Annotated in this window: 98 protein-coding genes and 2 pseudogenes (1 of these 100 only partly in view); 64 read left to right on the top strand and 36 right to left on the bottom strand. The window is 70.5% G+C overall.

What is annotated here, in order from left to right:
- Positions 1-1,466, bottom strand: partial view of an FdhF/YdeP family oxidoreductase gene (locus ACWGI2_RS09950; RefSeq protein WP_453694851.1) — the 5' portion only. It extends 814 nt beyond the left edge of the window; 1,466 of the gene's 2,280 nt are visible here — the first part of the coding sequence; its start codon is at positions 1,464-1,466; the stop codon falls past the left edge of the window.
- A gap of 122 nt (positions 1,467-1,588) precedes the next feature.
- Here ACWGI2_RS09950 and polA point away from each other — a divergent pair, with 122 nt between their 5' ends.
- The 5 genes from polA (at position 1,589) to ACWGI2_RS09925 (ending at position 8,257) form a co-directional block, all read left to right on the top strand.
- Entirely contained in the window at positions 1,589-4,330 is a 2,742-nt protein-coding gene (gene polA / locus ACWGI2_RS09945; RefSeq protein ID WP_453694850.1) for a DNA polymerase I, read from the top strand.
- A 245-nt stretch (positions 4,331-4,575) separates the two neighbouring features.
- On the top strand, positions 4,576-5,088 hold the full coding sequence (locus ACWGI2_RS09940; protein WP_453694849.1) for a hypothetical protein: 513 nt from the start codon (positions 4,576-4,578) through the stop codon (positions 5,086-5,088).
- Between the two features lie 93 nt (positions 5,089-5,181).
- Positions 5,182-6,891 (top strand): lytic transglycosylase domain-containing protein, encoded by a 1,710-nt coding sequence (locus ACWGI2_RS09935; RefSeq protein WP_453694848.1) that lies wholly within the window; start codon positions 5,182-5,184, stop codon positions 6,889-6,891.
- Between the two features lie 183 nt (positions 6,892-7,074).
- On the top strand, positions 7,075-7,209 hold the full coding sequence (locus tag ACWGI2_RS09930; RefSeq protein ID WP_453694847.1) for an SPW_0924 family protein: 135 nt from the start codon (positions 7,075-7,077) through the stop codon (positions 7,207-7,209).
- A 55-nt stretch (positions 7,210-7,264) separates the two neighbouring features.
- Positions 7,265-8,257: a DUF3068 domain-containing protein gene (locus ACWGI2_RS09925; protein ID WP_453694846.1), complete on the top strand. Its 993-nt coding sequence runs from the start codon at positions 7,265-7,267 to the stop codon at positions 8,255-8,257.
- Here the strand turns inward: ACWGI2_RS09925 and hrpB are convergent.
- Positions 8,247-10,829 carry an ATP-dependent helicase HrpB gene (hrpB, locus tag ACWGI2_RS09920; RefSeq protein WP_453694845.1) on the bottom strand — a complete coding sequence of 861 codons (2,583 nt, stop codon included), beginning with the start codon at positions 10,827-10,829 and terminating at the stop codon, positions 8,247-8,249. The genes ACWGI2_RS09925 and hrpB overlap by 11 nt on opposite strands.
- Before the next feature lie 4 nt (positions 10,830-10,833).
- Positions 10,834-11,664: a class I SAM-dependent methyltransferase gene (locus ACWGI2_RS09915; RefSeq protein WP_453694844.1), complete on the bottom strand. Its 831-nt coding sequence runs from the start codon at positions 11,662-11,664 to the stop codon at positions 10,834-10,836.
- Positions 11,665-12,061: 397 nt separating this feature from the next.
- Between ACWGI2_RS09915 and rpsA the strand changes: the two genes are divergently transcribed.
- From rpsA to ACWGI2_RS09890, 5 genes are all read left to right on the top strand, one after another.
- Positions 12,062-13,585, top strand: coding sequence for a 30S ribosomal protein S1 (gene rpsA / locus ACWGI2_RS09910; RefSeq protein WP_453394957.1), 1,524 nt, complete (start codon positions 12,062-12,064; stop codon positions 13,583-13,585).
- Between the two features lie 267 nt (positions 13,586-13,852).
- Positions 13,853-14,791, top strand: coding sequence for a PAC2 family protein (locus ACWGI2_RS09905; RefSeq protein WP_453394956.1), 939 nt, complete (start codon positions 13,853-13,855; stop codon positions 14,789-14,791).
- Positions 14,792-14,844: 53 nt separating this feature from the next.
- Positions 14,845-15,447, top strand: a complete 603-nt coding sequence (gene coaE / locus ACWGI2_RS09900) for a dephospho-CoA kinase (RefSeq protein WP_453694843.1) — start codon at positions 14,845-14,847, stop codon at positions 15,445-15,447.
- Between the two features lie 14 nt (positions 15,448-15,461).
- The gene (locus tag ACWGI2_RS09895) at positions 15,462-15,845 is read left to right on the top strand and encodes a hypothetical protein (RefSeq protein ID WP_453394954.1); all 384 of its coding nucleotides are present in this window, start codon (positions 15,462-15,464) and stop codon (positions 15,843-15,845) included.
- Between the two features lie 84 nt (positions 15,846-15,929).
- Positions 15,930-16,301 carry a tetratricopeptide repeat protein gene (locus ACWGI2_RS09890; protein WP_453394953.1) on the top strand — a complete coding sequence of 124 codons (372 nt, stop codon included), beginning with the start codon at positions 15,930-15,932 and terminating at the stop codon, positions 16,299-16,301.
- Positions 16,302-16,351: 50 nt separating this feature from the next.
- On the opposite strand, the pseudogene ACWGI2_RS09885 reads toward ACWGI2_RS09890, so the two are convergent.
- Positions 16,352-16,605 (bottom strand): annotated as a pseudogene (locus ACWGI2_RS09885) (DUF6343 family protein); the annotation flags it as partial.
- A 235-nt stretch (positions 16,606-16,840) separates the two neighbouring features.
- Between ACWGI2_RS09885 and ACWGI2_RS09880 the strand changes: the two are divergent.
- Together ACWGI2_RS09880 and ACWGI2_RS09875 are read left to right on the top strand one after the other, a co-directional pair.
- Positions 16,841-17,743, top strand: coding sequence for an acyltransferase domain-containing protein (locus tag ACWGI2_RS09880; RefSeq protein WP_453695706.1), 903 nt, complete (start codon positions 16,841-16,843; stop codon positions 17,741-17,743).
- Positions 17,744-17,813: 70 nt separating this feature from the next.
- On the top strand, positions 17,814-18,506 hold the full coding sequence (locus tag ACWGI2_RS09875; protein ID WP_453695704.1) for a class I SAM-dependent methyltransferase: 693 nt from the start codon (positions 17,814-17,816) through the stop codon (positions 18,504-18,506).
- A gap of 75 nt (positions 18,507-18,581) precedes the next feature.
- On the opposite strand, the gene ACWGI2_RS09870 is transcribed toward ACWGI2_RS09875, so the two are convergent.
- The gene (locus ACWGI2_RS09870; RefSeq protein WP_453694842.1) at positions 18,582-19,016 is read right to left on the bottom strand and encodes an RNA-binding S4 domain-containing protein; all 435 of its coding nucleotides are present in this window, start codon (positions 19,014-19,016) and stop codon (positions 18,582-18,584) included.
- Between the two features lie 184 nt (positions 19,017-19,200).
- Here ACWGI2_RS09870 and ACWGI2_RS09865 point away from each other — a divergent pair, with 184 nt between their 5' ends.
- From ACWGI2_RS09865 to pip, 4 genes are read left to right on the top strand one after another with little or no spacing between them, the layout of a single operon-like run.
- Complete coding sequence (locus ACWGI2_RS09865) at positions 19,201-20,568, top strand: M20/M25/M40 family metallo-hydrolase (protein WP_453694841.1); 1,368 nt, start codon at positions 19,201-19,203, stop codon at positions 20,566-20,568.
- Entirely contained in the window at positions 20,565-22,091 is a 1,527-nt protein-coding gene (locus tag ACWGI2_RS09860; RefSeq protein ID WP_453694840.1) for a YfcC family protein, read from the top strand. The genes ACWGI2_RS09865 and ACWGI2_RS09860 overlap by 4 nt, the downstream gene beginning before the upstream one ends.
- Positions 22,088-23,299 (top strand): MFS transporter, encoded by a 1,212-nt coding sequence (locus ACWGI2_RS09855; protein ID WP_453394949.1) that lies wholly within the window; start codon positions 22,088-22,090, stop codon positions 23,297-23,299. The genes ACWGI2_RS09860 and ACWGI2_RS09855 overlap by 4 nt, the downstream gene beginning before the upstream one ends.
- Before the next feature lie 52 nt (positions 23,300-23,351).
- On the top strand, positions 23,352-24,305 hold the full coding sequence (gene pip / locus ACWGI2_RS09850) for a prolyl aminopeptidase (protein ID WP_453694839.1): 954 nt from the start codon (positions 23,352-23,354) through the stop codon (positions 24,303-24,305).
- Between the two features lie 190 nt (positions 24,306-24,495).
- On the opposite strand, the gene ACWGI2_RS09845 is transcribed toward pip, so the two are convergent.
- Positions 24,496-25,158, bottom strand: a complete 663-nt coding sequence (locus ACWGI2_RS09845) for a GntR family transcriptional regulator (RefSeq protein WP_453694838.1) — start codon at positions 25,156-25,158, stop codon at positions 24,496-24,498.
- Positions 25,159-25,358: 200 nt separating this feature from the next.
- On the opposite strand from ACWGI2_RS09845, the gene ACWGI2_RS09840 reads away from it, so the two are divergent.
- The 3 genes from ACWGI2_RS09840 (at position 25,359) to ACWGI2_RS09830 (ending at position 29,056) form a co-directional block, all read left to right on the top strand.
- Positions 25,359-26,834, top strand: coding sequence for an NCS1 family nucleobase:cation symporter-1 (locus ACWGI2_RS09840; protein WP_453694837.1), 1,476 nt, complete (start codon positions 25,359-25,361; stop codon positions 26,832-26,834).
- Positions 26,834-27,550: an aspartate/glutamate racemase family protein gene (locus ACWGI2_RS09835; RefSeq protein WP_453694836.1), complete on the top strand. Its 717-nt coding sequence runs from the start codon at positions 26,834-26,836 to the stop codon at positions 27,548-27,550. Before ACWGI2_RS09840 ends, ACWGI2_RS09835 begins: the two co-directional genes overlap by 1 nt.
- A 402-nt stretch (positions 27,551-27,952) precedes the next feature.
- Positions 27,953-29,056, top strand: coding sequence for a glycoside hydrolase family 6 protein (locus tag ACWGI2_RS09830; RefSeq protein WP_453694835.1), 1,104 nt, complete (start codon positions 27,953-27,955; stop codon positions 29,054-29,056).
- 3 nt (positions 29,057-29,059) lie between these two features.
- Here ACWGI2_RS09830 and ACWGI2_RS09825 read toward each other — a convergent pair whose 3' ends face one another.
- From ACWGI2_RS09825 to ACWGI2_RS09810, 4 genes are all read right to left on the bottom strand, one after another.
- Complete coding sequence (locus ACWGI2_RS09825; protein ID WP_453694834.1) at positions 29,060-29,482, bottom strand: RidA family protein; 423 nt, start codon at positions 29,480-29,482, stop codon at positions 29,060-29,062.
- A gap of 74 nt (positions 29,483-29,556) precedes the next feature.
- Positions 29,557-30,555: a TolB family protein gene (locus ACWGI2_RS09820; protein WP_453694833.1), complete on the bottom strand. Its 999-nt coding sequence runs from the start codon at positions 30,553-30,555 to the stop codon at positions 29,557-29,559.
- Positions 30,552-31,844, bottom strand: a complete 1,293-nt coding sequence (locus tag ACWGI2_RS09815) for an MFS transporter (RefSeq protein ID WP_453694832.1) — start codon at positions 31,842-31,844, stop codon at positions 30,552-30,554. Before ACWGI2_RS09815 ends, ACWGI2_RS09820 begins: the two co-directional genes overlap by 4 nt.
- A 9-nt stretch (positions 31,845-31,853) precedes the next feature.
- Positions 31,854-32,831 carry a metallophosphoesterase family protein gene (locus ACWGI2_RS09810; RefSeq protein WP_453694831.1) on the bottom strand — a complete coding sequence of 326 codons (978 nt, stop codon included), beginning with the start codon at positions 32,829-32,831 and terminating at the stop codon, positions 31,854-31,856.
- Positions 32,832-33,038: 207 nt separating this feature from the next.
- Here ACWGI2_RS09810 and ACWGI2_RS09805 point away from each other — a divergent pair, with 207 nt between their 5' ends.
- The 4 genes and pseudogenes from ACWGI2_RS09805 to ACWGI2_RS09790 all read left to right on the top strand — a co-directional run bounded on the left by ACWGI2_RS09805 (position 33,039) and on the right by ACWGI2_RS09790 (position 40,859).
- A complete protein-coding gene (locus ACWGI2_RS09805) occupies positions 33,039-36,068 on the top strand; it encodes a DEAD/DEAH box helicase (RefSeq protein ID WP_453694830.1) in 3,030 nt (1,009 codons plus the stop codon).
- A 206-nt stretch (positions 36,069-36,274) separates the two neighbouring features.
- Positions 36,275-37,555 carry an SWIM zinc finger family protein gene (locus ACWGI2_RS09800; protein WP_453694829.1) on the top strand — a complete coding sequence of 427 codons (1,281 nt, stop codon included), beginning with the start codon at positions 36,275-36,277 and terminating at the stop codon, positions 37,553-37,555.
- A 275-nt stretch (positions 37,556-37,830) separates the two neighbouring features.
- Positions 37,831-39,891 (top strand): restriction endonuclease, encoded by a 2,061-nt coding sequence (locus ACWGI2_RS09795; RefSeq protein ID WP_453694828.1) that lies wholly within the window; start codon positions 37,831-37,833, stop codon positions 39,889-39,891.
- A 163-nt stretch (positions 39,892-40,054) separates the two neighbouring features.
- Positions 40,055-40,859 (top strand): annotated as a pseudogene (locus ACWGI2_RS09790) (nucleotidyltransferase domain-containing protein).
- A 12-nt stretch (positions 40,860-40,871) separates the two neighbouring features.
- Here ACWGI2_RS09790 and ACWGI2_RS09785 read toward each other — a convergent pair.
- A complete protein-coding gene (locus ACWGI2_RS09785) occupies positions 40,872-41,207 on the bottom strand; it encodes a winged helix-turn-helix transcriptional regulator (RefSeq protein ID WP_453401601.1) in 336 nt (111 codons plus the stop codon).
- A gap of 157 nt (positions 41,208-41,364) precedes the next feature.
- On the opposite strand from ACWGI2_RS09785, the gene ACWGI2_RS09780 reads away from it, so the two are divergent.
- Complete coding sequence (locus tag ACWGI2_RS09780; protein WP_453694827.1) at positions 41,365-42,267, top strand: NAD(P)-dependent oxidoreductase; 903 nt, start codon at positions 41,365-41,367, stop codon at positions 42,265-42,267.
- A 262-nt stretch (positions 42,268-42,529) separates the two neighbouring features.
- Positions 42,530-44,395: an FUSC family protein gene (locus ACWGI2_RS09775; RefSeq protein ID WP_453695703.1), complete on the top strand. Its 1,866-nt coding sequence runs from the start codon at positions 42,530-42,532 to the stop codon at positions 44,393-44,395.
- Positions 44,396-44,419: 24 nt separating this feature from the next.
- On the opposite strand, the gene ACWGI2_RS09770 is transcribed toward ACWGI2_RS09775, so the two are convergent.
- Entirely contained in the window at positions 44,420-44,905 is a 486-nt protein-coding gene (locus ACWGI2_RS09770; protein ID WP_453401603.1) for a DUF3574 domain-containing protein, read from the bottom strand.
- Between the two features lie 246 nt (positions 44,906-45,151).
- On the opposite strand from ACWGI2_RS09770, the gene ACWGI2_RS09765 reads away from it, so the two are divergent.
- The gene (locus ACWGI2_RS09765; RefSeq protein WP_453694826.1) at positions 45,152-46,210 is read left to right on the top strand and encodes a phosphatidylinositol-specific phospholipase C domain-containing protein; all 1,059 of its coding nucleotides are present in this window, start codon (positions 45,152-45,154) and stop codon (positions 46,208-46,210) included.
- Between the two features lie 16 nt (positions 46,211-46,226).
- On the opposite strand, the gene ACWGI2_RS09760 is transcribed toward ACWGI2_RS09765, so the two are convergent.
- Complete coding sequence (locus ACWGI2_RS09760) at positions 46,227-47,183, bottom strand: endonuclease/exonuclease/phosphatase family protein (RefSeq protein WP_453401605.1); 957 nt, start codon at positions 47,181-47,183, stop codon at positions 46,227-46,229.
- 124 nt (positions 47,184-47,307) lie between these two features.
- Between ACWGI2_RS09760 and ACWGI2_RS09755 the strand changes: the two genes are divergently transcribed.
- From ACWGI2_RS09755 to ACWGI2_RS09740, 4 genes are all read left to right on the top strand, one after another.
- A complete protein-coding gene (locus tag ACWGI2_RS09755; RefSeq protein ID WP_453694825.1) occupies positions 47,308-48,669 on the top strand; it encodes an amidohydrolase in 1,362 nt (453 codons plus the stop codon).
- Positions 48,670-48,706: 37 nt separating this feature from the next.
- Complete coding sequence (locus tag ACWGI2_RS09750; protein ID WP_453694824.1) at positions 48,707-49,918, top strand: cytochrome P450 family protein; 1,212 nt, start codon at positions 48,707-48,709, stop codon at positions 49,916-49,918.
- 129 nt (positions 49,919-50,047) lie between these two features.
- Positions 50,048-50,737: a DUF899 domain-containing protein gene (locus ACWGI2_RS09745; RefSeq protein ID WP_453694823.1), complete on the top strand. Its 690-nt coding sequence runs from the start codon at positions 50,048-50,050 to the stop codon at positions 50,735-50,737.
- A 116-nt stretch (positions 50,738-50,853) separates the two neighbouring features.
- The gene (locus ACWGI2_RS09740) at positions 50,854-51,042 is read left to right on the top strand and encodes a hypothetical protein (protein WP_453401608.1); all 189 of its coding nucleotides are present in this window, start codon (positions 50,854-50,856) and stop codon (positions 51,040-51,042) included.
- 4 nt (positions 51,043-51,046) lie between these two features.
- Here ACWGI2_RS09740 and ACWGI2_RS09735 read toward each other — a convergent pair whose 3' ends face one another.
- A complete protein-coding gene (locus tag ACWGI2_RS09735; protein ID WP_453695701.1) occupies positions 51,047-52,966 on the bottom strand; it encodes an ABC transporter ATP-binding protein in 1,920 nt (639 codons plus the stop codon).
- Positions 52,967-53,252: 286 nt separating this feature from the next.
- Here ACWGI2_RS09735 and ACWGI2_RS09730 point away from each other — a divergent pair, with 286 nt between their 5' ends.
- A complete protein-coding gene (locus ACWGI2_RS09730; RefSeq protein WP_453694822.1) occupies positions 53,253-53,522 on the top strand; it encodes a thiamine pyrophosphate-dependent enzyme in 270 nt (89 codons plus the stop codon).
- 80 nt (positions 53,523-53,602) lie between these two features.
- Here ACWGI2_RS09730 and ACWGI2_RS09725 read toward each other — a convergent pair whose 3' ends face one another.
- Both ACWGI2_RS09725 and ACWGI2_RS09720 read right to left on the bottom strand, forming a co-directional pair.
- Complete coding sequence (locus ACWGI2_RS09725) at positions 53,603-54,070, bottom strand: hypothetical protein (protein WP_453694821.1); 468 nt, start codon at positions 54,068-54,070, stop codon at positions 53,603-53,605.
- 30 nt (positions 54,071-54,100) lie between these two features.
- On the bottom strand, positions 54,101-54,469 hold the full coding sequence (locus tag ACWGI2_RS09720) for an ATP-binding protein (protein ID WP_453694820.1): 369 nt from the start codon (positions 54,467-54,469) through the stop codon (positions 54,101-54,103).
- 263 nt (positions 54,470-54,732) lie between these two features.
- Here ACWGI2_RS09720 and ACWGI2_RS09715 point away from each other — a divergent pair, with 263 nt between their 5' ends.
- Positions 54,733-55,593, top strand: coding sequence for a helix-turn-helix domain-containing protein (locus ACWGI2_RS09715; RefSeq protein ID WP_453401615.1), 861 nt, complete (start codon positions 54,733-54,735; stop codon positions 55,591-55,593).
- A 93-nt stretch (positions 55,594-55,686) separates the two neighbouring features.
- Positions 55,687-55,902, top strand: a complete 216-nt coding sequence (locus ACWGI2_RS09710) for a DUF397 domain-containing protein (protein ID WP_249593092.1) — start codon at positions 55,687-55,689, stop codon at positions 55,900-55,902.
- A 63-nt stretch (positions 55,903-55,965) separates the two neighbouring features.
- On the opposite strand, the gene ACWGI2_RS09705 is transcribed toward ACWGI2_RS09710, so the two are convergent.
- From ACWGI2_RS09705 to ACWGI2_RS09695, 3 genes are all read right to left on the bottom strand, one after another.
- Positions 55,966-57,456: a glutamate synthase subunit beta gene (locus tag ACWGI2_RS09705; RefSeq protein WP_453694819.1), complete on the bottom strand. Its 1,491-nt coding sequence runs from the start codon at positions 57,454-57,456 to the stop codon at positions 55,966-55,968.
- Between the two features lie 158 nt (positions 57,457-57,614).
- Positions 57,615-58,094 (bottom strand): anthrone oxygenase family protein, encoded by a 480-nt coding sequence (locus ACWGI2_RS09700; RefSeq protein ID WP_160504396.1) that lies wholly within the window; start codon positions 58,092-58,094, stop codon positions 57,615-57,617.
- Positions 58,095-58,512: 418 nt separating this feature from the next.
- Entirely contained in the window at positions 58,513-59,211 is a 699-nt protein-coding gene (locus ACWGI2_RS09695) for a DUF2293 domain-containing protein (RefSeq protein WP_453694818.1), read from the bottom strand.
- 333 nt (positions 59,212-59,544) lie between these two features.
- On the opposite strand from ACWGI2_RS09695, the gene ACWGI2_RS09690 reads away from it, so the two are divergent.
- The 3 genes from ACWGI2_RS09690 (at position 59,545) to ACWGI2_RS09680 (ending at position 61,281) form a co-directional block, all read left to right on the top strand.
- Positions 59,545-60,177 (top strand): uridine kinase, encoded by a 633-nt coding sequence (locus ACWGI2_RS09690; RefSeq protein WP_453694817.1) that lies wholly within the window; start codon positions 59,545-59,547, stop codon positions 60,175-60,177.
- A 100-nt stretch (positions 60,178-60,277) separates the two neighbouring features.
- Positions 60,278-60,682, top strand: a complete 405-nt coding sequence (locus ACWGI2_RS09685) for a PPOX class F420-dependent oxidoreductase (protein WP_453401620.1) — start codon at positions 60,278-60,280, stop codon at positions 60,680-60,682.
- Between the two features lie 179 nt (positions 60,683-60,861).
- Entirely contained in the window at positions 60,862-61,281 is a 420-nt protein-coding gene (locus ACWGI2_RS09680; protein ID WP_453401621.1) for a CBS domain-containing protein, read from the top strand.
- 30 nt (positions 61,282-61,311) lie between these two features.
- Here the strand turns inward: ACWGI2_RS09680 and ACWGI2_RS09675 are convergent, their stop codons facing one another.
- A complete protein-coding gene (locus ACWGI2_RS09675) occupies positions 61,312-62,448 on the bottom strand; it encodes a magnesium and cobalt transport protein CorA (protein WP_453401622.1) in 1,137 nt (378 codons plus the stop codon).
- Between the two features lie 147 nt (positions 62,449-62,595).
- Here ACWGI2_RS09675 and ACWGI2_RS09670 point away from each other — a divergent pair, with 147 nt between their 5' ends.
- Positions 62,596-63,396, top strand: a complete 801-nt coding sequence (locus ACWGI2_RS09670; RefSeq protein ID WP_453694816.1) for a methyltransferase domain-containing protein — start codon at positions 62,596-62,598, stop codon at positions 63,394-63,396.
- An 854-nt stretch (positions 63,397-64,250) separates the two neighbouring features.
- Here the strand turns inward: ACWGI2_RS09670 and ACWGI2_RS09665 are convergent.
- Both ACWGI2_RS09665 and ACWGI2_RS09660 read right to left on the bottom strand, forming a co-directional pair.
- The gene (locus tag ACWGI2_RS09665; protein ID WP_453694815.1) at positions 64,251-65,183 is read right to left on the bottom strand and encodes a carbohydrate kinase family protein; all 933 of its coding nucleotides are present in this window, start codon (positions 65,181-65,183) and stop codon (positions 64,251-64,253) included.
- Entirely contained in the window at positions 65,180-66,112 is a 933-nt protein-coding gene (locus ACWGI2_RS09660) for a pseudouridine-5'-phosphate glycosidase (protein WP_453401625.1), read from the bottom strand. Before ACWGI2_RS09660 ends, ACWGI2_RS09665 begins: the two co-directional genes overlap by 4 nt.
- A 99-nt stretch (positions 66,113-66,211) precedes the next feature.
- On the opposite strand from ACWGI2_RS09660, the gene ACWGI2_RS09655 reads away from it, so the two are divergent.
- Together ACWGI2_RS09655 and ACWGI2_RS09650 are read left to right on the top strand one after the other, a co-directional pair.
- Positions 66,212-66,664 carry a VOC family protein gene (locus ACWGI2_RS09655; RefSeq protein WP_453694814.1) on the top strand — a complete coding sequence of 151 codons (453 nt, stop codon included), beginning with the start codon at positions 66,212-66,214 and terminating at the stop codon, positions 66,662-66,664.
- A gap of 44 nt (positions 66,665-66,708) precedes the next feature.
- Positions 66,709-67,074: a cupin domain-containing protein gene (locus tag ACWGI2_RS09650; RefSeq protein ID WP_453694813.1), complete on the top strand. Its 366-nt coding sequence runs from the start codon at positions 66,709-66,711 to the stop codon at positions 67,072-67,074.
- 62 nt (positions 67,075-67,136) lie between these two features.
- On the opposite strand, the gene ACWGI2_RS09645 is transcribed toward ACWGI2_RS09650, so the two are convergent.
- The 3 genes from ACWGI2_RS09645 to ACWGI2_RS09635 all read right to left on the bottom strand — a co-directional run bounded on the left by ACWGI2_RS09645 (position 67,137) and on the right by ACWGI2_RS09635 (position 70,028).
- Positions 67,137-68,399, bottom strand: coding sequence for an MFS transporter (locus ACWGI2_RS09645; RefSeq protein WP_453694812.1), 1,263 nt, complete (start codon positions 68,397-68,399; stop codon positions 67,137-67,139).
- Between the two features lie 77 nt (positions 68,400-68,476).
- Positions 68,477-69,055 (bottom strand): methylated-DNA--[protein]-cysteine S-methyltransferase, encoded by a 579-nt coding sequence (locus ACWGI2_RS09640; protein ID WP_453401629.1) that lies wholly within the window; start codon positions 69,053-69,055, stop codon positions 68,477-68,479.
- Positions 69,056-69,107: 52 nt separating this feature from the next.
- Complete coding sequence (locus ACWGI2_RS09635) at positions 69,108-70,028, bottom strand: glycerophosphodiester phosphodiesterase (RefSeq protein WP_453694811.1); 921 nt, start codon at positions 70,026-70,028, stop codon at positions 69,108-69,110.
- 249 nt (positions 70,029-70,277) lie between these two features.
- Here ACWGI2_RS09635 and ACWGI2_RS09630 point away from each other — a divergent pair, with 249 nt between their 5' ends.
- The 6 genes from ACWGI2_RS09630 to ACWGI2_RS09605 all read left to right on the top strand — a co-directional run bounded on the left by ACWGI2_RS09630 (position 70,278) and on the right by ACWGI2_RS09605 (position 78,495).
- Complete coding sequence (locus ACWGI2_RS09630; RefSeq protein ID WP_160504383.1) at positions 70,278-71,144, top strand: MHYT domain-containing protein; 867 nt, start codon at positions 70,278-70,280, stop codon at positions 71,142-71,144.
- 40 nt (positions 71,145-71,184) lie between these two features.
- A complete protein-coding gene (gene uvrB, locus ACWGI2_RS09625; protein WP_453694810.1) occupies positions 71,185-73,323 on the top strand; it encodes an excinuclease ABC subunit UvrB in 2,139 nt (712 codons plus the stop codon).
- Positions 73,324-73,456: 133 nt separating this feature from the next.
- Positions 73,457-74,035, top strand: a complete 579-nt coding sequence (locus tag ACWGI2_RS09620; protein ID WP_344521847.1) for a TerD family protein — start codon at positions 73,457-73,459, stop codon at positions 74,033-74,035.
- 90 nt (positions 74,036-74,125) lie between these two features.
- Positions 74,126-76,066, top strand: coding sequence for a TerD family protein (locus ACWGI2_RS09615; RefSeq protein WP_453694809.1), 1,941 nt, complete (start codon positions 74,126-74,128; stop codon positions 76,064-76,066).
- Positions 76,067-76,297: 231 nt separating this feature from the next.
- Complete coding sequence (locus tag ACWGI2_RS09610; RefSeq protein ID WP_443032617.1) at positions 76,298-77,293, top strand: TerC/Alx family metal homeostasis membrane protein; 996 nt, start codon at positions 76,298-76,300, stop codon at positions 77,291-77,293.
- A gap of 104 nt (positions 77,294-77,397) precedes the next feature.
- A complete protein-coding gene (locus ACWGI2_RS09605; RefSeq protein WP_453694808.1) occupies positions 77,398-78,495 on the top strand; it encodes a calcium:proton antiporter in 1,098 nt (365 codons plus the stop codon).
- 9 nt (positions 78,496-78,504) lie between these two features.
- Here the strand turns inward: ACWGI2_RS09605 and ACWGI2_RS09600 are convergent, their stop codons facing one another.
- A complete protein-coding gene (locus tag ACWGI2_RS09600) occupies positions 78,505-79,815 on the bottom strand; it encodes an MFS transporter (RefSeq protein WP_453694807.1) in 1,311 nt (436 codons plus the stop codon).
- 79 nt (positions 79,816-79,894) lie between these two features.
- On the opposite strand from ACWGI2_RS09600, the gene aroQ reads away from it, so the two are divergent.
- Positions 79,895-80,362, top strand: coding sequence for a type II 3-dehydroquinate dehydratase (gene aroQ / locus ACWGI2_RS09595; RefSeq protein WP_453401636.1), 468 nt, complete (start codon positions 79,895-79,897; stop codon positions 80,360-80,362).
- Here the strand turns inward: aroQ and ACWGI2_RS09590 are convergent.
- Together ACWGI2_RS09590 and ACWGI2_RS09585 are read right to left on the bottom strand one after the other, a co-directional pair.
- On the bottom strand, positions 80,347-81,003 hold the full coding sequence (locus ACWGI2_RS09590) for an MBL fold metallo-hydrolase (RefSeq protein ID WP_453694806.1): 657 nt from the start codon (positions 81,001-81,003) through the stop codon (positions 80,347-80,349). The two genes, aroQ and ACWGI2_RS09590, sit on opposite strands and share 16 nt — an antisense overlap.
- A 10-nt stretch (positions 81,004-81,013) precedes the next feature.
- On the bottom strand, positions 81,014-81,697 hold the full coding sequence (locus tag ACWGI2_RS09585; protein ID WP_453694805.1) for a maleylpyruvate isomerase family mycothiol-dependent enzyme: 684 nt from the start codon (positions 81,695-81,697) through the stop codon (positions 81,014-81,016).
- Between the two features lie 223 nt (positions 81,698-81,920).
- Between ACWGI2_RS09585 and uvrA the strand changes: the two genes are divergently transcribed.
- The gene (gene uvrA / locus ACWGI2_RS09580) at positions 81,921-84,968 is read left to right on the top strand and encodes an excinuclease ABC subunit UvrA (protein WP_453694804.1); all 3,048 of its coding nucleotides are present in this window, start codon (positions 81,921-81,923) and stop codon (positions 84,966-84,968) included.
- A gap of 131 nt (positions 84,969-85,099) precedes the next feature.
- Positions 85,100-85,864, top strand: a complete 765-nt coding sequence (locus ACWGI2_RS09575; protein ID WP_453694803.1) for a crotonase/enoyl-CoA hydratase family protein — start codon at positions 85,100-85,102, stop codon at positions 85,862-85,864.
- Between the two features lie 9 nt (positions 85,865-85,873).
- Here ACWGI2_RS09575 and ACWGI2_RS09570 read toward each other — a convergent pair whose 3' ends face one another.
- Entirely contained in the window at positions 85,874-86,503 is a 630-nt protein-coding gene (locus tag ACWGI2_RS09570; RefSeq protein WP_453694802.1) for a YceI family protein, read from the bottom strand.
- 102 nt (positions 86,504-86,605) lie between these two features.
- Here ACWGI2_RS09570 and ACWGI2_RS09565 point away from each other — a divergent pair, with 102 nt between their 5' ends.
- Positions 86,606-87,460 (top strand): helix-turn-helix domain-containing protein, encoded by an 855-nt coding sequence (locus ACWGI2_RS09565; protein ID WP_453694801.1) that lies wholly within the window; start codon positions 86,606-86,608, stop codon positions 87,458-87,460.
- A gap of 26 nt (positions 87,461-87,486) precedes the next feature.
- On the opposite strand, the gene ACWGI2_RS09560 is transcribed toward ACWGI2_RS09565, so the two are convergent.
- Entirely contained in the window at positions 87,487-88,416 is a 930-nt protein-coding gene (locus ACWGI2_RS09560; RefSeq protein ID WP_453694800.1) for a carbohydrate kinase family protein, read from the bottom strand.
- A gap of 189 nt (positions 88,417-88,605) precedes the next feature.
- Here ACWGI2_RS09560 and ACWGI2_RS09555 point away from each other — a divergent pair, with 189 nt between their 5' ends.
- A complete protein-coding gene (locus ACWGI2_RS09555) occupies positions 88,606-89,028 on the top strand; it encodes a Rieske (2Fe-2S) protein (protein WP_453694799.1) in 423 nt (140 codons plus the stop codon).
- A gap of 18 nt (positions 89,029-89,046) precedes the next feature.
- On the opposite strand, the gene ACWGI2_RS09550 is transcribed toward ACWGI2_RS09555, so the two are convergent.
- Positions 89,047-89,994: a hypothetical protein gene (locus ACWGI2_RS09550; protein ID WP_453694798.1), complete on the bottom strand. Its 948-nt coding sequence runs from the start codon at positions 89,992-89,994 to the stop codon at positions 89,047-89,049.
- Between the two features lie 228 nt (positions 89,995-90,222).
- Here ACWGI2_RS09550 and ACWGI2_RS09545 point away from each other — a divergent pair, with 228 nt between their 5' ends.
- The 13 genes from ACWGI2_RS09545 to pgi all read left to right on the top strand — a co-directional run bounded on the left by ACWGI2_RS09545 (position 90,223) and on the right by pgi (position 106,210).
- Positions 90,223-90,834, top strand: a complete 612-nt coding sequence (locus ACWGI2_RS09545) for a papain-like cysteine protease family protein (protein WP_453694797.1) — start codon at positions 90,223-90,225, stop codon at positions 90,832-90,834.
- Positions 90,835-90,839: 5 nt separating this feature from the next.
- Positions 90,840-91,670: a hypothetical protein gene (locus ACWGI2_RS09540; protein ID WP_453695700.1), complete on the top strand. Its 831-nt coding sequence runs from the start codon at positions 90,840-90,842 to the stop codon at positions 91,668-91,670.
- A 409-nt stretch (positions 91,671-92,079) separates the two neighbouring features.
- Positions 92,080-94,140: an excinuclease ABC subunit UvrC gene (uvrC, locus tag ACWGI2_RS09535; RefSeq protein ID WP_453694796.1), complete on the top strand. Its 2,061-nt coding sequence runs from the start codon at positions 92,080-92,082 to the stop codon at positions 94,138-94,140.
- Entirely contained in the window at positions 94,137-95,069 is a 933-nt protein-coding gene (gene rapZ, locus ACWGI2_RS09530) for an RNase adapter RapZ (protein ID WP_453401647.1), read from the top strand. Before uvrC ends, rapZ begins: the two co-directional genes overlap by 4 nt.
- Entirely contained in the window at positions 95,066-96,073 is a 1,008-nt protein-coding gene (locus ACWGI2_RS09525; protein ID WP_453694795.1) for a gluconeogenesis factor YvcK family protein, read from the top strand. Before rapZ ends, ACWGI2_RS09525 begins: the two co-directional genes overlap by 4 nt.
- The gene (gene whiA, locus ACWGI2_RS09520) at positions 96,064-97,053 is read left to right on the top strand and encodes a DNA-binding protein WhiA (protein WP_160504363.1); all 990 of its coding nucleotides are present in this window, start codon (positions 96,064-96,066) and stop codon (positions 97,051-97,053) included. The genes ACWGI2_RS09525 and whiA overlap by 10 nt, the downstream gene beginning before the upstream one ends.
- Positions 97,054-97,210: 157 nt before the next feature.
- A complete protein-coding gene (locus ACWGI2_RS09515) occupies positions 97,211-100,192 on the top strand; it encodes a M14 family zinc carboxypeptidase (RefSeq protein WP_453694794.1) in 2,982 nt (993 codons plus the stop codon).
- A gap of 189 nt (positions 100,193-100,381) precedes the next feature.
- On the top strand, positions 100,382-101,392 hold the full coding sequence (gene gap, locus ACWGI2_RS09510; protein WP_453401650.1) for a type I glyceraldehyde-3-phosphate dehydrogenase: 1,011 nt from the start codon (positions 100,382-100,384) through the stop codon (positions 101,390-101,392).
- Between the two features lie 107 nt (positions 101,393-101,499).
- On the top strand, positions 101,500-102,711 hold the full coding sequence (locus ACWGI2_RS09505; RefSeq protein ID WP_453694793.1) for a phosphoglycerate kinase: 1,212 nt from the start codon (positions 101,500-101,502) through the stop codon (positions 102,709-102,711).
- A gap of 6 nt (positions 102,712-102,717) precedes the next feature.
- Positions 102,718-103,494, top strand: a complete 777-nt coding sequence (gene tpiA / locus ACWGI2_RS09500) for a triose-phosphate isomerase (RefSeq protein ID WP_453401652.1) — start codon at positions 102,718-102,720, stop codon at positions 103,492-103,494.
- A gap of 125 nt (positions 103,495-103,619) precedes the next feature.
- The gene (secG, locus tag ACWGI2_RS09495) at positions 103,620-103,850 is read left to right on the top strand and encodes a preprotein translocase subunit SecG (protein ID WP_135329442.1); all 231 of its coding nucleotides are present in this window, start codon (positions 103,620-103,622) and stop codon (positions 103,848-103,850) included.
- 192 nt (positions 103,851-104,042) lie between these two features.
- Positions 104,043-104,378, top strand: a complete 336-nt coding sequence (locus tag ACWGI2_RS09490; protein ID WP_267241347.1) for an RNA polymerase-binding protein RbpA — start codon at positions 104,043-104,045, stop codon at positions 104,376-104,378.
- A gap of 179 nt (positions 104,379-104,557) precedes the next feature.
- Complete coding sequence (gene pgi, locus ACWGI2_RS09485; RefSeq protein WP_453694792.1) at positions 104,558-106,210, top strand: glucose-6-phosphate isomerase; 1,653 nt, start codon at positions 104,558-104,560, stop codon at positions 106,208-106,210.
- A 73-nt stretch (positions 106,211-106,283) separates the two neighbouring features.
- Here the strand turns inward: pgi and pgl are convergent, their stop codons facing one another.
- From pgl to tkt, 5 genes are read right to left on the bottom strand one after another with little or no spacing between them, the layout of a single operon-like run.
- Positions 106,284-107,063, bottom strand: coding sequence for a 6-phosphogluconolactonase (pgl, locus tag ACWGI2_RS09480; RefSeq protein ID WP_453694791.1), 780 nt, complete (start codon positions 107,061-107,063; stop codon positions 106,284-106,286).
- The gene (gene opcA, locus ACWGI2_RS09475) at positions 107,060-108,088 is read right to left on the bottom strand and encodes a glucose-6-phosphate dehydrogenase assembly protein OpcA (protein ID WP_453694790.1); all 1,029 of its coding nucleotides are present in this window, start codon (positions 108,086-108,088) and stop codon (positions 107,060-107,062) included. Before opcA ends, pgl begins: the two co-directional genes overlap by 4 nt.
- On the bottom strand, positions 108,085-109,608 hold the full coding sequence (zwf, locus tag ACWGI2_RS09470; protein WP_453694789.1) for a glucose-6-phosphate dehydrogenase: 1,524 nt from the start codon (positions 109,606-109,608) through the stop codon (positions 108,085-108,087). Before zwf ends, opcA begins: the two co-directional genes overlap by 4 nt.
- Positions 109,609-109,613: 5 nt before the next feature.
- A complete protein-coding gene (gene tal / locus ACWGI2_RS09465; RefSeq protein WP_453401308.1) occupies positions 109,614-110,732 on the bottom strand; it encodes a transaldolase in 1,119 nt (372 codons plus the stop codon).
- A gap of 35 nt (positions 110,733-110,767) precedes the next feature.
- Complete coding sequence (gene tkt / locus ACWGI2_RS09460; protein WP_453694788.1) at positions 110,768-112,861, bottom strand: transketolase; 2,094 nt, start codon at positions 112,859-112,861, stop codon at positions 110,768-110,770.
- 388 nt (positions 112,862-113,249) lie between these two features.
- On the opposite strand from tkt, the gene ACWGI2_RS09455 reads away from it, so the two are divergent.
- Positions 113,250-114,203, top strand: a complete 954-nt coding sequence (locus ACWGI2_RS09455; protein ID WP_453401318.1) for a heme o synthase — start codon at positions 113,250-113,252, stop codon at positions 114,201-114,203.
- Positions 114,204-114,248 lie beyond the last annotated feature (45 nt).

Raw genomic sequence — 114,248 nt, 5'->3', positions numbered from 1 at the left:
TGGACGGTCAGGCGGGCCTTGCGCATCGCCGCCTCCGTCACCTCCGTGTCGGGCGAGGCCGCCACGAAATTGCCGCCCATCGCGAAGAACACCTTCGCCTCGCCGTCCCGCAGCGCCCTGATCGCGCGGACGACGTCCAGGCCGTGCTCGCGCGGCGGCGCGAAGCCGAACTCCTTCTCCAGGGCGTCGAGGAAGGCCGGAGCGGGCCGCTCGAAGATGCCCATCGTGCGGTCGCCCTGCACGTTCGAGTGCCCGCGCACCGGGCACACGCCCGCGCCCGGACGGCCGATGTTGCCGCGCAGCAGAAGGAAGTTGACGACCTCGCGGATGGTCGGCACGGCGTGCTTGTGCTGGGTGAGGCCCATCGCCCAGCACACGACGGTGCGCTTGGAGGCGAGGACCATGGCGAGGGCTTCCTCGATGCGCTCGCGGGTGAGGCCGGTCGCGGCGAGGGTTTCGTCCCAGTCGGCGCCGCGCGCGGCCTCGGTGAACTCCTCGTACCCATGGGTGTGTTCGCGGACGAAATCTTCGTCGACCGCTCCCTCGGTGTCGAGGATGAGCTTGTTCAGGAGGCGGAACAGGGCCTGGTCGCCGCCGAGGCGGATCTGCAGGAAGAGATCGGTGAGGGCGGTGCCCTTGAGCATGCCCTGCGGGGTCTGCGGGTTCTTGAAGCGCTCCAGGCCCGCCTCGGGCAGCGGATTGACCGTGATGATCTTCGCGCCGTTGTGCTTCGCCTTCTCCAGGGCGGAGAGCATGCGCGGATGGTTCGTGCCAGGGTTCTGCCCGGCGACGATGATCAGGTCCGACTTGTAGAGGTCCTCCAGGAGGACGCTGCCCTTGCCGACGCCGATCGTCTCGGTGAGCGCGGAGCCGGACGACTCATGGCACATGTTCGAACAGTCGGGCAGGTTGTTCGTGCCCAGCTCGCGGGCGAACAGCTGGTACAGGAACGCCGCTTCGTTGCTGGTGCGGCCCGAGGTGTAGTAGACGGACTCGTCCGGGCTGTCCAGCGCGGCCAGTTCCTCGCCGATGATGTCGAAGGCCCGCTCCCAGGAAACGGGTTCGTAGCGCTCGGCGCCCTCCGCCAGATACATCGGGTGGGTGAGGCGGCCCTGCTGACCCAGCCAGTACCCACTGCGCGTCGCGAGGTCGGCCACGGGGTGCGCGGCGAAGAAGTCGGGGGTGACGCGGCGCAGCGTGGCCTCCTCGGCGACCGCCTTCGCGCCGTTCTCGCAGAACTCCGCCGTGTGCCGGTGCTCCGGCTCGGGCCAGGCGCAGCCGGGGCAGTCGAAGCCGTCCTTCTGATTGACCCGCAGCAGCGTCAGCGCCGTGCGGCGCACACCCATCTGCTGCTGGGCCATGCGCAGTGAGTGACCGATGGCGGGAAGGCCCGCCGCGGCGTGCTGGACCTCCGCGACCTGCGGCGCGTCCTGGACCGGATCACCCTTGGGCGACTTCCTTGCCATGGTCGGCTCCCCTTCGAGCACGTACGTGAGCTACGTCTCCGATCCTCCCACGCGCGGCTGACAGCGCGGTCGCGGGTGAGGGTTGGGGCCGACTGTCAGTGGGGCGTGGCAGGATCGGGGACGTGGCAGAAAAAGCAGCGAAGAAGAAGTCCGAGACCGCGACGAAGCCGAGTGGCGAGCAGCGTCCGCGCCTGCTCCTCATGGACGGGCACTCCCTGGCCTACCGGGCGTTCTTCGCGCTGCCCGCGGAGAACTTCACGACCGCGACGGGCCAGCCGACGAACGCGATCTACGGCTTCGCGTCGATGCTGGCGAACACTCTGCGCGACGAGGCACCCACGCACTTCGCGGTCGCCTTCGACGTGTCGCGCAAGACGTGGCGCTCCTCGGAGTTCCCCGAGTACAAGGCGAACCGCTCCAAGACCCCGGACGAGTTCAAGGGCCAGGTCGAGCTGATCGGCGAGATCCTCGACGCGATGCACGCGGTGCGGTTCGCGGTGGACGGCTTCGAGGCGGACGACGTCATCGCCACGCTCGCCACCCAGGCCGAGGCGGCGGGCTTCGAGGTCCTGATCGTCACCGGCGACCGTGACTCCTTCCAGCTGATCAGCGACCACGTGACGGTGCTGTATCCCACGAAGGGCGTCTCCGAGCTGACGCGCTTCACCCCGGAGAAGGTCGAGGAGAAGTACGGCCTCACACCCAGCCAGTATCCCGACTTCGCGGCCCTGCGCGGCGACCCCTCGGACAACCTCCCCGGCATCCCCGGAGTGGGCGAGAAGACCGCCGCGAAGTGGATCAACCAGTTCGGTTCCTTCGCGGACCTCGTCGAGCGCGCCGAAGAGGTCAAGGGCAAGGCCGGACAGAACTTCCGCGATCACCTGGACGCGGTGAAGCTGAACCGCCGGCTCACGGAGATGGTGCGCGACGTCGAGCTCCCCAAGACGGTCACCGACCTGGAGCGCGTTCCGTACGACCGCACGGCCCTCGCCCTGGTCCTGGACACCCTGGAGATCCGCAACCCCTCGCTGCGCGAGCGGCTCCTCGCCGTCGACCCCGGCGCGGAGGAGGCCGACCAGACCCCTGCCGAGCCGGGCGTGGAGCTGGACGGCTCGGTGCTCGGTGCGGGTGAGCTCGCGCCGTGGCTCGCCGAGCACGGCAAGGCTGTCCTCGGCATGGCCACGGTCGACACCTGGCAGCTCGGCACGGGCTCGGTGACCGAGGTCGCCCTGGCCGCGGCCGGCGGAGCGGCGGCCTGGTTCGACCCGACCCGCCTGGACGAGGCCGACGAGAACGCCTTCGCGGCCTGGGCCGCCGACCCGAAGAAGCCCAAGGTCCTGCACAACGCCAAGGCCACGATGCGGGTCTTCCCCGAGCACGGCTGGACGGTGGACGGCGTCACCATGGACACGGCGCTCGCCGCGTACCTGGTCAAGCCGGGCCGCCGCTCCTTCGCCCTGGACGCCCTGTCCCTGGAGTACCTGGGCCGAGAGCTGGCGCCCGCGTCTGCCCCGGACGGACAGCTCGCCTTCGGTACCGAAGAGGACGACCAGGCCGAGGCCGACGCACTGATGTCGCAGGCCCGCACGATCCTCGACCTGGGCACGGCCTTCGGCGAGAAGCTGCCGGAGGTGGGTGCGGGTAATCTCCTGACGGACATCGAACTGCCGACGTCCATCCTCCTGGCCCGTCTGGAGCGGCACGGCATCGCGGCGGACCGCGCCCATCTGGAGGCGATGGAGCAGCAGTTCGCGGGCGCGGTGCAGCAGGCGGTGAAGGAGGCCCACGCGGCGGCGGGCCACGAGTTCAACCTCGGCTCGCCCAAGCAGCTCCAGGAAGTCCTCTTCGGCGAGCTGAATCTGCCCAAGACGAAGAAGACCAAGACCGGGTACACCACGGACGCGGACGCCCTGGCCTGGCTCGCGGCCCAGACCGAGAACGAACTGCCGGTCATCATGCTCCGCCACCGCGAGCAGGCGAAGCTCCGCGTCACGGTCGAGGGCCTGATCAAGTCGATCGCCGCGGACAACCGCATCCACACGACCTTCAACCAGACGGTCGCGGCGACGGGCCGCCTCTCCTCCACCGACCCGAACCTCCAGAACATCCCCGTCCGCACGGACGAGGGCCGGGCGATCCGCCGCGGCTTCGTGGTCGGCGAGGGCTTCGAGTCCCTGATGACCGCGGACTACAGCCAGATCGAGCTGCGCGTGATGGCGCACCTGTCCGAGGACGAGGGCCTCCTGGAGGCGTTCGGCTCGGGCGAGGACCTGCACACCACGGTCGCCTCGCAGGTCTTCTCCGTCGAGGGCTCCGCCGTCGACGCCGAGATGCGCCGCAAGATCAAGGCCATGTCGTACGGCTTGGCGTACGGCCTCTCCGCGTTCGGCCTCTCCCAGCAGCTGAACATCGAGGCGGGCGAGGCCCGCGCGCTCATGGACACGTACTTCGAGCGGTTCGGTGGCGTCCGGGACTATCTGCGCCGAGCCGTCGACGAGGCCCGCGCGACGGGCTACACGGAGACGATGCTGGGCCGCCGCCGGTATCTCCCCGACCTCAACAGCGACAACCGCCAGCGCCGCGAGATGGCCGAGCGGATGGCCCTGAACGCCCCGATCCAGGGCACGGCCGCCGACATCGTCAAGATCGCCATGCTGAACGTGCACCGCGCGTTGACGGAGGCGAAGCTCGACTCCCGCATGCTGCTCCAGGTCCACGACGAAATCGTCCTGGAGATCGCTCCGGGTGAGCGCGCCAAGGTGGAGAAGCTCGTCCGCCGCGAAATGGCGGGCGCGGTGTCGCTGCGGGCTCCGCTGGACGTGTCGGTGGGCGTGGGCGCGGACTGGGAGTCCGCCGCGCACTGACGGCTGCGTACGGATGCGTACTGACGGCTGGGCCGGGCTTGAGCGGGGTTCTCCTGGGCGCCGCGAATCACCGGCTTCGCCGAGTCCAGCCTCGGTCCCGAGGCCGTCCTCGGTCGCCGGACGGGCTGAAGGATCCCCCCTAAGCCGGGGGAGACCCTTCAGCCCGGCCCGCACCCCGCAGGGGCCCTCACCCGCGTGGCCCCCGCCCCCGAGCCCCCCACCGCTGCCCCCGTCACGATGACCGCATGGCCTCTCACCTGCGAAAGTGCCGAATAGCCATGGCGCCGGCACTGGTCACCACGCTCCTCACCCCCCTCCCCGCAACCGCCGCCAGGGCAAGCACGGCGCAACGCGCGGCCTACGGCGCCGCCCGCGGCGACCCGGCCCTCGCCGCCCAGCTCTCCCGCGACATCCGCGCCGTCCTGGTCGCCCGGCGGAGCACCGTGTCCGTGGCCCTCCACGACCCCGCCACGGGCCTCAGCTGCGCCCTCGGCAGCAGCCGCCGCTACGACACCGCGAGCGTCGCCAAGGTCATGATCATGGAGGCGGCCCTCCGCCGTGCGCAGGACTGGGGCCGCGGCCTCTCGCACGACAACCCCACGACGCGGTGCGCAGTCCGTACCATCGAACGCGTCGCCCAGGCCGTGCACCGCGCCCTCAACTTGGGGCGTGCGGCAGGGCACCCCGCCCGAACAGGACGCGGCCAACCGGTGAAAATCGGGCACGAACGGGTGTCTGGGCGCTGGAAGTTGTCGTAGTGTCGCCTGAGTCGGCCCGCTGGGGAGCGCAACGGGGAGCAGGGTAGAGCGGGCGGCGACACACACAGTCGTCAAGGGGAGGGATTCACGGTCATGGCGGCGGTATTCGGCAGGCGTTTGCGCAGGGGAGCGGTGACCACCGCGGTGGCCGCGGCGGCGGTGGCCGCACTCGCGGCGTCCCAGGCCCCGGGCGTGACGGACGTGCCTCGCGACGAGCGGGCGGGGGCATCCGGCGCCACGCCGCCACCGGAGGATTCCGCGACCGGCAACTCCCCCTATTACACCGACCTGCCGCCCCTCGACACCCCGGTCCCGCCGACCGGAGCACCCAACGGCGGCGACGACAAGACCGAGGCGGGCCTCCCGGCCACCGTCCTGGACGCGTACAAGAAGGCCGAGGCCTCCCTGTCCACCTCCCAGCCCGGCTGCAAGCTCCCCTGGGAACTGCTCGCCGCGATAGGCAAGGTCGAGTCGGGCCAGGCGCGCGGCGGCAAGGTGGACGCGAACGGCACGACGCTCGCCGCGATCCTCGGCCCGCCCCTGAACGGCAACGGCTTCGCGAAGATCACCGACACCGACGGCGGCGCGTACGACGGGGACACGACGCACGACCGTGCGGTCGGCCCCATGCAGTTCATCCCCTCGACGTGGGCGACATGGGCGCAGGACGGCAACGCGGACGGCAAGAAGGACCCGAACAACATCTACGACGCCGCGCTCGCCGCGGGACGCTATCTCTGCGCCAACGACCGCGACTTGTCCGTCGAGGCCGATCTGCACAAGGCGATCCTCAGCTACAACCGTTCGACGGAGTACCTGAACACGGTCCTGTCGTGGCTGGAGTACTACCGCAAGGGCACCCACGAGGTCCCCGACGGCACGGGCGTCCTGCCGAACGACCGCAGCGACAGCAACATCAACGGCCCGAGCACGAGCCCGAGCCCCACGCCCACGCCCCCGGCGTCCGGTTCGCCCTCACCGAAGCCGCCCAAGCCCGGCGACGACAAGCCGTCCGAGCCCGGTAACAACGGCGGCAGTGGCGGCCCGACCACTCCGCCCACGGGCGGCGGCTCCGAGACCCCGAAGCCCCCGAAGCCCACCCCCTCGCCCACCGACCGGGTCGCGAGCCTCAAGGACGCCGGCACCGGCAAGCTTGCCGCGACGGCGGGCGACGCCTTCGCCGAGCGCGTCGAGGTGCGCACGGCGTCCGCGTCGGGCTCGGCCGTGGCCAAGGCCAAGGTGAGGTTCGCGATCGTCGGCGACACCGACGCGCGCTTCCCCGGCGGCGCCACCAGCGCGACCGTCACCACGAGCGCCTCGGGCAAGGCCACCGCCCCGGTGGTCAAGGCGGGCGAGAAGACCGGTGAGTTCACGGTCCGCGCCACGGTCGTCGGCCGCTCGCTGCCCGGCCTCGACTACACGGCGAAGGTCACCGCGCGCCAGGCCGACGCCCTGGCAAGGACCAGCGACAAGGCGCTGACCTGTGAGCCGGGCAAGGAGTTCGCCGACCAGGTCGAGGTCAAGGCGACGTACAAGGGACAGGCCGCCGACCGTGTGGCGGCCACCGCCACCATGATCAAGTCGGCGGCGGACGCCACGGCCAACGACAAGGGTCCGTACTTCAAGGACGCGGACGGCAAGCCGGTCCGCACCCTCAAGGCCCTGAAGACGGACGCGAACGGCGTGCTCAAGCTCCCCAAGATGTACGCCGACGACGCCGCGGGCACGTATCTCCTGCGCGTCACCACCGTGGGCGGCGCGATGCTCACGGTCGAACTGAAGGTGGCGGCCCCGGCGGCCTAGCCGCACAGGACACCTGCCGCACACAGAGACGCCCCTGCGCCCGCCCGGCGCAGGGGTGTCTCTGTGTGTGCAACGTGTTCTCATCTGGCCGTCGCGTTGCTACGGTGCCCCAGCCCTGACGCCCTGTCAGTTCACGGTCGGTGTCCTCGACGCCGTCAGTTTTCCCGCCTCGGGAGGATCCGCATGCGCGCTCTCATCGCCGCCGCGACCGGTCTTGCCGTCGCCGTCGCCCTGGTCCTGACGATTACGGCGATGGGGGCGCCGCCCGGCGAGACCTCGCCGGAGCCGCTGCTCACCACCGTCCCCAAGCACCCATGACCGCCGAGCGGTCCTTGACCGTCAACCGCCCGTCTCCGTAGGGAGGGCCGCCGCGATGCGCCGCAAGGCCAGCCTGATCCTGCTCGCCTTCGCCGTGTTCTTCACGGCGATGTCCCCGCTCATGCGCTGGTACGCCTTCCCGCGCCTCGCCAAGATCCCGCCGAGCCAGTACCAGGAGGCGGTGCTCGAGGCGAAGAACCCGACCCTCGTCGACTACGGCACCATGCGGGCCAAGAAGGTCTCCAAGGTCACCGTCGTCCAGACGCTCAAGGGCAACGTCGAGGCCTCGGAGAAGATCGAGAAGAGTGCGGACCGGGACGTCGTCGTCTGGGACGCCCTCTCCTACGTGCAGGGGCCCGACGGCAAGATGGTCTCCAAGGTCCCCGAGCGCTACATCTTCGACGCGCACAGCCAGGAACCGGTGCACGCCACGGGCGAGATGGTCGACGGCGACGCGGTCAAGCGCGAGGGCATCGAGTTCAAGTGGCCCTTCCTGACCGAGAAGCGCGACTACGAGTACTTCGACGCCCAGGCCCGCGTCACCAAACCCATCCACTTCAAGGGCACGCAGACCTTCCGCGGCGTCGATGTCTACTACTTCGAGCAGACCATCCCCTGGACCAAGGTCCCCATGCCCAAGACGCTGCCGGTCAAGGGCATCACCCCGGAGTCCCTCGCCAAGACGGGCACGACGCGCTGGTACACGACCGTCCGCAAGTTCTGGGTCGAGCCGACCACCGGGGCGCCCGTCTACGGCGAGGAGATCCAGAAGAACGAGCTGCGCGGCGGCACGCTCCTCGGCGACCGCGACAAGGTCACGGTCTTCGCAGGGCACGTGAAGATGCGCGAGGACTACATCGAGAACACGGTCGACCTGGTGAAGTCCCAGCGCGTCCTGGTCCTCCTCATGACGTCCTATCTCCCCTGGGGCTTCCTGGGTCTCGGCCTGCTCCTGCTCGCCCTCTCCCTCTGGCTGGAGGCCCGCAGCCGCAGGCCCGGCGAACCGGAGGCCACGGCGGCGCCCGAGCCGGAACCGGTCAACGCCTGAGCCGGGCGTTGGTGAACCGCGTCGCCTCGGCGGCCGCCGGATCCTCCGGCCACGGATGCTTCGGATACCGCCCGCGAAGCTCGGCCCGCACCGCCCGGTAGCCGTCCCGCCAGAAGGAGGCAAGATCGGCGGTGACGGCCGCGGGGCGTCCTGCGGGGGAGAGCAGGTGCACGAGGACGGGTACGCCGCCGTCCGCGATCCGCGGGGTCTCGGCGAGCCCGAACATCTCCTGCAACTTCACCGCAAGGACGGGCTGTTCGGGGTCGGAGTAGTCGATGCGGATCCTGGAACCACTGGGCACCGCCACCCGCTCCGGGGCGAGCGCGTCGAGGCGGGTGGCCTCGCCGGTCGCCCACGGCAGAAGCCGGCCCAGGGCCTGCCCCGCGTCGATGCGCCGTAGGTCGGCGCGGCGCCGCGCCTTGGACAGCTCGGGCTCCAACCACTCGTCCACGCGCGCGTGGAGGGCGCTTTCGGACACGTCGGGCCAGGGCGCCCCCAGATGCCGGTGCAGAAACGCGAGCCGCTCCCGCAGCTCCCGAGCCCCCTGGGACCAGTTCAGGAGCGAGGTCCCTTCTTCCTGGAGCCCAGCGAGCAGCCCTTCTCGTACGAGTCCGGGGGCGGGCTTCTTGAGGGGCCGCACCGCCAGTTCCACGGCGCCGAGACGCTCGACGTGCCGCGCGACGAGATCCCCGTCGGCCCAGGCGACCTCGTCCCCCTCGCGGTAGAGGGGCGCGGCGGCGCTCCGGGCGACGTCCTCGTCGATGTGCCCACCGAGCAGCACGCGCGCGTGCCCGGCGCCCACCGGCCGATCGGCCACGGCCACGGCGATCCACTCGGCCCCGGTCAGCGCGGACCCGGCCCGCACCTCGCCACGGGTCCCGTTCACCATGAGATACGTGCCGTCGCCCCGTCCCTGGGCGACCCGCTCGGGGAAGGCGAGAGCGGCGACGAGCCCGGCGACGCGGTCGTCGCTTTCACCGGGAGCTCCGGGGTTACGGGTGGGTGGGTGGGAGATATCCCGCGCCGAAGCCGCGGGAGGCGGCGTACCAGCTCCCGGCGGCGACGCCCCCGCCGCGGCAAGCCTCCGCACCTCCGTGCGCCACCGCGCCGCGTACCCGTCCCCGCCCCGCCGGGCCACGCGCCAGGCCGCCGCGAGGTCGTCCCCGTACTCACGCGGCGGCTCCTCGCTCAGGAGGGCCACCACCTCGGCCGCGCGGCGCGCCCCCACGAGGGGAGCCGCGTCCAGCAGGGCCCGCGCCAAGCGGGGGTGAAGCCCGACCCGCGCCATCCGCGCGCCCCGCTCCGTGACCCGCCCCGACCCGGGGTCCACCGCTCCGACCGCCGTCAGGACCGCACGCGCCGCTGCCATCGCGCCACCCGGCGGCGGATCGAGCAGGGCCAGACCGGAGGCGTCTGGATCCCCCCAGCAAGCCGCCTGCAAGGCGAACGCGGCAAGGTCCGCCAGCTTGATCTCCGGCGCCGGAAAGCGCGGCAGACGGGCGTCCTCCGCCTCCGCCCAGCACCGGTAGACGGCCCCCGGCGCCTCACGCCCGGCGCGACCGGCCCGCTGCCGGCCCGACGCCTGCGAAGCCCGTACCGTCGTCAGCGCGCTCAGCCCGCGCGCGTGGTCCACGCGCGGCTCACGCGCGAGCCCCGAGTCGACGACGACCCGCACCCCGGGCACCGTCAGCGAGGACTCGGCCACCGACGTCGCGAGGACCACCCGCCGGGCGCCTCCCGACGAGCCCGCAAGGACCGCGTCCTGCACATCGGCGGACGCCCGCCCGTGCACCTGGAGCACCTCCGCGGGGACGTCGCCCAGCTGACCCGCCACCCGCGCGATCTCACCGACCCCGGGCAGGAAGCACAGGACGTCCCCGTCCCGCTCGGCCAGCGCCCGCCGCACCACCGACGCCACATGCGTGAGCTGCGCCGGATCCACCCGCATCCCGTGCGGCGGCCGCACCGGACGCGCGGGCGGCGCCCAGACCACCTCGACCGGATGCGAGGTGCCCCGCGCCTCCACCACGGGGGCGTCCCCGAGGATCCGCGCCCACCCCTGCGCGTCCGTCGTCGCGGACGCCGCCACGAGGCGCAGCTCGGGCCGCAGCGCCGCCCGTACGTCGACCAGGAAGGCGGCCACCGTGTCCGCGTCGAGATGCCGCTCGTGGCACTCGTCGATGATCACCACGTCGACGCCGGTCAACTCCTGGTCCCGCTGCAGCCGCTGCAACAGGACACCTGTCGTGACGACCTCCACGCGCGCGTGGCGGCCCACCACACGCTCACCGCGCACCGTGTACCCGACGCTCTCCCCGACCTTCTCGCCGAGCAGCCACGCCATCCGCCGCGCGGCGGCCCGAGCGGCGATGCGCCGTGGCTCGGCGACGACCACACGACGTTCGGGCCCATCCCCGAGAAGCCCCGCGAGGGCCAGCGGCACCAGCGTCGTCTTGCCCGTACCGGGAGGCGCGCACAGCACGGCGCCGCCCGGCCCCTCAAGAGCGGAACACAGCGCGGGCAGCACACCGCGCACGGGCAGGTCGAGGGCTTCGCTACGGAGACGGATCACGCACTCAGTCTCGTACGCAGACGAAGATCGCCGTCCCCGGGATCAGATTCCCGCGCAACGGGGACCAGCCGCCCCACTCCTGGGTGTTCCACGCCGGCCACTCCGGCTCCACCACGTCCACGAGCCGCAGACCGGCGGCCACGATGTCCCGCACCCGGTCGCCGAGCGTCCGGTGGTGCTCCACGTAGACGGCGTTCCCGTTCTCGTCCTGCTCCACATAAGGAGTGCGGTCGAAGTACGAGGCCGCCACGGAGAGGCCCTCGGGACCCGGCTCGTCCGGGAAGGCCCAGCGGATGGGGTGCGTCGCGGAGAAGACGAACCGGCCCCCGGGGCGCAGGACGCGTCGCACCTCCTTGAGGACCAGCACGGGGTCGGCGACGAAAGGCATCACCCCGTAGGCGGAGCAGACGAGGTCGAAGGCGCCGTCCTTGAAGGGCAGCACCCCGGCATCGGCCTGGACCAGCGGAACGCTCCCGCCGATCCGCAGCGCGTGCTGCAACTGGCGGTGGGAGAGATCGAGGGCGACCGGACGCGCGCCCTGCGCGGCGAGCCAGCGCGAGCACTGTGCGGCGCCCGCGCCGATCTCCAGGATGTCCTTGCCCTTCAGCTCCTCGGGCGGACCGAGCAGCTCGGCCTCCACCTCGTCGAGCCCCTCGGGACCCCACACGAACCGGTCGTCACCCAGGAAGGTGCCGTGCTCGATCTGGTAGTCGTCGGCGTTCCGGTCCCACCAGCCACGATTGGCGCGGCTGCTCTCCGTGACATCGGCGTCGCGGCGGGTGGCTTCCGGTTCGGGCGTCTCGGGCAGGTCGGACTCTTGGATGATCGGCTCCATCGTCGTACTCTTCCGTCTGGCTTCGTCGAGGCTCGTCGCGGTGAGGCGGTCGCGGGACGCCGCGAAAGCGTCGCGACAGGGCGCGGTGCGGCCCGTGTGGCCTCACGCGACAGCATTTGTGCCGGGTATGCGGCGTTCCGCCCCGGGTGTGCGCCTTCGCGCATTGACCCTGTCCGGCTGCCCCCGTATGCTACAAGTTGCGCTGCGAGCCTGCCGTCCTCAGACCTAGCAGGATGCGCTCGCATCTGTTGCATGTCCCCTCGGTTGTCGAGGCGCCTTCCGTTTCTTCGGAAACAGGAATCGGCGCTTCCCAGGCTGTCCGGCTTCTTCAGAGCGAAATCGGTTCCGGCGCTAGCAGTACCTACGACTCACTGTCCGTACCGGAGCCCTTACCCACATGACGAGCAGCACCGAGACCACCGCCACCACCCCGCAGGTAGCGGTCAACGACATCGGTAACGAGGAAGCCTTCCTCGCCGCGATCGACGAGACGATCAAGTACTTCAACGACGGCGACATCGTCGACGGCGTCATCGTGAAGGTCGACCGGGACGAGGTCCTGCTCGACATCGGTTACAAGACCGAAGGCGTCATCCCGAGCCGCGAGCTCTCCATCAAGCACGACGTCGACCCGAACGAGGTCGTCGCCGTTGGTGACGAGATCGAGGCCCTGGTTCTCCAGAAGGAGGACAAGGAAGGCCGTCTGATCCTGTCCAAGAAGCGCGCTCAGTACGAGCGTGCCTGGGGCACGATCGAGAAGATCAAGGAAGAAGACGGCATCGTCACCGGTACCGTCATCGAGGTCGTCAAGGGTGGTCTCATCCTCGACATCGGCCTCCGTGGCTTCCTGCCGGCCTCCCTCGTCGAGATGCGCCGCGTCCGCGACCTCCAGCCCTACGTGGGCAAGGAGCTCGAGGCCAAGATCATCGAGCTGGACAAGAACCGCAACAACGTGGTCCTGTCCCGCCGTGCCTGGCTCGAGCAGACCCAGAGCGAGGTCCGTCAGACCTTCCTCACGACCCTGCAGAAGGGTCAGGTCCGCTCCGGCGTCGTTTCCTCGATCGTCAACTTCGGTGCGTTCGTGGACCTCGGCGGCGTCGACGGTCTCGTGCACGTCTCCGAGCTCTCCTGGAAGCACATCGACCACCCCTCCGAGGTTGTCGAGGTCGGCCAGGAAGTCACCGTCGAGGTTCTCGACGTGGACATGGACCGCGAGCGCGTGTCCCTGTCGCTCAAGGCGACGCAGGAAGACCCGTGGCAGCAGTTCGCCCGCACGCACCAGATCGGGCAGGTTGTTCCCGGTAAGGTCACCAAGCTCGTTCCGTTCGGTGCGTTCGTGCGCGTCGACGAGGGCATCGAGGGCCTGGTCCACATCTCCGAGCTGGCCGAGCGCCACGTGGAGATCCCGGAGCAGGTCGTCCAGGTCAACGACGAGATCTTCGTCAAGGTCATCGACATCGACCTCGAGCGTCGCCGGATCTCGCTGAGCCTCAAGCAGGCCAACGAGTCCTTCGGTGCCGACCCGTCGGCCGTCGAGTTCGACCCGACCCTGTACGGCATGGCCGCGTCCTACGACGACCAGGGCAACTACATCTACCCCGAGGGCTTCGACCCCGAGACGAACGACTGGCTCGAGGGCTTCGAGACCCAGCGTGAGGCTTGGGAGGGCCAGTACGCCGAGGCGCAGCAGCGCTTCGAGCAGCACCAGGCCCAGGTCATCAAGTCCCGCGAGGCGGACGCCCAGGCCGAGGCCGAGGGCGCTGCGGCTCCCGCGTCCTCGACCGGCACCCCGGCTGCCGGCGGCAGCGGTGGTGGCGGCGGCGGTTCGTACTCCTCGGAGTCGGACGACAACTCCGGCGCCCTGGCGTCGGACGAGGCGCTTGCCGCGCTGCGCGAGAAGCTTGCCGGCGGCCAGAGCTGAGGCTCGCCTCTAGGCGGTTGTAGCAGCTGAATACTGCGGGCCCGCATCCCTTCGGGGGTGCGGGCCCGTTGTTCTGTTTCGGGTGCGGGTTCGGTGGGGGCTGGGCGCGCAGTTCCCCGCGCCCCTGACGGGGCTGGACCTGGATGGTCAACTCGGCGTCCCTCAAGGCTTAAGAAGCCGCTGTGAAGAGATGGAGGAGGGAATGCCCGCGCTCTTGTGGGCGTTCTGCTGTACGAGTCACGACGATGAGGGCGAGGAGCGGTCACAGTGCTTGATCCGCAGGGTTTGTACGCATGGGAGCCGAAGGGCCTCGCGGTCGTCGACATGGCGCTGGCCCAGGAATCGGCCGGACTGGTCATGCTCTACCACTTCGACGGCTACATCGACGCGGGCGAGACCGGCGACCAGATCGTCGAACGCCTCACGGACAGCCTGCCGGGCCAGGTGGTGGCGCGCTTCGACCACGACCGGCTCGTCGACTACCGCGCGCGCCGTCCGCTGCTCACGTTCCGGCGCGACCGCTGGACCGACTACGAGGTACCCACGCTCGACGTGCGGCTGCTCCAGGACGCCACGGGCGCGCCCTTCCTGCTGCTCTCCGGGCCCGAGCCCGACGTCGAGTGGGAACGCTTCGCGGCGGCGATCGGGCAGATCGTGGAGCGGCTCGGCGTACGCCTCTCGGTGAACTTCCACGGCATCCCCATGGGCGTGCCGCACACCCGCCCCGTGGGCCTCACCCCGCACGGCAACCGCACCGACCTGGTGCCGGGGCACCGCAGCCCCTTCGACGAGGCGCAGGTGCCCGGCAGTGCGGCCTCGCTCGTCGAGTATCGCCTCCTGGAGGCGGGCCACGACGTGCTCGGTGTGGCCGCGCACGTCCCGCACTACATCGCGCGCTCCGCGTACCCGGACGCCGCCCTCACGGTCCTTGAGGCGATCACCGCCGCGACGGGCCTCGTGCTGCCGAGCGTCGCGCACGGGCTGCGCACCGAGGCGCACCGCACCCAGACCGAGATCGACCGGCAGATCCAGGAGGGCGACGAGGAACTGGTCTCCCTCGTACAGGGACTTGAGCACCAGTACGACGCCGCGGCCGGCGCCGACGCGCGCGGCAACATGCTCGCGGAGCCCATGGACATCCCGTCCGCCGACGAGATCGGCCAGGAATTCGAGCGCTTCCTCGCCGAGCGTGAGGGCGACGCGTAAACGATGTCCGGCCGAGGGGGCGGAGAGTGAAGCCACCCCCTAAGCTGCCGGTCATGCTGAAGGTGGGCCTGACCGGCGGTATCGGCGCCGGCAAGAGTGAAGTATCGCGTCTCCTCGTCGCGTCCGGAGCCGTGCTGATCGACGCCGACAAGATCGCGCGGGAGGTTGTGGAGCCCGGAACTCCGGGGCTCGCGAAGGTCGTTGAAGCCTTCGGGCAGGAGATCCTCGCTCCGGACGGCACCCTCGACCGGCCGAAGCTCGGCTCGGTCGTCTTCGCCGACCCACAGAAGCTGGCCGTGCTGAACTCGATCGTCCACCCCCTGGTCGGCGCCCGCTCCGCCGAACTGGAGGAGGCTGCCTCCGAGGACGCCGTGGTCGTCCATGACGTGCCGCTGCTCGCGGAGAACGGCCTCGCGCCTCTGTACGACCTCGTGGTCGTCGTCGACGCGCGCCCCGAGACCCAGCTCGACCGTCTCGTGCGCCTGCGCGGCATGAGCGAGGAGGACGCCCGCGCGCGGATGGCCGCCCAGGCGACGCGCGAGAAGCGTCTGGAGATCGCCGACATCGTGATCGACAACGACGGCCCGCTCGATGGCCTCGGGCAGCGAGTCGCCGCCGTATGGGCGGACCTCGCGCGGCGGGCACGCGCGGCCTAGAAGGAGGCGGGGGAGTGGTCGTACTGGCGGTGGTCACCGCCTTGGGCGGCCTGGTCGCGCTGCTGGCCGGTGCGTACGGCCTGCGGCAGACCCGGCGCATCACGGCCGCGGGCGAGGTGGCGCAGGCCCTGGTCAAGGCGGTGCCGCCGGGGGCCGAGCGGCCGACGCTGCAGTTCGAGACGGGGGACGGGCGGGTCGTCGAGGTGGTGTCGCCGGTGCCGCGGAGCGCCGGGCGCCCGCTCGCCGCGGGTGACCGGGTGCGTATCGCGTACGACAGTGATGATCCCCGGGAGACCGTCGTCATCGGCCACGAGCGCAGGGGCGTCGACCGGGGGTTCGTGGCGGCGGGGGCGGCGGTTCTGGTGCTGGGCCTTGTGCTGACGGTCCTGGCACTGTGAGGCTCCGTGCGCCCGGTGGGAACTGACGGAATAGGCGTCGACCTGACGGGCGTTGAGACAGTGCAGCGAGGGAAGGAGTCACGCGTGCCCGAAATAACCCCGGAGACCCATGTCATCGACTTCCGTGCGGCGGAGCAGCTCCTTGCCGCGCGGGATCCCAGAGGCGCCGTGAAGCTGCTCGACACGGTCATCGCGGCCCACCCCGAGAACACGGCGGCGCGGCTGCTGCGGGCCCGTGCCTTCTTCGCCGCCGCTCAACTGCGCGCTGCCGAGCTGGAGTTCAGCATCGTCCTGGAGCGCGAGCCGGACAACGCCTTCGCCCACTTCGCACTCGCCCGCACCTACGAACGCGCGGCGCGGCCCGACCAGGCCCGGCGCCACTTCCGTCTCGCCGCGGCGCTCGATCCGCAGCCGGAGTACGTGGCGGCGGCACGCTTCGACGACGCCGAGGGCTGAGGGGGCCACCCCTGAGGCCCACCCCTGCGGGCCGCCCCGGAGGCCTAGCCGGCCCTCGGGGGCTCGTACGGCGGGATGTCGCGGCCCGGCTGGTAGTGCGGGCCCTGGTGGATGTGGCGCAGGATCATCGCCATGTCGGCGGTCACGATCAGCCACAGCACGCCGCACGCCACGGCCCATTCGGGCGTCCCACGAGGGCGAAGGCGACGGTGCCGAACGTGGCCCAGACCAGGCCCCACACGCTGAACCAGAAGCGCATGCGCAGGGGACTGCGCGCGGTCACCGGTTCACTGCCTGTGCGCATCATGAGAGGTCATCTCCTCCCTCTGCACCCTGCTGCCGGGGGCTCTCCACCTCTCCACCTTCCAGGATCCACCCGTGGGTGGTGGACCGGAAGGGCCAGAGGCTTCAAGATCGTAGATGTGTCGATCGGGGGCAGGGCTGTGCTGGACGTACTGAGGGACCGGGCGAGGACGGACGGGTGGCTCGCCGCGTGGCTGAAGGATCTTGAGGGCGCTCGGGAGCCACGGGCCGAGGCGGTGCTGCCCTCGGCCGACGAGCTGCCGGACGTGCTGCTCGACCTGGCGGTGCCGCACGAGGACATCAATGACCTGGTGGCCCTGCGCGGGCGGCTGATGGGGGACCCGGAGGCGCGGTGGCTGCTGGACCGCAGCGTCGACGGGATGGTGCGGGACATGGGGAAGGTCGGCGACGACCCTCAGTACCCGCCCTTGCCCGCGGAGTTGGGTGCGCTCGGGACCTTCTTCTACGTCTATGTGTGCGTGGCGACCCTGCCGTACGTACGCGCGTATCACCGCAGCCGCGGCATCCCGGACGACATCTCCCGGCGTACGCTCGCGGACCTCGGGCGGCACATGGCGGTGCACCGCCGGGCGCGCGGAGGCCCCGGGCTGCTGCACCCGGGCTGGAACGCCCTGCATTTCCGGGGCGAGCTCTACCAACTGGGCCGGCTGCAGTTCCAGCGCGCCGTTCTGGGCGAGCGGATGGGCGGGGCGGTGGCCGCGGCGGGGCATTCCGCGGGGCGGGGCGAGCCCTGTCTGAATCTCCACATCACCGACTTCCGGGGGCCGCTCTCCCCTGAGGCCTGCGACCGGTCGATGGCGCTGGCGCGGGAGTTCTTCGCGCGGCACTTCCCGGAGGAGCGATATGAGACAGCCGTGTGCCACTCCTGGCTGCTCGATCCCCAGCTGAAGCGGTACCTGCCGGCGGACTCGAACATCGTCCGCTTCCAGGAGCGCTTCCACCTGGCGGCCGGATACGAGCGGGAGCCGGACGACACCACTCCGGTCGCCTTCGTCTTCGGCGACGGGAGCCTTCCCGTGGCCGAACTGCCAAGGCGCACAAGGGTGGAGCGGGCCGTGGGCGACCACTTGCGGGCGGGCGGTCACTGGTACGGAGGGCATGGCTGGTTCCCGCTGTAGACCGCGGGGCGGCGGTGAGCGGCGGGAACGGGCCCTGTGAGCACTTCGTTGAGGGGGCATGAATGTTGAGATGCGTGAGGGATACGAGGGGACGGGCCCTGGAGCGATCACGCCGGACGGCTGCGCGGTGGAGCTTTACACGCGCCTGTCCGTCGGCGACGAGCCCGATGTCATCGCCGGTGCGGTGCCGGCCGGAGCGCACATTCTGGAGCTGGGAAGCGGCGCGGGACGGGTGACGCGTCCGCTCCTTGAGCGGGGGTTCCGCGTCACGGCGGTGGATGAGTCCGCCGAGATGCTGGAGAAGGTCGCCGCGCTCGACGGCCGGGTGCGCACGATCCGGAGCCCGATCGAGAAGCTCGACCTGGGGGAGCGGTTCGAGGTGGTGATGCTCGCGTCGTTCCTCGTGCACAACGGCGACCTGGCGTTCCGGCGCGGCATGCTGCGGACCTGCCGGAGCCATGTGACGGACGACGGCTGTGTGCTGATCCAGCGGGAAGGCGCGGACTACCACACGAACCTGCCGAGGGAGCGGGTCGACCCGGGCGGGTACACGGTGCGGATCGTGTCGGCGGAGCCCGTAGGGGACGGGGTGAACGAGGTCCACGCGGAGTACGTCTTCCCGGACGCCGTATGGACCCAGACGTTCCGCGCCCGGCCGCTCACTAAGGAACAGTTCGAACAGGCGCTGGAGGAGGCGGGGCTCAGGGTCGACAAGTACCTGACGGAGGACGGGACTTGGGTACGGGGCGTGCCGGTCCGCTGACGCGGTCGCGCGTTGCTCAGTTCCGTACGCTGACGCGCCCTCGCGTCGCTCGGTTCCGTCCGGCCGGGGACGTCGTCAGCCCTCGAAGCCGCGCAGTCGTTCCATCTCCCGGCGGTCGCGCTTGGTGGGGCGGCCTGTTCCGCGGTCCCGTACGCCCGCGGGGGCCACGGCCTCGCGGGGCGGCGGGGGTGGGCTGTTGTCGACGTAGCACTCGACGGCCACCGGTGGGCCGACTCGCTTGCGGATGACGCGTTTGACGACGACGACGCGTTCACGGCCGTCCGCGTGACGCAGGCGCACCTCGTCGCCGACGTGCACGGCGTAAGCGGGCTTCACGCGCTCGCCGTTGACCCGGACATGGCCGCCCTTGCAGGCCGCCGCGCCCATGGGGCGGGTCTTCACCAGACGTACGGCCCAGATCCAGGCGTCGACCCGCGCGGAACCCCCGCCAGTGGCACTGCCCGCCACACCGCCCGCACCCGCGCCACCGCCTGAAGTCTCCGAAGCCATGCCCCGACTTTAATGCCTGTCCGTCGGTTCAGGGCGAGGGCCGGGCAAGCGCTGTGCGGTGGTCGTGCGGCAGCAGTGCGGCATCCCCGCCCGCCCGGCGAGCCGTGCGGAGACCGCCCCCCTCGGAGTCCGATAATTCGGTCTATTCGCCGCAAAGCGGGACGCAGACCGAGGGGTGCCGCCCATGAAGCTCGAAGCCACCGTCGATGACCTGATGGACACGTTGCGCGCCGACCTCGAACGGCTCGCCGCGATCCCGTCGATCGCCTTCCCCGGCTTCCCGGCCGCACCGGTGCGGGAGGCGCACGATCTGCTGGCCGAGCTGTTGCGGGGAGCGGGGGTGCCAAGCGTCGAGCGGCTCGACCTGCCGGACACCGCGCCCGTGATCTACGGGGAGATCCCGCCGCCGACCCCCGACGCGCCGACGGTCCTGCTCTACGGCCACTACGACGTCCAGCCGCCCGGCGACGAGAGCCTGTGGAAGTCGCCGCCCTTCGAGCCGACCCCGATCGAAGGAGGCCTGCGCGCCCGCGGCATCGCCGACGACAAGTCCAACGTCATCGCGCACCTGGGGATGCTGCGGGCCTACGGCGGCAGGCCGCCCGTCGGGATCAAGATCGTCATCGAGGGGCAGGAGGAGTACGGCAGCGCCTTCGACGACTACCCGCCCACCGACCCGGAGCGGTTCGCCTGCGACGCCATGGTGGTCGCCGACCTCGGCAACCTCCGGCCCGGCACCCCCACCCTCACCACCGCCCTGCGCGGCGCGTCCGAAGTCGTCGTGGAGGTGCGCACCCTCGACGAGCCGCGCCACAGCGGGGAGTTCGGGGGCGCGGCGCCCGACGCGCTGCTCGTGCTCCTCAAGGCCCTGGCCACCCTCCACGACGTACACGGAGATGTGGCCGTGGAGGGGCTTCGGCGCGAGGACTGGAGCGGCACGAGCTACACCGAGGACGAGTTCCGCGAGCTTGCCGGGGTGGTGGACGGGGTGCCGCTCATCGGCAGCGGCAGCCTCGGCGAGCGGCTCTGGAGCGGCCCCGCCATCACGGTGATCGGGCTTGACGCGCCCACTGTCGAACACGCGGCGTCGGCTGTCGTGCCGTACGCACGCGCCAAGTTGAACCTCCGCTTCCACCCCCGCCAGGACCCGAAGGAGGCGCGGGGCAGGCTGGTCGATCACCTGCGCTCGCTCAGGCCCTTCGGCGTTCCCCTCACCGTCACGCCCGGCGACACAGGCCCCGGCTACGAGGCCGCCACCGGCGGACCCGCCTACCGTGCCGCACGCGCCGCGCTCAAGGAGGCCTGGGGCGAGGAGGCGTCGTTCGTGGCGACCGGCGGCTCCATCCCCCTGGTCAACGGCCTCGCGAAGGCGGCACCCGGCGCCGAGGTCCTGCTCTTCGGCGCCCAGGACAGCATGTGCAATCTGCACGCCCCGAACGAACGCGTCCTCTTCTCCGAGCTGCGCAACACGGTCGTCGCCATGGCGGCCTTCGTGCGCGAGTACGCCGCCGGCTTCGGCGGTAGCGACGCAACCGGGAAGAGCCGCGCATGAGCACCACCGCCACCGATCCCGGCATCGAAGAGCCGCAGCACAAACGGAAGTTCACCTTCCCCAGCGCCCTGACCATCCTCGCGATCGTCACCGTAGCCGTCTGGCTGCTCGCCTTCCTCATCCCGTCCGGCGCCTACGACCGCAACGACGAGGGCGCCCCCGTCGAGGGCAGCTACCACCGCGTCGACTCGGGCCAGACCTTCGTCGACCGGCTCAATGACCTCTTCCTCGCCCCGGTCAACGGCCTGTACGGCATTCAGGACGAGAAGTCGGGCGTCGTCGGGCCCGACATGGCCGGTGAGCTGTACGGCAGCGCGGGCGTGTTCCTGTTCGTGCTCGCCATCGGCGCGTTCATCACCGTCGTCTTCGCCACCGGCGCACTCGACCGCGGCATCGGCCGCCTCGCGCACCGCCTTCGCGAGCGCGGGGCGATGCTGATCGCCGGCGTGATGCTCGTCTTCTCCGTCCTCGGCACGGTCGAGGGGTTCGCGGAGGAGACGCTCGGCTTCTACGGCCTGATCGTGCCGCTGATGCTCGCCCTCGGCTACGACCGGATGGTCGCGGTCGGCGCGATCATCCTGGGGGCCGGGATCGGTGTGCTCTGCTCGACGGTCAACCCGTTCGCGACCGGAGTCGCCTCCTCCGCCGCGGATATCTCGCTCGGCGACGGCATCGTGCTGCGGTTCGCGATGTGGATCGTCCTGACGGCGGTCACCATCGCCTACGTCATCCGGTACGCGAGGCGCGTACAGAAGAACCCGGAACGCTCCCTCTCCGGCTTCCTGCCCGGCGACCGTGAGCAGACCGCCGCCGACGCGGGCGAGGTGCCGGAGCTGACACGGCTGCACAAGGCCGTGCTCGTCCTGGTCGCCCTTGTCTTCGCCTTCATGATCTTCTCCGTGGTGCCCTGGGCGAGCGCGCTCACGGGCGACGCGGACGCGAAACCGTACGGCTTCGAACTCGGCTGGTCCTTCCCGCAGTTGGCGGCGCTCTTCCTCTGCGCTGCCGTGCTCGTCGGGGTCGTGGCGCGGATGGGCGAGCAGCGGCTCAGCTCGACGATCACTCAGGGCGCGGCCGACTTCATCTCGCCCGCGCTGGTCATCGTGCTCGCGCGCGGCGTCACGGTGATCATGAACAACTCGAAGGTCACGGACACCGTCCTGCACTCCATCGAGGGAGTGGTGAAGGGCACGTCCTCCGGCCTCTTCGCGATCATCGTCTTCGTCGTGAACCTGCCGCTGGCCTTCCTGATCCCGTCCACCTCCGGCCACGCGACCCTCGCCATGCCGATCCTCGCCCCGCTCGCCGACTTCGCCGGGGTCTCGCGCTCGGTCGTCGTCACGGCCTGGCAGGCGGCGAGCGGCTGGATGAACCTGTGGGTCCCGACGACGGCCGTGACCATCGGCGGCGTCGCGCTCGCGAAGGTCGGCTACGACAAATACCTGCGGTTCGTCTGGCCGCTGCTTGCCATCCTGTTCGTCCTGATCTGCGCCTTCGTGGCGCTTGGAGCGGCGCTCACATGACACCGAACCCGTCCGCACAGACCTCGGCCGTCACGGCCCGTCCCTCGGCCGCCGCCTACCGCAACCTCGCGGTCGCCACGATCGGCTTCACGCTCACCTTCTGGGCATGGGACCTGATCGCGCCCCTCGGCAGCGACTTCGGGGAGCGGCTCGGGCTCTCCTCCTTCGCCCAGTCCCTGCTGGTCGCCGTCCCGGTCATCGTCGGCTCGCTCGGCCGCGTCCCGGTCGGCGCGCTCACCGACCGCTACGGCGCCAAGCGGATGTTCCCGCTGGTCTCGGCGCTCACGATCGTGCCGGTACTGCTGATCATTCCGGCCAAGGACAACTACGTCGCGATGCTCGCGGTCGGCTTCCTGCTCGGCCTCGGCGGAACGACGTTCGCGATCGGCATCCCGCTGGTCAACTCCTGGTTCCCGCCCGCCCACCGGGGCTTCGCGCTCGGGGTCTTCGGGATGGGCATGGGCGGTGTGGCGCTCTCCGGGTACTTCACGCCGCGCATCGCCAAGCACGGCGAGAACCTGCCGTTCCTGGTCGTGGCGATCGCGTTGGCGGCCTTCGCGGTGCTCGCGGCGCTCCTGATCACCGACCGCCCCGACCGGCCGGTCCCGACGAGCCCGCTCACGACCCGGCTCGGGGAAGCCGGGCGGCTGCGGGTGACGTGGGAGCTGTCCGCGCTGTACGCGATCGGGTTCGGCGGCATCGTGGCCTTCGGGGTCTATCTGCCCACGTATCTGAAGACCTGGTACGACCTCTCGCCCACGGACGCGGGCACCAAGGCGGCTGGGTTTGCGCTGGTCACGGTCGTCTTCCGGCCCATCGGCGGCTGGCTCTCCGACCGGATCCACCCGGCGACGGTCACCTCGTTCGCGCTGGCCGTCGTCGCGGTCTTCGCCATCGCGCAGGCCTTCGAACCGTCACTGAATCCGGGCGGCACGATCTGCTTCCTGGTCATGGCGGCGGGGCTCGGCACGGCGAGCGGCAGCGTCTTCGCGCTCGTCTCGCAGGTGACGCCACAGGCGCAGGTCGGGTCAGTGACGGGCATCGTGGGAGCGGTGGGCGGCCTCGGCGGCTTCGTCCCGCCACTGGTCATGGGAGCGATCTACAGCGCCAAGGACTCGTACTCGATCGGATTCATGCTGCTCTCGGATCTGGCGCTGGCGGGGTGTGTGTACGCGTACGGGCGGATGCGGGGACTGCGGGCCGGGTAGCCGGTGGTGCGCGTGCGCTCGGCGCACGTCGTGAGCGGGTTATCGTCGGCCGATGGGCCTCTATCCGGAGATCGAGCCGTACGACCACGGCATGCTCGAAGTCGGCGACGGCAACCGCGTGTACTGGGAGGTCTGCGGCAATCCGCTGGGGAAGCCGGCGGTGGTGCTGCACGGAGGGCCGGGGTCGGGGTGTACGCCGTTCTTCCGGCGGTACTTCGACCCCGACGCGTACCGGGTGGTGCTCCTGGACCAGCGCGGGTGCGGCCGTTCGACGCCGCCCGCGAGTGATCCCCGTACCGACATGAGCGTCAACACGACCGGGCATCTGCTGGCCGACCTGGAGCTGTTGCGGCGTCATCTGCGGATCGAGCGGTGGTTGGTGTGGGGCGGGTCATGGGGATCCGTGCTGGGGCTTCGATATGCGCAGACGTATCCCGAGCGGGTGTCCGAGCTGGTGCTCACGGGGCTCGCCACGGGGAGCCGGGCCGAGGTCGAGCTGCTGACCCGGGGCCTCGGGCAGATCTTTCCCGAGGCGTGGGAGGCGTTCCGGGACGGGGTCCCGGAGCGGGAGCGGGACGGGGACCTCGCCGCCGCCTACAACCGGCTCCTCGAATCCCCCGACGCGGAGGTCCGGGCTGCGGCCGCGCGGGCGTGGACCGATTGGGAGACGGCCTTCGCGTCGCAGCCGCCCCGGTCTGTTCCCCGGTACGAGGATCCCGCTTTCCGGGCGGGGTTCGCCCGGACCGTCACGCACTACTTCGCCCATGACCATTGGCTCGGCGGGGACGAGGTCGTCCTGCGGGACGCGGGGGCGCTGGCCGGGATTCCGGGGACCTTGGTACAGGGGTGCCTCGATTTCGGGAACCTGGTGGGGATTCCCTGGCGGCTTCAAAGGGCTTGGCCGGGCAGCGAGTTGGTCCTGGCGGGGGGCGTTGGGCATAACGCGGGGGCGCGGGGGATCGCGGAGGAGTTGGTGGGGGCGACGGATCGGTATCGGGTGGGGTGAGGTCTGCCTCCGGCGGTTCTTTCCCCAACCCCGCCCCTTCCCGAAAACTCGCTCGGCGCGGGGGCCTACCTGGGGGCTCCGCCCCCAGACCCCCGCTCCTCAATCGCCGGAGGGACTGAATCTTTCAGCCCCTCCGGCGATCGAGGAGGCCCTCGCGCAGCGGGTTTTCGGGAAGGGGCGGGGTTGGTGACTATTCCTGTTCCTCTTCCTCGCCGAACAAGTGCCGCACCGTAGACCGGTAGTTGGTCCGCACATGCGCCAGCGCCACGTCCCGCGCAAGCCCCGCATCCCCCGAAGCCACCGCCTCGTACAACTCCCGGTGTTCCACGAGCAGATGCCCCCACTCCTCGTTGCGCCGCGTCATCCACCGCAGCCTCCCGTCCACCGGCTCCATGACCGAGGTCAGCAGACCGTTCCCCGCCATCGCCAGAAGGCGGTCGTGGAAACGCGTGTTGATGTCCGTGATCGCCTCCGCGTCAGCCGTGCGCGTCGCCTTCGCCGCGCTGTCGAGCAGGGCGGAGAGCTCCGCGAGCCCCTCCTCCGTGGCCCGTTCCGCCGCCCGCCCCGCCGCGAACACCTCCAACGCCTCGCGCAGCTCGAAGAGTTCGGTCACGTCGGTGCGGGTCAGCCGGCGCACCACGGTCCTGCGGGGCGTCTCGAAGGTGACGAAGCCCTCGGCGACCAGGGCCCGGATCGCCTCGCGGACCGGAACCCTGGACACCCCCAGGCGCTCGGCGAGCTCCCGTTCGACCAGGCGGTCGCCCGGGCCGAGGCGTCCGGCGATGATCTCCTGCCGCAGCTCGGCGAGCACGCGTTCGCGTACGGCGGCCAGCGGCTGCTCCACGGTCGTCATGGGGTCCATCATCGCCGAACGCCGCATCGATTTACCGATTCGTAACCGTACGGACATTGCCGGGCGCCTCTCCGGGCGGGAGCATGTCGGAATCTTTGGTATACCAAACTTTGGTATACCAAAGGGCGTCGCATCCTCGTCCCCCTTGCAAGCTCGTCCCCTCGCAGGCCGCACCTCCGTCCCCCTTCGCAGGAGGCACCGTGTCCCTCACCCAGCGCGCCGACGCCGACTCCCCGGGCGCCGCGACCGAGTTCGTGCCCGATCCCCGCCTCACCAACGAAGACCTCGCACCCTCCGCCGAACGTAAGTGGAAGATGTTCGACCTCTTCGCCCTGTGGATGTCCGACGTCCACAACCTCGGCAACTACACCTTCGCCGCCGGTCTCCTGGTCCTCGGCCTGAACGTATGGCAGATCTTCACCTCGCTCCTCGTCGGCTTCGTGCTCATCTACCTCGGGATGAACATGATGGGGCGCATCGGCCAGCGCCACGGCGTGCCGTTCCCCGTCGTCAGCCGCATCAGCTTCGGCGTCTGGGGCGCCAACATCCCCGCCCTGATCCGGGCCGTGATCGCCATCATGTGGTACGGAATCCAGACCTATCTGGCCTCGATCGCGGTCAACGTCATGCTGATCGCCGCCTTCCCGAGCCTGGAGTCGTGGACCGAGCACTCCTTCCTCGGGCTGCACGCCCTCGGCTGGTGTTCGTTCGTCGCCCTCTGGCTGGCGCAGGGGCTGATCATGACCCAAGGCATGGAATCCGTACGGAAGTTCCAGGATTTCTGCGGGCCCGCCATCTGGGTCGTGATGATCGCCCTCGCCGTGTGGATCCTCTGGAAGGCGGGCTGGACCATCTCGCTCACCAGCACTCCGAACCCGGTCTCCACCGGGGAGCAGGTGCGGCAGTGGTTCGGCGCCATCGGGCTCATCCTCGCCACCTACGGCACGCTGATGCTCAACTTCTGCGACTTCTCGCGCTTCGCGCCCGACTACCGCACCGTCAAGCGCGGCAACTTCTGGGGCCTGCCCATCAACTCCACGGCCTTCGTGATCCTCTCCGTGATCGTCACCGCGGGCAGCCTGGAGGTCTTCGGCAAGGCCATCACCGACCCCGCCGAACTGGTCGCCGAGATCGGCAACACCTGGGTGCTGATCTTCGGGGCGCTCACCTTCGCCGTCGCCACGATGGGCGTGAACATCGTGGCCAACTTCGTCTCGCCCGCGTACGACCTGGCCAATGTCTGGCCGCAGAAGATCACCTTCAAGATCGGCGGGATCATCTCCACGGTCGCCGCGCTGCTCGTGACGCCGTGGAACCTCTACTCCAACCCGACTGTCGTCAACTACTTCCTCGGAGGTCTCGGCGCCTTCCTCGGGCCGCTGTTCGGGATCATCGCGGTCGACTACTTCTGGGTGAAGCGCGGCCGCATCGACGCCGAGGCGCTCTTCAAGGCCGAGCCGGGATCGCCGTACTACTACAAGAGGGGCGTCAACCCGAAGGCGCTGGGGGCCTTCGTGCCCACTGCCGGGTTCGCCGCGGTGTGCGCGCTCGTGCCGTTCTTCGACTACGTCGCGCCGTACTCCTGGTTCATCGGGACGGCCACGGCCGCGCTGTTGTACGCGGTGCTGTGCCGCGCGGAGCGGAACGCTGCGCTCGCGGATGCGGTGGAGGGCTAGTGCGCATCGTGGTCACGAACTGCAACACGACCCGGGCGATGACCGAGGAGATCGTGGCGGGGGCTCGGGGCGCCGCCGCCCCCGGCACCACGATCACCGGGCTCACCCCCGCCTGGGGGCCGGAGTCCGCCGAGGGGTGGCTCGACAGCTACCTCTCGGCGGCCGCCGTCCTGGACACCCTGCGCGCACATGACGAGCCGTACGATGCCGTGGTCATGGCCGGGTTCGGCGAGCACGGACGCGAGGGCGCCCGGGAGCTCCTCGACGTGCCCGTCGTCGACATCACCGAGGCGGCGGCGCACCTCGCCTGCCTGCTCGGGCGGCGCTACGGGGTCGTCACCACCCTCGACCGGACGCGCGGCCAGATCGAGGACAGCCTGCACGCGGCGGGCGTCGCCCAGAACTGCGCGGCAGTGGTCGGGACCGGCCTGGGCGTCCTGGACCTCGGGGACTCCGAGGCCACGGCCCACGCCTTCCTCACCGCCGCGGAGCGGGCCCGCGAGGCGGGCGCGGAGGTCCTGGTGCTGGGCTGCGCGGGCATGACGGGACTACAGGAAAAGGTAGGCGCCGCCCTCGACATGCCAGTGGTCGACGGAGTGTCCGCCGCAGTAAAACTGGCCGAGTCGCTGGTCACCCTAGGCCTGACGACAAGCCGCACGGGCGGCTACGCGAAACCCTTGCCGAAGGGGCGGACTTGGGGGCGGGTGGTGGGGTGATTGGTGGGGTGGGTTGCCTGCCTGCCTGGCGGTGGGTGGAGCTGGTCGAGTCGCTCGTCGGGCTAAAGGGCCGCGAGCCGTGCCAGGGGTCTGCGTGAAGCCTGTGCTGGTGGCGGGCTCTTGGGGGTGGTTGGCGGGGGTGGTTGGGGGCGTGGGCTGTTGTCTGGCCGACGGTTGTTGGAGCCTGTTGAGGTGCTCGTTGGCTTGGGGTGGCTATGAGACGGGCTGGGTGGCTGAGCCAAACCCCTGTCGGCGGTTCGTACTTGGGCGCCGCCGTCGGGGTGATTCTTCGGGTGAACTGTCGCCCGTCCGGCGGTGTACGAGGCATGGCGGGGGCCGGGCGACCGCAGACTCCGGGGAACGCGCCGGGCCGGTCCGGCGTCGAGCCACTGGAGGTGCCCGGTGTCGCAGCCGCCCTTCCGATCACCCGGCCGAGCCCGCCCCCGCCTCGCCCGGCTGCTGGCCGCCGCGCTTCTGCTGAGCGCGGTGGCGTCCGGTGGCGCGGCGGCCTCCGGGGTGGGCCCGCATGACAGCGCAGGCGCCGGCCCGCGTGACGGCGACGGACCCGCGCCCGCCTCCGCCCCAACGGGCAACGCCTCCACCCCCGTCCCGACAACCGCCGCCCCCGGCACTACCTTCTGGGTCGATCCGAACAGTGCCGCCGCTCGGCAGGTCGTCGCATGGCGGAGTCAAGGGCGGGCCGCCGATGCTCAGCTCATTCAGCGCATCGCGGGGCGGCCCCAAGCCGTCTGGTTGCACAGCTCGGGGCCGGGGGCTGTGGTCCGTGCGGTCACGGAGGCGGCTGCCGCGGAGGGGCACACCGCGGTGCTCGTCGCGTACTTCATCCCGCACCGCGACTGCGGTGACTACTCCGGAGGCGGGGCGGGGACCGCGGCGGAGTACCGGCGGTGGGTCGACGAGTTCGCCGCGGGCATCGGAGAGCGCGCCGCGTACGTCATCGTCGAACCGGACGCCGTCGCGCAGAAGATCGCGGGCTGCGAGAAGGCCGACGCCGACGAGCGGTACGGCCTGCTCGCCTACGCCGTCGACCGCCTCAAGGCGCGCCCGAACACCAGGGTCTACCTGGACGCGGGCAACTCCAGCTGGATCCCCGACGAGCAGCGACTGCTCGCCCCGCTGCGGCAGGCGGGGATCGCCAAAGCCGACGGCTTCGCCGTCAATGTGTCCAACCACCAGACGAATGAAGTGAGTTCGGAGTACGGACACCGCCTCGCCGCGGCGCTCGGCGGCGCCAAGCACTTCGTCGTGGACAGCAGCCGCAACGGCAACGGCCCCTACACCGACAGCGACGACGAGCCTTGGTGCAACCCGCCGGGCCGCGCCCTCGGCACCCCGCCCACCACCGCCACCGGCGCCCCCGCCCTCGACGCGTACCTGTGGATCAAGCGGCCCGGCGAGTCCGACGGGACCTGCCGGGGCGGGCCGAGGGCGGGGCAGTGGTGGCCGGAGTACGCGCTGGGGCTCGCGAGCCGCGCCCGGAGCTAGGGGTCAGGTGGTGGTCTCTGGTACCACCGCCGTTGCCGTGATCTCGACCAGCTGGCCGCCGTAGCCCAGGCACGTCGTGCCGAGCAGCGTCGACGTGTGCGGGCCCTTCGCCAGCAGGTCGGAGGCGCGGATGACCTCCCACGCCTCGCTCAGCGGCCCCGGCTCGTCACTCACGACGTACACCGTGCTGGCCACCACCTGCGTCAGGTCGCTGCCGATCGCTCGCAGGGCCTCGTCGAGATTGGCGATGACCTGTTCCGTCTGGCGCGCCACGTCGCCCTCTCCGACGAGGTTCCCCTCGGGATCGAGCGGCACCGACCCCGCCATGAAGGCGAGCTTGGTGCCGGCCTCGACGACAGCGGCGTGGGCGTATCCGGGCGGCGGGAAGAGGGTGGGCACGACGGTGCGGTGAGTGGTGGTGGTCATGGGGCCGATCCTGCGGGAGACGGACGCGGGTTCGCATCCCAATTCCGCCTCAGGAGGGAGTGGTTATGGGTCTCTCAGTGGACCGCCGCCGGTGAAGTACCTCCCCGTACCAGCAAGTTCGGCGATCCGCTGCCGTCCGCCCGCGTCGTCCAGATGTCCTGCTTCCTGCCCTCCGCTCCCGGCAGCGCGTACGCCAAGGTGTCGTCGTCCAGCCATGCCGCCTGGTCGTCGACGCTGCGGGATTCGGCGAGCGGATGCTCGCGCATCGTGCGGAGGTCAAGGACGTACAGGCGCCAGGGGTCCGAACTCCCCTTCCGTACGCGCTTCTTGAACGCGATGCGCGTGTTGTCGGGGGAGAGCGACGGGCACTCCACGTTCGTGCGCAGGGTACGCGCCGCCCACTTCTTCATGTCGCCCTGGATCAGGTACGTCTTGCCCTTCGTCGAGACGGTCGCGTAGAAGCGGTTGTCGTCCTTGGCGAAGGTGACGCCCCAGTAGTTGACGTCGGGGGAGTGGTAGCGGCGGCCGTCGAGGGTGAGGGGGATCTCCTCCATGTTCTTGATCAAGTAGCCCGTGCGGGTGTCCAGGATCGACGTGCGGGTGGAGAAGGAAGAGCCCGCGTAGGAGTCCCCCGTCGCGAACATCGTCCAGGACAGCATGTGACCCGACGCCGAGACCCGGGCCCGGTTGGGGATGCCGGTGAGCGCGATGCGACGCTTCTCGCGCAACTGCCGGTCCAGGACGACGGCGTACGACTTGGGCGGGATCCCTGAGCGGCGCTGGAGGCAGAGTCCGGTGCCCGCCGCGGCGTAGAAACGCTCGCAGGAGGGGCCGCCCGTGGTGCGGGGCCCCTTGCCGGACGGGGTGCCGGTTCGGGCCACGCGGCCCGCGTCCGCTTCCGTGCTGCGGTAGTAGATGTGCCCCGCGTCGAGCCCGAACTCCGAGGTGGCCGCAGCCGGTTCGGCGCGTTGGGCCGCGTGGAGGGTGTAGCCGACGGCCACCGTCGCGAGGACGGCGGCGGCCGCGGCAACGGCGACGATGCGGGCGCGCAGAGAACGTGGGGGTGCGGTCATGCCTGCCTCTCGGGGATCTTGGTACGAGGGAGCAGCAGCGCCGCCCCGGCCAGCGCCACCGCCAGCGCGAGCGCCGCGCACGTCAGCGCCGGACCGACGCCCCACAGCGTCCACGCCGCGCCGAACCCAGCGGCCGCGACGAGACGGGCCAGCGCCTGGCCCGTCTGCAGGACCGCCATGCCGCTTGCCCGCCGCCCCGGCGGCAGCACGGGCGTGGCGAGCGCCATCAGGACGCCGTCGGTGGCCGCGTAGAAGATGCCGAGGAGCAGGAGTACGCCGATGAGCAGGGCCCAGCCGTCGGTGGGGGAGAGCAGCAGGACGTATCCGCCGAGCAGTGCCACGTGCCCGGCCAGGAACGGGACGCTGCGGCCCGTGCGGTCGGCGAGACGCCCGGCGGGCACCGCGAGCAGCAGATAGATGGCGGCGGCGCCCAGCGGCAGGAGGGGGAACCAGCTCACCGCGAAATCGAGCCGCCGCTGGAGGAGCAGATAGAGGAAGGCGTCGCCGATGGTGGCGGCGCCGAGGAGGGATGCGGCACCGAGGACGCGGCGGAAGGCGGGCACCCGGAGGATGCCAAGTACCGTCTCCCGCTTGGCGTTTGGCGGAGCCTCCGGCCGGGCGGGGGTATGCGGTCCTGTGTCGTGGCGCCCCGGCACGAACGCGACCAGCATCAGGACTCCGAGCAGCCCGAAGCAGAAGCTGACCACGAACACGGCGTCGTACGCGTCCGCCGTCGCCCAGAGCAGCGCGAACGCGGCGAGCGGACCGAGCAGCGCGCCCGTCGTGTCCATCGCGCGGTGCACGCCGAACGCCCTGCCGAGGGCGTCCGGCGGACTGCTGAGCGAGATCAGCGCGTCGCGCGGCGCGGTCCGCACGCCCTTGCCGATGCGGTCCGCGGCGAGCGCGGCGCCGATCCCGGCCGTGGCGCCGCCCGCGAGGAGCAGACCGAGGCGGGACAGTGCGGAGAGGGCGTAACCGCCGCCCGCGACGAGCTTGTGCCGCCCGCCGCGGTCGGCGGCGTACCCGCCGAGGAGTCGCACGAAGGCGGTTACGCCGTTGTAGAGGCCGTCGAGGAATCCGAACTGGAGGGGAGACAGGCCGAGTTGGAGTACGAAGTAGAGCGGAAGGACCGCTGTGACCATCTCGGAGGAGATGTCGGTGACCAGGCTGACCGCGCCGAGGGCGATGACGGGGCCGGCGACGCGGCCGCGCCCCGCCTTGGTCTCGCGTCCGGGCCCGGTCGTAGGCTGGGTCTCGGTCGTTGCCCCCGCCGTTGACGCCAGATACATCTCAGCGGCTCAGCGGCACTTGTAGGACGGGCTGCTGTCCTTCGTCGCGCCGTCCGCGGCGACGAGGTTCCAGGAGAAGCCGGTGTCGGTGAAGTTCAGCTTCACCACGCCGTAGGTCTTGGTGATCCGCTTCTGGCTGTTGGGCTGCACTTCCTCGATCTTGTACGGATTGGCGCCGCCCATGCCGCCGAGCAGCTCGACGATGCCGTTGGCGTCGGCCTTCCCGTCCGGGTTCTGCGGAGCGAACCGCTCGTAGTGGTGATCGTGGCCGTTCATGACGAGCTCGGCCTTGTTGGCGTACAGGAGCTTCCAGATGGGCCTGCTGACGGGGTCGTTGCCGTGCTCACCCGAGGAGAAGAGGGGGTGGTGCCAGTAAGCGGCCACGCACTTCTTGGAGTTGGCGGCGAGGTCGGCCTTGAGCCAGTCGATCTGCGCCTTGTCGTCGAAGCTGTTGGAGTCCAGGGCGATGAAGTGCCAACTGTCCTTGTCGTAGCTGTAGTAGCTCTTGCCCTTGGGGTAGGCGACGCTGCCGAAGTAGGACTTGTAGCCCTTCAGGGCGCCGTCCGGGTCGTACGTCTCGTGGTTGCCCGGCACCGGTCGCGTCTTGGCCTTGAACGCGCCCCAGCTGGTGTCGTAGTAGTCCTCGAAGTCCTGCAGCCGGGCGTCGTCGTACTGGTTGTCGCCCATCGTCAGGACGAAGGAGGGGTTGAGCTTCTCGACGAGCGCGGCGGTCTTGGGGTGTGCGCAGCCGCTCTCGTCCGATGTGCACTGTTCGGCGATGTCTCCGGCGGCTACCGCGGTGAAGGCCGCTTTCGCCTCCGTGTCGCTCGGCGCGGCGTCGGCCTCGCCGGCCGGGGACCAGAGGAGGACTCCGCCGACGAGCGCGAGCGAGGCGCCTGCGGCCAGGGGGATGGCCCAACGGGCCTTGTTCGTACGGGAACGGGCTTTGTTCGTAAGGGAGTTCATGGCGCGGGGGGTGGGCGGCATGTCCGTCTCCTAGATCGGCGTGGGGGGCCGTGAGTGGCGCGGAGGCCATTCGCAGGCATCCTGTCGAGGCGTCATGTGCGCGTCAATAACTTCGGCGGATTATTGTTAGGAAAGTTTCCTACCAGCGCTCGCTGTGGGACGGCTGGCCTAGGCTGGCGTGCGGGAATGACCTATGAGTAACCGAGGGCGAGCGAGGTGGTGAACGTGATGGCGGGGGTTGCCGCGACCACGGGTCCCACCGCTGCCGTGCCTTCTGCCGAGCGGGGGCTGCGGCTCGCTGAGCTCGTGGGGTCCTGCGCTGCCGTGTTCCTTCCGGCCGAGGTGCCCAGGGAGGGGCGGGTCGCGTTCTGGGCGCCGGGTCAGCGCGGGGTGCCCGGCGGGGGCGAGCTGCCCGGCGAGGGTGGGGCGCCCGGCGAGGATGGGGCGCCCGGCGCCACCGAGGGTGAGATCGCCGTCGTACGCCCCCACGGCAAGGGCGTCCGCACCCGTACCGTCCCCGCGCTGATCCTGCCCGTGGCCGAAGCCCTCCCGCTCCTGCTGCGCGCCGCGCCCGCGCACCCCGCGGTGGCGTGCTGGGCCGCCGCAGCCCGGCACGCCCTGCACCTCGCCGCGCGGGGAAGGCTGCTGCCCGGCCTGACCGGCGGTGACCTCGACGCGTGGCGGGCCGGGCCGCTGGACGCCGCCGATGTCACGCAGCTGCGGGCGATCGCCGCCGCGATGCCGGCCGAGGCGCACGCCGTACCGCTGCCCGGCAGCAAGCCCCTCCTGCTCCCCGAGCCGCTCGCCCTCGTCAGGGCCTTCGTCGACGCCGTGGTGGACACCCTGCCGCGTACGCCCGCCGCGGCGCACGCGGTCGGAGCCCCCTTCGCGGCACGGGAGCCGCAGCGGCTGCCGGGTGCGCGGGAGTGGGCCGCGGAGGTGGCGGCCGGGATGGACGCCGGGGTGCGGGTGTCGCTGCGGCTCGATCTGCGGGCGCATGAGGTGTTCGACGGGGAGACGGGTGAGGCGTTCGACGGGGGGACGGGTGAGGTGTTGTTCGACGGGGCGTCGGCCGACGTACCCGATGCGGAGCCCGGAGCCGAGGCGGGTGGCTCCCGTGAGAGCGTGGCCAGCCCCGCGGCGGCCGTCGTGCAGGTTCACAGCCTCGCCGACCCCACCCTCGTGGCGGACGCGGCCCAACTCTGGGCCGGAGCCGAGCACTTCGGTCCGCGTGCCCGCGTGGACACGCTGCTCGCGGTGCGGCGCGCGGCCCGCGTATGGCAGCCGCTGACCCGGCTTCTGGAACGCCCGCGCCCCGACGTACTGCCCCTGAGTGAGGGGGAGTTGTACGAACTGCTCGGCGTCGCGGCGACCAGGCTCGGTGCGGCGGGGGTGGCCGTGCACTGGCCCCGTGAGCTGACGCGCGGCCTGACGGCAACGGCTGTCGTACGCCCCGCACCCGGCACCGCGGCCGACAACTTCGACTTCTTCAAGACCGAGCAACTGCTGGAATTCCGCTGGCAGGTGGCGCTGGGCCCCGCCGATGGGGAAGGCGAAGGCGGGGGACCCCTCACCGAGGCGGAGATGGACATCCTCGCGGAGGCACACCGCCCGGTCGTACGCCTCCGTGACCAATGGGTCCTGGTTGACCCCGAACTCGTACGCAAGGCGCGCAAGAGGGATCTGGGGCTGCTCGACCCGGTGGACGCGCTGTCCGTCGCGCTGACGGGAGCCGCCGAGGTGGAGGGCGAGCGCGTCGAGGCGGTCCCGATCGGCGCCCTGGCCCGGCTGCGGGAACGCCTGACCGACGACCTGAGCCCCATCGCTCCGCCGCCCGCGCTCGCCGCCACCCTCCGCGACTACCAGCTCCGCGGCCTTGCCTGGCTGGACCGGATGACGTCGCTCGGCCTCGGCGGCTGCCTCGCCGACGACATGGGCCTCGGCAAGACGGTCACGCTGATCGCCCTCCATCTGCACCGGGCCCGTACGGAGCCGACGCTGGTGGTCTGCCCGGCGTCGCTGCTGGGCAACTGGCAGCGGGAGATCGAGAGGTTCGCGCCGGGGGTCGCGGTGCGCCGCTTCCATGGGGCGGGCCGCAGTCTGGCCGGGGAGCTGGAGGGCGGCTTCGTTCTCACGACGTACGGGACGATGCGTACGAGCGCGCCCGAACTGGCCGCCCACGCCTGGGGGTTGGTGGTGGCGGACGAGGCGCAGCACGTCAAGAACCCGCACGCGGCGACGGCGAAGGCGCTGCGCACGATCCCGTCGGCGGCGCGGGTGGCTCTCACCGGCACGCCGGTGGAGAACAACCTCTCCGAACTCTGGGCGCTGCTCGACTGGACGACTCCGGGCCTCCTCGGCCCGCTCAAGTCGTTCCGCGCGCGCTACGCCCGCCTGGTGGAGGGCGGCGAGTTCGCAGAGAACGACGAGGCGATGGAGCGCCTCGCCCGCCTGGTCCGCCCCTTCCTCCTGCGCCGCAAGAAGTCCGATCCGGGCATCGCCCCGGAACTGCCTCCCAAGACGGAGACGGACCACCCGGTGACGCTCACCCGCGAACAGGCGTCGCTCTACGAGGCGGTCGTACGCGAGACCCTGGCCCGCATCGAGGCGTCCGAGGGCATTGCGCGGCGGGGCCTGGTGATGAAGCTGCTGATGGCGCTGAAGCAGATCTGCAACCACCCGGCGCAGTACTTGAAGGACGGCGAGATCACGGCACGCGGGGGCCGCTCGCGCTCAGGAAAGCTGGAACTGCTCGACGAACTCCTGGACACGATCCTGTCGGAGGACGGCGCGGTCCTCATCTTCACGCAGTACGTGGAGATGGCTCGCCTCCTCGAATCGCACCTGGCGAGGCGCGGTATCGGCATGCAACTGCTGCACGGGGGCACGCCGGTCGCGCGGCGGCAGGAGATGGTGGACCGCTTCCAGTCGGGCAAGGCGCCAGTGTTCCTCCTCTCCCTCAAGGCAGCGGGCACGGGCCTGAACCTCACCCGGGCGGGCCACGTCATCCACTACGACCGCTGGTGGAACCCGGCGGTGGAGGAACAGGCCACGGACCGCGCCTACCGCATCGGCCAGACCCAGCCGGTCCAGGTCCACCGCCTGATCGCGGAGGGCACGGTGGAGGACCGCATCGCCGAACTCCTGGCAGCGAAACAGGCGTTGGCGGACGCGGTCCTCGGCGGCGGCGAGGCAGCCCTGACAGAGCTTTCGGACGCGGAGCTGGCGGATCTGGTGTCGCTGCGGAGGGTTTCGTGAGGGGCGGGAGCTCTGGTGAGGGCGGTGCCGGTCGCGCTGGTCGCGTCGGCCGGTCCGGTCTGAACCCGACCGGCGGTGGTGATCGAAGGGGTGCGGACCCCGCCGATCGTGCCGAGCGAAGGGGTGCGGACCCCGCCGATCGTGCCGAGCGGACCGGCAGCGGCCCTGCCAGTCACCGCACCGGCCGTCCCGCCAGCCGCACCGGAATGACCCCGGCCAGTCGCGCCACCGGCGCCGGTCGCGTTTTCCCTCCGCTTCCGCAACACCCCGATCCCCAGGCCCCGTTCGCCACCTCCTGGTGGGGCAACGCCTGGATCGGTGCGCTGGAGGGGACGTCGCTCGATGCGGGGCGACTTGCCCGTGGCCGGGCTTACGCGCGCGAGGGGCACGTCGACACGATCACCGTCGCGCCGGGCCGCATCGTGGCGTACGTACACGGCAGTCGTCCCCGCCCCTACCGCGCCGAGATCCGCATGCGCACCCTCACGCCGGAGGACTGGGACGGGTTCCTGGACGCGGTGGCCACGGAACCCGCGCACATCGCGGCGCTCCTGGACAAGGACATGCCGCACGCGCTGGTGGACGCGGCGGAGCGATCAGGCGTCCAACTCCTCCCAGGCTCGGGCGACTTGGTCCCGTCCTGCACCTGCCCGGACCACGGTCGCCCCTGCAAGCACGCGGCAGCCCTGACCTACCAGACGGCCAGGCTGCTGGACGCTGACCCCTTCGTACTCCTGCTCCTGCGAGGCGGGGACGAGCAGGCGCTGCTCGACGAACTGGCCCAGCGCAGCGCGCAGCAGGCGGCGCGCGAACAATCCGCCACTGCCAAGCCGGGCGCGACCGGCGGGAACCTGCCCGGAACCCTGGCCCGAGACGTACTGGCCACGCAGTACCGCCCACCGCTCCCACCTCCGCTAGCAGCGCCCGCCCACCCGGGCGAGCCCCCGCTCCTCCCCTCCCTCCCCGGCGCCCCCAACCCCCCATCCCTGGAGTTCCTGGCGACGGACACGGCGCACCGAGCCCACGCGTACTTGACCACCGGCGCGGACCCTTTCCCCACCGCCGACCCCTGGCACGACGCGGTCCGCCTGGCCGCCTCCCACCCCGGCCTGACGGGCCGCCGCAGCTTCAGCCGCCAATTCGCGGAGCTGGCCCGATCGGTGGACCACACCCCCGCGGACCTCGCCCGCGCGGCGGCGGCCTGGCGCCAGGGCGGCGAGGAGGGCCTGGCGATCCTGGAATCCCCGTGGGACCCCCCGGCGGGCCCTTTCGACAGAGCCCGAGGCGCCCTCATCACGGCAGACCTCCCCCGCATGACGATCCACCACAACCACCTCACGAACGCCTCCGGCTCCCTCCAACTCCGCTACGGCAGAGACGGCCGCTGGTACCCGTACCGAAGCGAGCCGGGCCGGGACGACTGGTGGCCGGAGGGCGAGGCGGACGAGGACCCGGTGGGCGCGTTGACCGGAATGCTCGACTCGTAGATACGCACCGGCATCCACCGGGGGCAGAAGATCGGTGGCGCACGCTTGCCCCTGCCGTCGACGCCTGGCTCGCCCGCAGTGCGAGTGCCGCGCGGCTGCGTCTGACTTGCATCCGAGGACCTGACTCTGACGTGCAGCGTTGGATCACTCCCCAGCCTTTGACGAATGCATATGCGCGAGGGCAGTTGCTGGATAGAGTCGTCTCGTCACAGTTGGTTGTGGGGACAACCGAAGTGTCTTTCGGCTGCCAACGTCCTGGGGAGGGCCTGCAGCACATGAGTCGTCGCTCTACCGGCTTTGTCGGCGCGTGGGCTGAGATGCAACGTCAGCAGCAGCGCCAGTCGGAAGCCGAAGCCAGACAGCGGAGGCAAGCAGCTCAGCAAGCAAGGGCGTACCAGCGGCGAGCTGCCCAGAGTCACCGCGAGTACAGGCAGGCGGAAGCGCGGCGTCGCACGGAGGAGCTGGACGCGGAGGTTGCTTCGTTGCAGAGCCTGCTCGCGTCAGGTTGTCGGGCCCCGGCCTTCAGGGTGTCCTCGCTCATGCGGCCCGAGGAGGTACAACCCTTCGCACCGGGCCCGTTGGCGCAACCCGTACCCATGCCTGACACCAATCAGTACCAAGCCCAGGGTGGTTGGACCGCGAGTCGCCGGGCTCAGGCGCAGGCCGAGGCGCGGGCGCGTTTCGAGCACGACTGGCAGGCCGCCCAGGCAATGGAAGCTCGTCGCCAACAGCAACTGGCCGGGTATCAGCGTGAGTACGACCAGTCGGTAGCCGCTCAGCTGGCCATAGTCCGTGAACACAACGCCGGTGTCGTCGCGATATCCGAAGGCGTGAGGCGACGAGAACCCGATTCCGCGGTTGAGTACTTCTCAGCTGCTCTCTACGCCTCGACGGCATGGCCTGACGGTTTCCCGCGACAAGTCGCGGCAGCTTACGACCCTGCGGCCCGACAGCTGGTGCTCGACTGGGAATTGCCCGGCTACGGCATCGTCCCTGAGGTCAAGTCCGTGCGGTACATCTCCGGGACTGACCAGGACAAGGAGACCTCTCGGTCGGAAAGCCAGCGTCGAGGGATCTACAGGGAGGTTCTCGCGCAGTGCGTGTTGCTCGTCCTGCATGAGCTGTTCGCCGCAGATGAGCAGGGAGCGCTTGAATCAGTGGCCCTGAACGGGTTCGTCGATGGGCATGACCCCACTACGGGTCGTCCGGGCCACATCTTCCTTGCAACGGTCATGGCCTCGCGCTCTTCGTTCCGTGACCTGCACTTGGCGCAGGTGGACGCAGGCAGTTGCCTGGCCGGTGCTCTGAGAGGGCAGCTCTCGGCCAGGCCGGACCAACTCACACCCGTACGGCCGAGCCGTCGGCCGCAAGAGGTCGGAAACCGCGTCGTCGCCCACGGCAGCGACGAGGAACCGGACCTGTACGACATGGATCCGGTCGAGTTCGAGAATCTCGTTGCCGACCTCTTCCGGGCAATGGGGATGCAGGCAGTCACGACCCAGCGATCGAGCGATGGAGGTGTGGACGTCGACGCGCTGGATCCGACTCCCATCCGAGGCGGCAAGATCGTCGTGCAGGTGAAGCGCTACCGCAACACGGTGCCGCCCACGGCCGTACGTGACCTGTACGGGACTGCGCAGGGCGCCGGCGCCAACAAGGGTGTCCTGGTGACGACTTCGGGGTTCGGCCCCGGCGCGCATACCTTCGCCAACGGCAAGCCGCTCGAACTCATCTCGGGTACGGAACTCGTCGACCTGCTGCATCGGCACGGGTTACAGGGACGGCTGGGCGATGGCGTGCGCCAAGCCTCGACGCAGTCGGCCACTTCGGATGCGAGTACTCGTCTGCCCGACAACTACAACGTCCTCGGTATGTCGTGGTCCGGAAGCGTCGCTCTGGATGTGTGCGCACTCGTATGCCACGGCAATCGCGTTCTCAGTGACGATCACTTCGTCTTCTTCAACAACGCCCAGACCCCGGACGGTTCCGTGCGTGTCCTTCCCGCAACGGCTCCCGACAAGGCCGCGATCTGCGTCTCCTTCGACGGGCTGCCGGCCGAAGCCGACCGTTTCGTCCTGGTGGCGGCCATCGACCCGGAGGTCAATCCGGACGCGGATCTGTCCGGCTTCACGGACGCCTGCATCCGGCTGCTCGACCCGGCTATGTCCGAGCTGGGACAGCTCGAGGTCTCTGACGGACGACCACTCGAAACCGCTTTGGTTCTCGGGTCGTTCCGCCTGAGGTCCAGTGGGGACTGGGAGTTCGTCCTCGGTGGCAAGGGATACAGGGGCGGACTGGAGGAACTCGTTCAGGACTACGGTATCGAGGTGGAGTAGCTCAGCCCGGGCCCGGACGTCCTGAGAGCAGAAAGTCCCGGCGAGCTGGGAGGCGGCGTGCCGGATGCCTGCGCGACGCAATGCCCTCTGCGTCGGCTGGACATTCCGTAGCCCTCCAATATCGGGTGGCCCGGCTCCGCGTGCGGGTGGTGAGATGTTGGGGATGAGTGCCAGTGCCGTGAACTTCACCGATGACGCCTTCCTCGCCCACGTCACTGAGCTCGCCGCCCTTAGCGGTGTGCGGGCCGTCACCCTCGGCGGCTCCCGTGCTCAGGGCACGCACACGGCCGAGAGCGACTGGGACATGGCCGTCTATTACCGGGGTGTCTTCGACCCCGCGGAGCTACGCGCCCTCGGCTGGGAGGGGGAAGTCTTCGAGCCGGGTGACTGGGGCGGGGGCGTCTTCAACGGCGGGGCCTGGCTGACCGTCGACGGGCGCCGCGTCGACGTCCACTTCCGCGATCTCGACGCCGTGGAGCACGAGCTGGCCCAGGCGCGAGCGGGACGGTTTCGCTGGGAGCCGCTGATGTTCCATCTGGCGGGAATCCCCAGCTACTTGGTCGTCGCCGAACTGGCCATCAACCAGGTGCTCAGGGGTGAACTGCCCTGCCCTGCCTACCCGGAGGCGCTGCGCAAGGCCGCCCCCGGGGGTGTGGCTGGGGCGAGCGCAGGCCACGCTTCAGTACGCCCTCTTCAACAACGCCCCACGTGCCCAGTACACCGAGGTCGCGGGAGCCGTCGCCGTAGCGGCAATGCAGGCCGCCCACGCTGTGCTCGCGGCGCGTGGCGAGTGGGTCACGAACGAGAAGCGGCTGCTCGAGCGGGCCGGGCTGCGGGGGGTCGACGGCATCCTGGCGGGGATGGGGCGGAGTCCGGAATCCCTGGAGGCGGCCGTCGTCGAGGCGCAGGGGCTGTTGCTGCCACCCGCCCCTCCGCCCGTCCCTCCGCCTCCGCCCGCGCCTGCGTAGGGGCGGAAAGGCTCACGGAATCGCCTCGATCCGCCTCATGTGCTCCTCGCCCCACTCCCCGAGCGGCATCATCGCCGTGTTGAGCGACTGGCCGAACTCCGTCAAGGAGTACTCCACCTTCGGCGGGACCTGGTGGAAGACCTCGCGGTGTACCAGGCCGCTGTTCTCCATCTCCCGAAGCTGGAGGGTCAGCATCCGTTCGCTGATCCCGGGCACGGCTCGCCTCAACTCGCCGAAGCGTAGGGCCCCTTCGTGGAGGGCGAAGAGGATCAGACCCTTCCATTTGCCGCCCATGATGTCGATGGCGGCATCGAGTCCGCACGTGTAGGTCCGCTTCTTCGTCGGCATTCCCATCCCCTTTCCGGAGGCCTAGGCCTGTCCTCGGTTTTCCTCGTTACTTACATAACTGCGGGTACCTAACAGAATTGTAGGTACTTGTTGAAATGTCTGTGCAGGCCCAGCATGGATCGCATCCCCGACGAACCCACTTCGGACTGGAGCCCCCATGCCTGCGCACGCCCCAACCCCCGTCACCCTCATAGGACTTGGCTCGATGGGGCGAGCGCTCGCCTCGGCCTTCATCGATGCCGGGCACCCGACCACCGTGTGGAACCGCAGCCCCGAGAGAGCCGCGCCGCTTGTCGCCCAGGGGGCCGTTCATGCGGCGTCGATCGCGCAGGCGGTGGCCCGTAGCCCCTTGGTCATTGCCTGCCTCTCCACCTACGAAGCCACCCTCCAGAGCCTGGAGCCCGCCTCCGCCGCGCTGGACGGACGTACTCTCGTCACCCTGAACAGCGGAACCCCGGCCGGCGCCCGGGAGATGGCCGCCTGGGCCGACGCGCGCGGGGCCCGATTCCTCGACGGCGCGGTGAAGAACGTACCCGCGGCCGTGGGGAAGCCCGACACGCTGCTCTACTACAGCGGCGACAAGGCCGTCTTCGACGAGCATGCGGCGACCCTGCGCGTGCTGGGCGGCGACACCGTCCACCTCGGCACCGACGTGGACCTCGCCGCTCTGTACGAGTCAGCCGTCGGCGCCAGCCTGCTGCCCGCCCTCCTCGGGTTCTTCGAGGGCGCCGCCCTCATCACCGCGCGCGGCCTGGAAGCGAGCACGATGGTGCGATACAGCGTGAAGTGGCTTGAGATGATCGCCGCCATCCTGCCGGGGCTGGCAAGCGAGATCGACTCCGGCGACTACACCGAACCCGCCTCCTCGATCGGTCTCTTCCACGACGCGATCGGCTACGAGCAGCAGACGGGCGCCGAGGCGGGCATCGACCTCTCCTGGCACGAGCCCATGAACGAACTGCTACGGCGAGCAGTCGCCGACGGCCACCGTGACCACAGCATCTCCGCCCTGGTGGAAGTGCTCAGGAAGCAGCCGTCGCAGAGGCCGACCGCCGCGTAGCCGTGGCCCTGCCCTCACCGTCGGCTCACCGCCGGACCGGCAACGCGCGGATTTCGCCCGGATTCGCCTCGCGCCCGCCGGATACCCCCGGCGCCCACAAGCCGTTCACAAACCGCCCGCCAAGCGTCACATCATCGAAATACGCCCGTCCCTTCCCCTCCAAGAACGCCGTTTACCGTTGATCACATGCCCAGGCCGATGTCGTCCGGCGGCACGTACCCGTAGTTGCACGCCCGATGACGACAGGAACACGGTGAGCACGGTGATCCCGCGCGTAACTTCCCTTCCGCCTTGGCTCGGCCATGCCCTGCGTACGCAGCGTGGGCCCGTGCCGTGGCACGCCGTTCTGCGGGGTGCGCTGGCCGCGGGGCCGTTGTTGTGCGCGGGTGTGGTCGTCGGGCGGGTTTCCGTGGGGGTGGTCGCCGCGCTCGGGGCCATGCTCGCCGGGATCAACGACCGGCCGGGGAGCCGGCGCGCCGCCGTGCGGCGGCTCGGGGTTCCCGCACTCGCGGGGGCCGGTGGGCTCATCTTCGGGGCGTACGTCGGTGTCCTTGGGGCGGATATTGGTGAACCTGCCGCCGGCGGGCCGTTCCTGCTGCCCCTCCTCTTCGCCCTGCTCGGGCTTTTCGCCGGAGCCTTCAGCGCTCTCGGGCCCGTCGCCTCAGCCGGTGGCACGCAGCTGCTCGTCGCCGCCGCCATCGGGGCGGGGATGCCGTTGCCCGAGCCCGGCTGGCAGCGGGCGCTGTTCTTTCTCGCCGGTGCCGCCTGGCTGATCGTGCTGCGGGTCGCGCTCCCCTCGCCCTCACCGTCGCCCGGCCGCTCCCCGCGGCCCTACCGCCTCGACGGCGAACGCACCGCCGTGTCCGCCGTCTACGAAGCCGTCGCCGCGCTCCTCGACGCAGTCGGAACCCCCCACTCCACCGCCCGCCGCGCCGCCCTCACCGCCGCCCTCGACCAGGCCCAGGACGCCCTCACGGGGCCCCGCCTGCGCCGACACGCCAGCTCGGCCGCCGAGCGGCGGCTGCACGCGCAGTACCTCGCCGCGCTGCCCCTCGGCGAGGCGGCGACCGCGCTCGCCTGGGCCGGTGAGCCGCTCCCGGCGCGTACGGGCGAGGGACCGCGCCGCCTCGCCGCCGCCGTCCGCGACGGCGCCCCCAGCGGACCACTGCCGGCGCCCGCCCGCTCCGGCGCCGGGCTCCGCGCCCTCGACGACGCCCTGCTGAACGCCGCCGAAGCCTTCGACAGCGGCAGCGCCCGGCCTCCGCGCGGCCACAGGCGTGGCCCCCTCGATGTGCTGCGCACCGCGGCCGGTCCCGGCGGGCGCGAGTACGGCGTGCGGGTCGCGCTCTGCTTCGGGGCGAGCGCCGCGGTCGCGCAGGCCCTGCACCACCCGCACTGGTACTGGCTGCCGGCCACGGCCGTCTTCCTGGTCAAGCCCGACCTCGGGCCGCTGGCGTCGCGCGTCCTGTGCCGCGCCCTCGGCACCGTCCTCGGCGCCGTCCTCTTCGCGGCCCTCGCCGCCCTGCTGCCACGGCCCGCCGGACTCGTCGCGGTCGTCGCCGTGTGCGGTGCGCTGATCCCCGTGGCCACCCGGCACTTCGCCGCCCAGACCGCCGTCGTCACCGTCCTCGTCCTCGCCCTGGTGATGGTGGGCGGGGAGCCGCAGGCCTCCTGGGGGCGGATCGGGGAGACCCTGCTCGCCTGCGGGATCGCCCTGCTCGTGGGGCACCTGCCCTGGCCGGTGCAGCGCGGCGGCCGCGTACAGGACCGCCTCTCGGCCGCCCGCGCGTCCGCGCACGCCTACCTGCGCCACGTCCTGAGCGGGGCCGGTGACGGAAACGGTCACGGCGGGCCCGCGGGCGCCGACCACCGCGCCGCCCGCTGGGCCCTGCGCCGCGAGGCCTACCGGACGCTGGCCGAGGCCCGCGCCGCGATCGACCTGGCGGCCGCCGAACTCCCCACCCTGGCCCGGCACTCCGAGGGTTCGGAACAGGTGGCGGCCACCCTCGAACGCCTCGTCGACGCCACGACCGCCTGCGCGGTGCAAGTCGACGACACGGGACGCCTGCCGCGGCGGCACGCGGAGCGCATCGACACGCTGCTCGAGGAGCTCACCGCGGTGGCGTGACCAGCGGCCTCGACGCACAGTGCCTCAGAAGTCCACCCGCACCCGGTCGTCGAGCCGCGCCACCGAATCCTGCGCGTACTCCTTCACGTAGTCCTCGCGGATCTCCTCGATCGACGCGTCGCGCTTGTGCGCCTGCGACGTCGGATACAGCAGGATCAGCTCGTACGAACGCTCACGCTCGATCTTGCCGTTCGAGTCCCGCCACTGGCCGCGGCCGTCCTGCACCGTGAGCCCGTCGGGGAACGAGGGCGTCACCTCGTCGTCGATGAACTTCATGAACTGCTTGTCGGTCACATCGGGTCCGCCGTCGGGGCGTTCGGTCCCGAAGAGGAGCCGCGTCTCGGTGTACGCCTGGCCACGGGACACCTGCGACGTGGTGGTCGTGCCGGGCGCGCGTGTGTCGGTGTCGAGCGAGGCGTACGCGGCGGGCGCCCCGACCGCGAGGACCGCGGCGGCGGCCGCGGTCACGGCGATGCGGGTACGAGAGATGCGGGAGAGGGCGAGAGGCATGGGGCTGATCCCTTTCTCTGTGTGGCTTGATCCATGGCATGGTCCATGAGTTGGCCCATGGCTTGATCCATAACTTGATCCATAACGGGCGCAGACGGTAGCCGACACGCCACACCCCGCGCCCCCTCCCGCACGGCCGCACGGCTGGATATCTCTCCCCTCCCGTAAACCGCCGTCTTCCCATGCGACACACAACTCCCTTACGTTGCGCAGGACTTGACCGAAGCGGTGGAGGGGACGGCTGACATGAGGGCACGTACTGGGGCAGGCCTTGCCATGGCGGTCGCGCTGGCGTTCGGGACCGCGGGGCCCGGCAGCGGCACCGCCGTCGCCGCCTCGGCCGCCGCCGATCCGGCGCCGCAGTCGCCGTACGCGGCCACCACCGGCGTCGGCGTCCACAACGCGTACGAGAAGGCGAAGTACCCGTACTTCGCCGACGCGCTCGACTCCGGCGCCGGGATGCTCGAACTCGACGTGTGGACCAACGTGTTCGGCAGCGGCTGGCGGGTCTCGCACAGCAACCCGGTCGGGAACGACAACAACTGCGAGAACGCCGCGAGTCCGGCCGAATTGCGCACCAAGTCGCGCAATCAGACCCTCGCCGGATGCCTCGCGGACATGAAGAGCTGGCACGACGCCCACCCCGGCCACCGGCCCATCCTGCTGAAGGTGGAGCTGAAGGACGGCTTCCAGGGGAGGAACGGCCGCGGGCCCGCCGACCTCGACGCCCTCCTCAAGAGCAAGCTCGGCGACGCCGTCTACCGCCCCGGCCAGCTCACCGGAGGCCACGCCACCCTCGACGAGGCCGTACGGAGTGACGGCTGGCCCCAACGAAGCGCCCTCGCAGGCAAGTTCATCGTCGAGCTCATCCCCGGCACCGTCGAACAGGGCAACCCGGCCGACACCCTGTGGACCGACCGCGAGTACGCCACCCATCTGCGCGACCTCGCGGCGGCCGGGCGCCTCGGCGAGGCCGCCGCCTTCCCCGCCGTGCTCGGCGCCGAGGCGGGCGACCCGCGCGGGCGGTACACGGACGCGGCGATCCGGCCCTGGTTCGTGCTGTTCGACGGCGACGCGTCCGCCTACGCGGGCGGCACCATCGACACCAAGTGGTACGCCGACCGGCGCTATCTGGTCGTCATGTCCGACGCCCACAAGGTCGCCCCGGCCATCGACTCCGTGAACCCGACCGAGGCCCAGGCCCGCGACCGCGTGGCCCTGCTCTCGCGGGGCCACGCCAGCATCGTGTCGTCGGACTGGTATCCGCTGCCGGGTGTCCTCTCGACGGTTGTCCCGCGCGGCTAGAACCTGCCCGGCGGGGTCAGCGCTCGATCCGTATCCACACCGGCGCGTGGTCCGAGCCCGTCGCGTTCCTGCGCTCCACCGGGTCCCCGTCCTCCACCGACGGCAGCGCGGTCGCCGTCGAACCCGGCACGCCCGTGCCCGCCGCCGTGACCAGGCTCAGGAGGCCGCGGCTCACCAGGACGTGGTCGATCAGCTCGCGGCGCCCCGCGTGGATACGGGAGTAGCGCTGCTCGGCCGGGATGCGCGGGGCCACGTTCCACAGCCGCTGCGCGTCGCCCTTGTCCGGCTTGTCGAAGCCGGGGGTGCCGATCTCGGAGCCGGGCGGACCGAGCAGGATCTGGGTCGTCGCCGCCGACACCTCGTCGTTCAGGTCGCCGAGCACCACGACATCGTGATGACGGCCGTCGCCCTTCAGGAGACGGCCCGCCAGGGAGCGCACCAGCGTGGCCTCCGCCGAACGCCGGTACAGCGCGTACGCCCCGAAGCGGGCCCGCTCGCCCTCGTCCCGCGGATGGAACCGGCCACCGCCGAACGACAGCAGCTTCGACTTCAGATGGCACACCACAGCGTCGAAGAAGAAGGCGCGCGTCGACACGGTCACCGCGAGCACCCCGCGCCCCGCCCGTGCCACCGGCTTGCCCGAGTCGCTGACCTGTACCGGGCCCAGCGGCCCCGGGAAGCGGTCCTCGTCGGCCGTGACGGCCACCGGCAGCTGGCTCAGAAAGCCGACGCGGGTGCCGCGCTCGTCCGTGTGCTCGGAGAGCGTGGTGTGCCAGGTGCCCTCCAGCATCCCGGCCAGATCCGTGAGGGCCTCCGGGTCGCCGACCTCCTGCACGCCGAGCACGCTCGGGTTCAGCGCCCTGATCGTCGCCGCGAGCGAGGCCAGCTTCGCCTCGTACGCGGCCTTGTCCTTGGGCCCGAACTTGCCGCCGGGCCGGTAGAGGTTTTCCAGGTTCCAAGTGCCGACGAGCATGACGGGCTCCAACTGTTCTCGCGTGGTGGATGGGCTGACGGGGCCATCGGGGCTGACGTCAGCGTGCTCGCGAAACCGGCGACGCGACAGGGCACGGGATGCGCACTCCCCGTACCTTGAAGAGATGACGCCGCCTCCCGCGCACGGCCCCGCCGATCTCGTCATCACGGGCTGCACGGCCCTCGTCCACGACGCGAAGGGCCAGGTCGGATTCCTCGACGACGCGGCCGTCGTCGTGCGCGACGGGCGCATCGACGCCGTCACCACCACCCCCGAGGTAGCCGGAATCCAGGCCGCCGAATACATCGACGCACGCGGTCAGGCGGCCCTGCCCGGCCTGATCAACTGCCATACGCACACGCCGATGGTGGCCCTGCGCGGCATCGCGGAGGACCTGCCGGCGCACGAGTGGTTCAACGACTGGATCTGGCCCATCGAGTCCAACCTCACCGAGCGCGTCGTCGGGCTCGGCGCGCGGCTCGCGTGCGCGGAGATGATCCGGGGCGGCGTGACGACCTTCGCCGACCACTACTTCGCGATGGACACCGTCGCCGACGTCGTCGCCGAGAGCGGCCTGCGCGCCAACCTCGGCGCGGCCTTCTTCTCCTCGCAGGGGCCCGAAGGCCGCGCCGCGTCCCTGGAGTTCGCGCTGCGGCAGCGCGGCGCCGCCGACGGCCGCATCACCACCTCGCTCGCGCCGCACGCCCCGTACACCGTCGACGACGCGGACCTCGCCGCGACCGCCGAACTCGCCCGCGAGCACGGCCTCATGGTCCATCTGCACGCCTCCGAGAACCGCGCCCAGACCGACAACAGCCTGGACCGCCACGGCCGTACTCCCATCGAGATCCTGCACCGCACCGGCCTGCTCGACGTCGACGTCCTCATCGCGCACGGCACCGGCATCCTCGACCGCGACCTGCCCGTGCTGCGGCAGGGCACGGGACGCATCGCCGTGGCCTCCGCGCCGCGCGGCTACCTCAAGTTCGGATGGGACACCACGCCCGTGCGCGCCCTGCGCGAGCTCGGCATCCCGGTCGGCCTCGCCACCGACGGGGCCGCGTCGAACAACACCCTGGACGTGTGGGAGTCCATGACGCTCACCGCACTCGTGCAGAAGTCCACCGAGCGCGACCCGACCTGGCTGACGGCACGTCAGGCACTCGACCACGCCACGTTGCAGAGCGCGCGGGCCGTCGGCCTGGGCGACGAGATCGGCAGCCTCGCGCCGGGCCGCCGCGCCGACATCGTCCTCGTCGGCCTCGACGGGCCGCACACCCAGCCCGTGCACGACCTCGCGGCCACGCTCGTGCACAGCGCCCGCTCGGCGGACGTCACCACGACGATCGTCGACGGGCGGATCCTGATGCGCGACCGCCGGCTCCTGACCCTCGATGTGCCGTCGATCGTCGAGGAGTTGGGCGCCGAACTACCCGCCCTGATCGACCGAAGCCACGGGAAGCGGATCCAGGAGTACGAGGGCTGAGCGCGAGGGGAGCGGTTCGGCTGCCTAGGGTGTACGCATGTCACACCCTCCGCAGCCGGACCCCGCCGACGGCCTCATGGACGACCCCTACGCCACCTACGCGCGGCTGCGCGACACCGCTCCCGTGCACCGGATCGCGGGGCCCGACGGCAGCCCGGCCTGGCTGGTCACACGGTACGACGACGTACGCGCCGCCCTCGCCGACCCGCGGCTCTCGCTCGACAAGAGCCATGCGCTGCCCGGCGGTTACCGGGGCTTCGCGCTGCCGCCCGCCCTGGACGCGAACCTGCTCAACATGGACCCGCCGGACCACACCCGCATCCGGCGCCTGGTGGCCAAGGCCTTCACGCCCCGCCGGGTGGAGAGCCTGCGCGCGCCGATCCGGCGCACCGCAGACGAACTCCTGGACGCCGTCGAGCCGTTGGGCCGCGCGGATCTCGTCGCCGCGTACGCCGCCCCGCTCCCGATCACCGTCGTCTGCGACCTCCTCGGGGTGCCGGCCGGACACCGCCCGGACTTCCGGGCCTGGACCGACGCCCTGGTCGCGCCCGACCCCGCGCGACCGCAGGCCGCCAAGGAGGCCGTCGTCGCGATGCTCGGCTTCTTCACGCGACTCCTCGCTCAGAAGCGCAAGGAGCCCGCCGACGACCTGCTGTCCGACCTGATCGCCGTACGGGACGAGAGCGGCACAGGCCAGGGGGAGGAGGACCGGCTGAGCGAGGACGAGCTGATGTCGCTCGCCTTCCTGATCCTCTTCACCGGCTACGAGAACACCGTCCAGCTCATCGGCAACGCGGTCCTCGCCCTCCTGCGCCACCCCGACCAGCTCGCGGCCCTGCGCGCGGACCCGTCTCACATACCGGCAGCCGTGGAGGAGTTCTTCCGCTACGACGGGCCCGCCCTGCTCGCCATCCGCCGCTTCCCCCTCGAAGACGTCACCATCGGCGGCGTCACCGTCCCGGCGGGCGAGACCGTGCTGCTCTCCCCGTCGGCCGCCAACCGCGACCCGCGCCGTTACCCCGACGCCGACCGCCTCGACATCACGCGCGACGCGACGGGCCACCTCGCCCTCGGGCACGGCATCCACCACTGCGTCGCCGCGCCCCTCGCCCGCCTGGAGACGGCCACCGCGCTCGCCGCCCTCCTCGAACGCTTCCCCCGCCTCGCACTCGGGGTGCCGCCCGAAGAGCTGCGATGGCGTCCCTCGGTCAGGGCGCGCGGGCTGCTCGTGCTTCCGGTGACTTTCTAGCCTCCCCGGCTTCCCTCAGGATTCTTCGAAGTTTCTTCGCCGCGACCGATGAGTTCCGGTGAGCCCGCAGGTCACCCCTCGGAGAAGTACGGATCCGAGGGGCGGGTCCGCAGGAGGGACTGAGGCACAATGGGACTTCCCGACATCGTCACGCGCGAGGAGTGGCTCACCGCGCGCCAGGAACTGCTCGCCAAGGAGAAGGCGGAGACGCGGGCGCGTGACGCGCTCAACGCCGAGCGGCGCCGGCTTCCGATGGTCGAGATCGGCAAGGAGTACCTCTTCGACGGCTCCGACGGCAAGGCGACGCTGTTCGACCTCTTCGACGGGGACGCCCAACTGATCGTCTACCACTTCATGTTCGCCCCGGAGTGGGACGCCGGATGCCGCAGTTGCTCGGCCTTCCTCGACCAGATCGGCCACCTGGCCCATCTGCGGGCCCGCAGCACGAACTTCATCGCCGTCTCCCGGGCGCCCTTCACCAAGATCCTGCCCTTCAAGGCGCGGATGGGCTGGACGGTGCCGTGGTACTCCTCCTGCGGCAGCGACTTCAACCGCGACTTCGACGCCACCGTCGGCGAGGGTGACGAGTCCTTCGAGCAGCCGGGCCTCAGCTGCTTCCTGCGGGACGGCGACCGCGTCTTCCACACGTACTCGACGTACGACCGCGGCACCGACTGGGTCGCCTCCTATTCGAGCCTCCTCGACCTCACCGCCCTTGGCCGGCAGGAGGAGTGGGAGGAGCCGAAGGGGCGGGCGACAGGGCTCGGGGCGCCCGCGGGCAGCAGCCGGCTGAGGTATCACGACGAGTACGAGATGTGACGAACCGACACAACCAGGTGTCAGGTCCGTCACGTTGCGAGTCCTTTCCACCCCTCGGCGCGTTCTACTCCATGAGAGCCCGTCAGGGCTGCCAACGGGGGAGCAGAAGGACGATGATGAACAGCCGAGTGGTACTTGAACGCTTTCCGGCCGGTGGGCCGCGAGGATCCTGGCCCGCGGAGGAGTTCGCGCGGGCCCGCCGCATGGAGGGACAGCAGGCGGAGGTCGTGATGGACCTCGCGTCCGACGCCTTCCTCGTGATCGTGCGCGAGACCGAGGTCCCCGAGGTGGCGGCCGCCGCCTGAGACGTCAGCGCTCGGCGTGCCCGTTGGGTGAGGGGATCATCGGTGTCTTCGTGATCTCCGCCGTGAACTGGTCCGCCTGAAGCGCGTACAGCTCCGCGTAGACCCCGCCTGTCCGCAGGAGTTCGTCCGGTGTGCCCGACTCCACCAGGCGCCCTCCCTCCAGGACATGGACCAGGTCCGCGTGGCGCACCGACGCCAGGCGGTGGGTGATGAGGATGACGGTCTGGCCCGTCCCGGCAAGGGCCCTGATCTTCTCGAAGACCTCCAGCTCGGCCCGGGCGTCCAGGGCCGCCGTCGGCTCGTCCACGATGAGGATGCTGCCGCGCCGGTACGCGGCGCGCGCGATGCCGAGCCGCTGCCACTGACCGCCCGACAGCTCGTGCCCGCCGGTGAACGCGCGGGCCAGCAACGTATCGAGCCCGCGCGGCAGATCGGCCACCACGTCCCCGGCGCCTGCCTCGTCGACCGAGGCATCCAGACGGTCGTCCGTGAGCGGCACGGACGACCGGCCGATCGCGATGTTCACCCGCGCCGTGAACGGCCACCGCTTGAAGTCCTGCGCCACCATCGCGATACGCGCCGCCAGTTGATGCCGGTCCGCGGTCGCCGCGTCGACGTCGTCCCACAGGATCCGGCCGCCCTTCGGCGCGTACAGACCGGCGAGCAGTTTCACCAAAGTGGTCTTGCCGGAGCCGTTCTCGCCCACCAGGGCGACGATCTTCCCGGTGGGCAGGGTGAGCGAGATGTCGCTGAGCGCGTCCTTGCCCGAGGCCCCCGGATAGCGGAAAGTGACGTTCTCGAACCGTATCTCCCGTGGATCCGGGGGCAGTTCGGCCCCGCCGGCCGGGATCGCGCGCTGCGCCGCCTCCACGAAGAGCCGCTCCAGGTCGCCGACGAACAGGGCGTCCTCGTGCAGGGAGTTGATCTCCAGGACGAGCGTGTCGAGGTTGGACGCGCCGGTGCGGATCGCGATGACGGCGGTGCCCGCGACGGACAGCGCCATCGCCCCCGCGAGCAGCAGCCCGCCGAGCGTCGCATACGTCGCCGCGGTGGCGACGCCCGTCCAGGCCGCCGCGATCAGACCCGTACGGGCGGCGAGCCGCGCCAGGCGCGCCTGCTCCTCCTCCGCCGCCTCCGACATCGACCGGAAGTGCCGCAGCAGGAAGGGCCCCACGCCGTGCACCCGGATCTCCGGGGCCGCCCGCGCCTCCGTGAGCAGGCTGCCGATGAGGCGTCCCGCGCGGGCGTGCTGCACCCACGCGTGGAAGGAGACATAGCGGCGCCGGGCGATCGTCAGGGCGCTCCACGCGCTCGGCAGGGTCATCGTGACCAGGAGCGGAAGCAGCACCGGGTGCAGGACGGTCAGCACGCTCGCCGCCGCGATCAGCGAGATCATCGCGTTCACCACGCGCGTGGCGATGCCGATCATGCGGCGAGCTGACGAGGCTCCGTACTGCGCCGTGTCGAGCAGCTTGTGGAACGCGTCGTCCTCGATGGCCGACAGCTCCACCGACGCGGCCCTCTCCAAGTACTGCTCGGTGGCGACGCGTTCGACCTTCGGTTCGAGGCGGCCCGTCGCGTACGTCGACGCGGCGCGCAGCAGTGCGGCGACGAACAGCACGGACGCCATCGTCACCAGGGCGGGTGTCGCGCCGCGCAGCCGGTCGGCGATCGGGGCGTCGGTCATCAGGCGCCCGAGGATGCTGTTGACCGCGAGGAGGCTCACCGCCTGGGCGATTCCGCGGCCCACCTCGGAGCCGATGACGATGCGCGCCGCCCGCCGGTCGGCCTGCCAGGCGAGCCGGAAGCTGGCGGCGAGGAGCGCGGGAAGCCGCTTCAGCATGGACCGGAACCCCAGCTGGAGGAAGGCCTCCTCGTGCTGCGCCCAGCCGGTGTCGTAGCGCAGAGGCCCGCCGAAGAGCAGCGCCTCCGACTCCGAAGTGCCGGTCTGTTTCCGCGAGTTGCTGTGCTTCTGGGAGTGGTTCTGTTTGTCGTTCGTCTGCTTCTCCTTCTCCGTTTGCGTACGTCCTGTGCCGGGTTGCAACCCCGGGCAACTGCTGCCGGTACATCCAGGCCGCAGTGCCATACCCCATGCAGACAACTCCGCAACCGCGCAGGCAAAGGAGTTCTTCCGTCGAGGAGTTCGCGACCGGCGACATCCCCGGCTTCGTCCACCTGTACGCAGGTGAGGAGGCGTCCGCCGCCGGGGTGTGCGCGACGGCGGCAGCAACCAGGGGACCACCCTCGAATCCCTGAACCTCGCGTCCGTCTGGCAGCTGCCCGCCGTCTTCGTCGCCGATCGCGGGCACGCTGGAGGCGTCCCGGGGGCGGCGTCACGCCATACGGTGTACGCGCTCGACCTGCCGGGCTACGGGGAGTCCACCAAGGACGTGGGGGACGGCAGCCTGGCCTCGCTGGCCGCGGTCGCCGCGGCGGTGGCGGCGGGCGTGCCGGACTGGGTCAGCCCGTCCGGCGTTTGAGGACATCTTGTACGGGGGTCCAGGGGGCGGAGCCCCATGGTTTCGGGAAGGGGCGGGGTTGGGGAAAGAACCGCCGGAGGCTAGGCCCGCACGGCCCGAGACCACACCGGCGTAATCCCCGTGGCGCTGCACCAAGCCAGGTACAGCGGAATGGGCGGCGTATAAGGCACCTCGCCCCCGGAAGGGCTGTGGATCAGCGAAGGAGCGCTCCGGGCCCCCGGCACCACGGCCCCCGCGGCGTAATACGCGGGGGACGGCCACTCGAGCGCCACATCGGAGTCGGCCGGCACGATCCACCACCACCGCCCCGCGTCCACGTCCTCGTACACACACCCGACCCGAGGCAGCCGCGCCAGCAGCCGTGGCCCGAACCGCGCGGGCACCGAGACCGCGTCGCACCCCAGAGGCTGCGACATCCCGGCCGGGACGGCGAGCCGCGTCGGCGGTGGTGGGGAGGCAGCGGCGGTCCGCCTCCGTTCGAGACGGACCAGCGTGTCCAGATCCAACCGCCGCCGCACCGTCACCGCGCTCACACGCCCCCTGTCCACGTCGTCCTCACGCCCGCACCCTCAGTCACGTCATGCCCGCAGTTCCGCCCATACGGTGAGGCCGGCCCCGGGGCCCTCGTCCCGCACACCCCACGCGCTGCTCACCGCCCCGACGAGAAGCAATCCCCTCCCGTGCTCCTCATCGGCGTCGGGCCCTTCCAGCGCCGGGCGCGGGACACCCGATCCATATCCGTCGTCACGCACAGCTATGCGCAGGGTCCCGGGCTTCGTACAGAGCTCGCAGACGATCCGGTGGCTCGCGGTGTGCACGATCGCGTTCGTGACCAGCTCGGACACCACGAGGGCCGCGGCGTCGCGGGCGTCCTCGCCTATGTCCCAGCCCAGGAGCTGGGCGTTCGCAAGCCGTCTGGCCTGTGAGGCGGAGCCCGGCCGTGGCACCAGCGCGAAGCTGACGCAGAGCTCGGATCCGCCATCGGCCCACGCGTCGGCAGTAATGCCAACAGGGGCCTCGGCGGCAGCTGTGTGTAACGGCGCGGGCGGAGTCACGCCATCCACTATCGCCCCGCCGGGAACACCTTGGCAAGACCCACTCTGAAAAGTGCACAGTGGCGTGTTCCTTCGAGACGGCACATGGCACACTGCTCGCAACGGCTCCAGGTGCGGAGTGAATTGGCATGACATGGAGTACGTGGAGGTAGGACGTGAGCGAACCGCGGTCCGCGCCGACCGTCGGCCAGGTCGTCCTAGGCCGTCGCTTGCAGGACCTGCGTGAGCGCGCAGGCCTCAAGCGGGAGGAGGCCGCGCGGATTCTCCGCGTGGCCCCCGCCACGGTCCGCCGCATGGAGATGGCCGAGGTCGCGTTCAAGATCCCGTATCTCCAGCTCCTCCTGAAGTCCTACGGCGTCGCCGACGACGAGGCCGACGCCTTCGTGACGCTCGCCGAGGAGGCGAACAAGCCGGGCTGGTGGCAGCGGTTCCACGACATCCTGCCGGGCTGGTTCAGCATGTACGTCAGCCTGGAGGGGGCAGCCAGCCTCATCAGGTCCTACGAACCGCACTTCGTGCCGGGTCTGCTGCAGACCGAGGAGTACGCACGCGGTGTGATGCGCTCCGGAGCGATCGGCCAGACCAACCCCGACGACATCGAGCGGTACGTGGCGCTGCGCATGGAGCGCCAGTCACTGCTCACCCGCGAGGACGCGCCACGGGTCTGGATCGTGATGGACGAGACCGCCCTGCGCAGACCGGTGGGCGGCCCCGATGTGATGCGCGAGCAGATCGACAAGCTGCTCGAAGCCGTCGAACTTCCTCATGTGACGCTGCAGATCGCGCCGTTCGCGGCGGGTCCGCACCCGGGCACGTACGGACCGTTCGTGCTCTTCCGCTTCGCCATGGCGGAGCTGCCGGACATGGTCTACAGCGAGTACCTGACCGGCGCCGTCTATCTGGACGCGCGCACCGAGGTGGCGACCCACCTCGAGGTCATGGACCGCATGGCGGCGCAGGCCGCGACGGCACATCGCACAAAGGAGATCCTCCGGGATCTCCGCAAGGAGCTGTGAATGGATCGACACCGAGCCGGTACGCGACCCGGGTCCAAGCCCGGAGCCGGGTCCCGCCCCGATTCCCGGGACGACTCCCGGATATACAACGGCATGCCCGCCCGTGAGCTCGGCAGCGAGGGCTGGCACAAGCCGTGGAGCGGCGGCAACGGCGGCAACTGCCTGGAGGCCATGAAGCTGGCCGACGGCAGGGTGGCGGTCCGCCAGTCGGCGGATCCGGACGGCCCGGCACTGATCTACACGCACGGCGAGATCAACGCGTTCATCCAGGGGGCGAAGGCGGGGGAGGCCGACTTCCTCCTGTCGTGAGCCTTGTCGGTCACGATCCCGCTTCGGGGTCAATTCCCTGAGTGGCGGCCTCCGTTGGCGGGCTCACACGGTCATCGGCCGGTCGTACGGGCCGATCGGTGCCGCCAGTTGCGTCGCGCCGGTCAGCCACCGGTCCACCGCGGCGGCGGTCGCGCGGCCCTCTGCGATGGCCCATACGACGAGCGACTGGCCGCGTGCCGCGTCGCCGGTCGCGAAGACGCCCGGCACGTTGGTCGAGAAGTCCGCGCCGCGGGCGAGGGTGCCGCGGTCCTCGACGTCCAGGCCGAGCTGGTCGATCAGGCCGCCCGGGGTCCGCTCTGGCCCGGTGAAACCGAGGGCGAGCAGCACCAGATCGGCGGGGAGCTCACGGGTGGTGCCGGGGCGTGGGCGGCGGTCCGCGTCGACCTCGGTCAGGTGCAGGGCGCGTACCCGGCCCGCCACGTCGCCGGTGAACCGGAGAGTGGACGCGGCGAAAAGCCGTGCGTCGGCGTCCGCCGCGGGGGCGGTGCGCAGCTCGCCCGCTTCCTCGTGCGCGACGGAGACGCGATAGACCTTCGGGTACGTCGGCCAGGGCTCCGCCAGTTCGTCGCGTACGTCACCGGGCCGCTCGTAGATGTCCAACTGCGTGACGGACGCGGCCCCTTCACGTACCGCCGTGCCCAGGCAGTCCGCTCCGGTGTCCCCGCCGCCGACGATCACGACGTGCTGGGCGGCGGCGGAGAGAGGGGAGGTGTCGAAGTCCCCCTCGCACGCGCGGTTGGCGAGCGGCAGGTACTCCATGGCTTGATGAATTCCGCTCAACTCCCGCCCCGGCACGTCAAGTTCGCGCCAGGCCGTGGCACCGGTGGCGAGTACCACCGCGTCGTGCCTGGTCCGCAGCTCCGCGGCGCCGATGTCCCGCCCGATCGCGACGGACGTACGGAAGACCGTGCCCTCGTCCCGCATCTGCGCGAGCCGCCGCTCCACGTGGTGCTTCTCCATCTTGAACGCGGGGATTCCGTACCGCAGGAGCCCGCCCGCGCGGTCGTCGCGCTCGTACACGACGACGGTGTGCCCCGCGCGGGTCAACTGCTGCGCGGCGGCGAGTCCGGCAGGCCCTGACCCGACGACGGCGACCGTCCTGCCGGAGTGCCGGTCCGGGGCGCGCGGCGGGTTGAGACCGTCCGCCCAGGAGCGGTCGGCGATGGCCACCTCGACGTTCTTGATGGTCACCGCGGGCTGGTTGATCGCGAGTACGCAGCCCGCCTCGCAGGGCGCGGGGCAGAGGCGGCCGGTGAACTCGGGGAAGTTGTTGGTGGCGTGCAGCCGCTCCGCCGCGGCACGCCAGTCGGCGCGCGACACGAGGTCGTTCCACTCGGGGATCAGATTGCCCAGCGGGCAGGCACCGTGGCAGAAGGGGATGCCGCAGTCCATGCAGCGGTCGGCCTGCCGCTCGACGATGGGCAGCAGCGCGCCGGGGACGTACACCTCGTCCCAGTCCTTGACCCGCTCGCCGACGGGCCGGCGGGGCCATTCCTGGCGGGTGGTGGTGAGGAAGCCTTTGGGGTCGGCCATGGCCGTCTCCCTCGCGTGCCTTCTCTCGTGCTCGCGTGCCTGCTCGCGTGGTTTCTCGCGTGGGTTTGCAGGCTTTCGGCCACTGTACGACGGGTGGGCGGGCGCGGCACGCTCGGGGGCCGGGGGCCGGGGGGCTCTGGGCCAGGGATACGTCCTGGCTACGTCAGGGCGAGGATGAAGGACGCCGAGGCGGCAAGTGAGGCTCCGACGCGGATGTGGTTCCACATGGTCCATTCACGGACGTACGTGCGCCAGCGGTCCGCGTTCTCCGGTGCCTGCGCGTCGAGCTTGGCGAGGGCGTCGTTGCGGGGGACGTTCGCGGCGATGGTCACCCCGAACGAGCCGAACAGATACAGCGCGCTGCCGAGGAGCAGCTCTACGGTGCCGTCGTCGGGCCAGAGTACGAAGGTGACGACGGCGACGACCGCGCTGAGGCCGGCGGCGCCCATGAACACGGTCATGAACCCGGCGGTGACCGCCTTGACGTTGATCGACTGCATGGCTGCGATGCCTTGCGCGGGGGGCAGCGCGGCAAGGCCCTGCATCACGAACGTCGAGAACGCGACGAACGCTCCGGCGACCATGCCGCAGGCGAGTGTGGCAAGGACGACGAGCACGAAGTACGGTCCCTCGATCATGGCAACTCCCGCGTTGGGTAAGGCAGCCGTCAGGTGAGCGAGCCGCTGTGATCCTCCATGGCGCGGCCCCGCACCACAAGTGAATTGCCCTTGCCGGGTGGGGCGCCATGCGTGGGGCGCGCGGGGGCATACGCGGGCGTCTGGCCGGGGTCCTTGGGCGGACTTCGCGCTTCCGCCCGCTTCTCGGCGGGTCGCTCCCGCCCGATTGCCCCGTGTCGAGGGGTGGGCGAACGGGCGTGCTGTGTCCGTCTGGGGTGGGGTGTTCGCTGCCTGCCGTCGCCGGCTGCCCTGGCCCGCCGCTTCGCGGCGGATCGCCCCGCCCACCCACCCGATTACTCCGGGGCAATCGGGTGGGTGGGCGGGAAAAATCCGCCGCGAAGCGGCGGTACAGGAACGCGCACGCCGGCCGGGGGGAGGCTCAGACCGCCAGAACCTCCCCCCGGCCGGGGGCCTGCCAGGCCCGAAGCGTCGCCTCGACCGCCGGGGCGATCCGGCGGCGCGCCTCGCCCCGGGGGACGCCGCTCATGAGGAGACGGTCGTACGGAGTCTCCGTGTGCCGCACGGCCGCCACCACCGCAGCCGTCACCGCAGAGGAAGACAGCGCTCGCCCCGCCGCGCTCCGTCCCACCCGCCCACTACCCCGCACGGACGCGTGCGCGGCGATCGCCCGGGACCGCTCCTCGGGGCACCCCGGGAAGAGCCGCCGTATCTCGTCCGCGAAGGCCGCGGTAAAGCGGACGTCCTCCATGGCCCGGCGCACCGCGTCCCGCGCCCGGCGGCGCGCCCGCGCTTCCGCGTCCGCGAGGCACTGCTCCTCGGCCCGTACCAGCGCCGCCTCCTCGACGAGGACGCCCTGCCGCTCGTACCGGCCCTGGCGCCGGTTGAGGCGGACGACCACCGCCGAGAGCCCGCTCCCCTCGCGGGCCCGACGCGTCAGCGCGGTGTCGCCGCGTGGCAGGAAGACGAGATGCCCCAGGTCGGCGCAGTCCAGGCAGCGTGGCTCGGAGTCCTCGACGACCAGGAGGGTGAGAGGTCCGCCGCGGCACTCCGCGCAGTGGCGGCGCTTGAGGGGCTGGATGGCGAGAAGTGCTTTCCGGGCGAGGGGAGTTGGTGCCATGGGGAATTCATTCCCCCGGGCAGCGGGTGCGTACCGCCGCGGGGGAGAGGGAGGGGGCAGGAACGCCCGGCGATACGGCGGGGGAGAGCCCGGCACCGTAGTGGGAGGAGCCCGGAATCATAGAACGGGAGGAGCGCGCCCCTGGCGGGAGGAACCCGGCATCACAGGACGGAAGATGCCCCGCCCACCTGACGGGAGGAGCCCGGCATCACAGGACGGAAGATGCCCCGCCCCCCTGGCGGAAGGTGACCCGCCCCCTGGCAGGAGAGGCCCGGCATCGCAGGACAGGAGGTGCCCCGCCCCTGGCGGGAGGAGCCCGGCATCATGGGGTGGGTGCGACTTGAAGCGATCACCTGGGGCCGGCTCACGGAGACCCTCGCCGACCGGCTGCTCGACCTGAAGACGGCCGACGCGAGCCCCTGGCCCCGCGTCGCCTTCGACGGAGCCCCGGCGGGCAGGCCCGGCGAGCTGGCCCGGAGCGTGGCCGACGCGCTGCGGGTGCGCGGGCGTTCCGCGCTCGTCGTCGGCACGGAAGGCTTCCTGCGCCCCGCCTCGCTCCGCCTCGAGTACGGGCGCGAGGACGTGGAGTCGTACTACAGCGGCTGGTTCGACACCGGCGCGCTCTGGCGCGAGGTTCTCGGGCCGCTGGATCCCGGAGGCACGGGACGGGTGCTGCCCGACCTGTGGGACCCGGAAGCGGACCGCGCGACGCGCAGCCCGTACATCCAACTCCAGCCCGGAGCAATGCTGTTGCTGCACGGGCCGCTGCTGCTCGGCCACTGGTTCCCCTTCGATCTGACGGTCCACACGAGCCTCTCGCCGGGCGCCCTGCGGCGGCGTACGGCGGAGAGCGAGCGGTGGACCCTGCCCGCCTTCGAGCGGTACGAGGCGGAGACGGACCCCGGTGCGGTGGCGGACGTAGTCGTACGCGCGGACGACCCGCGGCACCCGGCATGGAGCGGCTGACGGCCACGGCGCCTCGCGCGACGAAGACGCGAAGAGGATGTTGAAGCAATGTTGAGCCAAAACCCTTTTATATGCACGTGCATGTAGTTAGAGTCTGGGCATGGCAACGACAGAGATCCACTTCAGCGAATCGGTCCGCACCCTCCTCGACGGCAAGAACTTCGCCAGCGTCGCGACCCTCGGCCCCAGCGGCGCGCCACAGAACTCGGTGGTGTGGATCAAACGGGAAGGCGACACCGTGCTGTTCTCCTCCACGGCGCGGCGGCAGAAGGTCCGCAACCTCGAACGCGACCCGCGCATCAGCATCTCGGTCTTCGACCTGGCCAACCCGTACACGTCGACCGAGATCCGCGGCGTCGCCGAGATCCTCCCGGACCCGGAGAAGCGCCTTCCGCACGAGCTCGCGCACAAGTACCTGGGCATCGACCCGCCCGGCGAGAAGGACGAGGAGGTCCGGGTGATCATCAGGGTGGTCCCGGAGAAGATCGTCGGCTTCTCCGCCTGAGGGCCGAGCCAGGCAGGGTCAGGCCGGGCAAGCCCGGATGGCACCCGAGGCCCCGTCCCGTCCCGCCAGGTCCGCACGCCTTCGGAATGCGGACCTCCGGGGGCCCGGCGAGAATGAGGGGCGCCGGGACTAGCGGTGCCTCCGCGCCGCGCCGGCCGTCCGGCACCGGGAGGTACCTCATGACCACCGCCGGAGACATCATGCACCGCGGCGCCCAGTGGATCCCCGCACACGAGACCCTGGACCGCGCAGCACAACTGATGCGTCAGCTCGACGTGGGCGCGTTGCCCATCAGCGACGAGAACGAGCGGCTCTGCGGCATCCTCACCGACCGCGACATCGTGGTCGGCTGCGTGGCGATGGGGCACGACCCGTCCCGGGTGACCGCGGGCGACCTGGCCAAGGGCACGCCGCGCTGGATCGACTCGGGCGCGGAACTCGACGAGGTGCTCCAGGAGATGAAGGGGAGCCAGATCCGCAGGCTCCCGGTCATCGAGAACAAACGCCTCGTCGGCATGATCAGCGAGGCCGACCTCGCCACGCACCTCGACGACAGCCAGCTCGCGAGCTGGGTCGAGAGCGTCTACGCCAAGAGCTGATCCTGGAGCCGGGGGTCTGGAGCCCGGAACCTAGAGCCAGCCGTTGCGCCGGAAGCCGCGGTAGAGGGCGAAACAGGTGGTGACGATCACGCCGACCACCAGCCCATAGCCGTACTTCCAGTGCAGTTCGGGCATGTGGTCGAAGTTCATCCCGTACATACCGCAGACCATCGTCGGTACGGCGATCACTGCGGCCCAGGCGGTGATCTTCCGCATGTCCTCGTTCTGCGCGACCGTCACCTGGGCGAGATGGGCCTGGAGGATGGAGTTCAGGAGCTCGTCGAAGGCGGCGATCTGCTCCGTGACTCGCTTGAGGTGGTCGTCGACGTCCCGGAAATAGGCCTGTATCTCCGGGGCGATCACCCGCATGGGCTGGGTGGAGAGGGTCTGCAGGGGGCGGCCGAGCGGCACCACGGCCCGCTTCAGTTCGAGGAGTTCGCGCTTGAGCTGATAGATCCGGCCGGGGTCGGCGCGCTCGCCCTCCTTGGAGAACACGTCCATCTCCACCTGGTCTATGTCGGCCTGCACCGCGTCCGTCACGACGAGATAGTCGTCCACGACGTGGTCGGCCAGCGCGTGCAGGACCGCCGCGGGGCCCTGGGCGAGCTGCTCGGGCGCCGATTCGAGCTCCTCGCGCAGCGGGCCGAGCGAACCGTGGCGGCCGTGCCGCACGGTGATCACGAACTCCTTGCCTACGAAGACCATGATCTCGCCGGTGTCCACGACCTCGCTGGTCGCGGTGAGTTCGGCATGCTCCACGTAGCAAACGGTCTTGAACACGGCGAACAGCGTCTCGTCGTACCGCTCCACCTTCGGCCGCTGGTGGGCGTGGACCGCGTCCTCCACGGCGAGCGGGTGCAGGTCGAAGAGCTCGGCGATGCCCGCGAACTCCTCCTCCGTCGGCTCGTGCAACCCGAGCCAGACGAACCCGTCACCGCTCTTGCGGACGCGCTCGACCTCCTCGACGAGGTCGCGGCCGTCCTCCTGGCGCACGCCGTTCCGGTACGTCACGCACTTCACCACCGCCGAGCCCAGGGGAGAGCGGGCGGGGTGGCTCAGGTCGACGCGCTTGTGCTTGCGCACGAACTGGGCGACCCGCGCGACTTTCCGCAGGCCGCCTACCTTGCGGAGGTTCCCTACCTTTCGCAGGTTGCCTGCCATCGACATGCGTGGCTCCTCGTTCTGGTGACTTGACGTGCCAGTGTGCCAGTACGTCCCGACCGTGCGGTCGGAGCCTGGGGGAACGGAATACTCCGCTCCGGGCCTTCGGAGCCGCCTCCCCGGAGCAAGCCGGACAATCGCGATAATCAACGCATGACGCTCATCGACGGCTATCTGACCGGCAATCGGAATCGGCACGCCGAGGGGGCGGGTGCGGGGCAGCGCTCCGAAGCCTTCTCCGCGCTCTTCGACCCCACGACCTTCCGGCACATCGAGCGGCTCGGCATCGGGCCGGGGTGGCGCTGCTGGGAGGTCGGTGCGGGCGGCACGTCCGTCGTCTCCTGGCTCGCGAAGCGCGTCGGCCCCACGGGGCGGGTCCTCGCCACCGACTCGGACATCTCCTGGCATACGTCGGCCGCCCGGACGCCGGTCGAGGTACGCATCCACGACGTGGGGTCGGAGGGGCCGCCCGGCGGGGGCTTCGACCTTGTCCACGCGCGGCTCGTCCTCGCGCGGGTGCCGGATCGGGAGCTGGCACTGCGCTCGATGATCAGGGCCTTGCGGCCGGGGGGCCGTCTGCTGATCGAGGAGGCGGATCCGGCCCTTCAGCCGCTGTCCTGTCCGGACGAGCATGGGCCTGCGCAGCAGTTGGCGAACCGGCTTCGGCACGCGCTGCTCGCTCAGCGCGGGGCCGATCTTGCGTACGGCCGTGGGTTGCCCCGCCTGCTTCGGGCGGCGGGCCTGCGGCAGGTGGAGGCCGACGCGTACTTTCCTCTGACCTCGCCTGCCTGCGTGGCCCTGGAGGCGGCGACGATTCAGCAGTCCCGTGCGGCCCTGACGTCCGCGGGCCTGGCCACGGAGGCGGAGATCGCCGACCACCTGTCGAACATCGCCGCCGAGCCCATGGACCTCGCAACGCCCCCCTTGATCTCAGCCTGGGGCCGCAAGGCCTAGCAACACCTCCCGGCATCCCCCCCACTCCCTTCCCACCCACCCGCCCGTTCACCCCGCATCCACCCCTGAACGAACAAGCTTTCCCGCCCACCCGCCCGATTGCCCCGCGGTGTCGAGGGGGGCGCAGCAGGGGTGGGTGGGGAACGGGGGCATCGATGGGGCAGCACCGCGCCCCGCCCTCGGGAGCCCCGGCCCGCACGCGCCCGCAGTCGGCGACGCGGGTGGGTGGGGGACGGGGGGACATCGATGCACCGCACCGCACCCTTGGGAGCCCCGCCCCACACGCATCCGCAGACGGCAGCGCACGGGAGGGGACGTGGCGGTATGTCTGCCCGGAGCACGGCTTCCGAAGGCTCCGGAGCCGAAGTAGCTACGCGGTCACCGGACGATAGCGAGGACGGACATACCGGCGCGGCCCCGCACCCACAGGCGAACCGATGCCGTACCCCGGACGCCCCCGCAGTCGGCAGTGCTCGCGAGGGGACGTGTCGGTATGTCTGCCCGGAGCACGGCTCCCGAAGGCTCCGGGGCCGAAGCAACCCCACGGTCACCGGACGATAGCGAGGACGGACATACCGGCGCGGCCCCGCACCCGCAGACGGACCGTTGCCGTACCCGTACGCCCCCGCAGTCGGCGACGCTCGCGAGGGGACGTGCCGGTATGTCTGCCCGGAGCACGGCTTCCGAAGGCTCCGGTGCCGCAGTAGCTTCGCGGTCACCGGACGATAGCGAGGACGGACATACCGGCGCGGCCCCGCACCCGCAGACGGACCGTTGCCGTACCCCCGTATGCGCCCGCCGACGGGAGCCAGGATGTCCGCCCCGGCACGGCCCCGCACCACCCCGCCCCCCCCCTAAGCCGGCCGGCCCCCCACCCGTTCCACCGCCCTGGCCCCCGCCCGGCACCCCTCCGCCGAAGCCTCGCAGAGCCCCGCCCCGGAGAGGCGTGACGCAAGGAACGCCCCCGTGAACGCGTCGCCCGCCCCCGTAGAGTCCCGCGCAGCGGCAGGCAGCGCGGGGACCTCGCCCCGCACCTCGCCGTCACGCGCGACCAACGCCCCCGCAGCGCCCCGCTTGACCACCACCACCGGGAACCGCCGACTCAACTTCGCGGCAGCCTCCGCCAAGCCCCCCACCGCCCCGTCCCTCCAAGGCGCCCCCGCCAGCAACCGCACTTCCCCCTCACTCGGCAACAACACATCCACCCCCTCCACCGCCGCCAAGAACCGCTCGACCCCCAGCACGGCCAGGAAACCCGCCGACGCCGGGTCCACGCTCACCGGCACTCCACGCGCGCGTGCCGCCGCCAGTGCCCTCTCGGCCACCGCCCTGCTCTGCCTCGCGAAGAACAAGTAACCCGACAGGTGCAGCCACCCCACCCCGTCCAGCAGCGTCGGCGACCAGTCCGCGCCCGACAGGCGCAGCGACGCTCCGCTGTCCGTCAGGAACGTCCGTTCGGCACCGGCCCCGGCACCCCCGTCGACCAGGCAGATCACGGTCCCCGTAGGCGCCTCGGAGTCGACGACGAGCCGGGGTCGCACCCCCGCCCGCGTGAGCGCCTCCTCGTGCCACGCCGCCGATTCCGCGCCGACCCGCCCCAGGAACCGCACATCGCGGCAGCCCCAAGAAGCCGCCCAGCACGCCACGTTGGCGCCCGCGCCGCCCGGCACCGTACGGATCGCCGCCGCGGTGTCCGTGCCCGCAACAGGCGGCGTCCGGTGTCGCGCGACTATGTCGGTGATGACGTCACCGACGACCAGCAGCGCCCCGCCCCGCCCCGACGTCACCGCCCCACCCAGGCCGCCGCGATCCGCCCCGCGAGCCGTACATTGCCCCGCACCGCCGCGAGATTGGCGCTCAGTGACGCGCCGTCGGTGCGCCGCACCAGCTGGTCCAGGAGGAACGGCGTGACCGCCTGCCCGGTGATGCCACGCTCGGCGCACTCCTCCAACGCCTCGGCGAGCACGCGCGCGTGGAGCGCGGGATCGAGTTGCTCGGACTCCGGCACGGGGTTCGCCACGAGCAGCGCGGACTCCGGGCCGCCGACAGTGTCCTGGGCCCGCATCACCGCCGCGACCTCCGCGGGCGTACGCAGCGTCCAGTCCACCGGATGCCCGGAGTCGGTGAGGTAGAAGCCGGGGAAGCGATCCGTCCCGTACCCCGCCACCGCCACGCCCAGCGTCTCCAGGCGCTGCAACGTCGCCGCCACGTCCAGGATCGACTTCACCCCCGCGCAGACCACCGTGATGCGCGTCCGGGCGAGAAGCCCCAGGTCGGCGGACTCGTCCTGGGTCACCGCCCACTCCCGGTGCACCCCGCCGAGCCCGCCCGTGGCGAACACCCGTACGCCCGCCCGCGCGGCGAGCAGCGCCGTCGCGGACACCGTCGTCGCCCCGCTCGCGCCCGCCGCGACCGCGAGCGCCAGGTCGCGGTGGCCCAGCTTGCGGATGCCGTCCTCGTTCGCGACCCGTTCCAACTGCTGCTTGTCCAGGCCGACATGAGGGCGCCCGTCCAGGACGGCGACCGTGGCGGGGACAGCACCCTCCTCACGTACGACCTCTTCGAGTTCACGCGCGACCTGGAGATTGCGCGGGCGCGGCAGCCCGTGCGCGATGATCGTGGACTCCAGGGCGACGACGGGCCGCCGGTTCTCCACAGCCGCCCGCACCTCGTCGGACACCACCAAGTCGGACACCAAGTCGGACTCCACCAACACGGGCCTGCCTCCTGCCGTCGGGTCTCCCCTCAATCCCTGGCGGTCGGCGCGCCCCGCCAAACCCTTGCGGCGCCGGGGACGGAACAGCAGCCTGAGGGCATGACGGACAACACGACACGTCTCGACCACGTCGTCCTGTGGGTGCGCGACCCCGCGGCGGCAGTCGACTTCTACGAGCAAGTGCTGGGCCTCGAACCCCTGCGCGTCGCCGAGTTCTCGGCGGGCAAGGCCGCGTTCCCCTCCGTTCGGCTCAACGAAGAGACCATCTTCGACCTCGCCCCGCTCACGCTCGCCGAGCGCATGAGCGTCGTGCCCGGCGCCGACAAGAGCGCGGGCCACCCGGTCAACCACGTCTGCCTGGCCCTGACGGAGACCGACTTCGAGGCGCTGCGGGCCCGTCTGGAGGAGCGCGGGACGCCTGTGTCGGACATCTCGCACAACGCCTTCGGTGCCCGCGGCATGGCCCGCCGCGGCTTCTACTTCCGCGACCCGGACGGGAACATCTTCGAAGCGCGGCACTACGGAGAGGACGGAGATGGCGTAGAGGGCTGACCCGTTCCCGGCCCGCCCGACAGGCCCCGCTAAGGTGACCGGCCATGACCACGAATGATCAAGCCGTTGCGTCCTTTGCTGTGCACATTCCGGATGTCGACCTGGAGGCGGAGCCCCTCGACCCCGAGCAGATCGTCTCCGGCACCCCGGAGGTCACCGGCAAGGTCCTGTGGGAGTCGGCCGACGGCAAGCAGCTGCGCGGCATCTGGCAGATCACGCCCGGCGTGGTCACCGACACCGAGGCGAACGAGCTCTTCGTGGTCGTCAGCGGCCGCGCCACCATCGAGGTCGAGGGCGGCGACGTGATCGAGGTCTGCCCCGGCGACGCGGCCGTTTTCCGCGAGGGCGACCGTACGACGTGGACCGTGCACGAGACGCTGCGCAAGGCGTACCACATCACGCTGCCCTGACCGCCGGGCTCATGAGTCACCGGACCGCCGGGCCGCCGGGCCCACGGGCCGCCCGCCCGGCGTCACGCCTTCTTGACCGCCCGGCGCAGCGCCAGCGTCGCCATCGGCAGCAGTACGCAGACGCCGATGAGGTTGAGCCAGCCGTAGCTCGCCTGCGCGACGATCAGGCCGGCTGCCGCGCCGCCGATGCCCGCTGCCGTGTTCATGGTCAGGTCCGAGAGGCCCTGCACGGCGGCCCGGGCGGGCTGCGGCACCGAGTCGGTGAGCAGCGCGGAGCCCGAGACCAGGCCCGCGGACCAGCCGAGGCCGAGCACGAAGAGACCCGCGGCGGTCTGGCCGTGGCTGGGGCCCGCCGTGCCGGCAAGGAGCGCGGCGCAGCACAGCAGCCCGACCGCGAGGCCGATCACGGAGAGCCGCCCGAACCGGTCGGAGAGCCAGCCCATCACCGGCGAGAGCGCGTACATGCCCGCGATGTGGCCGCTGATGACCAGGCCGACCAGTTGCAGACTCGCCCCGTGGTGCCCCAGGTCGACCGGGGTCATGACCATGATCGAGACCATCACCGTGTGCGAAGCGGCCACCGTCACCAGGGCGAGCCGGGCCATCGGCGACGCGGCCACCGCGGCGACACCGGCCCGCAGCGAGCGGCTCTGCGCGGACTGGTTCTCCTGCGGGGCGAGCGCGCGGGCGGTGAGGAGCGGGTCGGGCCGCAGCAGCACCGCCACCACGAGACCGGCGACGGCGAAGATCCCGGCGGCGAAGAGGAAGGGGCCCGCCGACTCGGGTATGGAGGTGCCGGAGAAGGCGCGGCTCGTGGGCGCGGCGATGTTCGGGCCGAGGACCGAGCCGATCGTGGTGGCCCAGATGACGAGGGAGATGGCGCGGCCGCGCCGGTCGGGCTCGGCGAGGTCGGCCGCCGCGAAGCGGGCCTGCAGATTGGCCGACGACCCAGCCCCGAAGCCGGCCATGCCGAGCAGCAGCAGGGGGAAGCTCTCGATGACCGCGGCGAGGACTACGAGTCCCGCTCCCAGCGCGCCGATCAGATACGCGAGGACGAGGCCCGGCCGCCGTCCCCGGGAGGTCATCAGGGCGGCGAGCGGCAGCGAGAGCAGCGCCGTGCCGGCGACGGACGCGGTGGGCGCGAGGCCGGACAGCGCCTCCGTCCCGCTCACCTCGGTCGCGAGCATCGGGGCCAGGGCGATGCCGATCGGTACCCCGAGCCCGCCCAGTATCTGACTGGAGACCAGCACCGCCGTAGTGCGGCGGCGCAGCGCGGGCAGTGCTTCTGGCGCGGGTATGTCAGGAGCGTCGAGGGTCGAAGTCACTGACGCAGTGTGCCAGGACGTTCGTGCCCGGGAAACGCGGATTTCACAGCCCGCTACAGCTCGCCGGGGCAGGGGTGTCAGAACAGCGGTTCCGGAAGCACCCCCTCCAGGGCGAGGAGCTGCCGCTTGGTCTCGACACCGCCGCCGAAACCGCCGATGCCCCCGTCGCTCTCGACCACCCGGTGGCAGGGCACCACGACCGGCAGCGGATTGGCACCCATCGCCATGCCGACGGCCTGAGCCGCGCCCGGCTGGCCGACTCGGCGGGCCAGATCTCCGTACCCCACGACAGCGCCGTACGGAACGGTGGTCAACTCGCGCAGGACCTGGCGGTTGAACCCGGAGATCAGCGACCAGTCGAGCGGCAGCTCGAAGTCGTGCCGCTCGCCCGCGAAGTAGGCCGTGAGCTGGCGTATGGGCTCGGCGAGGAGCGGGGATCCGGGCGCCTCGACCGGCTCGGCCCCCAACCGGGAGCCGAGCCGGTCGAGGGCCTTGTCGCGCACGGCGTCCGTGGCGTGGAAGACGACGCTGACCAGACCCTCGTCGGTCGCGGCGAGCAGCAGTGGGCCGATGTCGCTCGCGACGACGGCCCACACCACCTGCCGCGAGTCGTCCAGACCCGGCCGGCCCTGCTCATGCTGCCCGTTGGCGTTCATGTGGACCACCGTACGACCGGGCACTGACAACGCCGCCCACAGCAGAGGAGCGTCAGCCGGAGATGGCCTTACGCACGACATCCGGCGTGTTCGTGATGATGCCGTCCACCCCGAAGCCCGCCACGCGCTTCGCGGCTGCCGCGTCGTTCACGGTCCAGGTGAAGATCTCCAGGTGCTTGCGGTGCGGCCCCTTGAGCGCGTGGATCGCGGCGACGTACTCACGGGAGATGGAACCGTGCGTCGAGTTGATCTGGTCGGAGAACTTCGCGTACGTGGGCAGATCGGCGACCGCGGGGGTGCCGAGGAAGCCGGTCTTGATGTCGGGCCGCAGCTTGTGCACCGTCTTCACGCTGTCCGCGCTGAAGCTCTGGATGACGAGCTTGCTCTTGACGTGGTGCTTGTCCAGCCAGCCCGTTTTGCGCAGGACGTCGAGGCCCTGCTTCTCGATGCCCGGGTACAGCTCGGGCTTCTTGAACTCGAAGACGAGCTTCTGGTGGTTGCGCGATACGCGGTTCATGTACTGCTTCAGCGTCGGCACCCGCTGCCCCGCGTACTTGGGGCTGAACCAGCTGCCGGCGTCCAGCTTGGCGATCTCCGCCGCTGTGAAGTCCTTGACCTTCCACGGCGCGCGGTCGGGGAAGAGCTGCTCGACGTTCGTCGTCCGCTTCAGGTTGTCGTCGTGCATGATCACGAGCTCGCCGTCCTTGGTGCGCTGGACGTCGTTCTCGACCCAGCGGAACCCCATGTCAGCAGCCTTGTCGATGGCTGCGAAAGTGTTCTCGGGCGCGTAGGCCGAAGCGCCCCGGTGCGCGACGACGAGCGGTCTGTCGTGCGAGGCGGACGTCTGCGTGGACGTCCGCGTGGACGTCGGCGCCGACTTCTGGTCGGCGGCGTGAGCGGTGACGGAGGGGAGAGCTAGTGCGCCGGCTCCAAGAAGAGCGGCGGTGGTGGCAGCGGCAACGCGTGCGTACAACGGTGACTCCTCGCGATGTGCGGGCACGGACCGGATGAGAGTGACAGTCCACGGCCAACGCGAGACAGGTGCAGGATGGCCACAGGTTGAACGGAGACAGCCGGGTTTCTTTCCCGGAGAATCGTTCGCAAGTTCCGGAGTGAGCTTTACTCTCTGCGTCAGCCCATGGCCTGTCAGTAGACGGTCGGCCGGGGCCACTTGGGGGCAATCCCGGGCATTTGGAAACAACAGGCGGAAGGGCTACCGCGCATGCAGGGCACGGTCGACGGTTTCAGCTATGGACTTGTCACGCCGGTAGCGGCGTACCTCATGGCGTGTCTCGGCGGAGCGCTCGGCCTGCGCTGCACCACCAGGTCGCTCCTCGTCGCGCACTCCTGGCGGCCCGGCTGGCTCGCACTCGGGTCGGCGGCGATCGGGTCCGGCATATGGACCATGCACTTCATCGCGATGATGGGCTTCACCGTCGAGGAAGCCCCGATCCACTACGACAAGGCGCTGACCTTCGCGAGCCTCGCCGTCGCCATCGTCATGGTCGGCATCGGGATCTTCATCGTGGGATACCGCGGTGCTACGGGGACGGCGCTCTTCACCGGGGGAACGATCACCGGTCTGGGTGTCGCCTCGATGCACTATCTGGGAATGGCCGGTATGCGTCTGCGCGGGACGCTGGAGTACAACACCCTCACCGTCTCCGCGTCCGTCGTGATCGCCGTAGTCGCCGCCACCGCTGCCCTATGGGCGGCCGCACAGGTCAGGGGCTTCCTCTGGAGCCTGGGCGCGAGCCTCGTGATGGGGCTCGCCGTCAGCGGGATGCACTACACCGGGATGGCCGCCCTCAGGGTCCATCTGCACGGCTCGACCGGAACGCCGACCGGAGGAGAGTCGCCCGCCGAACTGCTCGCGCCCATGATGATCGGCCCGCTCGCCTTCCTGCTCCTCGCGGGCGTGATCGTGATGTTCGACCCGCTGATGGTGATGGGCAAGGCCGACCTCCAGAGCGCCGCACAGAGGCAGCGCGCCCCTTACCCCGTGCCCCGCTCGGGCGACCGGCACGACCCGCGGGCCGGCCGCAGGCCCCCGCAGCGACCCGGCCCGAGGACCCCGCAGAGCTGGTGATCCGACCCCGTTGTCAGTGGGGGGTCGTACGGTGGGTTCCATGCGGCCCGTATCCAAGATCGAACGCACGGTGGCGCCCTTCGAGGTCGTCAGCAACTACCAGCCAAGCGGCGACCAGCCGGCGGCCATCGCCGACCTGGAGCGGCGCATCCGCGCAGGTGAGAAGGACGTCGTCCTGCTCGGCGCGACCGGCACCGGCAAGTCGGCCACCACCGCGTGGATGATCGAGAAGCTCCAGCGCCCCACCCTCGTGATGGCGCCGAACAAGACGCTGGCCGCCCAGCTGGCCAACGAATTCCGAGAGCTCCTGCCGAACAACGCGGTGGAGTACTTCGTCTCGTACTACGACTACTACCAGCCCGAGGCGTACGTCCCTCAGTCGGACACGTACATCGAAAAGGACTCCTCGATCAACGAGGAAGTCGAGCGCCTGCGCCACTCCGCGACGAACTCGCTGCTCACCCGGCGTGACACGATCGTGGTCGCCTCCGTCTCCTGCATCTACGGCCTCGGCACCCCGCAGGAGTACGTCGACCGGATGGTCTCGCTCAAGGTCGGCGAGGAGATCGACCGCGACCAGCTCCTGCGCCGCTTCGTCGACATCCAGTACACGCGCAACGACGTGGCCTTCGCCCGCGGCACCTTCCGGGTCCGTGGCGACACCATCGAGATCTTCCCGGTCTATGAAGAGCTCGCCGTCCGCATCGAGATGTTCGGCGACGAGATCGAAGCGCTCTCCACGCTGCACCCCCTCACCGGCGAGGTCATCAGCGACGACGACCACCTGTACGTCTTCCCGGCCTCGCACTACGTGGCAGGACCGGAGCGCCTGGAGAAGGCCGTCACCGGCATCGAGAAGGAGCTCGCCGAGCGCCTCACCGAGCTGGAGAAGCAGGGCAAGATGCTGGAGGCCCAGCGCCTTCGCATGCGCACGACGTACGACCTGGAGATGCTCCGCCAGATCGGCTCCTGCTCCGGCGTCGAGAACTACTCGATGCACTTCGACGACCGCGAGCCCGGCTCCGCGCCGAACACCCTCATCGACTACTTCCCCGAGGACTTCCTCCTCGTCATCGACGAGTCGCACGTCACGGTCCCGCAGATCGGCGCGATGTACGAGGGGGACGCCTCCCGCAAGCGCACCCTGGTGGACCACGGCTTCCGGCTGCCGTCCGCCCTGGACAACCGCCCGCTGAAGTGGGAGGAGTTCCTCGGCCGCATCGGCCAGACCGTCTACCTCTCGGCGACCCCGGGGAAGTACGAACTCTCGCGCGGCGACGGCTTCGTCGAGCAGATCATCCGCCCCACCGGCCTCATCGACCCCGAGGTCGTGGTCAAGCCCACCGAGGGGCAGATCGACGACCTGGTGCACGAGATCCGTACGCGCACCGAGAAGGACGAGCGCGTCCTGGTCACCACGCTCACCAAGAAGATGGCCGAGGACCTCACCGACTACTTCCTCGAACTGGGCATCCAGGTCCGCTATCTGCACAGCGACGTCGACACCCTGCGCCGCGTCGAGCTCCTGCGCGAGCTGCGCGCCGGTGAGTACGACGTCCTGGTCGGCATCAACCTCCTGCGTGAGGGACTCGACCTCCCCGAGGTCTCCCTGGTGTCGATCCTCGACGCCGACAAGCAGGGCTTCCTGCGCTCCGGCACCTCCCTGATCCAGACCATCGGCCGCGCGGCGCGAAACGTCTCCGGGCAGGTCCATATGTACGCGGACAAGGTCACCCCCGCGATGGAGCAGGCCATCGAGGAGACGAACCGCCGCCGCGAGAAGCAGATCGCGTACAACAAGGAGAAGGGGATCGACCCTCAGCCGCTGCGCAAGAAGATCAACGACATCGTGTCGGCGATCGCCCGCGAGGAGGTCGACACGGAGCAGCTGCTCGGCACGGACTACCGCAAGGCGAAGGAAGCCAAGGCTCCGGTGCCCGCGCTCGGCGGGAAGGCGGAGAAGGCGGGCAAGGCGGCCAAGGGGGCCAAGGGCAAGGCCGCCGAGAAGGTGCCCACCGACCGTCCCGCCGCCGAACTGGCCGAGCAGATCGAGGAGATGACCGCGCGGATGCGCGCGGCCGCCGCGGACCTCCAGTTCGAGATCGCCGCACGGCTGCGTGACGAGGTGTCAGAGATGAAGAAGGAGCTCAGGCAGATGCGGGAGGCGGGGCAGGCGTAGGCGTACGGCCTGGTGTGTTGCAACACCGACACAAAGTGCTGCCCGCAGTGCGGCACTGTCAGTGCCTCTGCATAGGGTGCTGGGCAACCGCACAGACCGGCGGTTGCCCAGGCAGTTCGAGAGGGGACAGCGCGTGACGGTCAACATGACCAAGGGTCAGGCCATCAGCCTGCAGAAGGACGACGGGGGCGCCCTGACCGCGGTGCGCATGGGGCTCGGCTGGCAAGCGGCCCCGAGGCGGGGCCTGTTCGGCACGCGCACGCGTGAGGTCGACCTGGACGCGTCGGCGGTCCTGTTCGCCGACAAGCAGCCGGTGGACGTCGTGTTCTTCCGTCACCTCGTCAGTGACGACGGCTCCGTGCGGCACACCGGTGACAACTTGGTCGGCGGTGTCGGCCAGGGCGGGGACGACGAGGCGATCCTCGTCGACCTGGCGCGGATCCCGGTCCACATCGACCAGATCGTCTTCACGGTGAACTCCTTCACGGGTCAGACGTTCCAGGAAGTGCAGAACGCCTTCTGCCGCCTGGTCGACGAGACCAACGGCCAGGAGCTCGCCCGGTACACACTCGACGGCGGCGGTCAGTACACCGCGCAGATCATGGCGAAGGTCCACCGCGCGGGCGCGGGCTGGCAGATGACGGCCATCGGCAATCCCGCCAACGGCCGCACGTTCCAGGACCTGATGCCGTCGATCCTGCCGCACCTGTAAGCACGCGGCACGACACGCGGCGCGAAACGCGGCACCCATGAGTGACGCGCGGCACCCATAAGTACAGAGGGCACGAGGGGGACGAAGGCGATGACGGCCGAGCTGGTCCGGGGGCAGAACCACCCGCTTCCCGGGACCCGTCTGGAGATCCGGGTCTCGGTCGGCAAGCCGATCGTGGCGGGGGTCACGCTCAGCGACGACCAGGGCAAGGTCCGCGGCACGGACTGGGTGGCCCATCCCGGCTCGCCCACGCTGCCGGGGCTCGAAGTGCCCCGGCAGGCGGCCGCCGACCACCGCCTCGCGGTGGACCTCGGCGCCGTGCCGGAAGCGGTCCACCGGGTCAACGTCCTCCTCGCGCTGCCCGTCGGCGTCGGGGGACCGGTCAGCTTCGGTTCCCTCGCCGCCCCCTTCGTCGCCGTCACCGCGCTCGACGGCTCCGAGGTCGCCAGCTACACCATCACCGACCTGGACGCCGAGTCCGCCGTCGTCGCCCTGGAGCTCTACCGCAGGCAGGGCGCCTGGAAGGTGCGCGCGGTCGGCCAGGGGTACGCGGGCGGCCTCGCCGACATGCTCACCGACCAGGGCCTGCCGCAGGCGCACGACCTCGCGGGCTCGATCAACGAAGCGGTGGCCCAGGGCCTGGCCCGCTCGGTGGCCGTGCCACCGCCCCGCCCCTCGGACGAGGCTCGCGTGCGGACGACGGGACAGACCGCGGCCCCCGGCCAGGGAGCACCGGGACCGGACGGCACCGCCGCCCCCCAGCCCGCCCCGGCGACGCACCAGCCGGGAGACGCGACCCCCGGCACGGGCGGCCCCGTCAACTACACCCACCCCAGCCGCCAGACCAGCGCACCGCCGCCGCCCCCGCCGGCCGCGGCCCCGGCCGAACCGGGCAGGACCGCCCAGCCCGTCGCGGGCGACGCCACCGGCTGGTCCATGGAGGAGCGCCTCTACAACCAGGTGTGGGGCATGTTCGAGGACCTGGCCCGCACGGCGGCCGCGTACCGAAGCGCCGTCGACTTCGCCGAGTCGCGCATGGACCAGGAGCTCGACAAGGTCCTCTCCGACCCGCGCAGCCGCATCGGTAACACCGGGGACATCGCGCGCGAGGCCGCCCGCGCCAAGCACGGCCTCCTCGTCGACCAGGCAAGGGCCGCCCTCGACCGCGATCTGGGCCAGCTCGCCGCCGAGTCCGAGGTCGTCGAGCCCGCCCTGCCCCTGGCGTTCGCCGGCTGGGACAGCCCGGTCTGGCACGCCTACCGCACGCCCATGGAGATCCCCATGGCGCTGCGCCTGGGAGATCTCCACCTTCCCGAGCGACCCGACCTGCACATCCCGATGCTGGTCAGGCTGCCCCTGGAGCGCGGTCTGTGGATCGACAGCGGCCGCTCGTCGGGCACGGACTCCGTGGTCGACACGGACCAGCTGCGCCGCCTCGCCATGGACAGCGCGGTCGCCCACGCCGCGCGGCTGCTCGCGGTCTACCCCGTGGACGAGTTCACGGTGCACGTCATCGACGCGGCGGGCTCCGCGGCCGGCGCGCTCACCCCGCTCACGGCGGCCGGAGTGCTCGCCGAGCCACCGGCCACCGGCGCCGCAGGAGTCTCCGCCGTACTCGCCAAGCTGACCCAGCGCGTGGACCTGGTGCAGATGGCGATCCGCGCGGGCGCCGCCGACGCGCTGCCGCCGGACCTGGACACCGCCGAGCAGCTCCTGATCGTCAACGACTTCCCGCACGGCTTCGACGACCGCGCCGTGACCCAGCTCCGCTACCTCGCGGACGAGGGCCCCGCGGTCGGCGTGCACCTGATGATGGTCGCCGACCGCGAGGACGCCGCCGAGTACGGCCCGTTGCTCGACCCGCTCTGGCGCGCGCTCCTGCGTCTGACCCCGGTGGCCGACGACCACCTCGCCGACCCCTGGGTCGGTCATGCGTGGACGTACGAGCCTCCGATGGTGCCGCCCGGCAGCCGGGTCCTTGAGCAGGTCCTGAACCAGGTCGCGCAGGCCCGCCGCACGGGCGGCCGCTGACCCCTCCCGACCTGCAGTTTTGGCTCTTGTTTGCCATCTTCTTTACTAATCCTTGGTACTTCACGTACTCTTCTTGCAGCGGAGGGGAGTACTCCCGAACGCGACGTGCCCGTCAATACGGACCGCCATCGGTCCCGGGGCGTCGGCCCGCGGGGCGGTGAGCCGCCTCGGGTGGAAGAGACCTCCGGCAGCGACGACGCTGATCAGTAGCCGTACGACGCCGGAGGCGCAGTGGACGTTTCAATGACCCTTTGGGTACTGACCATTCTTGGTCTGGTGGCCCTGATCGCGGTCGACTTCTTCATCGGCCGCAAGCCGCACGACGTATCGATCAAGGAAGCCGGAATCTGGACGGTCGTCTGGATCGTGCTGGCCGCGCTCTTCGGAGTGGGCCTGCTGATCTGGGGCGGCGGCCAGGCGGGCGGCGAGTTCTTCGCGGGCTTCATCACCGAGAAGTCACTGAGTGTCGACAACCTCTTCGTCTTCATCCTGATCATGGCGAAGTTCTCGGTGCCCAGCCATCTCCAGCAGCGAGTCCTGCTGTTCGGTGTGCTGATAGCGCTCGTCCTGCGAGCGATCTTCATCGCCGCCGGCGCGGCGGTCATCGCCAACTTCTCCTGGGTCTTCTACATCTTCGGCGCGTTCCTGATCTACACCGCCTGGAAGCTCATCCAGGAAGCACGCTCCGGCGATGACGAAGAGGAGTGGGAGGAGAACCGCCTCCTGAAGGCCGCCGAGAAGAAGTTCGGCGTCGCCGACCAGTACCACGGCACCAAGCTCTTCATCCAGAAGAACGGCAAGAAGATCATGACGCCGCTCATGATCGTCATGCTCGCCATCGGTACCACCGACCTGCTGTTCGCGATGGACTCGATCCCCGCGATCTTCGGCCTCACCCAGGACCCGTACATCGTCTTCACGGCGAACGCCTTCGCCCTGATGGGTCTGCGCCAGCTGTACTTCCTCATCGGCGGACTGCTCAAGAAGCTGGTCCACCTCAGCTACGGCCTCTCGGTCATCCTGGGCTTCATCGGCGTGAAGCTGGTCCTGCACGCCCTGCACGAGAACGGGGTGCACGTCCCCGAGATCTCCATCCCGGTCTCGCTCGGTGTCATCTGCGGTGTCCTGGTCATCACGACGATCACCAGCCTCATCGCCTCCAAGAAGCAGGCGGAGAAGGACGCGGCCGAGGGCACGGCCGACGAGAAGGACAGCATCGAGGCCTGACGGCGTCGGATACAGGAGTTACCAGCACTGGGAGTGGCCCGCGGCGATCTGCCGCGGGCCACTCCCAGTCGCGTGCCCGGTGAGCGCGAGGCAGCATCGAAGGCATGATCACTCGGCTCCGGGCACTCGTCACTCAGTGGACCGCGGTCGTGCCGGTCCTCGCCGTCGTCCTGCTCGCCTTCACCTGGGGACGCGATCTGCCGGGCGTGGGCGTGGCGGTGGTGACCCTCGTGCTCTGCGGTGCCGTACTCGCCGCCGTGCACCACGCCGAGGTGATCGCGCACCGGGTCGGTGAACCCTTCGGCTCGCTCGTCCTCGCGGTCGCCGTGACCATCATCGAGGTCGCGCTGATCGTCACACTCATGGCCGACGGCGGCGACAAGAGTTCCACGCTGGCCCGCGACACCGTGTTCGCCGCCGTGATGATCACCTGCAACGGCATCATCGGCCTGTGTCTGCTGGTGGGCGCCCTCCGCCACCGCATCGTCAACTTCCAGTCCGAGGGCACCGGCGCCGCCCTCGCGACCGTCGCCACGCTCGCCACCCTCAGCCTGGTCCTGCCGACCTTCACCACGACCAAGCAGGGCCCGGAGTTCTCCACGGCGCAGCTCACCTTCGCCGCCCTCGCCTCGCTCGTCCTGTACGGCCTGTTCGTGGCCACGCAGACCGTGCGCCACCGCGAGTACTTCCTGCCGATCACCCGCAAGGGCGAGGTGATCGACTCCGAGGACGCGGGCGGGCCCTCCAGCCGCACCGCCGTGATCAGCCTGGGCCTGCTCGCCCTCGCCCTGATCGGCGTGGTCGGCCTCGCCAAGGGGGTCTCGCCGACCATCGAGTCCGGTGTGGAGAGCGCCGGCATGCCGCACGCCGTGGTCGGCGTGATCATCGCGATGCTCGTGCTGCTCCCGGAGACCATCGCGGCCGTGCGCGCCACCCGCCGCGACCGGGTGCAGACCAGCCTCAACCTCGCCCTCGGGTCCGCGATGGCCAGCATCGGCCTGACCATCCCGGCCGTCGCGGTCGCCTCCGTCTGGCTCTCCGGGCCGCTGGTGCTCGGACTCGGCCCGACCCACATGGTGCTGCTCGCGCTCACATTGATCGTCGGCACGCTCACGGTGGTGCCGGGGCGCGCCACGCTGCTGCAGGGCGGCGTCCATCTGGTGCTGTTCGCGGCGTACTTGGAGCTCGCGGTCACGCCGTGACGAGTGCGGTCACGCCGTGGCGGGGGCGGGTTCCGGAACGGGGCGCGTCTCGGGCAGCAGGGCGAAGCAGCCGAGGCTCAGCAGGGCGACGGCCGTCAGATACGCCGCGACGCCCCAGGGAGTGCCCTCGCCCTGCGCCACCGCCGTCGCCACGATCGGGGTGAGCGCGCCCCCGAGCACCCCGCCCAGGTTGTAGCCCACCGCGGCACCCGTGCAGCGCACCCGCGGCTCGTACAGCTCGGGCAGGTAGGCGGCGATCACGGCGAACATCGTGATGAACGCGAGCATCGCCACCAGGAAGCCGAGGAACATCAGCAGTGGCTCGCCGGTCGCGAGCAGCGCGATCATCGGGAACATCCAGAGCGCTGTGAGCGCGCACCCCAGCAGACACAGGGGCCGCCGTCCGTACCGGTCACCGAGCATCGCGGCCACGGGCGTCAGCGCGCCCTTCACCACGACCGCCGCCATGATGCAGGCGAGCATGACCGTACGGCTCACGTCGAGCTTCTCCACCGCGTAGGCGAGGGACCATGTCGTCACGGCGTAGAACACGGCGTACCCGACGGCGAGCGCGCCCGCCGTGAGCAGGACGAGCCGCCAGTGGTCGCGCACCACTTCGGCGAGCGGCACGCGCGCGTGCTCCCGCAGTTCCAGGAAGCTCGGGCTCTCCGCGAGGGACGTGCGCAGCGCGAGCCCGGCCGCCGCGAGCACGCCCGCGGCCCAGAACGGCACGCGCCATCCCCAGGAGGCGAACTGCGCGTCGGTGAGGGTCGCCGAGAGCGTCAGCATGATCCCGTTGGCGAGCAGAAACCCGAGCGGCGGCCCCATCTGCGGAAAGCTCGACCACAGCCCCCGCCGCTCGGCCGGCGCGTGCTCGGCGGTCAGGAGCACCGCCCCGCCCCACTCCCCGCCGAGCCCGAGCCCTTGGAGGAACCGCAGCACGAGGAGCAGCACCGGAGCGGCGGTCCCGATCGAGTCGTACGTGGGCACACAGCCGACGGCGACCGTGGCGAGCCCCGTCAGGAGCAGCGAGCCGACGAGCACGGGCCGGCGCCCGCGCCGGTCACCGATGTGCCCGAAGAGGACGGACCCGAGGGGCCGCGCCACAAAGCCCACTCCGAATGTCGCGAAGGCGGCGAGAGTTCCCGCCAGCGGGGAGAAAGTGGGGAAGAACAGAGGGCCGAGTACGAGGGCCGCGGCCGTCCCGTAGATGAAGAAGTCGTAGAACTCGATGGCGGTCCCGGCGAGCGAGGCGGCCGCGAGCCGTGGCAGAGAGGGCGTCTTGGCAGGGGCTTCGGCGGGGGAGTGGATCTTGCGCATGCCGCGTCAACTACCCACTGTGACGGCCGGTTACGGGGGCGTGCGGAGGTGCGGAGAGATCCCTCAGTACGCTGACGGCATGACGCGCACTCTTGCCAACGCCCCGATCATGATCTTGAACGGCCCCAATCTGAACCTGCTCGGTCAGCGCCAGCCCGAGATCTACGGCTCCGACACCCTCGCCGACGTCGAGGCGCTGTGCGCCAAGGCGGCGGCCGCGCACGGCGGCACGGTGGATCTGAGGCAGAGCAACCACGAGGGTCAGTTGGTGGACTGGATCCACGAGGCACGCGAGCACCACGCGGGCATCGTCATCAACCCCGCCGCCTACTCGCACACGTCAGTCGCGATCCTGGACGCGCTCAACACCTGTGACGGAATGCCGGTGTTGGAGGTCCACATCTCCAACATCCATCAGCGCGAGGCCTTCCGGCACCACTCGTACGTCTCCCAGCGCGCCGACGGCGTCATCGCGGGGTGCGGTGTGCAGGGGTACGCGTTCGCGGTGGAGCGGGTGGCGGCGCTGGTCGCTCACCAGCCGCGCTGACGCCACTCGGCGAGGTGCGGGCGCTCGGTGCCGAGCGTCGTGTCGTTCCCATGGCCGGGGTAGACCCAGGTCTCGTCGGGGAGCGTGCCGAAGATCTTCGTCTCGACGTCGTGCAGCAGACTCGCGAAGGCCTGCGGGTCCTTGTGGGTGTTGCCGATACCGCCGGGGAAGAGGCAGTCGCCGGTGAAGACGTGCGGGTGGCCGTGCGGGTCGTCGTACACGAGGGCGATCGAGCCCGGCGTGTGGCCGACGAGGTGGCGCGCGGTGAGGGAGACGTGGCCGACGTTCACGGTGTCGCCGTCCGAGAGCGGGACGTCCGTGGGCACGGGGATGCCGACGGTGTCCTCGCGCCCCGCGTAGGTCCGGGCGCCGGTGGCCTCGACGACCGCGGCGAGGGCCTGCCAGTGGTCGCCGTGCTGATGAGTGGTGACGACGGACGCGATGCCGTCGTCACCGATCAGCGTGAGCAGCGTCGAGGAGTCGTTCGCCGCGTCGATCAGGAGCTGCTCGTCCGTGGCCCGGCAGCGCAGCAGATAGGCGTTGTTGTCCATCGGGCCGACGGCGACCTTCGAGATCATCAGGTCCTGCAGCTCGTGCACATCCGCACCGCCGCCGACCTTCACTGCTCCGCTGTACGTCATGTTCCTCAGCCTATAGCGGCGGCAGGGAGGGCAGGAGACCGCCTTCGGCCGTCAAGGCGGAGCCGTCACGACGGCCGGAGAGCCAGCCGACCACGTCGGACGCGGGACCCGAAACAGTGACCTCGGGTTCGCCGTCCCGGCCGGTGCTCCACGCGTGCGTGCCGTCCGTCACCCGCGTCGGCGGCACATCGGTGTTCCCGGAGAAGCGAGCCGTCAGGAACGCGATCTCCCGCTGCACGAATTCCTCCGGCAGGTCTTCGAGCTCGTACCCGATGCCGAGGTCGACGTGGTGCAGCTCGACCTCGACCCACCGCCGGAACGGCACCCGGGACGCGGAGTCGGTTACTCCGTTGCGCAGCTCCACGGTGCGGGACCAGTCCGCGGGGATCTCGCCCGCCGCGTCGAAGCGCGCCGAGGCTTCGCGCAGGTCACGGAGCTGCTCGGTCAGCGGCCGGGGCGCGTCCCGTGCGATGTCCGCGTCCCGCGCGTCGCCGCTGACGTACATGGGCCGACCGGCCAGCACGTTCACGAGCGCGTCCGCGTTCCGGGCGAGGTGGGCGAGGACATGACCGCGGGTCCAGCCCGGAAGGCGTGACGGCTCGGCAGTCGAATCGTTGTTCAGTTTCGCGGCTGCGGTGAGCAGCCGGTCGGTCGCGTCACGTACAGACGCCAGGTCGCGCACATGATCAATCATGCGCCCGACGATAGTCGCGCCACACGTTCGGGTGAAGGTGTCGGAGCAGGGCCGCAAATCGAATGCACGTGCTATATGGTCGGACGCGGCATCGGGCATTCTTGGTAGTCCGGGTTTGTTATAGCCCAGGGCATCCGCCCCGGCGTTGTCAGTGGCTCGCCCTAGTCTGTGAATGACGGGGGTCCCGCCCCTGTCACTTCTCTCAAGAAAGGTGCGGACCGGCGTGGCCGACCGTCTCATCGTCCGTGGCGCGCGCGAGCACAATCTCAAGAACGTCTCGCTCGACCTCCCGCGCGACTCCCTCATCGTCTTCACCGGGCTCTCCGGGTCGGGCAAGTCCTCGCTCGCGTTCGACACGATCTTCGCCGAGGGCCAGCGGCGGTACGTGGAGTCGCTCTCCTCGTACGCCCGGCAGTTCCTCGGTCAGATGGACAAGCCGGACGTCGACTTCATCGAGGGCCTCTCGCCCGCGGTCTCCATCGACCAGAAGTCGACCTCGCGCAACCCGCGCTCCACGGTCGGCACCATCACCGAGGTCTACGACTACCTCCGCCTGCTCTTCGCGCGCATCGGCAAGCCGCACTGTCCCGAGTGCGGCCGCCCCATCTCCCGGCAGTCGCCGCAGGCCATCGTCGACAAGGTCCTTGAGCTGCCGGAGGGCAGCCGCTTCCAGGTCCTCTCGCCGCTGGTGCGCGAGCGCAAGGGCGAGTTCGTCGACCTCTTCGCCGACCTCCAGACCAAGGGCTACAGCCGCGCGCGGGTCGACGGCGAGACGATCCAGCTCTCCGAGCCGCCCACGCTGAAGAAGCAGGAGAAGCACACCATCGAGGTGGTCATCGACCGCCTCACGGTGAAGGACTCCGCCAAGCGCCGCCTGACCGACTCCGTGGAGACCGCGCTCGGCCTCGCCGGAGGCATGGTCGTGCTCGACTTCGTCGACCTCCCCGAGGACGACCCCGAGCGCGAGCGCATGTACTCGGAGCACCTGTACTGCCCGTACGACGACCTGTCCTTCGAGGAGCTCGAGCCCCGCTCCTTCTCCTTCAACTCGCCCTTCGGCGCCTGCCCGGACTGCACCGGGATCGGCACGCGCATGGAGGTCGACCCCGAGCTGATCGTCCCGGACGAGGACAAGTCGCTCGACGAGGGCGCCATCCACCCCTGGTCGCACGGCCACACCAAGGAGTACTTCGGGCGGCTCGTCGGCGCGCTCGCCGACGCCCTCGGCTTCTCCACGGACATGCCCTGGGCGGGCCTGCCGCAGCGCGCCAAGAAGGCCCTCCTGAACGGCCACAAGACGCAGATCGAGGTGCGGTACCGCAACCGGTACGGCCGCGAGCGGGTCTACACCACCGCCTTCGAAGGCGCCGTCCCCTTCGTCAAGCGCCGCCACAGCGAGGCCGAGAGCGACGCGAGCCGCGAGCGCTTCGAGGGCTACATGCGCGAGGTGCCCTGCCCCACCTGTGAGGGCACGCGCCTCAAGCCGATCGTCCTGGCCGTCTCGGTCATGGGGAAGTCCATCGCCGAGGTCTCGGCGATGTCCATCAGCGACTGCGCGGACTTCCTTGCCGAGCTGAAGCTGGGCGCCCGCGACAAGAAGATCGCCGAGCGCGTCCTGAAGGAGGTCAACGAACGGCTGCGGTTCCTGGTCGACGTCGGCCTGGACTATCTCTCCCTGAACCGCGCGGCGGGCACCCTCTCCGGAGGCGAGGCCCAGCGCATCCGCCTGGCCACGCAGATCGGCTCGGGCCTCGTCGGTGTCCTCTACGTACTGGACGAGCCGTCCATCGGTCTGCACCAGCGCGACAACCACCGCCTGATCGAGACCCTCGTGCGCCTGCGCGACATGGGCAACACGCTCATCGTCGTCGAACACGACGAGGACACCATCAAGGTCGCCGACTGGGTCGTCGACATCGGCCCCGGCGCGGGCGAGCACGGCGGCAAGGTCGTGCACAGCGGCTCCATGAAGGAGCTCCTGTCCAACCCGGACTCGGTGACCGGGCAGTATCTGTCGGGCAAGAAGTCCATCCCGGTGCCGGACATCCGACGCCCGGCGGACCCCTCCCGTCAGCTGACGGTGCACGGCGCCCGGGAGAACAACCTCCAGGACATCGACGTCTCCTTCCCGCTCGGCGTCCTCACCGCCGTCACGGGTGTCTCGGGCTCCGGCAAGTCGACGCTCGTGAACGACATCCTCTACACGCACCTGGCGCGCGAGCTGAACGGCGCCCGGTCCGTCCCCGGACGGCACACGCGCGTGGAAGGCGACGACCTCGTCGACAAGGTCGTGCACGTCGACCAGTCGCCCATCGGCCGCACCCCGCGGTCGAACCCCGCGACGTACACCGGAGTCTTCGACCACGTCCGCAGGCTGTTCGCGGAGACGATGGAGGCGAAGGTCCGGGGCTATCTCCCCGGCCGCTTCTCCTTCAACGTCAAGGGCGGTCGCTGCGAGAACTGCTCCGGTGACGGCACGATCAAGATCGAGATGAACTTCCTCCCGGATGTGTACGTCCCTTGCGAGGTCTGCCACGGGGCGCGCTACAACCGCGAGACGCTGGACGTCCACTACAAGGGCAAGTCCATCGCTGAGGTCCTGGACATGCCGATCGAGGAGGCGCTCGACTTCTTCGAGGCGGTGCCGGCCATCTCCCGCCACCTGCGCACGCTCAACGACGTGGGTCTGGGGTACGTCCGGCTCGGTCAGTCCGCGCCGACGCTCTCCGGAGGCGAGGCCCAGCGCGTGAAGCTGGCCTCCGAGCTCCAGAAGCGCTCGACGGGCCGGACCGTCTACGTCCTGGACGAGCCGACCACCGGTCTGCACTTCGAGGACATCAGCAAGCTGATCTCGGTCCTGTCCGGCCTGGTCGACAAGGGCAACACGGTCATCGTCATCGAGCACAACCTCGACGTCATCAAGACCGCGGACTGGGTCGTCGACATGGGCCCCGAGGGAGGCAACGGCGGCGGTCTCGTCGTCGCCGAGGGCACGCCCGAGGAGGTCGCCGGAGTCCCGACGAGCCACACGGGCAAGTTCCTGCGGGACATCTTGGTGGCGGACCGCATCAGTGACGCGGTTCCTTCGCGGGGGCGTAAGCGGGTCGCTGCCGCGGCGGTGAAGAAGCCGGCGGCGGCCAAGGCCACCGCCAAGACGGCCGCCGCCAAGAAGGCGGCTTCCAAGGCGGCGCCGGTCAAGAAGGCCGCCGCAAAGACGGCGACTGCCAAGAAGGCCCCTGCCAAGAAGGCCACCAAGGCTCGTAGGGCCTGATGTAGCCGTGCGCACTCGCGGTGCGCTGTGGCTGGTCGCGCAGTTCCCCGCGCCCCTTCGGGGCGCCCCTGAACGGGCCGCCGGACAAGTTCCCTTGTCCCGCGGCCCGTTCGCGTGGTCGCCTGGGGCGCATGACCGTACGTACGGAACGCCAAGGCCCCGTCACCACCATCGTGTTGTCGCGTCCCGATGTGCGGAACGCGGTCGACGGGCCCACCGCCCGCGCCCTCGCCGACGCGTTCCGTGCCTTCGACGCGGATCCCGACGCGTCCGTCGCCGTGTTGTGGGGCGAAGGCGGCACCTTCTGTGCCGGTGCCGACCTCAAGGCCATCGGGACACCGGCCGGGAACGAGGTGACCGAGAAGGGCGACGGGCCCATGGGACCGACCCGCATGCGCCTTTCCAAGCCCGTCATCGCGGCGATCTCCGGACATGCCGTCGCCGGAGGCCTGGAGCTCGCGCTCTGGTGCGATCTGCGGGTCGCCGACGAGGACGCCGTACTGGGAGTCTTCTGCCGCCGCTGGGGCGTCCCGCTCATCGACGGCGGGACCGTGCGGCTGCCACGGCTCATCGGCGAGAGCCGGGCCATGGACCTGGTGCTCACCGGCCGCCCCGTCCCCGCGGCGGAGGCGCTCGCGATGGGCCTGGTCAACCGGACCGTACCGCCGGGCACCTGCCGCGCCGCGGCCGAACGCCTCGCCGGGGAGATCGCCGCGTTCCCCCAGACCTGCCTCCGCAACGACCGGCTGTCCGTCCAGGAACAGGGCGGCCTGACCGAGGAGGAAGCGATGGCGGGTGAACTGCACCACGGCCTGCGGTCCCTCGCCGATGCGGCGGAGGGCGCGGCCCGTTTCGCCGCCGGGGCGGGACGGCACGGCACGTTCACGGACGACTGAGACGCCGCCTCACTCCTGCGACGCGGCGGCCCCGGGCCCGGAGTCGGACTCAGCAGGCTCCAGGAACTGCATGTCCAGCTGGATCTTCACCACGTCGCCGAGCATCCCGGCGCCGAAGTCGAGGCCGTAGTCGCTGCGCTTGATCTCGCCGGTCGCCTCGAAGCCCGCATGGCGCCGGGAGTCGCCAGGGAACGCCTGGAGCCCGCCGAACTCGACGGCGAGGGTGATGGGTTTCGTGACGTCCCCGATGGTCAGTTCGCCCTCCAGGGTCCACTCGTCCTCCTTGCCGATGACCCGCGTCGAGCGGAACGTCATCGTGGGGCGGCGCTCCACGTCGAGGAGGTCCGGCGCGCGGACGTGGGCGTCGCGGTCCTTGTTGCCGGTGTCGATCGAGGCCAGGGCGATGGTCGCCGTCACCGATGAGGTCTCGGCCCTCTCGCCCACGACAAGCCCGGCCGTTACCTCCGTGAACCGCCCCCGCACCTTCGAGATCCCGAGATGGCGGATGGTGAAGTTGACGGCGGAGTGGAACGGGTCGATCTCCCAGCTCCCGGCGGGGAGCGGAAGCGCGGTCGTCGGGACGGCGCTCATGGCGGGGGCGGTGCTCGTCGCAGTGGCAGTACTCGTGTCAGAAGTCATGCCGTCCACGATGCGAGGCCGCCCGCACCCGAGGAAGGCCGAGCCGAGGCTGGTAGTGACAGGGCCACGATCCGGCCCGGGGACGGCTGGTACGTTCGGCCGGTGAGCGACAACGAGCTCGGCACCTTCCTGCGCACCTGCCGCGAAGCGGTCACGCCCGCCGAAGTCGGCCTGCCCACCGGCCCCCGGCGCCGCACGCCCGGCCTGCGCCGCTCCGAGGTCGCCACGCTCGCCGGCGTCAGCGTCGAGTACCTCGCCCGCCTCGAACAGGGCCGCGACCGCCACCCGTCCCCGCAGGTGATGGGCGCGCTCGCCGACGCGCTGCGGCTCTCCATGGAGGAACGCCTCCACCTGCGCCGCCTGGAGAAGGCGACGACCGGCGACCCCTGCTGCCCGACACCGAGCGTGCCGTCCCGGTCGGTGCGCCCCACCGTGCGGACGCTCATCGAACGCCTGGAGCCCACCCCCGCCGTCCTGTTCAACCGGCTCAGCGATGTCCTCGCGTACACCTCGGGCTATGAGCGGATCGTGCGGCCCATCGGGCTCCTCGACGACGAGCGGCCCAATCTCATCCGGTTCCTGTTCGCCGACGAGCGGGCCCGCGCCGCCTACCCCGAGTGGGACCAGGTCGCCGACGAACTGGTCGCGTCGCTCCGCGCCGAGTCCATGCTCGCCGACCCCCATGCCGAGGGATTCGCCGACGAGTTGACCGTCATGGCCGGTGCGCCCTTCGCCGACCGGATGTCGGTCGTGCCGCGGCTGCCCCGGCACAGCGGCGTCGCGAGCCTGACGCATCCGGAGGTCGGGGCGGTGCGGCTGTCGTACGAGACGCTGACGCTGCCCGACACCGACGGCCAGCGCCTGGTCGTCCACCTGCCGGCCGACGAGGCCTCAGCGGCCGCGCTCGACCGCCTCAACGGCCGCAGGCCGGGCGGACTCCGCGCGGTGACGGGCTGACCGCGGAGTCCGCATGCGGGCCCGCCTCACCCCAACTCCTTCGCGTACGGGGGCTCGGCGCCCGCGCGGGACACGGTGACGGCGGCCGCGCGTGCCGCGAAGTGCAGGACCTCGCCCCAGATGTCGGCGCCGAGGCCGGACAGGGACTCCGCGGACAGCGCGTCCCGGGCGGAAAGCCCGTGCAGCAGTGCCGCGTTGACCGTGTCGCCCGCGCCGATGGTGTCCACCACGTCGACCCGCTCGCCCGGCACGGACCACTCCCCGCCGTCGCGCGTGAAGACGGTGAGACCCTCGCCGCCCCGCGTCATCACCACCGCGCCGGGCCCGGACGCGAGCCACTCGCGCGGCGTGCCGCCGAGCCAACTCGCGTCGTCCTGCGACAACTTGAGCAGGGAGACCGACGGCAGCCAGCTCTTGAACCGGGCCCTGTAGGCGTCCGCGTCCGGGATCAGGCCCGCCCGGATGTTGGGGTCGAGCGCCGTGAAGACGCCCCGCGCCGCCTCCCGGCGCATCAGCTCCTCGTACGCGCTCGCGCCCGGTTCGAGGACGAGCGAGCACGTGCCGAACGACACCGCGCGTACGGCGTCGGGCAGCCGCTCCGGGGCCGTGAAGAGCCGGTCCGCCGTGCCCTCGACGTAGAAGGAGTAACCGGCGGAGCCGTCCGCGCCGATCGAGGCGACCGCCAGCGTCGTCGGCTCGGGACCCCGCTGGACGTACGCCACCTCGACACCCGCGGCCCGCAACCCGTCGACCAGCGCCTCGCCGAACGCGTCCGCCGAGATCCGCGAGCAGAAGGCCACGGGGGAGCCGAGACGGCCGAGGGCCACCGCGGTGTTGTACGGACCGCCGCCGAGCCGCGGGGCGAGCGCGGCCAACCCGGCATCACCACGGCCGGAGGCACCGGCGGTCTCCTGCGGGACCAGGTCGATCAGGGCCTCTCCGGCGACGACGATCACGGGTGGTTCCTCTCGGCTCTGCGGCGGTGGCTCCCCGGTTTCCGCCGGTTTCCGCCACAGGCTAGGCCTTCCCGGCGGGCCAGGACCGACACGGGCGGCACTCGGGCACGGCCGCGCCCAACGCGGGCAGGCGGCACCCCACCGGTATGGTCTGATCCGTCACTGAAGCGACCGACCTGTGGAGATTCCATGCCCGGCACGCCGCCCCCCGCCCGCCGTACCGTGCTGCGCGCCGCCGCCCTCGTCCCGGCCGTCGGCCTGGGGCTCACGGCCTGCTCCTCCGGAGGCGGTGATGGCGGCGGCAACCGTTCGGCGCCGACCGCGCCCGTGGACCTCGGGAAGTCCGACGACGTGGAGGTCGGCGCGTCGAAGCTCTACACCGGCGAGAACGTCGTCGTGAGCCGCATCTCGGACGACGAGTACAAGGCGTTCAGCTCGATCTGCACGCACGAGAAATGCCCCATCAACAAGCTCGAGGGGCACAAGCTCACCTGCCAGTGCCACGGCAGTCAGTTCGACGCGACGAACGGCAAGGTGCTGCACGCCCCCGCCGTCAGGCCGCTTGAGGAGCTGCCGGTGAAGGTGGAGGACGGAAAGATCGTCGCGGGCTGAGCGCGCCGACGCGAGCGTTCACTCCCAGTCCCACGCGATCCCCAGGATCCCGGCCCGCACCTGCGGCTCCACGAGGTGCACCGACCGATGGCTGCCGCTCAGTGTCAGCTCCTGGCGCCCGCCGCGCGGCGCGGCGGCCGAACGCTGGGTGAAGCGGTGGCAGCGTACGGGCAGCGCCCCCTCGTCGAAGCGCACCTGGAGCGCGTACTGCCCGCCCGCGAAGCTGAAGCCACGGAAGTACTCGGTGGCCGTCCCCGCCGTGCCGTCCTCGAAGCCGTAGCGGAACAGATGCGTGTCGCCCGCGCGCAGACGCGCGTCGAAGAGCAGCTCGGCGACGAGCACCCCCGTCTCGTGGTGCCACCGGACCCGTCCCGTACGGCAGTTCTCCAGGGCATGGACGCCGACGCGTTCCGGTACGCAGCCGGGGTCGCCGTGGTAGATCGCGAGGTAGCGGTCCACGGCGTCCCGGTGGGCGCGCACCACGTGCTGCGAGTCGCGGCCGAGCAGCTCGCGGTGACCGCCGATCCGCACCCGCTCGTAGTGGCCGATGGTGTGCAGACCGCCGTCGAGCGGCGACCCGAGCTCGGTGATCAGCTCCTGGAGTACGTCGGACGCGTCGAGCAGGGAGCGGTAGGAGCGGGCGGCGGGGCGTTCGCAGTCGGGGTGGTCGGAGGGCTTGGCGAGGAGCCGGATCAGTGACTCCTCGGGGAGTTCGAGGATCTCCTCCAGGGCGCGCACGGCACGGAGCGACTCGGTGCGCTGGGGGCGCCGGGCGCCCTGCTGCCAGTAACTCAGGCTCGTCACCCCGACGTTGACGCCCTGCCGCGCGAGATGATGCCGTACGCGTTGCAGGGGAAGGCGCCGTGCGGCGATCGCGGCCCGCAGCGCCACGTGGAAGGGGCCGGTGCGCAGGGCGGCCTCCAGGTCCGCAGGCGCGCCGTCCGCGAGCTGTGTGCCGTGCCGCATCGCAAGACCCTTCTGTGAACATTCACATCGGCCGTCCGGGCGTACGCGCCGGTCGGAGCGGGCCACCAGGTGGGCGTACGAGGGGTGTTCACATACGTACGCCGACGTTCACGGCCCAAGTAATCCCGCATTGAACCTTGTTGACCTGCACCCGACAACACTCGATGCTCAATCGCAGCGTCCGGACGCGCTCCTCCACCACCCCACCCCCCGCTCGGGAGGAATGCGATGCGCCATAGAACCAGCAGGTACAGCGGACGCAGACGGTTGTCCGCGCTCGTCCTCGTGGCGGCGGCCGTGGTCGCCGCGCCGGCGGCCACGGCAACGGCCGCTGCCGCCCCCGACGACCCGCCCGTTCTCGCCGCCAAGCGCCTGAACATCACGATGCAGGCCCAGCAGAAGACCAACTGGTGCTGGGCCGCGGGCGGGAACACGATCGCCGCCTTCTACGGCAAGAAGTACAGCCAGAACCAGTTCTGCAACGCCGCCTTCGGGCGCAACCAGAACACCGAGTGCCCCAACAACCAGGCCACGCTGGGCAACGTACAGAACGGCCTGGAGTGGGCGGGGATCAACCCCGGTTCGTACGTCAACGGCTGGCTGCGCTACCCGACCGTGCAGGCCGAGATCAACGCGGGCCGGCCGGTCGAGACCCGCATCCTGTGGTCGAACGGCGGCGGTCACATGCATGTCCTCTATGGGTACGACGACGCGAGCAGCTGGGTCTACTGGGGCGACCCGTGGCCATCGAGCAACCGCTACAACTGGGCCTCGCACAGCTGGTACGTCAACAACAACACCTTCTCCTGGACCCACTCGCTGTACCGGATCGGGGCGTGAGCGCGATGACCCGTCACCTGCTGAGGGCTACGCTCGCCGGCTCGGCGGCCACCCTGCTGCTCGGCCTCGCGGCGCCGCAGGCCACCGCGGACTCCGGGCCTTCGGACGCCTCCGCCGCTTCGCGTGAGGCGGCTCACGACGCCGCGAGCGCGCCCGAGACCCTCGAAACGCTCTCCCGGTTCTTCGCGCGGGAAGGGGCCGTCAGCAAGGCCGCGGCGGATCCGCGCGTGCAGGGCGGCGACGCCGTGCCCGTGCGCTATCTCTCCCCGGAGTTCGTCGCCGGGGAGAAGGGCGCGCCGGTCGCCCGTGTGGAGTTCCTGGCCAGCAAGGCGGTCTCGTCCGACGGACAGGAAGCCTCCCTCTGGACGGTGAAGCAGGGCGGCTCTTGGGAGGTGGTGAACATCGCCACCGGGGACGACGAGACGCACTACGCGCGCGTGGGCGCCGACAAGCTCCCCGGAGGCACCGTTTTCCACGAGCCGCAGATCAATGCCTGGTACGTGCAGGGGCGGGGGCGTGTGCTGCCGCTTGACGCGGACGCGGTGCGTGCCGTGGGCGCGGGCGGGGTCTCGGTCGCCGCCTATCAGAAGCGCGTGCACGCTGCGTACGCCGACAAGCTGCCGGGGTCCGCGTACGCGAAGTCCGGCGAGGCGGGGGGCTTCGCCCCGAAGGAGCGGACGCCGAAGCCCCCGGCGGCTCCGGCCTCGGCCCCGGCCGCGGCTTCGTCGGAGGGCCCCGTCACGGTGGCCTCCTCCGTGGCAGGAGCGGGAGCCCTGGCCGCCCTCGGCCTCACCGGGGCGGCCGTCCTGCGCCGTCGCACCCGGCAGCACGGCTGACCTGCCCCGGCCTCCGGCCGGAGCTCCCCCACCCACCCGCCCTATAGGGCGGGTGGGCTCAAGGGTTGGGGAAGGCGGAGACCGAGGCGGCGGGCTGTCGTGGGGCGGCGGGGTCCGGGCGTGGCGGGGAGCGCCCCCTTCGATGGGAATCGTCGGCTCAGGCAGGCGGGGTCCGGGCGGGCGCGGACGCCCCCTCCGACCCGGAAGCGGAGGCCCGGGGCGGCGGGATCCGGGCGGGGCGCTGACGCCTCCTCCGGCCGGGAAGCGGCGACTCAGGCAGGCGGGATCCGGGCGGGGCGCGGACGCCTCCTCCGACGGGAAGCGGTGGTTCAGGCAGGCGGGGTCCAGCGTGGCGGGGGACGCCCCCTCCGAGCCCTGACTGTCAGCCCCCGCCAGTAGGGTGTGGAGCATGGCAGACCCCTCCAGCTACCGCCCCAAGCCGGGACAGATCCCCGACTCGCCGGGGGTCTATCGGTTCCGTGACGAGCACCGCCGGGTGATCTACGTGGGCAAGGCGAAAAGCCTGCGCCAGCGCCTGGCCAGTTACTTCCAGGACCTGACGAACCTGCACCCGCGCACCGCCACGATGGTGACGACGGCCGCCTCCGTCGAGTGGACCGTGGTCTCCACCGAGGTCGAGGCGTTGCAGCTCGAGTACTCCTGGATCAAGGAGTTCGACCCCCGGTTCAACGTCAAGTACCGCGACGACAAGAGCTATCCGTACCTCGCGGTGACGATGAACGAGGAGTTCCCGCGGGTTCAGGTGATGCGCGGCCACAAGAAGAAGGGCGTCCGCTACTTCGGGCCCTACGGCCACGCGTGGGCGATCCGCGACACCGTGGACCTCCTCCTGCGCGTCTTCCCCGTCCGCACCTGCTCGGCCGGCGTCTTCAAAAACGCCGAGCGCACCGGCCGCCCCTGCCTCCTCGGCTACATCGGCAAGTGCGCCGCGCCCTGCGTGGAGCGGGTCTCCCCGGAGGAGCACCGCGAACTCGCCGAGGACTTCTGCGAGTTCATGACGGGCCGCACGGGGACGTACATCCGCCGGATCGAGCGGCAGATGGCGGAGGCCGCCGAGGACATGGAGTACGAGAAGGCGGCCCGCCTCCGCGACGACATCGGGGCCCTCAAGAAGGCCATGGAGAAGAGCGCCGTCGTCCTCGCCGACGCCACGGACGCCGACCTCATCGCCCTCGCGGAGGACGAGCTGGAGGCCGCCGTCCAGATCTTCCACGTCCGCGGCGGCCGTGTGCGAGGTCAGCGCGGCTGGGTCACCGACAAGGTCGAGGCGGTCACCAGCGGCGACCTCGTCGAGCACGCCCTCCAGCAGCTCTACGGAGAGGAGAGCGGAGACACCGTACCGAAGGAAGTCCTCGTACCGGCGCTGCCCGACCCCATAGAGCCCGTACAGCAGTGGCTCACCGAGCGCCGCGGTTCGAACGTCTCGCTGCGCATCCCGCAGCGCGGCGACAAGAAGGCGCTGATGGAGACCGTGGCGCGCAACGCACAGCAGTCGCTCATGCTGCACAAGACCAAGCGCGCATCCGACCTGACCACCCGCTCCCGCGCCCTGGAGGAGATCGCCGAGGCACTCGACCTCGACAGCGCCCCGCTGCGCATCGAGTGCTACGACATCTCGCATCTGCAAGGTGACGACGTCGTGGCCTCGATGGTCGTCTTCGAGGACGGCCTCGCCCGCAAGAGCGAGTACAGGCGCTTCCAGATCAAGGGCTTCGAGGGCCAGGACGACGTCCGCTCCATGCACGAGGTGCTCACGCGCCGGTTCAAGCGCTACCTCGCCGACAAAGAGAAGACGGGGGAGTGGTCCCCCGAGGACGAGCAGGAGAGCCTGACCGAGGAGGACGGCCGCCCCAAGCGCTTCGCCTACCCGCCCCAGCTCGTCGTCGTCGACGGAGGCCAGCCGCAGGTCGCGGCCGCCCAGCGGGCCCTGGACGAGCTCGGCATCGACGACATCGCGGTCTGCGGCCTCGCCAAGCGCCTCGAAGAGGTCTGGGTCCCGGGCGACGACGACCCGGTGATCCTGCCGCGCACCAGCGAAGGCCTGTACCTTCTCCAGCGGGTACGCGACGAGGCGCACCGCTTCGCGATCACCTATCAGCGGGCCAAGCGGGCCAAGCGTTTCAGGGCCGGACCGCTGGACGCCGTGCCGGGCCTGGGCGACGCACGCAAGCAGACGCTGATCAAGCACTTCGGTTCGGTGAAGAAGCTGCGATCCGCGACAATCGATCAGATCTGCGAGGTTCCGGGCATAGGCCGCAAGACGGCCGAGGCGATCGTCGTGGCCCTGGCCGCCGCGGCACCCGTGGCGCCCGCCGTGAACACGGCGACCGGAGAGATCATTGAAGAGGAGGAGCCCGCGAGCGCGGGAGCCTCGGAGGACGACGAGGACGATGGCGAGGAGCCCGTGTCCGCGGGCACCTCAGAGGAACGACGGGGGCAGGAGACATGACCGAGCACGATGAAGGCGGCGAGCAAGTGAGTACGGGCACGACCATCACCCCAGGTGAGGCCGCCGAGGTGGTCCCCGAGCTGGTGATCATCTCCGGCATGTCGGGAGCCGGACGCAGCACCGCGGCGAAGTGTCTGGAGGACCTCGGCTGGTTCGTCGTCGACAACCTCCCGCCCGCGCTGATCCCCACCATGGTGGAGCTCGGCGCCCGCTCGCAGGGGAACGTCGCCCGCATCGCGGTCGTCGTCGACGTGCGGGGCCGCCGCTTCTTCGACAATCTGCGCCAGTCCCTCGCGGACCTGGAGGCCAAGCACGTCACCCGGCGGATCGTCTTCCTCGAGTCGTCGGACGACGCCCTGGTGCGCCGTTTCGAGTCGGTCCGCCGCCCGCACCCGCTGCAGGGCGACGGCCGCATCGTCGACGGCATCGCTGCCGAGCGCGAGCTCCTGCGCGAGCTGCGCGGCGACGCCGACCTGGTGATCGACACGTCCAGCCTGAACGTGCACGAGCTGCGCGCCAAGATGGACGCCTCCTTCGCGGGCGAGGAGGAGCCCGAGCTGCGGGCCACCGTCATGTCCTTCGGCTTCAAGTACGGCCTGCCGGTCGACGCGGACCTCGTCGTGGACATGCGCTTCCTGCCCAACCCCCACTGGGTCCCGGAGCTGCGCCAGTACACCGGGCTCAACGAAGAGGTGGCGGCGTACGTCTTCAATCAGCCGGGCGCCAAGGAGTTCCTCGACCGGTACGCCGAGCTGCTCCAGCTCATCGCCGCGGGATACCGCCGCGAGGGCAAGCGTTACGTGACGATCGCGGTCGGCTGTACGGGCGGCAAGCACCGCTCCGTCGCCATGTCGGAGAAGCTCGCGGCGCGCCTCGTGTCCGAGGGCGTCGAGACCGTCCTCGTCCATCGGGACATGGGGCGAGAGTGAAATCCTCCCTGCGGCTGAACCGCCTGGGCCGCAAGCGGAGCGCACAGCCCAAGGTCGTGGCGCTCGGCGGCGGGATGGGCCTGTCCGCCTCGCTCGCCGGGCTGCGCCGCATCACCGGTGACCTCACCGCCGTGGTCACCGTCGCCGACGACGGCGGCTCCAGCGGGCGGCTCCGCGACGAACTGGGCGTCCTGCCGCCGGGCGACCTGCGCAAGGCGCTCGCCGCGCTGTGCGGGGACGACGACTGGGGCCAGACCTGGGCCCGCGTCATCCAGCACCGCTTCCAGTCCAAGGGCGATCTGCATGAGCACGCGGTCGGCAATCTGCTGATCGTCGCCCTGTGGGAGCAGCTCGGCGACCACGTCCAGGCTCTGGACCTGGTCGGGAAGCTGCTCGGCGCGCACGGCCGCGTGCTGCCCATGTCGGCGGTGCCGCTGGAGCTCCAGGCCCTGGTCAAGGGGCACGACCCGGAGCGCCCGGACGAGGTGGACACGGTGCGCGGCCAGGCCACGGTGGCGCTCACCCCGGGTGAGGTGCAGTCCGTGCACCTCGTCCCGCACGATCCGCCGGCCGTCCCCGAAGCGGTCGCCGCCGTGCTCGACGCGGACTGGGTGGTGCTCGGCCCCGGCTCCTGGTTCTCCTCGGTGATCCCGCATCTGCTGGTGCCCGAACTGCTCGACGCGCTCATCGAGACGAAGGCCCGCAGGGTGCTCTCGCTCAACCTCGCGCCGCAACCCGGTGAAACCGATGGGTTCTCTCCGCAGCGTCATTTGGAGGTTTTGGCCCGACACGCCCCTAAACTCGCCCTGGACGTGGTGCTGGCCGACGACGCCGCCGTGCCCGACCGTGAGTCACTCACCGATGCCGCCAAGCGGCTCGGCGCCACGGTCGAGCTGGCGCCGGTGGCCAGGCACGATGGCACTCCGAGGCACGATCCGGAGCTCCTGGCCACCGCGTACGACCGTATTTTTCGGATGCATGGAAGGATCGGCCCATGGCGATGACGGCAGCGGTGAAGGACGAGATCTCCCGGCTTCCCGTCACCCGGACCTGCTGCAGAAAGGCAGAGGTCTCGGCCATCCTGCGGTTCGCGGGCGGCCTTCACCTGGTGAGCGGCCGCATCGTGATCGAGGCGGAGCTGGACACGGCGATGGCCGCGCGGCGGCTGAAGCGGGACATTCTTGAGATCTTCGGGCACAGCTCGGAGCTGATCGTGATGGCCCCCGGCGGCCTGCGGCGCGGCTCGCGTTACGTCGTACGGGTGGTCGCGGGCGGCGATCAGCTGGCCCGCCAGACGGGCCTCGTGGACGGCCGTGGGCGCCCGATCAGGGGACTGCCGCCACAGGTGGTCTCGGGGGCCACCTGTGACGCCGAGGCCGCGTGGCGCGGGGCGTTCCTCGCGCACGGCTCGCTGACCGAGCCGGGCCGCTCCTCGTCCCTTGAGGTCACCTGCCCGGGCCCGGAGGCCGCGCTCGCCCTGGTCGGCGCCGCGCGCAGGCTGCAGATCGCCGCCAAGGCCCGTGAGGTGCGCGGTGTGGACCGCGTCGTCGTCCGGGACGGTGACGCGATCGGCGCCCTGCTGACCCGGCTCGGCGCCCATGAGTCGGTGCTCGCCTGGGAGGAGCGGCGGATGCGCCGTGAGGTGCGCGCCACCGCCAACCGCCTGGCCAACTTCGACGACGCCAACCTGCGCCGCTCGGCCCGCGCGGCCGTCGCCGCCGGCGCCCGTGTGCAGCGCGCCCTGGAGATCCTCGGCGACGAGGTCCCGGAGCACCTCGCGGCGGCCGGACGCCTTCGCATGGAGCACAAGCAGGCTTCCCTGGAGGAGCTGGGCGCGCTCGCCGACCCGGCGCTGACGAAGGACGCGGTCGCGGGCCGTATCCGCCGGCTGCTCGCCATGGCGGACAAGCGGGCCCAGGACCTGGGGATTCCGGGTACGGAGTCCAATCTGAGCGAGGAGCTCGCCGACAACATGGCGGTCTGACCGCCCCAGTTTCTTGCAGAGCCGTCGGTGCCCACAAGGCATCGGCGGCTTCTTCGCATCCTTTCGCGCTACGCCTGACGGCATATTGACATGATCATGAAGTGTCACGAGCCTGGCGTTCGCGCACAAACGTGCCGGACAACCGCAAGGGGGGCTCATGAGACCAAGAGAGAGATCCAAGAGATCCAGAGCCGGTTTCAGATCCGTCGTCGCCGCGGGCGCGCTGCTCGTCGGCGGTCTCGTCGCCGTGCCGCACGCCCAGGCCGACAGCGGGGCGAAGGCCCCGGCCGCCGACGACCCGGCTGCCGTGAAGGTCTACGAGGCCGAGATCACCGAGAAGCAGATCCCGATCCTCGTCAAGGCGGGCCAGGACGCCCACGAGTTCGCGGGGCAGACCCGCGAGCGCGGCACCGCCCGCGTCGAGGTCTACCTGACCGAGGCGCAGGCCAAGGGCGTCGAGCGCGCGGGCGTCGAGCTCACCGAGCAGAAGGTCTCGGCCGCCACGCAGCAGAAGCTCAAGGCCGCGGGGGACGGCGTGTTCCGGCCGTACAGCGGCAAGGGCGGCCTCAAGGAGGAGATCGTCAAGACCGGTCAGGCCCACCCGGGCCTCACCAAGGTCGTCTCCATCGGCAAGTCCCTGGGGGGCCAGGACATCCTCGCCCTGAAGCTCTCCAAGGGCGCGACCAAGTCGAAGGACGGCTCCAAGCCCTCCACGCTCTACATGTCCAACCAGCACGCGCGCGAGTGGATCACCCCCGAGATGACCCGCCGCCTGATGCACCACTACCTCGACAACTACGGCAAGGACCAGCGCATCACCAAGCTCGTGAACTCCACCGAGCTGTGGTTCGTGCTCTCCGCCAACCCCGACGGCTACGACTTCACACACGCCCCCGACGGCCAGCGCCAGTGGCGCAAGAACCTCCGCGACATCGACGGCGACGGCAAGATCGCGGCGGGCGACGGCGTCGACCTCAACCGCAACTTCGCCTACAAGTGGGGCTACGACAACGAGGGTTCGTCCCCGGCGCCCTCCTCGGAGACCTACCGCGGCACGGGCCCCATGTCCGAGCCCGAGACCAAGGCGCTCGACCGCTTCCAGAAGCGCATCGGCTTCGAGTACGGCATCAATTACCACTCGGCGGCCGAACTGATCCTCTACGGAGTGGGCTGGCAGGTCGCCACGCCCACCCCCGACGACGTGCTCTACAAGGCGCTCGCGGGCACCCCGGAGAAGCCCGCGATCCCCGGCTACCACCCGCAGGTCGCCTCGGAGCTCTACACCACCAATGGCGAGTCGGACGGTCACGCGGCCAACATCAACGGCATGTCGATGTTCACCCCGGAGATGTCCACCTGCCAGACCGTCTCCAACATCGACCCGAACGACCCCTGGAAGCCCGAGGACTGCGCCTCGATCTTCACCTTCCCGGACGACGAGAAGCTGATCCAGGACGAGTTCGCCAAGAACGTCCCGTACGCGCTCGCCGTGGCCGAGACCGCACTCCACCCCGACCAGCCGGTCTCCGTCACCGGTATCGAGGCCCCCGACTTCACGCCGGACGCCTTCAAGGACTCGTACGCACGCGGCGGTGACCAGGAAGTCGCCGTCACCGCCCGCAAGTCGGTGCGCGACAAGGAGCTCAACTACCGGATCAACGGCGGCCGTACGCACGATGAGGACCTCAAGGCCTGGAAGGGCGGCGAGACCTACGGCGGTGAGGACAACCTCCACTTCGACCAGTACCGCGCCGAGGTCGAGGACGCGCGCGCGGGCGACAAGGTCGAGGTGTGGTTCACCGGCCGCACCAAGAAGGGCCGCACGGAGAGCCCGCACTTCACGTACACCGTCACCGAGAGGGCCAAGGCCAACACCCTCGTCGTCGCCGAGGAAGGCGCCCCCGCGACACAGGCCCAGAAGTACGTCGACGCCCTGAAGGCCAACGGCCGTTCGGCCGTGGTCTGGGACGTCGCCAAGCAGGGCGCCCCGCATCCGCTCGGCGTCCTGTCGCACTTCTCCGCGGTCGTGCACTACACCGGCGACCCGGTGCCGGGCGCGGCCACCCAACTCGCCATACGCGCCTACCTCAACGAGGGCGGCAAGCTGATCGAGTCCGGTGAGCGCACGGGCGGCAACGTGGACCTCGGGGACGCGCTGACCGACGACTTCGCGCAGTACTACCTCGGCGCGTACGAACGCCTCTCCGCACCCGGCGCCACCAGCTTCGCCGGCAGCGGCGCGCTCGACGGCGTGCAGACGCCACTCGCCGCCGCCGAGGCCAACCCCCTGGACAAGGCGGGCCGTTACACCGTCACGTCCGACAGCCTGCCCGCCGACAAGTTCCCGCAGTTCAAGAGCGCGGCGGCAGGCAGCTACCCCGGGATCAGCAACCCGTACGCGCCCTTCGCGGGCCAGGGCATGGCATCGGCGACCCACGCCGACCAGGACTGGAAGCGGCTGACCCGCACCATCGACCTGACCGGGGTCACCGCCGCGGACAAGCCGGAGCTGCGGTTCGCCCTCAACTGGAACCTGGAGACCGGCTACGACCACGGCGTCCTTGAGGCGCACACCACCGGAGCCGACGACTGGACCACGCTGCCGGACTCGAACGGCAACTCGTCCCAGGCCGTGCCCGCCGAGTGCGGGGCCGGGTTCTTCATCAACGGCCATCCGTTCCTGCGCCACTACCTGACGCAGTCGGCGACCGGCTGCACGGCGTCCGGCACCAGTGGGGCCTGGAACAGCTTCACCGGGTCCTCCAGCGGCTGGAAGCCCGTCTCCTTCGACCTGAGCGCCTACGCGGGCAAGACGGTCGAGGTGTCGCTCAGCTCCATCACCGACCCCTCCAGCGGGGGCCGCGGACTGTTTGCCGACAACGCCCAGCTCGTGATAGGGGGCAACGCCACGCAGACCGAGGGATTCGAGGCCTCGCTGGGCACCTGGAGCGTCGCTCCGGCACCCCCCGGAAGCCCCAACATCACGGGTGACTGGGCCCGCACCGGGGAGCTCTACAAGCCCTACGCGGCCGTCACAGCGCGTGACAGCGTGCTGCTCGGCTTCGGGTTCGAGCACGTACCCGGAAACGCCGAACGGGCCGCTCTTATGGGCGCATCCCTTGCACATCTGCGCCGCTGACGCTGCGTAATCAGGAGCCAGGTCCCGGTGGCTCGTACTTCCTACTCGGGGGTACGAGCCACCGTGCCGTCCGGGCCCCCTGTCGATGTCACCCAAAGGCCATCAGAGAGGTAGGGTCGGAGGCGGTCGGGGACATCCCATACAACTCGCCGGCGTCTGAAACCGGCGTACCAACGAGGAGATCGGTTCGTGACGATCCGCGTAGGCATCAACGGCTTCGGCCGCATCGGGCGCAACTACTTCCGGGCGCTGCTTGAGCAGGGTGCGGACATCGAGATCGTGGCTGTCAACGACCTGGGTGACACCGCGACTACGGCGCACCTCCTGAAGTACGACACCATCCTGGGCCGTCTCAAGGCCGAGGTGTCGCACACCGAGGACACCATCACGGTCGACAACCACACCATCAAGGTGCTGTCCGAGCGCAACCCCGCCGACATCCCGTGGGGCAAGCTCGGCGTCGACATCGTGATCGAGTCGACCGGCATCTTCACCAAGAAGGCCGATGCCGAGAAGCACATCGCCGGTGGCGCCAAGAAGGTCCTCATCTCGGCTCCGGCCAAGGACGAGGACATCACCATCGTGATGGGCGTCAACCAGGACAAGTACGACGCGGCCAACCACCACGTCATCTCGAACGCGTCCTGCACCACCAACTGTGTGGCGCCGATGGCGAAGGTTCTCGACGAGAACTTCGGCATCGTCAAGGGCCTGATGACGACGGTCCACGCGTACACCAACGACCAGCGCATCCTGGACTTCCCGCACTCGGACCTGCGTCGCGCCCGCGCCGCCGCCGAGAACATCATTCCGACCACGACCGGTGCCGCCAAGGCCACCGCTCTGGTCCTTCCGCAGCTCAAGGGCAAGCTCGACGGCATCGCGATGCGCGTCCCGGTCCCGACCGGTTCCGCCACCGACCTCGTCGTCGACCTGCAGCGCGAGGTCACCAAGGACGAGGTCAACGCCGCGTTCAAGAAGGCCGCCGACGACGGCGCCCTCAAGGGCATCCTCTTCTACACCGAGGACCCGATCGTGTCGTCCGACATCGTCAGCGACCCGGCCTCCTGCACCTTCGACTCCTCCCTGACCATGGTCCAGGAGGGCAAGACGGTGAAGATCCTCGGCTGGTACGACAACGAGTGGGGCTACTCCAACCGCCTCGTCGACCTCACGGTCTTCGTCGGCGGCCAGCTCTGATCACCCAAGCTGGCACCTCGATGTGAGCACAGGGTCCGGACCGCGCAATACTGCGTGGTCCGGGCCTTGTTGCACGTCAGCCCTCTAAAGGAGTCCTGAGTCCAGCCATGAAGACGATCGACGAACTTCTCGCCGAAGGGGTCGAAGGCAAGCGGGTCTTCGTCCGCGCCGACCTCAATGTGCCGCTCGCCGACGGCACCATCACCGACGACGGCCGCATCCGCGCCGTCCTGCCGACCGTCACCAAGCTCGCCGGAGCCGGCGCCAAGGTGATCGTCGCCTCGCACCTCGGCCGCCCCAAGGGCGCACCGGACCCGGCGTTCTCGCTGCTCCCCGCCGCCGAGCGCCTCGGTGAACTCCTCGGCAAGCCCGTGGCGTTCGCCCAGGACACCGTCGGCCCCGCCGCGCACGACGCGGTCGACGGCCTGGAGTCCGGCCAGGTCGCCGTGATCGAGAACCTGCGCTTCAACGCGGGCGAGACGTCCAAGGACGACACCGAGCGCGGCGAGTTCGCCGACAAGCTCGCCGCCCTCGCGGACGTCTACGTAGGCGACGGCTTCGGCGCGGTGCACCGCAAGCACGCCTCCGTGTACGACCTCCCGGCGCGCCTGCCGCACTACGCGGGCTACCTCATCGCCACCGAGGTCGGCGTCCTGAAGAAGCTCACCGAGGACGTCAAGCGTCCGTACGTCGTCGCGCTCGGCGGCGCCAAGGTCTCCGACAAGCTGGCCGTCATCGACCAGCTGCTCGGCAAGGCCGACCGCCTCCTGATCGGCGGCGGCATGGCGTACACCTTCCTCAAGGCCCAGGGGCACGAGGTCGGCATCTCCCTCCTCCAGGAGGACCAGATCCCGGTCGTCAAGGAGTACATGAAGCGCGCGGAGGAGAGCGGCGTCGAGCTGGTCCTGCCCGTCGACGTGCTGGTCTCCACCACGTTCCCGGACCTGAAGACCAAGGCCCCGGCCAACCCCACCACGGTCGCCGCGGACGCCATCCCGGCCGACCAGGAGGGTCTCGACATCGGGCCCGAGACCCGTAAGCTCTACGCCTCGAAGCTCGCCGACGCGGCCACCGTCTTCTGGAACGGCCCGATGGGCGTCTTCGAGCACCCGGACTACGCCGAGGGCACCAAGGCGGTCGCCCAGGCTCTCCTCGACTCCCCGGCCTTCACGGTCGTCGGCGGTGGCGACTCCGCCGCGGCCGTCCGGACCCTGGGCTTCGACGAGACCGCATTCGGCCACATTTCCACCGGCGGCGGCGCCTCCCTCGAATACCTCGAGGGCAAGACGCTCCCCGGCCTCGCCGCACTGGAGAACTGACACCTGATGACTACGCGTACCCCGCTGATGGCGGGCAACTGGAAGATGAACCTCAACCACCTCGAGGCCATCGCGCACGTCCAGAAGCTCGCCTTCGCCCTGGCCGACAAGGACTACGAGGCCGTCGAGGTCGCCGTCCTGCCCCCCTTCACCGACCTGCGCTCGGTGCAGACCCTGGTCGACGGCGACAAGCTCAAGATCAAGTACGGCGCCCAGGACATCTCGGCGCACGACACCGGTGCCTACACCGGCGAGATCTCGGGCCCGATGCTCTCCAAGCTGAAGTGCACGTACGTGGCCGTGGGCCACTCCGAGCGCCGTCAGTACCACGACGAGAGCGACGAGATCTGCAACGCCAAGGTGAAGGCCGCCTACCGGCACGGCCTGACCCCGATCCTCTGCATCGGCGAGGGCCTCGACATCCGTGAGGCCGGCCAGCAGATCCAGTACACCCTGACCCAGCTCGACGGTGGCCTGAAGGACCTCCCCGCCGAGCAGGCCGAGTCCATCGTCATCGCCTACGAGCCGGTGTGGGCCATCGGCACCGGCAAGGTCGCGACCCCCGAGGACGCCCAGGAGGTGTGCGGCGCGATCCGCGGCCGCCTCGCTGAGCTGTACTCGCAGGAGCTCGCCGACAAGGTGCGCATCCAGTACGGCGGCTCCGTGAAGTCCGGCAACGTGGCCGCGATCATGGCGCAGCCCGACGTCGACGGCGCCCTCGTGGGCGGCGCGGCGCTCGACCCGGACGAGTTCGTCAAGATCGTCCGCTTCCGCGACCAGTGAGTATGCGGTAGCGCCGATACGTCGTACCCTTGCGGGGGCCGGGCGGCTTCACATTCTGAGGCATCCGGCCCCCGTCGTCGATTCAGAGTCGATTCAGATCCGAGGAAGTTGGTCCAGCCGTGGTTATGGGGTTCTCGATCGCCCTGATCGTCTTCAGCCTGCTGATGATGCTCCTGGTGCTGATGCACAAGGGCAAGGGCGGCGGTCTCTCCGACATGTTCGGTGGCGGCATGCAGTCCTCCGTCGGCGGCTCGTCGGTCGCCGAGCGCAACCTCGACCGCATCACTGTCGTGGTCGGTCTTCTCTGGTTCGCGTGCATTGTCGTGCTCGGCCTGTTGATGAAGGTGAACAACTGACCGCGAAAGCGGCTTGATTGCTACCTTGCGAAAGCTTCGCTTAAAGCCCCATGTACGGTGCGCGCCGCACGGCGCGGATTATCATGGGGCTTGCGTCTCTGGGTGGGGTGTAACTCCAAACACTGGACGCGCGTTGGGCCTTACGTAGACTGAGGCGCCCGCAGCAGCACCATCACGCAGGGAGTTACGACCGTGGCAAGTGGCAACGCGATCCGAGGAAGTCGGGTCGGGGCGGGGCCGATGGGCGAGGCCGAGCGCGGTGAGTCCGCGCCGCGTCTGCGCATCTCCTTCTGGTGCTCCAACGGGCACGAGACGCAGCCCAGCTTCGCCAGCGACGCGCAGGTTCCCGATACTTGGGACTGCCCCCGCTGCGGCTTCCCGGCAGGTCAGGACCGGGACAACCCGCCGGACCCGCCCCGCACCGAGCCGTACAAAACGCACCTCGCGTATGTACGTGAGCGGCGCACCGACGCGGACGGCGAGGCGATTCTCGCGGAGGCGCTGGCAAAACTGCGGGGCGAGATCTAGAGCGTGAGAAGGGCCGGACATCGGTGGATGTCCGGCCGCTGTGCTTTTCATGTGGCGTTTACTGGCACGTGTGCGGACAGACAGCTTCAGAGATCTCATATCGGGCCCTGATCAATTAGGTTGGAACGTGCAGCGGGGCAAGGTACGTACACAGGTACGAGAGAAGGCTGAAGTCCGAGATGAACGCAGAAAGCCGCGCCAGGCTCAACCAGACGCCCGAATGGGCGGCGCTCAGCAAGCACAGGGAGCAGCTGGGGGAGGTGCAGCTGCGTGATCTTTTCGCGAAGGACCCGGCGCGCGGCACGCAGTACACGCTCCAGGTCGGTGACCTGCACGTCGACTACTCCAAGCACCTCGTCACGGACGAGACGCTGACGCTCCTGCGCGAGCTCGCCGCGGCCACCGATGTCTTCGGCCTGCGGGACGCCATGTTCCGCGGCGAGAAGATCAACACCACCGAGGACCGCGCCGTCCTGCACACGGCGCTGCGCGCCCCGCGGGACGCCGTGATCGAGGTCGACGGCGAGAACGTCGTGCCGGCCGTCCACGCCGTGCTCGACAAGATGGCCGCCTTCGCGGACAAGGTCCGCTCCGGCGAGTGGACCGGCCACACCGGCAAGCGCATCAAGAACATCGTGAACGTCGGCATCGGCGGCTCGGACCTCGGGCCCGCCATGGCGTACGAGGCGCTGCGCTCCTTCACCGACCGCGACCTCACCATGCGCTTCGTGTCGAACGTCGACGGCGCCGACCTGCATGAGGCCGTGCGGGACCTGGACCCGGCCGAGACGCTGTTCATCATCGCCTCGAAGACGTTCACCACGATCGAGACGATCACGAACGCGACCTCCGCGCGCGACTGGCTCCTGACCGGCCTGCGCGCCGACCAGAGCGCCGTGGCCAAGCACTTCGTGGCCCTGTCGACGAACGGCGGGAAGGTCTCCGACTTCGGCATCGACACGGCCAACATGTTCGAGTTCTGGGACTGGGTCGGCGGCCGCTACTCGTACGACTCGGCGATCGGTCTCTCGCTGATGATCGCGATCGGCCCTGACGCCTTCCGCGAGATGCTGGCCGGCTTCCACCTCGTCGACGAGCACTTCCGCACGACGCCCGCCGAGTCGAACGTGCCGCTGCTGCTCGGCCTGTTGGGCATCTGGTACGGCAACTTCCACGACGCCCAGTCGCACGCGGTCCTGCCGTACTCGCACTACCTCTCCAAGTTCACCGCCTACCTCCAGCAGCTGGACATGGAGTCCAACGGCAAGTCGGTGGGCCGTGACGGCGAGCCGGTCGACTGGCAGACGGGACCGGTCGTCTGGGGTACGCCGGGCACGAACGGCCAGCACGCGTACTACCAACTCATCCACCAGGGCACGAAGTTGATCCCGGCCGACTTCATCGGCTTCGCCGAGCCCGTCGCCGATCTGCTGCCCGGCCTGGTCGCCCAGCACGACCTTCTGATGGCCAACTTCTTCGCGCAGACGCAGGCGTTGGCCTTCGGCAAGACGCCCGACGAGGTGCGTGCCGAGGGCGTGCCCGAGGAACTGGTCCCGCACAAGACGTTCAAGGGCAACCACCCGACGACGACGATCCTCGCCAAGGAGCTGACGCCGTCGGTTCTCGGTCAGCTCATCGCGCTCTACGAACACAAGGTGTTCGTGCAGGGCGCCGTGTGGAACATCGACTCGTTCGACCAGTGGGGCGTCGAGCTCGGCAAGGTACTCGCCAAGCGCATCGAGCCCGCCCTGACCGAAGGCGCGGACGTACCGGACCTCGACGGTTCGACGACGGCGCTCGTCGCCAAGTACCGGGACATGCGCGGGCGTTGAGCCCCTGACAGCGGTAGGGCCCGGCCCGCCTCCTCGGAGGCGGGCCGGGCCCTACTGCTGTGGAGCGAACCGCTCAGGGAGAAGCCGGCGGATACAGATCGCGCGGCAGCTGCGAGGCCGCCGCGGCGTCGAGCAGCCACAGCGTCCGCGACCTGCCGTACGCGCCCGCGGCGGGCGCCTGGATCTCGCCCGCGCCCGACAGAGCGATCGCCGTGGCGTTCGCCTTGTCCTCGCCGGCCGCGAGCAGCCACACCTCACGGGCCGAGCGGATCGCCTGGAGCGTGAGCGTGATGCGGACGGGCGGCGGCTTGGGCGCGCCGTGCACGCCGACCACCGTCCGCTCGGTCTCGCGGACCGCGGGCAACTCCGGGAAGAGCGAGGCGACATGGGTGTCCGGGCCGACGCCCAGCATCAGTACGTCGAACGTCGGCACCGGACCGTGGTCCTCGGGCCCCGCGGCCGCGGTGAGCTCGGCGGCGTACATCCCGGCCGCCGCGTCCACCTCGTACGCGCCGTCCGACGCGGGCATCGGATGCACCCGGGCCGGGTTGAGCGGCACCGAGTCGAGCAGTGCTTCCTTGGCCTGGGTGTAGTTGCGCTCCGGGTCGCCGTCCGGCAGGAAGCGCTCGTCGCCCCACCACAGGTCCAGGCGCGACCAGTCGATCGCGTCCTTCGCCGGGTTCGAACTCAGCGCCGCCAGCAGGCCGTTGCCGTTGCGGCCGCCGGTGAGGACCACCGACGCGTAGCCGCGGGCGGCCTGCGCGTCGACGATCTTCGTGATGAGGCGGGCCGCGGCGGCCTGCGCCATCAGCTCCTTGTCACGGTGCACCACCAGCTGCGGGGCCGCGCTCATTTCGTCGCCGCCTTCTTGGCCGGGGCCTTCTTCGCGGGAGCGGTCTTCTTCGCCGCCTCCGCGGGTTCGTCCACGGCGGGAACCGTGGTCTCCTCGCGGTACTCGCCCAAGCGGTCCACGCCGAACCTCAGCGCGGACGCGTAGGTGTCGTCCGGGTCGAGGCGCCGCAGCTCCTCGGCGATCAGCTCGGCCGTCTCGCGGCGCTTGAGCGCCACCGCACGGTCGGGCTGCCCCTGCATGGAGAGCGTCGCGAGCGAGCCGTCGGCGCGGCCGAGCACGATGGGACCGCAGTCGGTGTCCATGCGGACGCCGGTGAGGCCGGGGCCCGAGGAGAGCGAGCGCTTCACGGGGACGTCGAGCCGGTCCGCGAGCCACATGGCGAGCAGCTCGCAGCTCGGGTTGAACTCCTCGCCCTCCACCTCGACCGCCGTCACCTTGCAGGTGATCTGGTCGAGCGCCGCCGCGAGCATCGAGCGCCACGGGGTGATCCGGGTCCAGGCCAGGTCCGTGTCGCCGGGGCTGTAGGCGTCGGCGCGCGCGGTCAGCTCGTGGATCGGCTGCTCCGCGGCGTACGTGTCCGTGACACGGCGCTGGGCGAGCGCGCCGAGCGGGTCCTTGGCCGGGTTGAGCGGCGCGTTGACCGGCCACCACACGACCACGGGGGCGTCGGGAAGCAGCAGCGGCAGGACGACCGACTGGGCGTGGTTGATGACCTCGCCGTACAGCCTCAGGATCACCGTCTCGCCGGTGCCCGCGTCCGCGCCGACCCGTACCTCGGCGTCGAGGCGCGACGTCGTGCGGTCGCGGGGCGAGCGCGCGGCGCGCTTGATGACGACCAGGGTGCGCGAGGGGTGTTCGCGGGACGCTTCGTTGGCGGCCTTCAGGGCGTCGTAGGCGTTCTCCTCGTCGGTGACGATGACGAGCGTGAGCACCATGCCGACGGCTGGGGTGCCGATGGCCCTGCGGCCTTTCACGAGCGCTTTGTTGATCTTGCTGGACGTGGTGTCCGTCAGGTCGATCCTCATGGGCGACGCCAGCTCCGTCCGTCTCGTGCGAGCATTTCGTCCGCCTCGGACGGGCCCCAGGTCCCGGACGAATACTGCGCGGGCTTGCCGTGCTTGTCCCAGTACTCCTCGATCGGGTCGAGGATGTTCCAGGAGAGCTCGACCTCCTCCGTGCGCGGGAAGAGGTTGGCGTCGCCGAGCAGGACGTCCAGGATCAGGCGCTCGTACGCCTCCGGGCTGGACTCGGTGAAGGATTCGCCGTACGCGAAGTCCATCGACACGTCGCGGATCTCCATCGAGGTGCCTGGCACCTTCGAGCCGAACCGGACCGTGATGCCCTCGTCGGGCTGAACGCGGATGACGATCGCGTTCTGACCCAGCTCCTCCGTCGCCGTGTGGTCGAAGGGGGAGTGGGGCGCGCGCTGGAAGACGACCGCGATCTCCGTGACGCGGCGGCCCAGGCGCTTGCCCGTACGGAGGTAGAAGGGGACGCCCGCCCAGCGGCGGTTGTCCACCTCCAGCTTGATGGCCGCGTAGGTGTCGGTCTTCGACTTGGGGTCGATGCCGTCTTCCTGGAGATAGCCGACGGCCTTCTCGCCGCCCTGCCACCCCGCGGCGTACTGACCGCGGACCGTGCTGGAGCCGAGGTCCTTGGGCAGCCGCACCGCGCCGAGGACCTTCGCCTTCTCGGCGACCAGGGCGTCCGCGTCGAAGGAGGCGGGCTCCTCCATCGCGGTCAGCGCCATCAGCTGGAGCAGGTGGTTCTGGATGACGTCACGGGCGGCGCCGATGCCGTCGTAGTAGCCGGCGCGGCCGCCGATGCCGATGTCCTCGGCCATCGTGATCTGGACGTGGTCCACGTACGACCGGTTCCAGATCGGCTCGAACATCTGGTTGGCGAAGCGGAGGGCCAGGATGTTCTGGACGGTCTCCTTGCCGAGGTAGTGGTCGATCCGGAACACCTGGTCCGGGGCGAACACCTCGTGCACGATCGAGTTGAGTTCCTTGGCCGACGCCAGGTCGTGCCCGAAGGGCTTCTCGATGACGCCGCGGCGCCAGGCCCCCTCGGGGGCGTCCGCGAGCCCGTGCTTCTTGAGCTGCTGGACGACCTGCGGGAAGAACTTCGGGGGCACCGAGAGGTAGAAGGCGAAGTTGCCGCCCGTGCCCTGCGCCTTGTCGAGGTCCTGCATGGTGGCCTTGAGCTGCTCGAAGGCGGCGTCGTCGTCGAAGTTGCCCTGGACGAAGCGCATCCCCTGGATGAGCTGCTGCCAGACCTCCTCGCGGAACGGCGTACGCGAGTGCTCCTTGACCGCGTCATGGACGACCTGGGCGAAGTCCTCGTCCTCCCAGTCGCGGCGCGCGAAGCCGATGAGTGAGAAGCCCGGCGGCAGCAGACCTCGGTTGGCGAGGTCGTAGACGGCGGGCATCAGCTTTTTACGGGACAAATCGCCCGTGACGCCAAAGATGACCAGGCCAGACGGCCCCGCGATACGCGGGAGCCGTCGGTCTGCGGCGTCACGCAGCGGATTGCTGCTTGACAAGATGGTCAGCCCTCCGAAGGGGTGAGGCGCTTGAGCTCCGCCTCGGTGGACTTGAGCAGGTCGTTCCAGGACGCCGCGAACTTCTCGACACCCTCGTCCTCGAGCAGCTGCACCACGTCGTCGTAGCTGATGCCGAGCTTCTCGACGGCCGCGATCTCACCGCGCGAGGCGTCGTACGTCCCGGCCACGGTGTTGCCCGTGATCTGGCCGTGGTCGGCGGTGGCCTCGAGGGTCGCCTCCGGCATCGTGTTCACCGTGTTCGGCGCGACCAGGTCGTCGACGTACAGGGTGTCCTTGTACGCCGGGTCCTTGACGCCGGTCGAGGCCCACAGCGGACGCTGCTTGTTGGCCTGCGCCTTGTCGAGCGCGGCCCAGCGGTCGGACGAGAAGACGTCCTCGTACGCCTCGTACGCCAGGCGGGCGTTGGCGAGCGCGGCCTTGCCCTTGACGGCCTTGGCCTCGTCGGTGCCCAGCGCGTCGAGGCGCTTGTCGATCTCGGTGTCCACGCGGGACACGAAGAAGGACGCCACCGAGTGGATCTTGGAGAGGTCCAGGCCGGCGGCCTTCGCCTTCTCCAGGCCCGCCAGGTACGCGTCCATGACCTCGCGGTAGCGCTCCAGCGAGAAGATCAGCGTCACGTTCACGCTGATGCCCTTGCCGATGACCTCGGTGATCGCGGGCAGGCCCGCCTTCGTCGCCGGGATCTTGATGAGCGTGTTCGGGCGGTCCACCAGCCAGGCGAGCTGCTTGGCCTCGGCGACCGTCGCCTCGGTGTTGTGCGCGAGGCGCGGGTCGACCTCGATCGACACACGGCCGTCCTGGCCGCCCGTCGCGTCGAAGACCGGGCGCAGGATGTCGGCGGCGTCACGGACGTCCGCCGTCGTGATCATGCGGATGGCCTCTTCGACGGTGACCTTGCGGGCGGCGAGGTCGGCGAGCTGCTGCTCGTAACCGTCACCGCTGCTGATCGCCTTCTGGAAGATCGACGGGTTCGTGGTGACACCCACCACGTGGCTCTGGTCGATCAGTTCGGCGAGGTTGCCGGACGTGATCCGCTTGCGCGACAGGTCGTCCAGCCAGATCGCGACGCCTTCGTCGGAGAGGCGCTTGAGTGCGTCTGTCATGGGGATTACATCTCCTACTTGGTCGTATGTTCGCGTCAGCGCTGAGAGGCGTCGATCGATTCCCGGGCGGCCGATGCGACCGCGTCGGCAGTGAACCCGAACTCACGGAACAGCACCTTGCCGTCCGCGGAAGCACCGAAGTGCTCCAGCGAAACGATGCGTCCCGCGTCACCCACGAAGCGGTGCCAGGTCAGGCCGATGCCCGCCTCGACCGCGACGCGCGCCTTGACGGACGGCGGAAGGACGCTGTCGCGGTACCCCTGGTCCTGCGCCTCGAACCACTCGACGCACGGCATCGAGACGACGCGCGTGGGAACGCCCGCGGCCTGGAGCTGCTCGCGCGCCTCGACGGCGAGCTGCACCTCGGAGCCGGTGCCGATGAGGACGACCTCAGGGGCGCCGCCGTCGGCCTCGAAGAGGACGTAGCCACCCTTGACGGCGCCCTCGGTGACCTCGCGGTCGTACGTCGGCACGCCCTGACGGGTCAGCGCGAGGCCGTGCGGGGCGCCCTTGCCGAACTCCTTGGTGTAGCGCCCCAGGATCTCGCGCCAGACGACCGCGGTCTCGTTCGCGTCCGCCGGGCGGACCACGTTCAGGCCGGGGATGGCACGCAGCGAGGCCAGGTGCTCGACCGGCTGGTGCGTCGGGCCGTCCTCGCCGAGACCGATGGAGTCGTGCGTCCACACGTACGTCACCGGGAGGTGCATCAGCGCGGAGAGACGGACGGCGTTGCGCATGTAGTCGGAGAACACCAGGAAGGTGCCGCCGAAGATGCGGGTGTTGCCGTGCAGCGCGATGCCGTTCATCTCCGCGGCCATGGAGTGCTCGCGGATGCCGAAGTGGATCGTGCGGCCGTACGGGTCGGCCTCCGGCAGCGGGTTGCCCGCCGGGAGGAACGACGACGTCTTGTCGATCGTGGTGTTGTTCGAGCCCGCGAGGTCGGCGGAGCCGCCCCACAGCTCGGGGATCACCGCGCCGAGCGCCTGGAGGACCTTGCCGGACGCGGCACGCGTCGCGACGCCCTTGCCCGCCTCGAAGACGGGGAGCTTCTCCTCCCAGCCCTGCGGGAGCTCGCCCGCGGCGATGCGGTCGAACTCGGCGGCGCGCTCGCCGTTGGCGGTGCGCCAGGCGGCGAAGCCCTTCTCCCACTCGGCCTTGGCGTCACGGCCGCGGTCGAGCGCCTCGCGGGTGTGCGCGAGGACCTCGTCGGCGACCTCGAAGCTCTGCTCCGGGTCGAAGCCGAGGACGCGCTTGGTGGCCGCGACCTCTTCGTCGCCGAGCGCCGAGCCGTGTGCGGCCTCGGTGTTCTGCGCGTTCGGCGCGGGCCAGGCGATGATCGAGCGCATCGCGATGAAGGAGGGGCGCTCCGTCTCCGCCTTGGCGGCCAGGATCGCCTTGTAGAGGGCGGCCGGGTCGAGGTCGCCGTTCTCCTTGGGCTCCACGCGCTGGACGTGCCAGCCGTAGGCCTCGTACCGCTTCATGGTGTCTTCGGAGACCGCGGTCTCGGTGTCGCCCTCGATGGAGATGTGGTTGTCGTCCCACAGCAGTACGAGGTTGCCGAGCTTCTGGTGCCCGGCCAGCGACGACGCCTCTCCGGAGATGCCCTCCTGGAGGCAGCCGTCACCGGCGATCGCGAAGATGTGGTGGTCGAACGGGGACTCGCCGGCAGCGGTCTCCGGGTCGAACAGGCCACGCTCGTAACGGGCGGCCATCGCCATGCCCACGGCGTTCGCGACGCCCTGGCCGAGGGGGCCGGTCGTCGTCTCCACGCCCGTGGTGTGCCCGTACTCCGGGTGGCCCGGGGTCTTCGAACCCCAGGTGCGGAACGCCTTCAGGTCATCGAGCTCCAGGCCGAAGCCGGCCAGGTAGAGCTGGATGTAGAGGGTCAGGGACGAGTGGCCCGCGGAAAGAACGAACCGGTCGCGCCCGGTCCAGTCGGCGTCCGCGGGGTCGTGCCGCATCACCTTCTGGAAGAGGGTGTACGCGGCAGGCGCGAGGCTCATGGCCGTACCCGGATGGCCGTTGCCGACCTTCTGTACGGAGTCCATGGCCAGGACGCGGGCGGTATCAACAGCCCGCTGGTCCAGTTCGGTCCACTCGAGGTCTGTGGTGGTCGGCTTGGTGCTCACCCTGAGTCAGGGCTCCTCTCCACATGTCGAATGCCGGCGATGTAGATCCCACCGGCCGATGTCGAGCCTACCGCTGTAAAGACGTGCATTTTTTCGAGTCATTCCAGACTGCCGGGGTGCGCCGGTATCCGCCTCCCGAAAGGGATCCACGCTGTTCACCATGTGATCTGGAAGCCGCTCATCTGGACTCTCAGAACGAGTGCCGCGCCGCTCATCTGAACGGGTGTCGGGCCGTGTTTCGGGCCGCCCAACACGCCGCTCAACACGACCCCACCCCCGCGAAGGGCGAGGTATGGGCAACGTCTACAGTGGCGTGGTACGCGCGAGCCTTTACCGGATCTTCATGTCCGAACTTCCGAAGTGGCTTGCTGGGAAGTCTCTGTCAGGGGTGTGCGTGACGGCCGTTGAATCCCGTCCAGCGGGAGCAATTGGGACGAGCTCTAGCCCAAGCCACCGGCCGCTCGGGGCCCGTGTCATGGCGTTCGTGGCGCTGACCAAGCCGCGAATCATCGAGCTCCTCCTGATCACCACCGTTCCGGTGATGTTCCTCGCCGAGCAGGGGGTGCCCGACCTCTGGCTGGTCTTCGTGACCTGCCTCGGCGGCTACCTGTCGGCGGGCGGCGCCAACGCGCTCAACATGTACATCGACCGTGACATCGACGCCCTGATGGACCGTACGTCCCAGCGGCCCCTGGTCACGGGAATGGTCAGCCCCCGCGAGTGCCTCGTGTTCGGCGTCGCGCTCGCGGTCGCCTCCACGCTGCTGTTCGGCCTCGCCGTCAACTGGCTGTCCGCCTGGCTCGCCCTGGGGGCCCTGCTCTTCTACGTGGTCATCTACACGATGATCCTGAAGCGCCGCACCTCGCAGAACATCGTCTGGGGCGGCATCGCGGGCTGCATGCCCGTCCTCATCGGCTGGTCCTCGGTGACGAACTCCCTGTCGTGGGCGCCGGTCATCCTCTTCCTCGTCATGTTCTTCTGGACGCCGCCGCACTACTGGCCGCTGTCCATGAAGGTCAAGGACGACTACGCGCGCGTGGGCGTGCCGATGCTGCCGGTCGTCGCGTCGAACAAAGTGGTCGCGCGTCAGATCGTTCTCTACAGCTGGGTGATGGTCGCCGTCTCGCTGCTGCTTCAGCCCCTCGGCTACACCGGCTGGTTCTACACCGCGGTCGCCTTCGTGACCGGCGGCTGGTGGCTGTGGGAGGCGCACGGTCTGCAGAACCGCGCCAAGGCGGAGGCCACGGGCGGCAAGCTCAAGGAGATGCGGCTCTTCCACTGGTCGATCACCTACGTCTCGCTGCTGTTCGTGGCGGTCGCGGTGGACCCCTTCCTGCGCTGAGTCCTCAGGACTTCGCCGACGGGCGGGGCGCGTGGTGTCGAACAC

This window comes from Streptomyces sp. NPDC054866 (genome assembly GCF_053610745.1).
Note: the sequence above shows the minus strand (reverse complement) of the source record. Positions and strands in the feature narration are given on the sequence as shown.

Excerpts from the sequence above, each read along its gene's own strand:
- uvrB (WP_453694810.1), top strand. The coding sequence starts at position 71,185 with ATGCGGCCCGTATCCAAGATCGAACGCACGGTGGCGCCCTTCGAGGTC.
- ACWGI2_RS09765 (WP_453694826.1), top strand. The coding sequence starts at position 45,152 with ATGAGGGCACGTACTGGGGCAGGCCTTGCCATGGCGGTCGCGCTGGCG.
- ACWGI2_RS09630 (WP_160504383.1), top strand. The coding sequence starts at position 70,278 with ATGCAGGGCACGGTCGACGGTTTCAGCTATGGACTTGTCACGCCGGTA.
- ACWGI2_RS09505 (WP_453694793.1), top strand. The coding sequence starts at position 101,500 with ATGAAGACGATCGACGAACTTCTCGCCGAAGGGGTCGAAGGCAAGCGG.
- ACWGI2_RS09785 (WP_453401601.1), bottom strand. The coding sequence starts at position 41,207 with ATGCCGACGAAGAAGCGGACCTACACGTGCGGACTCGATGCCGCCATC.
- uvrC (WP_453694796.1), top strand. The coding sequence starts at position 92,080 with ATGGCAGACCCCTCCAGCTACCGCCCCAAGCCGGGACAGATCCCCGAC.
- ACWGI2_RS09585 (WP_453694805.1), bottom strand. The coding sequence starts at position 81,697 with ATGATTGATCATGTGCGCGACCTGGCGTCTGTACGTGACGCGACCGAC.
- ACWGI2_RS09685 (WP_453401620.1), top strand. The coding sequence starts at position 60,278 with ATGGCAACGACAGAGATCCACTTCAGCGAATCGGTCCGCACCCTCCTC.
- ACWGI2_RS09805 (WP_453694830.1), top strand. The coding sequence starts at position 33,039 with ATGGCGGGGGTTGCCGCGACCACGGGTCCCACCGCTGCCGTGCCTTCT.
- ACWGI2_RS09570 (WP_453694802.1), bottom strand. The coding sequence starts at position 86,503 with ATGACTTCTGACACGAGTACTGCCACTGCGACGAGCACCGCCCCCGCC.
- ACWGI2_RS09810 (WP_453694831.1), bottom strand. The coding sequence starts at position 32,831 with ATGCCGCCCACCCCCCGCGCCATGAACTCCCTTACGAACAAAGCCCGT.
- ACWGI2_RS09670 (WP_453694816.1), top strand. The coding sequence starts at position 62,596 with ATGACGCTCATCGACGGCTATCTGACCGGCAATCGGAATCGGCACGCC.
- coaE (WP_453694843.1), top strand. The coding sequence starts at position 14,845 with ATGCTGAAGGTGGGCCTGACCGGCGGTATCGGCGCCGGCAAGAGTGAA.
- ACWGI2_RS09755 (WP_453694825.1), top strand. The coding sequence starts at position 47,308 with ATGACGCCGCCTCCCGCGCACGGCCCCGCCGATCTCGTCATCACGGGC.
- ACWGI2_RS09550 (WP_453694798.1), bottom strand. The coding sequence starts at position 89,994 with ATGCGGCACGGCACACAGCTCGCGGACGGCGCGCCTGCGGACCTGGAG.
- ACWGI2_RS09865 (WP_453694841.1), top strand. The coding sequence starts at position 19,201 with ATGAAGCTCGAAGCCACCGTCGATGACCTGATGGACACGTTGCGCGCC.
- ACWGI2_RS09740 (WP_453401608.1), top strand. The coding sequence starts at position 50,854 with ATGAACAGCCGAGTGGTACTTGAACGCTTTCCGGCCGGTGGGCCGCGA.
- ACWGI2_RS09925 (WP_453694846.1), top strand. The coding sequence starts at position 7,265 with ATGCGCCGCAAGGCCAGCCTGATCCTGCTCGCCTTCGCCGTGTTCTTC.
- ACWGI2_RS09815 (WP_453694832.1), bottom strand. The coding sequence starts at position 31,844 with ATGTATCTGGCGTCAACGGCGGGGGCAACGACCGAGACCCAGCCTACG.
- aroQ (WP_453401636.1), top strand. The coding sequence starts at position 79,895 with ATGACGCGCACTCTTGCCAACGCCCCGATCATGATCTTGAACGGCCCC.
- ACWGI2_RS09655 (WP_453694814.1), top strand. The coding sequence starts at position 66,212 with ATGACGGACAACACGACACGTCTCGACCACGTCGTCCTGTGGGTGCGC.
- ACWGI2_RS09935 (WP_453694848.1), top strand. The coding sequence starts at position 5,182 with ATGGCGGCGGTATTCGGCAGGCGTTTGCGCAGGGGAGCGGTGACCACC.
- ACWGI2_RS09545 (WP_453694797.1), top strand. The coding sequence starts at position 90,223 with ATGCGCCATAGAACCAGCAGGTACAGCGGACGCAGACGGTTGTCCGCG.
- ACWGI2_RS09695 (WP_453694818.1), bottom strand. The coding sequence starts at position 59,211 with ATGGCACCAACTCCCCTCGCCCGGAAAGCACTTCTCGCCATCCAGCCC.
- ACWGI2_RS09575 (WP_453694803.1), top strand. The coding sequence starts at position 85,100 with ATGACCGTACGTACGGAACGCCAAGGCCCCGTCACCACCATCGTGTTG.
- rapZ (WP_453401647.1), top strand. The coding sequence starts at position 94,137 with ATGACCGAGCACGATGAAGGCGGCGAGCAAGTGAGTACGGGCACGACC.
- ACWGI2_RS09795 (WP_453694828.1), top strand. The coding sequence starts at position 37,831 with ATGAGTCGTCGCTCTACCGGCTTTGTCGGCGCGTGGGCTGAGATGCAA.
- ACWGI2_RS09745 (WP_453694823.1), top strand. The coding sequence starts at position 50,048 with ATGGGACTTCCCGACATCGTCACGCGCGAGGAGTGGCTCACCGCGCGC.
- pgl (WP_453694791.1), bottom strand. The coding sequence starts at position 107,063 with ATGAGCGCGGCCCCGCAGCTGGTGGTGCACCGTGACAAGGAGCTGATG.
- whiA (WP_160504363.1), top strand. The coding sequence starts at position 96,064 with ATGGCGATGACGGCAGCGGTGAAGGACGAGATCTCCCGGCTTCCCGTC.
- ACWGI2_RS09600 (WP_453694807.1), bottom strand. The coding sequence starts at position 79,815 with ATGCGCAAGATCCACTCCCCCGCCGAAGCCCCTGCCAAGACGCCCTCT.
- ACWGI2_RS09605 (WP_453694808.1), top strand. The coding sequence starts at position 77,398 with ATGATCACTCGGCTCCGGGCACTCGTCACTCAGTGGACCGCGGTCGTG.
- ACWGI2_RS09700 (WP_160504396.1), bottom strand. The coding sequence starts at position 58,094 with ATGATCGAGGGACCGTACTTCGTGCTCGTCGTCCTTGCCACACTCGCC.
- ACWGI2_RS09705 (WP_453694819.1), bottom strand. The coding sequence starts at position 57,456 with ATGGCCGACCCCAAAGGCTTCCTCACCACCACCCGCCAGGAATGGCCC.
- ACWGI2_RS09760 (WP_453401605.1), bottom strand. The coding sequence starts at position 47,183 with ATGCTCGTCGGCACTTGGAACCTGGAAAACCTCTACCGGCCCGGCGGC.
- ACWGI2_RS09650 (WP_453694813.1), top strand. The coding sequence starts at position 66,709 with ATGACCACGAATGATCAAGCCGTTGCGTCCTTTGCTGTGCACATTCCG.
- ACWGI2_RS09870 (WP_453694842.1), bottom strand. The coding sequence starts at position 19,016 with ATGGCTTCGGAGACTTCAGGCGGTGGCGCGGGTGCGGGCGGTGTGGCG.
- ACWGI2_RS09515 (WP_453694794.1), top strand. The coding sequence starts at position 97,211 with ATGAGACCAAGAGAGAGATCCAAGAGATCCAGAGCCGGTTTCAGATCC.
- secG (WP_135329442.1), top strand. The coding sequence starts at position 103,620 with ATGGGGTTCTCGATCGCCCTGATCGTCTTCAGCCTGCTGATGATGCTC.
- ACWGI2_RS09915 (WP_453694844.1), bottom strand. The coding sequence starts at position 11,664 with ATGGAGCCGATCATCCAAGAGTCCGACCTGCCCGAGACGCCCGAACCG.
- ACWGI2_RS09675 (WP_453401622.1), bottom strand. The coding sequence starts at position 62,448 with ATGTCGATGGCAGGCAACCTGCGAAAGGTAGGGAACCTCCGCAAGGTA.
- ACWGI2_RS09930 (WP_453694847.1), top strand. The coding sequence starts at position 7,075 with ATGCGCGCTCTCATCGCCGCCGCGACCGGTCTTGCCGTCGCCGTCGCC.
- ACWGI2_RS09860 (WP_453694840.1), top strand. The coding sequence starts at position 20,565 with ATGAGCACCACCGCCACCGATCCCGGCATCGAAGAGCCGCAGCACAAA.
- tal (WP_453401308.1), bottom strand. The coding sequence starts at position 110,732 with ATGACAGACGCACTCAAGCGCCTCTCCGACGAAGGCGTCGCGATCTGG.
- ACWGI2_RS09750 (WP_453694824.1), top strand. The coding sequence starts at position 48,707 with ATGTCACACCCTCCGCAGCCGGACCCCGCCGACGGCCTCATGGACGAC.
- ACWGI2_RS09680 (WP_453401621.1), top strand. The coding sequence starts at position 60,862 with ATGACCACCGCCGGAGACATCATGCACCGCGGCGCCCAGTGGATCCCC.
- ACWGI2_RS09875 (WP_453695704.1), top strand. The coding sequence starts at position 17,814 with ATGCGTGAGGGATACGAGGGGACGGGCCCTGGAGCGATCACGCCGGAC.
- pgi (WP_453694792.1), top strand. The coding sequence starts at position 104,558 with ATGAACGCAGAAAGCCGCGCCAGGCTCAACCAGACGCCCGAATGGGCG.
- ACWGI2_RS09555 (WP_453694799.1), top strand. The coding sequence starts at position 88,606 with ATGCCCGGCACGCCGCCCCCCGCCCGCCGTACCGTGCTGCGCGCCGCC.
- ACWGI2_RS09590 (WP_453694806.1), bottom strand. The coding sequence starts at position 81,003 with ATGACGTACAGCGGAGCAGTGAAGGTCGGCGGCGGTGCGGATGTGCAC.
- ACWGI2_RS09540 (WP_453695700.1), top strand. The coding sequence starts at position 90,840 with ATGACCCGTCACCTGCTGAGGGCTACGCTCGCCGGCTCGGCGGCCACC.
- ACWGI2_RS09710 (WP_249593092.1), top strand. The coding sequence starts at position 55,687 with ATGCCCGCCCGTGAGCTCGGCAGCGAGGGCTGGCACAAGCCGTGGAGC.
- pip (WP_453694839.1), top strand. The coding sequence starts at position 23,352 with ATGGGCCTCTATCCGGAGATCGAGCCGTACGACCACGGCATGCTCGAA.
- opcA (WP_453694790.1), bottom strand. The coding sequence starts at position 108,088 with ATGAGGATCGACCTGACGGACACCACGTCCAGCAAGATCAACAAAGCG.
- ACWGI2_RS09825 (WP_453694834.1), bottom strand. The coding sequence starts at position 29,482 with ATGACCACCACCACTCACCGCACCGTCGTGCCCACCCTCTTCCCGCCG.
- rpsA (WP_453394957.1), top strand. The coding sequence starts at position 12,062 with ATGACGAGCAGCACCGAGACCACCGCCACCACCCCGCAGGTAGCGGTC.
- ACWGI2_RS09640 (WP_453401629.1), bottom strand. The coding sequence starts at position 69,055 with ATGAACGCCAACGGGCAGCATGAGCAGGGCCGGCCGGGTCTGGACGAC.
- ACWGI2_RS09800 (WP_453694829.1), top strand. The coding sequence starts at position 36,275 with ATGACCCCGGCCAGTCGCGCCACCGGCGCCGGTCGCGTTTTCCCTCCG.
- tpiA (WP_453401652.1), top strand. The coding sequence starts at position 102,718 with ATGACTACGCGTACCCCGCTGATGGCGGGCAACTGGAAGATGAACCTC.
- ACWGI2_RS09820 (WP_453694833.1), bottom strand. The coding sequence starts at position 30,555 with ATGACCGCACCCCCACGTTCTCTGCGCGCCCGCATCGTCGCCGTTGCC.
- ACWGI2_RS09845 (WP_453694838.1), bottom strand. The coding sequence starts at position 25,158 with ATGACGACCGTGGAGCAGCCGCTGGCCGCCGTACGCGAACGCGTGCTC.
- ACWGI2_RS09855 (WP_453394949.1), top strand. The coding sequence starts at position 22,088 with ATGACACCGAACCCGTCCGCACAGACCTCGGCCGTCACGGCCCGTCCC.
- ACWGI2_RS09770 (WP_453401603.1), bottom strand. The coding sequence starts at position 44,905 with ATGCCTCTCGCCCTCTCCCGCATCTCTCGTACCCGCATCGCCGTGACC.
- ACWGI2_RS09615 (WP_453694809.1), top strand. The coding sequence starts at position 74,126 with ATGACGGCCGAGCTGGTCCGGGGGCAGAACCACCCGCTTCCCGGGACC.
- ACWGI2_RS09940 (WP_453694849.1), top strand. The coding sequence starts at position 4,576 with ATGGCCTCTCACCTGCGAAAGTGCCGAATAGCCATGGCGCCGGCACTG.
- ACWGI2_RS09780 (WP_453694827.1), top strand. The coding sequence starts at position 41,365 with ATGCCTGCGCACGCCCCAACCCCCGTCACCCTCATAGGACTTGGCTCG.